70 protein-coding genes, 1 tRNA gene and 1 pseudogene are annotated in these 84,526 nt (G+C 35.5%); 29 read left to right on the top strand and 43 right to left on the bottom strand.

Annotated elements, in window-relative coordinates:
- The 3 genes from QZV68_RS03580 to QZV68_RS03570 all read left to right on the top strand — a co-directional run.
- Positions 1-372: hypothetical protein (locus tag QZV68_RS03580; protein WP_296878661.1), on the top strand; the 372-nt coding region annotated here is incomplete at its 5' end.
- A gap of 74 nt (positions 373-446) precedes the next feature.
- On the top strand, positions 447-578 hold the full coding sequence (locus QZV68_RS03575) for a peptidoglycan-binding protein (RefSeq protein ID WP_296878659.1): 132 nt from the start codon (positions 447-449) through the stop codon (positions 576-578).
- A gap of 139 nt (positions 579-717) precedes the next feature.
- Positions 718-2,241 (top strand): MFS transporter, encoded by a 1,524-nt coding sequence (locus tag QZV68_RS03570; protein ID WP_296878657.1) that lies wholly within the window; start codon positions 718-720, stop codon positions 2,239-2,241.
- A 130-nt stretch (positions 2,242-2,371) separates the two neighbouring features.
- On the opposite strand, the gene QZV68_RS03565 is transcribed toward QZV68_RS03570, so the two are convergent.
- Positions 2,372-2,851: a hypothetical protein gene (locus QZV68_RS03565; protein ID WP_296878655.1), complete on the bottom strand. Its 480-nt coding sequence runs from the start codon at positions 2,849-2,851 to the stop codon at positions 2,372-2,374.
- A 409-nt stretch (positions 2,852-3,260) separates the two neighbouring features.
- Between QZV68_RS03565 and QZV68_RS03560 the strand changes: the two genes are divergently transcribed.
- Both QZV68_RS03560 and QZV68_RS03555 read left to right on the top strand, forming a co-directional pair.
- Complete coding sequence (locus QZV68_RS03560; RefSeq protein WP_296878653.1) at positions 3,261-4,952, top strand: ATP-grasp domain-containing protein; 1,692 nt, start codon at positions 3,261-3,263, stop codon at positions 4,950-4,952.
- Positions 4,953-5,039: 87 nt separating this feature from the next.
- The gene (locus QZV68_RS03555) at positions 5,040-6,767 is read left to right on the top strand and encodes an MATE family efflux transporter (protein WP_296878652.1); all 1,728 of its coding nucleotides are present in this window, start codon (positions 5,040-5,042) and stop codon (positions 6,765-6,767) included.
- 64 nt (positions 6,768-6,831) lie between these two features.
- Here the strand turns inward: QZV68_RS03555 and QZV68_RS03550 are convergent, their stop codons facing one another.
- A complete protein-coding gene (locus tag QZV68_RS03550; RefSeq protein ID WP_296878650.1) occupies positions 6,832-8,016 on the bottom strand; it encodes an MFS transporter in 1,185 nt (394 codons plus the stop codon).
- A gap of 652 nt (positions 8,017-8,668) precedes the next feature.
- Between QZV68_RS03550 and QZV68_RS03545 the strand changes: the two genes are divergently transcribed.
- Positions 8,669-9,070 carry a hypothetical protein gene (locus QZV68_RS03545; RefSeq protein WP_296878648.1) on the top strand — a complete coding sequence of 134 codons (402 nt, stop codon included), beginning with the start codon at positions 8,669-8,671 and terminating at the stop codon, positions 9,068-9,070.
- Between the two features lie 161 nt (positions 9,071-9,231).
- Here the strand turns inward: QZV68_RS03545 and QZV68_RS03540 are convergent, their stop codons facing one another.
- A complete protein-coding gene (locus QZV68_RS03540) occupies positions 9,232-10,137 on the bottom strand; it encodes a 50S ribosomal protein L11 methyltransferase (RefSeq protein ID WP_296878646.1) in 906 nt (301 codons plus the stop codon).
- 133 nt (positions 10,138-10,270) lie between these two features.
- Between QZV68_RS03540 and QZV68_RS03535 the strand changes: the two genes are divergently transcribed.
- Positions 10,271-11,716: a CpaF family protein gene (locus tag QZV68_RS03535; RefSeq protein ID WP_296878644.1), complete on the top strand. Its 1,446-nt coding sequence runs from the start codon at positions 10,271-10,273 to the stop codon at positions 11,714-11,716.
- A gap of 244 nt (positions 11,717-11,960) precedes the next feature.
- Entirely contained in the window at positions 11,961-12,638 is a 678-nt protein-coding gene (locus tag QZV68_RS03530) for a type II secretion system F family protein (RefSeq protein ID WP_296878642.1), read from the top strand.
- A gap of 614 nt (positions 12,639-13,252) precedes the next feature.
- On the opposite strand, the gene QZV68_RS03525 is transcribed toward QZV68_RS03530, so the two are convergent.
- The 5 genes from QZV68_RS03525 to pth2 all read right to left on the bottom strand — a co-directional run bounded on the left by QZV68_RS03525 (position 13,253) and on the right by pth2 (position 15,724).
- On the bottom strand, positions 13,253-13,936 hold the full coding sequence (locus tag QZV68_RS03525; protein ID WP_296878640.1) for a type II CAAX prenyl endopeptidase Rce1 family protein: 684 nt from the start codon (positions 13,934-13,936) through the stop codon (positions 13,253-13,255).
- Positions 13,937-14,216: 280 nt separating this feature from the next.
- Positions 14,217-14,486: an elongation factor 1-beta gene (locus QZV68_RS03520; protein ID WP_292605918.1), complete on the bottom strand. Its 270-nt coding sequence runs from the start codon at positions 14,484-14,486 to the stop codon at positions 14,217-14,219.
- Between the two features lie 23 nt (positions 14,487-14,509).
- Complete coding sequence (locus tag QZV68_RS03515; protein WP_116670085.1) at positions 14,510-14,671, bottom strand: zinc finger domain-containing protein; 162 nt, start codon at positions 14,669-14,671, stop codon at positions 14,510-14,512.
- A gap of 1 nt (position 14,672) precedes the next feature.
- Positions 14,673-15,335, bottom strand: coding sequence for a delta 1-pyrroline-5-carboxylate synthetase (locus QZV68_RS03510; protein ID WP_296878636.1), 663 nt, complete (start codon positions 15,333-15,335; stop codon positions 14,673-14,675).
- A 50-nt stretch (positions 15,336-15,385) separates the two neighbouring features.
- The gene (gene pth2 / locus QZV68_RS03505) at positions 15,386-15,724 is read right to left on the bottom strand and encodes an aminoacyl-tRNA hydrolase (protein ID WP_296878634.1); all 339 of its coding nucleotides are present in this window, start codon (positions 15,722-15,724) and stop codon (positions 15,386-15,388) included.
- 123 nt (positions 15,725-15,847) lie between these two features.
- Here pth2 and QZV68_RS03500 point away from each other — a divergent pair, with 123 nt between their 5' ends.
- Entirely contained in the window at positions 15,848-17,626 is a 1,779-nt protein-coding gene (locus QZV68_RS03500; RefSeq protein WP_296878632.1) for a ribosome biogenesis/translation initiation ATPase RLI, read from the top strand.
- A 21-nt stretch (positions 17,627-17,647) separates the two neighbouring features.
- Here QZV68_RS03500 and QZV68_RS03495 read toward each other — a convergent pair whose 3' ends face one another.
- From QZV68_RS03495 to QZV68_RS03475, 5 genes are all read right to left on the bottom strand, one after another.
- Positions 17,648-18,025: a putative zinc-binding protein gene (locus QZV68_RS03495; RefSeq protein ID WP_296878629.1), complete on the bottom strand. Its 378-nt coding sequence runs from the start codon at positions 18,023-18,025 to the stop codon at positions 17,648-17,650.
- The gene (locus QZV68_RS03490; protein ID WP_296878627.1) at positions 18,022-18,738 is read right to left on the bottom strand and encodes a ferredoxin; all 717 of its coding nucleotides are present in this window, start codon (positions 18,736-18,738) and stop codon (positions 18,022-18,024) included. Before QZV68_RS03490 ends, QZV68_RS03495 begins: the two co-directional genes overlap by 4 nt.
- A 10-nt stretch (positions 18,739-18,748) precedes the next feature.
- Positions 18,749-19,924, bottom strand: a complete 1,176-nt coding sequence (locus QZV68_RS03485; RefSeq protein WP_296878625.1) for a pyridoxal phosphate-dependent aminotransferase — start codon at positions 19,922-19,924, stop codon at positions 18,749-18,751.
- Positions 19,925-19,982: 58 nt separating this feature from the next.
- Positions 19,983-20,687, bottom strand: a complete 705-nt coding sequence (gene radB, locus QZV68_RS03480; protein ID WP_296878623.1) for a DNA repair and recombination protein RadB — start codon at positions 20,685-20,687, stop codon at positions 19,983-19,985.
- A 161-nt stretch (positions 20,688-20,848) separates the two neighbouring features.
- On the bottom strand, positions 20,849-21,430 hold the full coding sequence (locus QZV68_RS03475; protein ID WP_296878621.1) for an L-threonylcarbamoyladenylate synthase: 582 nt from the start codon (positions 21,428-21,430) through the stop codon (positions 20,849-20,851).
- A 47-nt stretch (positions 21,431-21,477) separates the two neighbouring features.
- Here QZV68_RS03475 and pgsA point away from each other — a divergent pair, with 47 nt between their 5' ends.
- Both pgsA and QZV68_RS03465 read left to right on the top strand, forming a co-directional pair.
- Positions 21,478-22,047, top strand: a complete 570-nt coding sequence (gene pgsA, locus QZV68_RS03470; RefSeq protein WP_296878619.1) for an archaetidylinositol phosphate synthase — start codon at positions 21,478-21,480, stop codon at positions 22,045-22,047.
- The gene (locus tag QZV68_RS03465) at positions 22,040-22,282 is read left to right on the top strand and encodes a DUF357 domain-containing protein (protein ID WP_067040378.1); all 243 of its coding nucleotides are present in this window, start codon (positions 22,040-22,042) and stop codon (positions 22,280-22,282) included. The genes pgsA and QZV68_RS03465 overlap by 8 nt, the downstream gene beginning before the upstream one ends.
- Here QZV68_RS03465 and QZV68_RS03460 read toward each other — a convergent pair.
- From QZV68_RS03460 to QZV68_RS03450, 3 genes are all read right to left on the bottom strand, one after another.
- Positions 22,279-23,295, bottom strand: a complete 1,017-nt coding sequence (locus QZV68_RS03460; protein WP_296878617.1) for a virulence RhuM family protein — start codon at positions 23,293-23,295, stop codon at positions 22,279-22,281. The two genes, QZV68_RS03465 and QZV68_RS03460, sit on opposite strands and share 4 nt — an antisense overlap.
- Before the next feature lie 384 nt (positions 23,296-23,679).
- Positions 23,680-24,378: an ABC transporter ATP-binding protein gene (locus QZV68_RS03455; protein WP_296878615.1), complete on the bottom strand. Its 699-nt coding sequence runs from the start codon at positions 24,376-24,378 to the stop codon at positions 23,680-23,682.
- 9 nt (positions 24,379-24,387) lie between these two features.
- A complete protein-coding gene (locus tag QZV68_RS03450) occupies positions 24,388-25,431 on the bottom strand; it encodes an ABC transporter permease (protein WP_296878613.1) in 1,044 nt (347 codons plus the stop codon).
- Positions 25,432-25,592: 161 nt separating this feature from the next.
- Between QZV68_RS03450 and QZV68_RS03445 the strand changes: the two genes are divergently transcribed.
- Positions 25,593-25,832 (top strand): DUF3781 domain-containing protein, encoded by a 240-nt coding sequence (locus QZV68_RS03445; RefSeq protein WP_296878611.1) that lies wholly within the window; start codon positions 25,593-25,595, stop codon positions 25,830-25,832.
- Between the two features lie 60 nt (positions 25,833-25,892).
- On the opposite strand, the gene QZV68_RS03440 is transcribed toward QZV68_RS03445, so the two are convergent.
- The 12 genes and pseudogenes from QZV68_RS03440 to QZV68_RS03385 all read right to left on the bottom strand — a co-directional run bounded on the left by QZV68_RS03440 (position 25,893) and on the right by QZV68_RS03385 (position 41,994).
- Positions 25,893-26,963, bottom strand: coding sequence for a hypothetical protein (locus tag QZV68_RS03440; RefSeq protein ID WP_296878609.1), 1,071 nt, complete (start codon positions 26,961-26,963; stop codon positions 25,893-25,895).
- Positions 26,964-27,411: 448 nt separating this feature from the next.
- Positions 27,412-28,509 (bottom strand): fructose-1,6-bisphosphate aldolase/phosphatase, encoded by a 1,098-nt coding sequence (gene fbp, locus QZV68_RS03435; RefSeq protein WP_296878607.1) that lies wholly within the window; start codon positions 28,507-28,509, stop codon positions 27,412-27,414.
- A 1,025-nt stretch (positions 28,510-29,534) separates the two neighbouring features.
- Positions 29,535-30,689, bottom strand: a complete 1,155-nt coding sequence (gene thiI / locus QZV68_RS03430; RefSeq protein WP_296878605.1) for a tRNA uracil 4-sulfurtransferase ThiI — start codon at positions 30,687-30,689, stop codon at positions 29,535-29,537.
- Positions 30,690-30,826: 137 nt separating this feature from the next.
- Positions 30,827-33,523, bottom strand: coding sequence for an alanine--tRNA ligase (gene alaS / locus QZV68_RS03425; protein WP_296878603.1), 2,697 nt, complete (start codon positions 33,521-33,523; stop codon positions 30,827-30,829).
- Between the two features lie 189 nt (positions 33,524-33,712).
- Entirely contained in the window at positions 33,713-36,274 is a 2,562-nt protein-coding gene (locus tag QZV68_RS03420; RefSeq protein ID WP_296878601.1) for a hypothetical protein, read from the bottom strand.
- A 635-nt stretch (positions 36,275-36,909) separates the two neighbouring features.
- Positions 36,910-37,920: a 50S ribosomal protein L10 gene (locus QZV68_RS03415; RefSeq protein WP_296878599.1), complete on the bottom strand. Its 1,011-nt coding sequence runs from the start codon at positions 37,918-37,920 to the stop codon at positions 36,910-36,912.
- A complete protein-coding gene (locus QZV68_RS03410) occupies positions 37,920-38,558 on the bottom strand; it encodes a 50S ribosomal protein L1 (RefSeq protein ID WP_296878597.1) in 639 nt (212 codons plus the stop codon). The genes QZV68_RS03415 and QZV68_RS03410 overlap by 1 nt, the downstream gene beginning before the upstream one ends.
- 179 nt (positions 38,559-38,737) lie before the next feature.
- Positions 38,738-39,073: pseudogene (gene rpl11p / locus QZV68_RS03405) on the bottom strand (50S ribosomal protein L11); the annotation flags it as partial.
- A 33-nt stretch (positions 39,074-39,106) separates the two neighbouring features.
- On the bottom strand, positions 39,107-39,577 hold the full coding sequence (locus tag QZV68_RS03400; RefSeq protein ID WP_296803757.1) for a transcription elongation factor Spt5: 471 nt from the start codon (positions 39,575-39,577) through the stop codon (positions 39,107-39,109).
- A gap of 267 nt (positions 39,578-39,844) precedes the next feature.
- Positions 39,845-40,024, bottom strand: coding sequence for a protein translocase SEC61 complex subunit gamma (locus QZV68_RS03395; RefSeq protein ID WP_296878595.1), 180 nt, complete (start codon positions 40,022-40,024; stop codon positions 39,845-39,847).
- A gap of 133 nt (positions 40,025-40,157) precedes the next feature.
- Complete coding sequence (gene ftsZ, locus QZV68_RS03390; RefSeq protein ID WP_296878594.1) at positions 40,158-41,294, bottom strand: cell division protein FtsZ; 1,137 nt, start codon at positions 41,292-41,294, stop codon at positions 40,158-40,160.
- Between the two features lie 127 nt (positions 41,295-41,421).
- On the bottom strand, positions 41,422-41,994 hold the full coding sequence (locus QZV68_RS03385) for a pyruvate kinase alpha/beta domain-containing protein (RefSeq protein ID WP_296878592.1): 573 nt from the start codon (positions 41,992-41,994) through the stop codon (positions 41,422-41,424).
- 84 nt (positions 41,995-42,078) lie between these two features.
- Between QZV68_RS03385 and QZV68_RS03380 the strand changes: the two genes are divergently transcribed.
- From QZV68_RS03380 to QZV68_RS03340, 9 genes are all read left to right on the top strand, one after another.
- Positions 42,079-42,936 carry a coenzyme F420-0:L-glutamate ligase gene (locus tag QZV68_RS03380; RefSeq protein WP_296878665.1) on the top strand — a complete coding sequence of 286 codons (858 nt, stop codon included), beginning with the start codon at positions 42,079-42,081 and terminating at the stop codon, positions 42,934-42,936.
- Positions 42,937-43,065: 129 nt separating this feature from the next.
- Entirely contained in the window at positions 43,066-44,961 is a 1,896-nt protein-coding gene (locus QZV68_RS03375) for a nucleoside-diphosphate sugar epimerase/dehydratase (protein ID WP_296878590.1), read from the top strand.
- Positions 44,958-46,157 carry a DegT/DnrJ/EryC1/StrS aminotransferase family protein gene (locus tag QZV68_RS03370; protein ID WP_296878588.1) on the top strand — a complete coding sequence of 400 codons (1,200 nt, stop codon included), beginning with the start codon at positions 44,958-44,960 and terminating at the stop codon, positions 46,155-46,157. Before QZV68_RS03375 ends, QZV68_RS03370 begins: the two co-directional genes overlap by 4 nt.
- 146 nt (positions 46,158-46,303) lie before the next feature.
- A complete protein-coding gene (gene tfe / locus QZV68_RS03365; protein ID WP_296878586.1) occupies positions 46,304-46,825 on the top strand; it encodes a transcription factor E in 522 nt (173 codons plus the stop codon).
- 8 nt (positions 46,826-46,833) lie between these two features.
- The gene (locus QZV68_RS03360; protein WP_296878584.1) at positions 46,834-47,325 is read left to right on the top strand and encodes a TIGR00295 family protein; all 492 of its coding nucleotides are present in this window, start codon (positions 46,834-46,836) and stop codon (positions 47,323-47,325) included.
- A 2-nt stretch (positions 47,326-47,327) separates the two neighbouring features.
- On the top strand, positions 47,328-48,236 hold the full coding sequence (locus QZV68_RS03355; protein ID WP_296878582.1) for a DUF5591 domain-containing protein: 909 nt from the start codon (positions 47,328-47,330) through the stop codon (positions 48,234-48,236).
- Positions 48,237-48,325: 89 nt separating this feature from the next.
- Positions 48,326-48,610 carry a metal-sulfur cluster assembly factor gene (locus tag QZV68_RS03350; RefSeq protein ID WP_296878580.1) on the top strand — a complete coding sequence of 95 codons (285 nt, stop codon included), beginning with the start codon at positions 48,326-48,328 and terminating at the stop codon, positions 48,608-48,610.
- Between the two features lie 115 nt (positions 48,611-48,725).
- Positions 48,726-48,800, top strand: a tRNA-Ile gene (locus tag QZV68_RS03345).
- 159 nt (positions 48,801-48,959) lie between these two features.
- The gene (locus tag QZV68_RS03340; RefSeq protein ID WP_296878663.1) at positions 48,960-49,463 is read left to right on the top strand and encodes an amino acid-binding protein; all 504 of its coding nucleotides are present in this window, start codon (positions 48,960-48,962) and stop codon (positions 49,461-49,463) included.
- Here the strand turns inward: QZV68_RS03340 and QZV68_RS03335 are convergent.
- Positions 49,457-49,735 (bottom strand): HypC/HybG/HupF family hydrogenase formation chaperone, encoded by a 279-nt coding sequence (locus QZV68_RS03335; protein WP_296878578.1) that lies wholly within the window; start codon positions 49,733-49,735, stop codon positions 49,457-49,459. The two genes, QZV68_RS03340 and QZV68_RS03335, sit on opposite strands and share 7 nt — an antisense overlap.
- 79 nt (positions 49,736-49,814) lie before the next feature.
- On the opposite strand from QZV68_RS03335, the gene QZV68_RS03330 reads away from it, so the two are divergent.
- The gene (locus tag QZV68_RS03330) at positions 49,815-51,116 is read left to right on the top strand and encodes an NAD(P)/FAD-dependent oxidoreductase (protein ID WP_296878576.1); all 1,302 of its coding nucleotides are present in this window, start codon (positions 49,815-49,817) and stop codon (positions 51,114-51,116) included.
- 5 nt (positions 51,117-51,121) lie between these two features.
- Here the strand turns inward: QZV68_RS03330 and QZV68_RS03325 are convergent, their stop codons facing one another.
- The 3 genes from QZV68_RS03325 to QZV68_RS03315 all read right to left on the bottom strand — a co-directional run bounded on the left by QZV68_RS03325 (position 51,122) and on the right by QZV68_RS03315 (position 54,292).
- The gene (locus QZV68_RS03325) at positions 51,122-52,171 is read right to left on the bottom strand and encodes a glycosyltransferase (RefSeq protein WP_296878574.1); all 1,050 of its coding nucleotides are present in this window, start codon (positions 52,169-52,171) and stop codon (positions 51,122-51,124) included.
- 2 nt (positions 52,172-52,173) lie between these two features.
- The gene (locus QZV68_RS03320) at positions 52,174-53,139 is read right to left on the bottom strand and encodes a cell wall biosynthesis protein (protein ID WP_296878573.1); all 966 of its coding nucleotides are present in this window, start codon (positions 53,137-53,139) and stop codon (positions 52,174-52,176) included.
- A gap of 91 nt (positions 53,140-53,230) precedes the next feature.
- Positions 53,231-54,292, bottom strand: a complete 1,062-nt coding sequence (locus tag QZV68_RS03315) for an mRNA surveillance protein pelota (protein ID WP_296878570.1) — start codon at positions 54,290-54,292, stop codon at positions 53,231-53,233.
- A 149-nt stretch (positions 54,293-54,441) separates the two neighbouring features.
- Between QZV68_RS03315 and QZV68_RS03310 the strand changes: the two genes are divergently transcribed.
- Positions 54,442-55,752 (top strand): prephenate dehydrogenase, encoded by a 1,311-nt coding sequence (locus QZV68_RS03310; RefSeq protein WP_363136904.1) that lies wholly within the window; start codon positions 54,442-54,444, stop codon positions 55,750-55,752.
- Positions 55,753-56,071: 319 nt separating this feature from the next.
- A complete protein-coding gene (locus QZV68_RS03305) occupies positions 56,072-58,261 on the top strand; it encodes a CDC48 family AAA ATPase (RefSeq protein ID WP_296878567.1) in 2,190 nt (729 codons plus the stop codon).
- Positions 58,262-58,393: 132 nt separating this feature from the next.
- On the opposite strand, the gene QZV68_RS03300 is transcribed toward QZV68_RS03305, so the two are convergent.
- Together QZV68_RS03300 and QZV68_RS03295 are read right to left on the bottom strand one after the other, a co-directional pair.
- Complete coding sequence (locus QZV68_RS03300; protein ID WP_296878565.1) at positions 58,394-59,053, bottom strand: PolC-type DNA polymerase III; 660 nt, start codon at positions 59,051-59,053, stop codon at positions 58,394-58,396.
- A 9-nt stretch (positions 59,054-59,062) separates the two neighbouring features.
- The gene (locus QZV68_RS03295; protein ID WP_296878564.1) at positions 59,063-59,917 is read right to left on the bottom strand and encodes a methanogenesis marker 8 protein; all 855 of its coding nucleotides are present in this window, start codon (positions 59,915-59,917) and stop codon (positions 59,063-59,065) included.
- A 109-nt stretch (positions 59,918-60,026) separates the two neighbouring features.
- On the opposite strand from QZV68_RS03295, the gene thiC reads away from it, so the two are divergent.
- The 4 genes from thiC to glmM (QZV68_RS03275) all read left to right on the top strand — a co-directional run bounded on the left by thiC (position 60,027) and on the right by glmM (QZV68_RS03275) (position 65,073).
- A complete protein-coding gene (gene thiC / locus QZV68_RS03290; protein WP_296878561.1) occupies positions 60,027-61,301 on the top strand; it encodes a phosphomethylpyrimidine synthase in 1,275 nt (424 codons plus the stop codon).
- Entirely contained in the window at positions 61,301-62,959 is a 1,659-nt protein-coding gene (locus tag QZV68_RS03285) for an ATP-dependent DNA ligase (RefSeq protein WP_296878559.1), read from the top strand. Before thiC ends, QZV68_RS03285 begins: the two co-directional genes overlap by 1 nt.
- Positions 62,960-63,243: 284 nt before the next feature.
- Entirely contained in the window at positions 63,244-63,642 is a 399-nt protein-coding gene (locus tag QZV68_RS03280; protein WP_296878557.1) for an OB-fold nucleic acid binding domain-containing protein, read from the top strand.
- A gap of 66 nt (positions 63,643-63,708) precedes the next feature.
- The gene (gene glmM, locus QZV68_RS03275; RefSeq protein ID WP_296878555.1) at positions 63,709-65,073 is read left to right on the top strand and encodes a phosphoglucosamine mutase; all 1,365 of its coding nucleotides are present in this window, start codon (positions 63,709-63,711) and stop codon (positions 65,071-65,073) included.
- A gap of 174 nt (positions 65,074-65,247) precedes the next feature.
- Here the strand turns inward: glmM (QZV68_RS03275) and QZV68_RS03270 are convergent, their stop codons facing one another.
- Genes QZV68_RS03270 through glmU form a run of 5 tightly spaced genes read right to left on the bottom strand, consistent with a single transcriptional unit; the run spans position 65,248 to position 69,992 of the window.
- Entirely contained in the window at positions 65,248-66,384 is a 1,137-nt protein-coding gene (locus QZV68_RS03270) for a tetratricopeptide repeat protein (protein ID WP_296878554.1), read from the bottom strand.
- A gap of 14 nt (positions 66,385-66,398) precedes the next feature.
- The gene (locus QZV68_RS03265; RefSeq protein ID WP_296878552.1) at positions 66,399-67,112 is read right to left on the bottom strand and encodes an anaerobic ribonucleoside-triphosphate reductase activating protein; all 714 of its coding nucleotides are present in this window, start codon (positions 67,110-67,112) and stop codon (positions 66,399-66,401) included.
- A complete protein-coding gene (gene hisC / locus QZV68_RS03260) occupies positions 67,113-68,213 on the bottom strand; it encodes a histidinol-phosphate transaminase (RefSeq protein WP_296878550.1) in 1,101 nt (366 codons plus the stop codon).
- A gap of 3 nt (positions 68,214-68,216) precedes the next feature.
- Positions 68,217-68,699, bottom strand: a complete 483-nt coding sequence (locus tag QZV68_RS03255; RefSeq protein ID WP_296878548.1) for a gamma carbonic anhydrase family protein — start codon at positions 68,697-68,699, stop codon at positions 68,217-68,219.
- Positions 68,700-68,711: 12 nt separating this feature from the next.
- Complete coding sequence (glmU, locus tag QZV68_RS03250; protein ID WP_296878546.1) at positions 68,712-69,992, bottom strand: bifunctional sugar-1-phosphate nucleotidylyltransferase/acetyltransferase; 1,281 nt, start codon at positions 69,990-69,992, stop codon at positions 68,712-68,714.
- Between the two features lie 165 nt (positions 69,993-70,157).
- Between glmU and QZV68_RS03245 the strand changes: the two genes are divergently transcribed.
- A complete protein-coding gene (locus QZV68_RS03245; protein ID WP_292881905.1) occupies positions 70,158-70,325 on the top strand; it encodes a rubredoxin in 168 nt (55 codons plus the stop codon).
- A 221-nt stretch (positions 70,326-70,546) separates the two neighbouring features.
- Here the strand turns inward: QZV68_RS03245 and glmM (QZV68_RS03240) are convergent, their stop codons facing one another.
- From glmM (QZV68_RS03240) to QZV68_RS03225, 4 genes are all read right to left on the bottom strand, one after another.
- A complete protein-coding gene (gene glmM / locus QZV68_RS03240) occupies positions 70,547-71,884 on the bottom strand; it encodes a phosphoglucosamine mutase (RefSeq protein WP_296878544.1) in 1,338 nt (445 codons plus the stop codon).
- Between the two features lie 9 nt (positions 71,885-71,893).
- A complete protein-coding gene (locus QZV68_RS03235) occupies positions 71,894-73,132 on the bottom strand; it encodes a 2,3-bisphosphoglycerate-independent phosphoglycerate mutase (RefSeq protein ID WP_296878542.1) in 1,239 nt (412 codons plus the stop codon).
- Between the two features lie 120 nt (positions 73,133-73,252).
- On the bottom strand, positions 73,253-73,960 hold the full coding sequence (locus QZV68_RS03230; protein WP_296878540.1) for a TIGR00297 family protein: 708 nt from the start codon (positions 73,958-73,960) through the stop codon (positions 73,253-73,255).
- Positions 73,961-74,289: 329 nt separating this feature from the next.
- The gene (locus tag QZV68_RS03225; protein WP_296878538.1) at positions 74,290-84,414 is read right to left on the bottom strand and encodes an Ig-like domain repeat protein; all 10,125 of its coding nucleotides are present in this window, start codon (positions 84,412-84,414) and stop codon (positions 74,290-74,292) included.
- Between the last annotated feature and the right edge of the window lie 112 nt (positions 84,415-84,526).

Below are 84,526 nucleotides of genomic sequence, written 5' to 3'. Positions count from 1 at the left end.
GTTAAGGTCACTGTTAAAAAGGCAAATCCTAAAATGGTTATTCATCAGAGAACTTACAAGTTAAATGTTAAAGTCAAGGCGTTTGCAGTCATTTTAAAAGACAATGCTGGTAAAGCAATCAGGAATACTCAAGTTCGTTTAAGGGTTGGCGGAGTTAACTATTATGCCACAACCAATGCAAACGGAAAAGCAATCTTTAAAATCAGCAAATTAAATAAAATAGGCACTTTCAAGGTTGCAGTTTCATATAAAGGAAACGGATACTACAATAAGCTGACCAAAACTTCTAAAATCAAGGTCATATCTGCATTCAAGACAGTTTCCAAGGGAAGCAAAAACAGTGCAGTCGTCAAAAAAATCCAAAGGCTTTAAAAAACAACGGTTATTATCTTGAATACAATAGCCGTTATCTGATTGTTGACGGCATCTACTGGGACTACACAGTCATGGCTGTCAAAAAGTTCCAAAACGACAAGGTCCTTAACATGGCTGTCAAAAAGTTCCAAAACGACAAGGTCCTTAAAGTGACAGGAAAAGTTGACTACAAAACTGCCAAAAAACTCGGAATAATTAAGTAGGTAAATACAAAATCTGTTAAAGTTAAAATAGCAGTTAAGTAGATTTTTCCAAAATCTACTTTACATTTTTATTTTTTTTTTCACTAAAAATTTCTTACATTTGAATATACAATTCACCAGTTACAAGGAGGATTAAATAATGAATAAAACTATTAGGGAACACTCTTGGATTCCACTAATATTAGTGGCCTGTGCTTCCTTTATTATAACTTTGGATTCTACATTCATGAACGTCAGTATTTCCCAGGTTGTTGCTGATTTGAATACTGATGTGAGCACTATCCAAATGATTATGGCATTTTATACCCTCATAACTGCCGCATTCATGCTGTTAAGTACCAAACTTCAAGATATAGTTGGTAAAAAGAGACTGTTTTTAATCGGTGCTGTACTTTATGGTATCGGTACATTCACTGCCTCAATAAGTCAAAGTGATACAATGTTATTTATCGGATGGGCAGTGATAGAAGGTCTTGCTGGGGCGTTAATGACACCTGCAACAGTTTCCATAATAAGTGGAACATATTCCGGAGAAAAACGCACATTTGCTTTGGCAATTGAGAGCGTTATGGCTGCACTTTCGGCTGCTGTCGGCCCGCTTTTCGGAGGAATAATGACAACATTTCTCAGTTGGAGATATGGATTTGCAAGTGAATTAATAATCGTTATCATTATTTTAGCAATGCGAAATAAAATACCTGATTTCGCACCTACCGAATCCAAAAGCGATTTGGACATTACCGGAACTATAATTTCATTTATAGGTCTTATTTTATTTGTTTTAGGTATTTTGATGCTGAGTGAGGATACCACTACCAGCATAGTTGTAATTATTTTGGGAGTAATTGCATTAGCAGTCTTTGCATTGTTTGAAATCAAAAGAAAAAGAAAAGGCAAAGTACCATTACTTGATATGGACTTATTTAAAGACAAAAATTTACGTGTTGGTTCAACCATTATATTATTGAGTTATATTGTAATGGGAGGGGGTTTATTTGTAGTTTCCCTGTTTATGCAAACTGTATTAAATCTAAACGCATTTAATACCGGTTTGACCACACTTCCGTTGACTTTAGGTTTGCTTATTTTTGCAATGATTGCTCCGAGTTTAACTGAAAAACTGAATCATAAGTCGCTCATGGCAATTGGAAGTATGATAGCAATCATCGGATGTGTGATTTTAAGCTATCAATTTAGAATAGATACAACAATGCTGGATTTAATGCCAGGAATGTTCGTATTGGGATCTGGAATTGGTTTCATAATGGCTTTAAGCACAGATATTGCATTGGTCAATATTCCTGATGAAAGTCAAAATAACGCATCAGGCATTACTACAACCGGTCAGACATTAGGCGAATCAATGGGTACTGCAATTATCGGAATAATTCTAATTTTAGGAGTAATTGGAGGCATTGCTAATGGAGTGGATACCTACGCACCAGAATATTCAGGCAATGAACAAGTACATCAGGACATATTTGATTACTTCCAAAAAGTAGGAAATGTGGATGATATTAAATCAGAGAACAGTACTGTCATTAACATTGCAGATACCGTTATTCAGGACTCAATGGCATTCGTAATGTTAGTAACGACTATCCTGATGGGTATTGTTTTTGTCCTGACATTCAGGTTAAATGATAAAAAAATTAAAAAATGAGAGTTTATCTCTCATTAACTTTTTTTAAAAAAAAATCTTTGATAAAAGTGATTCTGATTTCAGAATACCAAATGAATGGGACTGAAAAACACCTAAAAATCAATAATCCCCAAAATTTCACAGGCACATTTTAATTGAATCTTTTAAAAACAATTTCTGCTCCAGCGTAGGATAAATCAAATAAGATAAAGCAAACGAAAGTCCAAATATCAAATACGCCGCAAACAGCAAGCAATAATACCACAATCTTCATCAAAAATCTGTATTCAAAAAATAAATTTAAAAACCTGTTTTCAGTCCTTTTTGGAATTATTTCATGACATACTTCATCAGCTAAAATGGTTAAAATACAAATCAGCAAAATAACTAAACTTAAATCAGGAATTCCCACAGCCAACAGCACTGCTAAAAAAACAATCAAAGTAACTATATGGTGGATTCCATCTACTTTTAAGGCTATTAGATTGCCTATAAGGATAGAAATGAAAATATATGCCGCATCAGTATTGTAAACTGTAGCTGCAACAGATGCAACAGCACATAAAATGCCGAAAAATGTTGAAAAAACTATATCATGATTCTCATCATATAAGTCATCAGAATACTTCATGAAAAAACCAGACAAAATAAAAAGAAATGCAAGAACAAGATAATTCATTTAATCACTATATTTAAAATTTTATTGATATAATATATATTCCATTACATAAATATTTTAAGTTTTTTATTTATTCATTTACAGCATCAATCATTTTGTTTTAAAAGCCCCGATTGTTTAACATGACCAACAATCAATGAGAAAAATTATGCTTTTCACATCAGCACTGCACCTCCAATAATTAAAACATGACCAATAATTTAAAGCCAAAAATCTCCGAAAGCAAATCAAAAAAAAGTCCAAACAAACTGATAGCCCAATTACAGCAATAAGTAAAACTATTTTTATATAAACCGATAAAAAAAAAATATAACCACAATTATAAATTTAAATAATTATTTTTACAGCATAGGGTGATATTATGAAAAACATCATAGTTGTTGAATGCATATCCACTGGAAAAAATTTTATAGAAGACATCATTAACAGAGGCTATACTCCCATCGTATTACATTTAAAGAGTTCCAACACGGAGAGTGGAAAAAAATTTGAAGAACATGTCCTAGAAGAATATAAACTAATCCCATATGAATTTGACATGATTTATGAAAAGGACACCTTCGAGGAAACCCTTGAGGAAGTAAAAAAGTTCAATCCTATTTTAATCGTTCCAGGAAATGAACGGGGCGTCATTTTGGCTACAAGATTATCTAATGAATTATGTCTTTTAAGCAATTCAATTGAAAACCTTGATGCAATGACTTTAAAAAATGAAATGCACAACAGATTAGCTCAAAATGGACTTCGTTCCATAAAAGGAAAGGTCATTCATAGTATAGATGAAGCTGTTGAGTTTTATGATAGTGAAAACCTAAAGGAAGTTGTTTTAAAGCCCACCTACAGTGCTGGTTCTGCAAGCGTGCGTATCTGTCTTAATCGGGACGAAATGATTGAATCAATCAATCATATATTTGATGATGTCAACTATTATGGTGATAAAATCCATGAGATTCTAATTCAAGAGAGGATTAACGGTACCGAATACATTGTCAATACGGTAACCCATGAAGGTATTCATCGGGTGACCCTAGTTTGGAAATACAATAAGGTCAGAACATCCGAAGGAGCTATCGTTTACGATTCCTGTGAAACCGTGAACGAATTGAGCCTTGGTGAAGCGGAAATGGTGGAATATGCTTACAAAGTTGCTGATGCATTGGAAATTCAATACGGACCTGTTCATGGTGAATATATGATTGATGAAAACGGTCCGGTTTTAATTGAGGTAAATTGCCGCCCATGTGGTGGAAGCATGCCCGCCGAATTTTTAGACAGGATTTCAGGTCAGCATGAAACAGACAGCATTCTGGATTCATATTTAAAACCGAAATCGTTCTATGGTGAACTGAATAAAAAATATAGTTTATATGCCCACGGTACGTTAAAATTCTTCATTACTCCAAAAAATATAATTGCCCGCTCATCACCGATAGTGAATATTAATAATAAATTAAAAGCATTTCACAACAGCAGTCTAGTTAATTCAACTTATCATGACATGCTTTTCAAAAAAACTGAAGATTTGAATACTGCTGCAGGCTATGTATTTTTAGTTAATGAAAATAAAGCTAATGTGGACCATGATTTAAACTTCTTAAGAGATCTTGAGCATAATGTATTTTCATTAATTCTAAGTGAGGACGATACATATCCCCAATTAAAAGAGGATGAGGAATATCTATCTGATGTTATCCCCATGATTAAAAAAATAGAAAGACACGGCACCGGGCTTTTTGTAACCGACCAATTTGGCGATGATATTGACATACTCCAGATTGAATATAATAAACTCAATGACATAAAAGGCAATTTTGATTTTGTTGTTGTAAATTTAAATAAGAGTTTATTGAATAAAAATGAAGCCGAGAAGGTAGAAATTATTTTTGATGCCCTTTTAAAAGTTAAAAGTGGAGGCCTTATTTTTGTTCCAAAAAATACTTATCAACAATTGTTAAGTGGTAGAAAAGGTATTGAAGCATTGGTGAAAGTTTTAAACTATAAGATAGAGCTTCCTCCACATTATATTCAGGAAGTTATAATCGCCTCAAGATAACATGACCAATTCCTCCTCAACATATAGGATTGCAATTAACTTGCCAAAAATCATATTCTATCAAAATAATAATACGTAGTGACTAAAATGCCATATGAAAGAAGATACTCCCTGCTAAATTCCAAGTTTAAAGAACTGTTCTTTCCAACATTGCTTGCTGCAATAGCAGGTAATTTTGCGATTCTTGCTGATGCATTTATAATCAGCGCACTGTTGGGTCCTATGAATCTGTCAGTCATTCAAAGTATTGAACCCCTAGCCCAATTCGTCAACATGATATATTGGCTTATAGGATTTGGAGGCACCATACTTTCCACCAGTGAAAAAGCAAACTTCAACGATGAAACGGCCAATTACATATTCACACTTTCACTTGTCAGCATAACAGTAATATCCCTAATGATTATGATATTGGGATTATTGTTTCCGAATAGCTTCCTTGAGATATTATGCAATTCAAGCCAGTTAAGACCGTTGGTTTATGAATATTTCAAATATTATCTTTTGGCAATACCATTCATGTGTTATTTTATCGTTTTGGCATACTTCGTAAAAACAGATAACTTCGTTCAATTACAATTTAGAGGATTTCTTATAGCAAACATCTTGAATGTTGTATTTGATGTGATTTTAATAGAATACTTTAATATGGGAATTGCCGGTGCGGGATTGGGTATGGTATTGGGATATCTCATAGCAGCAATATATACATCCACTTATTTTTTCAACCCTAAACGTACATTGAAGATAATCAAAATTGAGTTTGGCAAATCAGTGAAATTGATGGCAAAGATATGCAAAACAGGGTTTTCATCATCTTCAATAGCACTGTACCAATCAATAAAACTGGTTATTGTCAATTCCATAATCCTTGGAGTTATGGCGAATGTGGGGTTGGTTGCATTCAACATGTGCTGCAACACATTACTATTAGTGAGTATATTCATATTCGGTACTGCCCAGTCAATTTTACCTATCGTATCTGTCTATTACCAGGAAAAGGATTACAATGGTGTGGAGTATGTTGCAAGAAAATCACTGAAGATAGTAGTGGCTTTCGGAATATTTTTCACAGCACTGTTTACCCTATTTCCGCAGACAATTTTATGCGTATTCTCTGTAAGCGATCCGTCACAGATTCCTTCCGTGATGAATGCTGTTAGAATATTCTCATTCTGTCTGTTGGCATTTTCAATAAACTTCCTGTACATGTTCTATCTTCAATCCATACAGAACATCAAATTGTCAAACGTTGTTACACTTTTAAACGGACTGATATTCCCTGTGACATTTGTATCCGTGTTTTCAATCATCTGGAAGGAAAATGGAATTTGGTTTGCATTTGTGGCATCGGAAATGGCAACACTCCTCTTTATTTACTTATACTCCAAGTACCTGAACAGAAAAACCAACGGAGAATACTCAGGATTCTTCCTAAAAAAACATAATGACATAAATGAAAAGATGCTGGAGTATACCATTCATGCTAACAAAAACGATGCAATATATCTGTCCAGACAGGTTCAGGAATTTTTGCCTGATAAAAAAGCATCCGAATTAGTTAGTTCAGCAATAAAAGAACTGCTTATTTATATTCTAGAAATAAACGATGAATTGGACTGGATTGACGTGATTGTAAGGGACAATGATAAAGCTACAATTATTTCCATAAAGTATTCCGGAATCGGATATAATCCAAAAGAGGATACTGATTTAAATTCAGAGCATATTGATAGATTGATTAGCATTTCAGACAATATCGAGTATTCCCAAATATTAGGTTTAAACAATACTGTCATTACAATTAAAAAGTAATTGCACTTAAAGCAAATTTAAAAATTAAATGAAAGCGGATGATTGCTCATCCACCATTATTTTTTTAATCCAAATCATTGAGAACAGTTCCTTTGGTTTCAGGAAATACCCAAATCCAAATACCCACAAGCATGGCGAATAATGCTGCAATGGCAATACCATAACTCAAATCAAAGTATGATGCGACAGTTGTTATGATTACCGGTGTTATGAATTGCGCTCCACGTGCAAGGTTGAAAACCGTTCCAACAGCAGTATTTCTGATTTTTGTCGGGAACATTTCCGAGAACAATGATCCAAATCCTCCAAAGAATCCTGTTCCAAAACCGGTTAGGAACATGAACACATAAAGCAAATCATGAACATGTTCAATTTGATTCCAGAAAATTGTTATCATTGATATTCCCAATGCCATGATAAAACTGTATATTGTAAATGCAGGACGCCTTCCAAGCTTTTCCGCTACAAAACCGAAAGTAGTATAACCTGTAAAATCACCACATTGGATTAAAATAACTCCAAATGTTGTACTAAGCAATGCCAAATCTCTTTCCTGTTCAAGATATGTCGGCAACCATGAATAAGTGTACCAATATGCAGACATTCCGAATATACATAATACCAATGATATCAGGAATATTTTTCTGTATTCATGACTAATTAACTCCCGAAATTCCTTCAAAATGCTCCTGTTAACGTATTTATCTCTGTTCTGAATCCAAACATCAGATTCTTCAAGATATCTTCTTATGAAAATTATTGTAATTGCCGGAATGATAGAAACGAGAAAAGTCAATCTCCAACCGATGACAGGAGTCACCAATCCCCCAACTATTGAAGCTAAAATAACTCCAACCGGTGCACCTGATTGCATGAAAGCACCAAATTTAGCCCTTAATTTGTCAGGAAATGTTTCATTAATGTATGTCTGGCCAGTAGCCCATTCACCACCAACACCCAAACCTGTGATGAATCTGAATATTAAAAGAGAATAGAAGTCCCATGTAAAGGCACACAATAGAGTTCCTATCGAATAGATAATGATAGTCCATTGCAATACCTTTTTACGCCCGTATTTATCACTTAGTGCTCCAAAAATTATCCCACCAAAACCAGTAGCAAATAATGACATGCCCAAACACAAGGAAAGCATTTCGGCTGAAAAATGTAGGTTAGATTGAAGCTGCGATACTAAAAAAGTGAATAAAACCAGATCATAGAAATCAAAAACCCAACCTGCCCAACTCATGGCAAAAATTCTATAATGATGTTTGTTTAATTTAGTCTCCTCATTCAATAACATATTAAAAACCCAAAACAAATCCGTTTCTTGAAATGATACTTTGTTAATCCTAAAAAAATAGGAATCTGCACTTATTCTAAACAATTTATACGGATTTACTGCTTAAAATATTTATTCCTTTAATTAGAGTCTATAAACTGATATTAATAAACTTACCTATTTAAGAGAAAACAGATTAAAACAACTGATAATTAAATCATAAAACTTATTTATTAATTTCAATGTAAAATCCACAGTGAAAAATAACACCCCATTGAGTTTATTCTCTTTTTTATTTTTTAGCCATTAAAATACACATAACTCCGCCCACATAAAAAATCCATTATGTTTAAAGTTTAATGCCCTCTTTTGAAAAGTCCTGATTTTCAGTTGTTATCTAAATCAAACTTATTCATACACTCCCAATAATGGGCAAAATTCCAGGTTTAATAATTGCTAACTTTTCTATAGAAAACATGAACATATTAAGTTACATCAAATACAAAATAGGAAGTTCGCACACGTATTGTCCTGATTTTGTTTAAATTGATGAAAAGTATTTATGTTAATGAATGTATACTATTAATTACATAATAATTAAAAATTATTAGGTGAAAAAATGAATAAGAAGATATTATTAATAAGTTTAGTCTTAGTAGCATTTGCTATGTCATTAGCTTTTGTTTCAGCTATGGCAGACATTAATGCTCCAGACGGATATAAAATTAATGAAGAATTAACTGTTACTAATCAAACAGGTGAATTCCAAGGCAAAGAAGCTATTATAACAGTAGCCGTAATGGATAATGGAAAAGATAACATAACCGTTACCACTTTTGCTGTAAATGGTGATGTAAACATGTCATCTTCTGAACCTGGTGCTCAGAATAAAACAATTAACGGCAAAGATGGAATCTATATGGAAAAAGACGGTCTTGCAATTTTCCTATATAAAGTAGGAAAGCAATTTGTAAATGTTGATGCTCCAAATGAAAAATTAATCGAAAAAGTTGTAGTTTAAATTTCAACTTCATAATTTTTCATTTTTTTATTTTTGGGATTGATTGTGAATTTTAAATTCTGTTCAATTTTTAACTAATTTTTCTGTTTTATTCTTATGTATAATTGAATGAACTTCTTTTAAAGAATATGCCTGCAGTTATCAAAATTTTTTTGAAATAGCTAAATAATCAACACATTATCTGCTATTTTTTCCGCCTTTTCAGTAATTTCTGAAATATCTGCACCCGGAAACGCATCGATTACGCACAAATCAACCTTATCCATTTCCAAATCCTCAAAAGATTCGTTGAAAATTTCAAAATTATCAGTGATTTCATTTATTTCCAAATTGGCTTTCAGCTGATCAACCATTTCCGGATTGATGTCATTGAACATTACTTTTTCAAAGCCGTATTTTAGCAAATAGATTCCCAATGCTCCCAAACCACACATTGCATCGATAGCTATGCCTTTTTTAATATTGTTATTGTTGAGATAGTTATGCAATTGTATCATTTTTTGTTCAGTGGTGACTGCCACTTCAATATGATGCATGGACTGGTTCTTAACAATGATTATCTTTTCATCAAGCAGTGTCCTCATAACATTTATCTGGGTATCGTCGCCTGCCATAATTTCAAAATGATTTATTTGTGAACCCTTATCGAACATTCCAACGGTATTTTGAGGACTTCCCTTTAAAACACAAGCCACTTCAGAAACTTCATTCATTAATCTTGATGTTACTTTCTCATTGAAATCCGGATGCAGCAGTATCAAACTGCTTTTATTGAGAAATTGCGGATTCAAACTGCTGTAATAGAAATTGGATAGCGGCACTGGAGAGTTACGCCTTAATGTAGCCGTTTCGGGAACTATATCCTCTTCCACCATTATTTTTAAAATATGTGCCATCACAACGTCAATAGGCCTTTTTCCACAGGAACATCTTTTAAAATCATCATCGAGGCTTTCAAAGTCATCATAGTCACAAATCGGTGAAAATTTTTTTATCTGAATATCCCTGCATTCCCCACATTCATGAAGGGTGTTAATTTTCTCGTCCAAATCTTTTTTATCAAACATGATTGCACCCACAATTGCATTATATTTAAATTATTGTTTTAAGTCAGTAATTATGATTTGCAAAGTAATAAAAGTTTATTAATTAGTAATACTAATTTTAAGAATATAAAAAAAGACTCGGCAGGTTTTTAAAATGGAAACAAAAGAAAATTTAAGCAAAAATGCAGTTATGCCCCAATATGACGTTTTAAAACAAAATTACACAACCGAAGAAAAAATTCTTTTAAACGAAATTCGTGAAAATTTAGTGGATTTAGCTATATCCTCCGGTGAAAATTTTCAGCCAAACAAAGACAAACTTTTAAATGACATCAAAGCATTTTTATTTAATAAGTTCACCAGCGAAAATCAAAATAAAAGAATCTCAAATGAATATTTAGATAACTTATCTCACAAGCTACTCAGAGATATAATAGGATACGGCAAAATCGACTCATTAATTCAGGATGACGAACTTGAAGAAATCATGATAATAGGCACAAATAAACCTGTTTACGTTTATCACAGAAAACATGGGATGATGAAAACAAACATCAGTTATGATAACGAACAGGAACTAACCGATTTAATAGATTCTATGGCAAGGCAAATCAACAGACGAATCGACAAGGAATCACCAATTCTTGACGGAAGATTAAGCGACGGGTCAAGAATCAATGCGACAATCCCCCCAGTATCCGCAGACGGACCATCACTCACAATCCGTAAATTTAAAAAAGACCCTCTGACCATTATCGATTTGATAAATTCAAAGACACTGTCATTGGAACTGGCCGCATTTTTATGGTTGTGTTTTGACGGACTCGGAGTCAGGTCAGCCAATGCAATAATATCCGGAGGAACAAGTTCCGGAAAAACAACTACATTAAACGCATTGGCCTCATTCATCAATCCAAAAGAAAGAATAATAACCATAGAAGACACTCTGGAACTCCAAATCCCCCATGAACATGTAATCAGAATGGAAACCAGACCGTCAAATGTTGAAAATAAAGGGGAATTAACAATGAATGATCTGGTCAAAAATTCCCTAAGGCAACGTCCAGACAGAATAATCGTTGGAGAAGTAAGAGCCGAGGAGGCAATTACATTATTCACCGCATTGAATACTGGGCATTCAGGTTTTGGAACACTGCACTCAAACAGTGCAAGAGAAACTATTACACGGTTAACCACTGAACCAATGTCTGTACCCAAAATCATGATTCAGGCCATTGACTTTATAATAATGCAAAAAAGAATCTATACGCCATCAGGCGTTTCATATAGAAGAATAAGTGAAGTTGCAGAAATCGTCGGTTCCGAAGAAGGGGTGGTTCAGCTAAATAAAATATTTGAATGGAATCCCGAAATCGACAGAATTGAAAATGTGAGCATAACCAGCAAAACGTTAGCCCAAATTGCAAATTTAAGTGGAAAATCATTATATGAACTCAACCGAGAAATTGAAAACAGAGAAATGGTATTGAAATATATGATCAAACATGACCTGCACAGTGAAAGGGATGTCAACGGAGTTTTAGAGATGTACTATTCAAATCCTCAAAAAGTCCTCAACAGAATTGCTTTAAACAGGTGATATTATTTTTAAAAGATTCTTTATCGCAGTCGGAGGAATATTTTTATTATTTGTTGAAACAATCAGGAACTTTGAACTTAAGGATGTCCTACCTAAAAAGGAGGATGAAAAAAACGAGATTGATTTCAAAATATTTACCCGAATCGCATTTGATGAGGAAAACAGCAAAGGAGTAGAAAAAGGCAATGAAAAATTTGAATCCATCAGAAAAAAATCGATTCCCTACCTTTTAAATAAAAAAATAATGCTGCTGTTAGTTGTATTTTTAATTCTAATAACCTACCTCACCAGCCCGGAAATCGGGGGAATATACCTGATTGTCCTGATGATGGTTTACACTTTTATCATTTATTATCCCCAAATCAGAGAAACTCACAACTATTCCGATTTGAATCAGGAACTGCCATATGCCTTAAGACATATGGGAATTGAATTGAAATCAGGAAAGGGGCTGCATGATACATTCCAGACGATAAAAAATTCAAATTACGGTTCGCTTTCACAGGAATTCACAAGAGTGCTGGAAGAAATCAAATACGGAAAATCTACCGAAGAATCACTTTTGGAGATGTCACACAGAGTGGATTCAGAAGGCCTCAGCAGAACAATTCACCAGATAATAGGAACCTTACGGGTCGGAGGAAACCTGGCAAATAGCCTGGACATAATTGCAAAAGACCTTTCATTCGAAACTCAGATTAAATTAAAGGAATATTCTCAAAAATTAAATTCATTTATCTTAATCTATACATTTGTGGCTATTTTAGCGCCGGTGATTATTCTGATAATGCTTATGGCAGGGTCTACGGTAATGGGAGATGTTATTTCTGGAAACCTGCTATTGTTGATTTATTCATTATTTTTCCCTCTCGTGGTAATTCTGATGGGAATTTTCATCAAAAAAATGGAACCTAAAATCTGAAAAATGATCGAAATAAAAAGAGATAATTTGGTGTTTAATTGTTGAGGAGGTTAAACACCAAAGACTTTTACTGGAAAATTTTTGGCAGAAGAATTTTCCAATATCATATTAAATTAGAAAATTGTGGAAACTAATTTAATATTTTTAATATATTTTGGAGATTGCATATCATCTAACTGATAATATAAATTGAGAGTAATGTTTGAGACACTAAAATTAGGCGTGCCTAAATTTACATCTCTATATAGTAAGTAGTTAGTAATAGTATATAAAGGTTTCGGTATTTTTTAGGTGAACCTAAAAATTTGATAAAATTTATCAATACAGACATTAAAATATATCACGTGTTATATAACAAGTAGTATAACATAGTATATAAATATTTTGATATGCCCAAAAAAATAATACACACAGTAATTAACATATTAATATTAAAAGAGCATATCATATGATTTTCTAGATGAACATGCAATTGACTGGGCTTACAGTTCAACCGCATCTGCAAGCCAATAGTTGAAGGCCTTGATGATGTTGAAGAAAAGAATGATGCAATAAATCTATTCACTGATGAAACTTTTTAATGCGCAAACGCAATTGACCGCAATCCCCGAAATTCATCCAATTAATCCGAACATTATTAAAATAAGAACTGATGCATCAGTCATCAAATGGGACAAATAGGAAACAAACAGGTTTTTAGTTTTTAAATATACATATAAATGGAATATTGAACCTGCTCCCTGAACCACCAATACTGAAATAATACTTACTGTCGGTTCCAAATGGATTAAACCAAAAAAGATTAAAGTAATTACAGATGATGCCATAATTGATAATCTGCGGTTGGAAGTATATTTGAAGAAAACCCTCAATAAGAACATCAATGGAATGAACTTGATTAATTCTTCAGCCATCATGGAAAATACCAAAGATATTAAAGCAACAACATTCGCATCAGCCTTTGTTACATCAGGAATACCATTAGCATTTAAAAGAATAGTAAACACAGTAGAATAAGCAAAATATGCCAAAGCCATAGAAACTGCAAGAATAAACTCATTTCGTGTCGGTTTTTGAAAAAACAATGAATAATCCCAATTTGAGAAATATAACAATGGGACCAATAGTATCAAAAGGAAAAATATACTGCCTATTACATCATTTGAAAGCCCAGAAATAAACCCACTAGCAAAATATGATACCGGAATGCAAATTAACAATACCAGCCATCCAATTTTGGACATCCTTGGAATTTCATTATAATATGGGAAATCTCTATCATTATCTAAATTTAACATAAAACACCCCTAGAAATAATCTGTTTTACACTAAAATATATGGTATGCAAAAATTATAAATCTATTGGAATGTTAAAAAAAAAGAGGATTTGACACAAATTGTGTTTACCTGATTTTTTATAAATCGTGAAAATTTACAGCAATTTTACAGTAAATCCAAAAAAAATAGAGTAATGAGAGTTATTAATTTTAATAAGTCAAAAATACATTTTTTATAAAATCTAAAATAAGAAATTATGGGAAATAATCAATTAATCTTTCCCACTACAGAAAATCAATTTTACATTAATCTTCCAACGCCAGTAATTTCAATACTGGCAACGCCTTCAATTCCTGAAACCATTTCTTCAACAGGTTCAGATCCGCCTTCACCGTCTTCGGTAATGAAGTTTAAGATGATAGCTACTAAACCGAATGCAATAGGTTCTTCAGTAATCTCATGGATTTTAGCGCCTTCAGGCATTGAACTTTCGATAGTAGATTTGATAGCTTCTAAATCTACTTCAGGACTGTCTGGCATGATTTTCATAGTTGTTAATACTTCACCCATTCTAATTCCTCCATTTTTAAAACTTATGGTCCTTCGAATCCGCATTCACATTTGTAAGCATGACCAAAGGTACGGCATTTTTCACATCTTGCTATTTTTGCTCCACAGATAGGACATTCAAATTCCACGAATGGTCCTGTTAATGGAATTTCTTGTTTGCATGAAATACATTCTACAGTTTTCATTTTATTCACCTATTATTTGTGTGTAATCGAAATTATAATCATTTACATTATCATCTATAAGAGATAAAACCCTTTCGGGGCATTTTCCGTTTACAACATAACAATTAGTCCCAAACTCTAATAAAAGAGACGGTAACATTACATCAATCGACGACTCCTGAAAAGTTAGTAAAGTTGTTGCATCGATTTTACTTATGAATGTTGAACCTGGCTCTTTCGGTTCTTGGGTATATATACCATTTACATCTGTTACTATTAAAAGGTTTGCATTCAGAAGGTGTGAAACATAAGCTGCAATTGAATCTGAAGTCACATCCCATGAGCATTCAAAAGGATCTTCTGTTTTTAAAAATTCTGAAACGACAAAAATTGGAGTGAAACCCCCATCAGATATTTCATTTACCTCATCAATAGAATAAGCAAGCTTTGTGGAATCAATTTTATCATCTACAAGTTTTGCTATTATATCCATACAGTCTATAGCTGTCCAGTGATTAACATCTTCAGAAAAATCCTGTTCATCATTGTATTTGCGAATAAGATTTGCAAATTCACCACCACCTAAAATGATAACTGAATCAGAATCCTTCAATTGCTTTGCCAGTTCAATCGCATGATTGGGAAACAGACTTCCCCCGATTTTTACAACCTGTTTTATGCTCATAATTCATACCACATTTAATTAAAATTAGCTTCCATTAAATTGACAGCAAGTCACAAAAGTTTCAAATCCCCAGTCACTTCATCAATTATTTTATCCTCATCAGGACCTAGCGCCAAAACTGTGACGCTTGATGTAGGTATCTGAGTGCGTCCTGCATCAACTACAAGATAATTTGAAATTCCTTTTTGATCGGCCAATCTCTTAAGCTCCAGCAGTTCCTCTTTGGTTTTGACTTTCAAAACAACTTTGGCATAAGCTTCATTTTCCCATTTTCTAATCTTATCCTGAGGAGATTTCTTGTATGCGCCAATAGCTCCATGACAGCATTGGGCGGCAATCTTTCCCTTGCCCATTTTCAAATCTGTTCTTACAATCATTGCCTGTTTCATATTATCATTAATAAATATTTAACTAAATTATTAAAAAGTTTTTTGAAAGGCAAATATTTTACAATAATTTAATTAAATAGAATTGATAAAATTATATATGATTATATTTTTAAGGAGATTATAATGACTCGTATTTCAATTTTAGATAAGGACAGATGTCAGCCTAAAAAATGTGATTATGTCTGTATTCACTACTGTCCCGGCGTTAGAATGGATGAGGACACCATAGTAGTTGATGAGGATACAAAAAAACCGTTGATATCTGAAGAATTATGTGAAGGGTGCGGTATCTGTACAAATCGTTGCCCATTTGACGCTATTACAATCATTAACTTACCCGAAGCGGCAGACAATCCAATTCACAGATTTGGACAAAATCAATTTGAACTATTTGGGCTTCCAAACCTTGAAGAAGGAACAGTTTTAGGGCTTTTAGGACCTAACGGTATTGGTAAATCCACAATCATGAATATATTATCCGGAAATCTGATACCAAACTTCGGAGATTTTGAAAATCCTCCTGAAAACTGGGAAAATGTCATTGAATTTTACAAAGGCTCCTCACTTCAAAAGTATTTCCAGGACTTGTCTGAAGGAAACATAAAAACCATCCTGAAACCGCAGATGGTTGACCAGCTTCCAAAAGTCGTTAAAGGCAAAGTGAAAGACCTGCTTACAAACGTCAATGAAAGAGACAAACTTGATTACGTTACAAAAGAACTGCAGCTTGAAAACGTTTTAGATAGAAAAATGGAAAATCTGAGTGGTGGAGAACTACAAAGAGTTGCAATAGCTGCAACAGTCCTGAGGGAGGGAGACTTCTATTACTTTGACGAACCTACATCCTGGCTGGATGTTTCTCAAAGGCTGAATGCAGTAAAAGTAATCAGGTCCCTTGCAGATGAAGGAAAAAGCGTTCTTGTAATCGAACACGACCTTGCTACTTTAGACGCTCTGTCCGACAATGTCCATATATTATACGGACAGCCTGGAGGATACGGTGTCGTATCCGGAAGAAAAGGTGTTCGTTTAGGTATAAATGCATATATCAACGGATTTTTAGCAGAAGAAAATGTGAGAATCAGAAGAAATCCAATCGAATTTACCATCAGACCTCCGACTCCTGAGGATGAAGGTGATGCACTTGCAAGCTATACTGATTTAAGCAAGGACTACGACGGATTCAAGTTGACTGCAGATGCAGGTGAGATATACTACGACGAAATCGTGACTGCATTCGGTTCAAACGGTATAGGTAAGACCACATTTGCAAAAATGCTTGCAGGAGTTGAAGATCCTACAACAGGAGAAGTTGATGAGGAAGTCACAATAGCCTACAAACCACAATATATCGTTTCAGACTTTGAAGGAACTGTCAGCGACTTTTTATATATGCATGCACCCAGCTTCGGAAGCAAAATATTTGAAAGCGAAATCATGAATCCGTTAACACTGAACGACATGCTTGACAAGCCGGTCAAAGGTTTGAGTGGTGGGGAACTTCAAAGATTGGCCATAGCTGCAACAATTTCAAAAGATGCTGAAATATATCTTTTCGACGAACCTACAGCATTTCTGGATGTTGAACAAAGGTTAATCGCTGCAAGAGTTATTCGTAAGATGGTTGAAAGCAGAAATGCCGCATCACTTATTGTTGACCACGATATAGTATTCATCGATTATATCTCAGACAGGGCGATGGTATTTAACGGAACTCCAGGTTTAAACGGTCATGCATCAAAACCAACAGATTTAAGAAATGCAATGAACGAGTTTTTAGGAAATCTGAATATCACCTTCAGAAGGGATAAGGAAACCAAAAGACCAAGGGTTAACAAGCTCGACAGTTACAAAGACCGTGAACAAAAAGAAAAAGGAGAATATTATTACTTATCAGATTAAATATTCTCACATATTATTTTTTTAAATATTTTCCAATTCATTTAAAATATATTTTTTTAACACGTCAACTGCTTTTTCACCGTCATCGTCCAATCTGACTGCATCCAACGGATTCAAATCATAAGTTTTGACTACAGCATCGGCAGCAATGTTTTTAACTGAATCAATTTCCTTTTCTTTTAGGATTACTGATGCACAGTCATCGCTGCAGCCGGTTATTGTAACAATTTTTGCATCATCAAGAATTGGTGAACAGTTATTCGGCTGTGCTGAATATTCAGTAATACATGCTGCTACAATGTTTTCATTTTCCAAGGCAAGCTCAACACTGGCTGCCCTTACAACTAATCCGAGCGGACTTAATCCACTGCATGAAACTAAAGCTATTTTGTCACTCATTTTTTCATTCTCCCATATCTTTTTTTAACCTTTTCATAACCTCTTTTATAAAATGGACAGAAATTAATGCAACGGCTGCATCCTTCACGGTGTGCTGTGCATAATTTTCTTAAAAATTTTCCATTTTCGTCAAAAGCCTTTTCCGGACATCTGTCAATGCAGACCCCGCATGTTGAGCAATAGTCCTCTACCCATTTCAGTTCGTTTTCCGTTTTGAACGGTAGATTTTCGATTGAAGTTTGAATCATGAAAAAGCCAAGGTTCAGCCCTTCCCTAAACATGCACATGTTGCTTCGAGTAATGATTGCATCATTTGACTGCATTGCAATTGCTCTTAAGCTAACACGATCATCCAACGGATTAATCAGGTCCGCTTTAAATCCGCATTCTCTCAGGATATCTGCAAGAGCAAAGGTTTTGGCTCCGAATTCCTGAAATTCCTCATCCATCAGTTTGCATTTTTCATCTGAAGGTTCCATTTTAAGGATATCATCAGACATCCGATATTTCAGGATGATGATGTTGTCCCAATCGATATCCCATTCTCGTTTAAACTCTTCGCTTAGCTTGGAAAAGCTCAAGCCGACAAATCTTGAAGCCAGCGCAATATCTTCAAATTCCTTCAATGACTCATCAGAAATAGCATTGTTTGGATGGTGAGGGTTTTCTTGATTGTAAAAATTAGGAATAGGTTGATGATATCTCAATCTCATACCATTAACCTTATTTTTTTCTTAAAGCTTCCACAGCTTTTGGGAATTCTTCACAAAAGACTTTTATCTCTTCTGTTGGAATAGAGAAACTTATACGCAAGTATCTATCACCAAACTCTTCAGAAGTGTATTCTCCTTCCCTTGTGAACAATTTTTTCTGGATTAAATAATTGGACATCTCTTTAGGATTTATTCCGGCACCGGACAAATCGATTACCATCATATTTGCATCTGACGGATAAACAGGTAGGAATACTCCTTCAATCGGTTCAATCATTTCATTAATCAGCCTTTGGTTTTCAAAACAGGTTTCTCTAATTCTGTCATACCATTCAGGTTTTGATTTAAGTCCTGCAATTGCACCGTATTGGGAAATTATGTTTACACCCAAATCATTGACAACGGCATTTTTGATTGCATCAATAATCGGTTTGGATGAGATAACCCCTCCAATCCTCAAACCTGCCATTCCAAATATTTTTGAAAAGCTGTAGATTGTCAATGTCTGACCTGGAGCGTAATTTTCCACAAGGAAGTGTTCACGTGCAAAGTCTTTGTAAGTTATATCATGTAATAAGTATAAGTCATTTTCTTTTGCGATTTGAGCGAATTCTTTCAGTTCATCTTCAGTGTATGAAGAACCTAACGGATTCAATGGATCGATTAAGATAACCATACGGGTGTTTTCGTCCATATTTTTCCTCAACAAATCAGGAGTCAGTTTATAGTTATTTTCTTCATAATAAATAGGAACATACCTTATTTCGCCTGCAAATCTGTTTGCAAAGTCTCCAATAATAAAGTAACCCGGATCAGATAAGATTACATTGTCTTCCGGTTCCAATAACGCCTGCATGACCAGATATAAAGATTCGGTTGCACCGGAAGTCAGTAAAACTTCAAATCCCTCTAAATCCAAATCATCTAAAATCAATTGTTTAAGTTCTGAAAATCCTTCAGGGGCAGGATATTTGCAATATGTTTTTTGGTGAATTGCGTCAATCATGGCATTACCTATTGTATCGTCGTGCAGATGGTTGGTGTTTTGACCCATCCATATCATGTCTTCATCCATGTACATATCCTCAAAAAAGTCATTTGCATTGTCATAACCTTTTGGAGGTACCCGTTCAGTTTTTTGAAACTTTTTTTTGGGTTTTTTAATATCAAAATCCTTTTCCCTCATATTATCAGCTCAAACAATTCCAAAGTTTATATATCTTTTTAATAATTAATAAACGTACCTAAATAATTCCTTCAGAAGTAATTGAAAAAGTAACCTTTTTGCCTTCAGGAATACTTCTGTGGCGAATCAGAGTGGCAATTCTTTGATTTATTTCCTCACCACGTTCAAGTTGAATAATGACCTTGCTCCAGTACTGCAGAATGGTTCCTCCAACTGCCTTGACATCATTATTCCCATCTCCGTCAATTGCACTGTAAATCTGATTGGTCAGGACAACTGCAATATCATATTTCCTTGCAATTTTAGACAGGACCCCCATCTGTTTACCCAACTCCTTATTTAACTTGGAGGATTTCATATCATCAACCCTGTACAGTGCAACAGCCGAATCCAAAACCAGCAAATCAACGTCCTCATGATTCTTTCTAAGCCAGACATCGATTGACCTTAGATTTTCATTCTGCTCTAAAAAACTGGTTGGTTCAAAAACAATTATATTATTGGCCACATTTGAAAATTCATAACCTGAAATTTGTTTGATTCTGTCTATGGAAATTCCACCTTCAGTATCAATATAAATAACCTTTCTGTTATTTTTTGCAACATTGACTGCCAGTGACAATGTTATATTGCTTTTACCCGAACTTGGCGGACCAAATATCTGAGTTATTGTACCTTTTTCAAAACCTCCGCCCAAAAGGTCATCCAGTGCCGAATCGGATAGGACTTTGTGATTATCTTCAAAATTAGCCAATACTTTCATGATACAATATTGATTTTCATGATATATTAATCTTTGAATCAACGATTGAAATAGATTAAATCGAACTGAATTACGAATAAACAGAAAATTATAATATTAATTCCCACTTATTGTGAGGATGATAGCTTTTTAATTGTTGAATACCGGACGGATTAATATTTCTACCTTCTGACAATTTTTGGATTGGGCTGGGACAAATCAACAATAGCTGATGCGTGATTTGATTTTAAATCACCGACGTCAATGACCAAATCAACATCACATCCCAGCTGCTCCAGGATTTCTCGAGGATTTGATAAAATCTCATCATCGGAAATATTTGCACTTGTAGTTGTTATTGGAAACAGGCTGGCCAGCCTTCGAGAAATTTCATTGTCCGGAACCCTTACGCCAACATATGAAGAGCCGCTTGTTATCACTCTTGGAACAATATTTTCTTTTTTTAAAATAAATGTATACGGTCCTGGAAGATACTCCCTGATGATTTCTTTTTGCCTATTTGGAATTATTGCAACAAGATCCATGGCCCTGACATCACTAACCAATACAGAAAGCGGCTTTAAAAAACTTCTTTGCTTAATTTCAAAAACTCTTCTAACAGCATCATTATTGAAAATATTGGCCCCCAACCCATAAACCGTATCGGTTGGATATAATATCACACCACCATCTGATAAAACCTGAATAGCTTCATCAATAATCTTTTCATCCGCCGCATCAATACTGGTTTTTAATACCTTCATTTTAATTACCTAACAATTATATTAGATGAAATATTTATATATAAATTATGCTTCAAAGTCTAAGACCCTTTTTAACAAAAATATTGAACCCCATTGCTAGAAACTTAAACATAAACCCAAATATTGTAACAGTAATATCTCCATTTGTTGCAGTTGTTGCAGCTTATGGATATGCACATCATATATTAATCCTAGGAACAGTAGCCATATTACTTTCAGGACTTTTGGATGTTATTGATGGAGCTGTTGCACGATACCATAACAGGTCATCCAAATTTGGTGCATTTCTGGACTCTACAATGGACAGGTTCGCAGATGCAATCATATACATTGGAATAATATTTGGAGGATACTGTGACTGGTTTGTTGGCGTTTTGGCAATCCATTCAGCGATTTGTGTAAGCTATGTTAGGGCAAGAGCAGAATCACAGGGAGTTGAATGCAATATTGGAATTGCAGAAAGGGCAGTCCGTATGATCATTTTAATGATTGGGTCATTAATCGGATTTTTTGCAGGAGACATTTACTTTACCTACACCATTTACATACTTGTAATATTATCCTACTTCACCGTCGGACAAAGAATCGTGCATGTTTGGAGGCAATTGAATGACTGAACTGGAAAGTCCCGAAAAGATAGCAAAGGATATTGCAAAATTAGAGAGAAACTTGAATCAGGTAGCAGACATTACCTTTGAAGGAAAAGAAAAAGAAGTCTATGACAGAGCCATTGACTACTGGAACGATTCAAAATATTATCTTGAAAAAGGAGACATGAGGACTGCATTCGGTTGCATCGAATACAGCCACGGATTACTGGATGCTTTAAGGATGATTCATGGAATCATCTAAACATCAAAACCTTCAATTCTTTTTATATCTATTATTAACTTATCAAAATCTGATTGATAATTTCTATCTTGAATCACTTTGAATTTGTCGTATTCTTCCTTTGCAATTTTTTGAGCATCATTTGATGAAATTTTACCTTTACCTTCCAAAATAGGCAAAAGATTTAAATCAATATAGCCATCCAATACTTTTTTCCAATCTTTCATAGCCATTGGAATCTCATTTAATGCTCTGGACTCTGCAAGAGTTAAAAATCCGTCAACCAAAGAATTCAAGCGTTTTAATTCTCTTTCGTTCAGATAATTTTTAGATATAACAACATCACTCAAAATGATTTTGCCATTTGGATTGCTCCAATTTGTCAATCCCATGTTGATTTTTTCGCTATCACTTCTATCTGCAATTATTTCAGCTGCAGTGTGACCGCTAACTGCATATATCAATTTGTTTTGAACCGTTGCAAAGAAGTCACGAGTTACCTGAGCATCTTTTTTGTAATCAAAGCTCGTAGCATAGATGTCTGTGATTTTTTGATTGAATCTTCTTTCAGATGACCTAATGTCCCTTACCCTTTCAAGCAGCTGGTTGAAATAGTCAATGCCAAATCTTGAACCATTTTTCAACAGTTCATCATCTAAAACAAATCCTTTAATGATTAGTTCTTTTAATTGCTGTGTAGCCCATATTCTGAATCTTGTTGCATTTTTAGAGTTTACTCTGTAACCTACAGATATAATAACATCAAGATTATAGAAATTATTCTTATATGATTTCCCATCAGAAGCAGTTGTTCGAATTTTTTGAACAACTGAATTGTGGTTTAACTCACCATCATCAAAAATATTTTTAAGATGGTAATTTATTGTATTCTTTTTTACATTGAACAATTCAGCCATTGTTTTTTGAGTTGCCCAAAATGTTTCCCCCTCTTGGTCAACAATCACATCCAATGAAACTTCTCCTTCATCACCCACATACAACAAAGTTTTCTGAAATTTATATTCTTCTTGCATAATAAAACCTCATTTTTTATTTAAAAAAATAAAATTCAATAATATTTTAAATAAAGAGTTTAATAAGGTTTTTGTTAGAAATAAAAGCAATATTATTGAGTAAAAACAATATTAATAAAATAAAACAATATTACAATGCAAGAACAATTTCTAAAAAAATAACATATTGAAAATATGTTATTATAGTTACATTTTATCACGAATGAATTTTTTCAAGATAGAATTATAAAAAAAAAACAAATTTCAAATATTTAATTTGTTCATTTAAACCATTAAATTAGAGAATAACCTCCACAAAACCAAAAATACAGTATCGTATTAAAGATAAATACAAATTAAAGAAAAAATAACTTAAAAAAAGATAAATGATGAATAGATATCAACCTAAACATCAATTTTACTGTTAATTAATGAGTCATCACCGGCAGATATTATCTCACCATCCAAAACTTCGATAACTCGGTCTGCAAGTTTGGCCACATCCATATCATGAGTTACAATTATCAATGTTACATTCTTAGTATCATGCAAATCAATTAATTGCTTAAGGATTTTATTACTTGTCTTTGAATCTAGTGATCCTGTGGGTTCATCTGCCAATATTATTGATGGATCATTTGCAAGTGCTCGGGCGATTGCCACCCTTTGACGTTCACCGCCGGACAACTTATTGGGCTTGATGTCCGCCTTGTCCCCAAGACCGACATCATCCAACAGTTTCAATGCCCTGCTTCTCATTTCCTTGGAGGACATTTTTTGAGTATACATCGGAATTTCAATATTTTCCGCAACTGAGATATTTGGAATCAAATTATGAAGTTGGAAAATGAATCCAATCTCCTTTGCCCGAAATTCATTTAACTTTTTATTGGAGGATAAATCCCTGCCTGCAACAGTGATGCTGCCGGAATCCGGAATGTCCAATGCTCCTAACATATTCAGCAATGTTGACTTTCCCGAACCTGACGGACCAATGATAGATACGAATTCCCCTTCAGTTATTGTGAGGTCAATCCCATTTAATGCCTTGATTTTGCCATCCTCATAGCTTTTATATACTTTTTTCATATCAACAACATTCATTTTTTCACCTCACTCATACCTCAATGCCTCTGTTGGAGGAAGCCTGACCGCTTTTAAAGCAGGATATATTCCGCCAATTATTCCAACAACAATAGCTATTGCAAATGCCTGGATGAATATTTTAGGAGTGAATAACGGTTCAATACCCATTTGAGGACCTAAAAGAGTACATGCTGCAAAACCAATCAGCGAACCGATAATGGCTGAGACAATAGTGATTACCAATGACTCCCCGACAATCATGGTCAGAATCTTTCTATTGGACCATCCGACAGCTTTCAAAACACCTATTTCACGGGTTCTTTCAAAAACTGACATCAACATCGTATTGATAATGCCAAGGCCCCCAACTACAATGGCCAGAAGTGAAATCGCCCAGGTTGATGCCTGAAGCATGTTCAGCATGTCGGCCATCTGAGTCATCTCCATTACTGAAGTGACAGTTGTAATGTTATCTCCATATTGCTTATCTATCCTATCAGCAACAGTTTGAGGATCCTCCCCCTTATTTACCTTGACATAAATGTTTGAAATTGAATCCTCATCATCCATCAGATCTCCGACCTTGGAAATTGATGTAAACACTCCACCGGCCATATTCTGGTCACCGGTTTCATAGATTCCAACGACTTCAAATTCTTCCCTGTCGATGTCAATAGTATCACCCACAGAATAGTTATTGTCTTCAGCATAGATTTCACCCAAAATGGCTTCAGAAGAATTATCTTCAAAAATTCTGCCTTCTTTCATTGAAATGTCTGCAAGAGCAGTACCGTTCGGATCAATACCAATCAGAGTATTCATATAATCATCTCCGACCGATGTCAGCACAACATAGATTGGAAATGCTTCATCAACGCCACTGACATTAGCTATTTTTTCTGTCCAATTCGCATCGATTGTATTGGTTCCGTAAGCGGAATCCCCCGTTTCCTTACCGGAAACTGTAAAATCAGCACCTCCCGCATGAATAGTATCTTCAAAGGTATTTACCAAACCTTCAGTAATTCCACCAAGAGCAACAATGACAATAATACCTATTGCAATGCCCACAATGGCCAGTATTGCACTGTTCTTTCTCCTGAACGGATTTTTAAGAATGAATTTTAGGATTTTTAAGAATGAATTTTAAAAATGACATAATAATTAATTAGGTTGTAATATATAAATAACTAATTATACTATTTACCAAGATGCAAAAATGAGGTATTGAAATGCACAAGAAAACACTTTTGGAAAATATTGAAAAAATCCATACGACTGAAATGGGAATTAGCAGAATACAAAAAAATTTGAAAATCAATGAGGAACCTGTCGAATATTGCATTTCCAAACTTAAACAGGACAATTCCACCGTTAGAAAAGAAGGCAAAAATTATTATGTCGATGCTGATGACTGTACAATCACCATCAATTCAAGCAGCTTTACAATAATTACCGCTCACAAAGTATGATTAAAAAAAAATAGATGGTTTTGAGTATTAAACTCAAAACTTAATACAACTGAAAAAAATTTATTTTTTAACAACAATTGTAACTTTTTTAGATACTGACTTGTAACAGGCAGTAGCTGCAGATTTAACAGTAGCTGAAAATTTGCCCACTTTAGTTAATTTGGTTAATTTGAAGACTGCTATTCCTTTAGCGTTAGTTTTTGCAGAATAGGTTTTACCATTAACTTTAATAATAACTTTAGTGTTTTTAAGAACTTTTTTCTCATTGGTTTTTAAAGCTACAGCATATTTTTTATATTTTGCTTTAACCTTGAAAGATTTATTTTTAGCATATAATTTAGGATTTGCTTTTTTAACTGAAATAATATTTTTCACTAAAACATCACCATATTCTGATATGATAAAATGATTTCCAGGTTTTAAATTTTTTAAAACAACAGAAGCAACACCATCACTTCCGATATGGCCAGTATATTCCTTATTATCAACAGTGAACACAACAGTTCCAGTAGTTAAAGTTTCATTACCTTTCATGACAGTAACTTTGTATTTAGTATTTGTAGTGTAAACTTTACTTATATCAGTAGCGTTAATAGACTCTTTAGGAGTACCACCCATCAGATCCATAATCTTAGAGAAATCAAAAGAGGTTCCATTTCCACCTATTAAACTTGAGATATTGAAACTTGAATTACCGAAAGTAATATTAGCACCAAATAAGCTTGAGGTATTGAAGCTTGTTCCATTACCGAAACTTATGGTAGTCCCATTAAATAAACTTGACATATTGAAACTTGTTCCATTACCGAAAGTTATACTTGTTCCATTAAACAATTTTGAGAAATCAATGCTGGAACCGTTTCCGAATGAAGAACCGCTTGATACAACAGTTTCTTTTTCAGAATCGTCAGTACTTACTATTTCATCTGCATCATCTGCAGCAATGACTTCTGATTCTTCAACAACCGCACTTGCAATTTTATCATTATCATCTATACTTACAATTTTATCATTTTCTACAGCAACAATATTTGCTTCGTCAGAAACTGCAACGGTATCATTTACATTATCAGCAGCACTTACTGCACTTACAGCAATTAAAGAAACAAAAATTATTGATATGAATAACAATATTTTATTATTATTAAAAATAATATTACCTCCAAATTTAATTATAAATTAAAATTCGCATATTATTAGAAATTTTCTCATTTTTGTTCAAAAAACATATAATGAACAAACTTACCACATAATATGTTACACATTATTAAATTAAATTAAATACATATATAAGTATTGCTACCTAAATGAATTATGTGAAATTAAATTGCAAAATTTTTTAATTATTTTATTATTTAAAAAAATTACTATATTTTGAACAAATTTTTTCAATTTTTATTTATATTATAATTTTTTTAAGAATTAGTAATTTTAAAACAGGATAAGAACCATCAAAAGCCAATTATTCCTTAATTAGGCAAAATGAAAAATCCATTTCTAGAATTTCTAGAAGAATTTAAAAAGTAGCAGAATGTCAAAAAAAAGTAAAAAAAAAGAAGAGAATAAAATCTCTTTAAATTTATTCATCCATGTCTTCAAATCTGGATTCTAATTTTTCCATTACACCAGGAAGTGAGGTGTATTCCATTTCTTCAGCAGGTAATCTGTGAGGTTCGAATGGACCGTGTCTTCTGATGTAAGTTGCGATTTTAGCAGCTTCTTCACGGGTAGGGTCAAATGCAGGGTCATCGAATAAGTCGACTGGTCCGATTAATTCACCGTTAGCTACTTGGAAACCTAATCCTACTACTCTAGGTGGTCCGTCGAATCTGATTGGGTTTGCTTCTGCTTCTGAAACAGGCATCATAGGACCGTTGTGGGATCCTCTCATCCATCCACTTACCATGTGTGGGAATGCAAATGGATCTACACATTCACCGTTTGCAGGGAAACCAGATTGTGCTCTTACCATACATACTGGGTCGTCTTTACCGACGTATTCACCAGCCATTAAGTTTAATCTTTCGGTACTTATTGCAGCTGCGATTTCACCGTTTTTCTTCCATACTCTTTTGATTACGTATCTTCCGGTGGAACCGATTAATGCAAGCAAGTCGTACATTTCTTCAGGACAGTTTAAGATAACTTTTCTGTGTTCGATTACATCGAATACTTCAAATTTGAATCCATCGTGTAAGGATGGGTCGATTACAAGACCAGCAGTGTTGAATGGGTCTGCAAAGATTCTGAATACTGGTAAGTTGAATGCACCAGGTTCGGTTTTGTCACAGCAGAATATTAACACAGGGTCAGATGGCCTTTCTTCGAATTCCATTTCTGCTACACCCGGACCCATACCTTTGATGTTTCCAGAGAATGTATCGGATAATAAGTCTTGACCTGCACCGTATAATTTTAATTCACGTGCTCTTTCAGTAGCTTTCATGAATGCATCGTATGCGGTTTTGTGTACTTCTTCGTTTTCTACACCTTTGTCGTGGGTCATGATTAAGTCTATATCGTCTCCACAACGGGATATATAGTAATCTTTTAAGATACCTGCTTCTAAAGCTTCATTTAAAACTTCATCACAAATATCCATTAATTCAGGGTGTGCGACACAGTGTCCGGACACACTTCCAATATCAGCTTTAATTACACTAACAGTAGTTTTCATTTTAAATACCTCAAATTAGTAAATTAATTATTTACTAGACATTTATTATTTTTATGATGTATAGTATTTATATTATTATGTTAACAGAGTTATTTTTAACTTTATTGTGCAAGAATTCACCGACTTATACAATCCGAAGAGGTTCAATGAAAAACAAATCAATTAAGTTATTCAAAAAAAATTCCATAAACAAGATTTTCTTTTCCATTTTTAAATAATATTCAAGAGTTGTCAGAAATTATTTGACTTTAAGCATTTTTCATTTTTTCCTTTAGATTTTTTAAACTTTGCGAAAACATTGATTATGTTTGAATTGAATCTTTTTTTGAAATATACGTTGCCAAAAATGAACTTAAGTAAAACAATATTTAAGACACTATTTACTCTTAAAAAGTTAAAAAACAAGAAATAGACGTGGTGGGACTCGAACCCACGAAGCAACTAATGCATAAGACCCTGAATCTTACTCCTTTGACCACTCGGATACACGTCTAAAAGAAATATCTGAAAAAGTAATCCAAGTAATGGATTTTAACTATATTATTATAATACCTTTTTTAGTATAAATATGTAATCTTATTCGACCCCTTGATTGTTAAACCAACCTTCCCATATTTTCAACTTTCACTAGGGTTTAAGTAATGACACCCATGATAACAACTTGACATTTCCACTAGCTCCAAATGATCTCAGGCAATTAATCATGATACATTTTGAATTTTGCATACAATTTTGCATTTCATTCACAAAATGTAATAATATTTCTTATATATGATTTTTACCACTGCAAACACTTATTTTATATAAAAGAAACCTAAAAATACGAACAAATCGCATAAAACTAATCGACAAACAAAACAATATCAAACCCTGTGCGTGGAAACATGAAAATAGTGGAAAGCAATGCACAAAGAATAGCACAACCAAAAATAGAAGAAATAACTGAAAACAGAAAATGTAAGACTATATTTCACCAACAAAGCCTTAACAAAATAAACCGACTAAAAAAAAGAAAATGTGAAAACTCAATCGAGTCTTCTAATATTATCAAAAGCCTTTTCGATTTCGACATCCTGATTCATATCTTCACATGCTTTTTTAACTCTTTCCAAATCAGCACGAGTTTCAGGATATCTTGGAACAGCACTACATCCTCCATCATCGATTTTAGATATTTCAAAGGTTCCAATATTTTTGGCAATTTCTGTAATTTCCTCTTTATCCAAACCAATCAATGGTGATAAAATCGGCATATCCACACCATATCTGGTTGCTAAAATATTTGATAATGTCTGAGAAGCAACCTGACCGACACTGCTTCCATCAACAATTGCATCAGCACCCAATTTGAGGGCCAATTTTTCAGCTATTCTATACATTCCAGACTTGCATAAAACACAGGTCATTTTTTCAGGGGCTTTCTCTTTAGCAACAGTCAAATATTCACCATAATCAATAACCCTCCTTTTAATAGGAGTTCCTTTAGCATAAATATTTAACTGGTCAACCAACAAATTAAAGTTTTCAGTAACTTTTGGGCCTGAAAACGGATCATTATTACAGTGCAAGGCCACAACTTCACACCCTCTTTTCATCATCAGATATGCTGCGACCGGTGAGTCTATTCCACTGGACAGCAATACGACAACTTTTCCCTGAGTTCCTAACGGAAGTCCGCCCGGCCCTTTGATTTTTTCATGGAAAATATAAGTATCATCTTCCCTCACTTCAACAAAGATTGTCAAATCAGGATTGGTCAAGTCAACAGGAGCCAAAACAACATTTCTTACAACACCACCACAGTGGGCAGCCATTTCCTGTGAAGTGAAATCATGATTTCCCACACGGCGGCATTTAATGGCGAACTTGGTATTTTCATCGATTAAACCTTCAGCAATTAAATCTTCAACATACTCTGTCAAAGTCTTATCAATATCTTCGTAATTTGTATGTGTTGAAGTTGCAGGAGAGTAAGATACAACACCAAATACTCTGTTTAACTTTTCCACACCATTTTCAAAGTCTTTTGGGTGAATATAAATTCTTCCTTGATTTCTTTCAACATCGCATTCAAAAGTAGCTTTAATATTTTTAACTAGCTTTCTTTCAAAACGTGACCTTATTTTAGGACTTTTAAGTCCAATTTCACCATACCTGGCAATAATTAAATCATAATTCATTTAAACAACTCTCTAAATTTTAGTACACGCTGAAAAAAATAGTAATCCCTTCTATACTAGTTTTTAAATATAACAGCAAGTATAATTTTTAAGTTTTATATTTATAAAGTTTTGTAAAAAAAGAAAAAAGGATAAAATTATCCTTTAATTAACTCAACAGCAGTTTTGATAGCTTCATCCATCTTATCAGTGTTTTTACCTGCACCCTGTGCTAAAGTTAAACGACCTCCGCCGCCCCCACCAAGCACTCCTGCCGCAGTTTTGATGATTTCATTGATTTTGATTCCTCTGTCAATTGCATTTTGTGAAGCGGCTCCGACAATGTTTCCGTTACTGTTACCTAAAATGACAACATCCGCCTTTTCATCATCAGTAAAGTCTGTAGCAATCTTTTGAAGCTCCTTAAAGTCCGCTTCCATCAACTCTGACACAACTTTCAATCCATTGATATCCTCATAATCATCAGCCAAGGAATTAACTTTAAGATTAGCGATTTGTGATTTGAGTTTATCGATTTCATTTTTCTGTGCTTTCCACTCTGTAAAGAATCTTTCACATGTTTTTGGAAGCTGGTCATTGTCAACTTTAAATATTCCGGAGCTTTCACGCAGCAGTTGGTTATCATGCTGCATTGAATCGATTGCCGCAAGACCTGCGGAGAAATCAATTCTTTCAACACCGTCCTGAACCCTTTCAGTTTTGTTAATCTTAATCGGACCCACCACACCAGTTCTTAAAACATGCGTACCTGCACATGCCTGTACATCTACTCCAGGGATTTTTACTACACGAATCATCTTTCCAGGAACAATACCTCCTTGGTAAAGCACAAATCCGTACAATTCCTGTGCTTCATCCCTTGTGTGGAACTGAATATCCAAATCTATGTTATCCATTACATATTCATTGGCTAATTTTTCAATTTCATTCAATTCATCCTGTGTGATACGTTTGTAGTGTGAAAGGTCTATACGTGCACGGGTCAGGCCATTTTGAGATCCGGCCTGCCAAATGTGTTGGCCAAGAACTTTTCTTGCGGCCGCAATTACAAGGTGAGTTCCTGTGTGGTGGCGCGCAAGTGTTATTCTCCTATCCCAATCAAGTTTGCCGTCAACTTTTTTACCGACAACATCATCTGTGATGTCTCCATCCACATGATGCAATACAACATTGTCAATTTTTTCAGCATGATTCATTTTAAATACATTTCCACCAATGGAAACTTCACCAATATCAGAAGGTTGACCTCCTCCTTCAGGATAGAACACAGTTTTATCGAAGATTAAACATTTGTCCCCATCTTTTTCAACAAAACCTAAAACTTCCGCCTCGAACTCTTTTTGGTAGAAATCTTTATAGAACAATAAATCAGTTTCAGGGAAGTCTACTTTAAATGATGATTTTTTATTGGATGTATCCTTTTCATGAGCTCCTGCAACCTGAGTGAAGAAATTATCAGGAACATTTACGGTAAAGCTGTCGCCAGCCATTTCAACAACTGTTTCAGGAGGAATTCCATGAGCATCATACAAATCTATTAACATTTCAAGAGGCATTTCTGATTTGCCTTCTTTTTTAAGTCTTTTGATTGACCTTTTAACTATGCTTTTTCCTTTTTTGACAGTTGAAGCATATCTTTCTTCTTCAAGGGTAATGATATTCATGATATGTTGTTCTGAATCGCGAATTTCAGGATAAAATTTGGATAAGAAGTCCAGCTGTATTGCCATTACATCCGCCAATGATTCTTTCATGTTCAATTCTTTCATGAACCTGATTGTTCTTCTTAAAACCAGTCTTGCCAAGTACCCCTCTTTAACATTGGACGGAATGATGCCGTCAGCAAGCATGAATGCCAAACATCTTGTGTGGTCTGCAATAATGTAAATCGCTTCCATCGGTTCGGCTGCTTTTAAATAATCCTCCAAGGATAGGTTTAAACTATCGGCTACCTGTTGTCTGAGTTCTTTCAAGTCCCCAATATCTTCGATATCCATCATTCCTGCAATTTGGGCATTTCTTCCCTGGATGTCCTCATTGATTTGAACGCCAGTCAATTCTTTCAGTTTGTCAACGACAGGTGCAAAGCATGCATCATAGGCGGTTGGTGTTCCCTGTGAAATCCATGCGATACGTTCCAGACCATAACCTGTATCCACAACCTTGATTGGAATTTCCTTCTTGTCCCCGTTTTCAAGGGTTTCATATTGGATGAATACCAAGGTTGCAAGTTCCACTCCTCTGCAGCAGACCTCATAACATGGACCTTCATTACCTCCACCACTCCACCAGGATTTGATAAATGTAATCTCTTCTGTGTTAATTCCAATATGTTCAAAGAATTTATGACACAATTCAATTGTACGGTCTTCCCAATAGATGAAATCATCTTCCTTGTTGATTACAGTGTGTGTTCCCATTGTAAAGCAGGTCATGTGACGACCTGTTCTTCCAACATTATCCACATCGTTTAGTCTGATTGAAGGCTGAGCCATTTCAATAGGATTGGCAGGCGGCTTAACAAGGCCTGATGTAATCCATGGCTGGAAACAGAAAATGGATGCTCCAACTAAAAATACATCATCCCTCCATCTTTTGGCCAATACAGGATATCTGTGGACATGTGTGTGTCCTTCACTTTCTAAAAATTCTCTAAAAACTTTTTGGATTTCATATAAATTGTATGGCTTATCGGTAGCAGGATTTGCAATAAACTCATACTCATCACAGGGAGCATCCCCACAGGTGTCCCTATCCACCTGAGAGTAGAACTCCTGTCCGCAAGTTTTACAAGTTTGCTTTTTATAACCTAGTTCATTAAAAATTTCTACCATGTAAATCAGTTCTAATCATTTATTAGTATAAAATATGTTTTTTGTTTAATAAATAATTAATTGAGAAATATCATTAATATTTTCATCACTCATTCATAATTTGAAAAATAGTTTTTAAAGAACCAAAAGCACACGTATGAAAATTTCTCATAAAACATTAAAAAAAAGAATGTAGATGAATTAAATCATCTACCTTACACTAACTGTTGTTTTGATTGTGTTTTTAATGTAACTCACATTAACGGGGTATTTTTTGGATTTTTTGAGTTTATTGATAACATTCTTATTAAAGGTTTTCTGCGCAATACCTTTGGAATTAGTGTTGACTCTGTAGGTTTTGCCGTAGAACTTAAATATTATCCTTTTCCCTTTAACGAGTTTACCGTTGATTTTGAGTTTTGCTTTTAAGGTAAATTTCTTAGCTGTCTTTTTAACAGTGACTTTTGAAGCAGTCAACACCTGTTTTACAGTTACAGTGTTTTTGTAAGTTTTGCCATTGAAACTGGTGGCCATTGTGTATTTAGGAACATTAATTATTTTTATTTTTGCTATTCCTTTTTTGTCTGTTTTAACTAATGTTGTTTTACCGTTAATCCTGAATTTAACCGGAGCACCGCTAGCAACCACTTTTCCATCAGCTGAAACGACTTTTACACGGAAGTAAGATCCGCCAGCATAATCAACTTTAATATTTTTATTATTGACAATTTTACATGTTTTGAAATTTAACTTTACAGTGACCTTGTTGGTGTAGTTTTTATTGTTGTGAGATGTGATTATTGGGTAGACATTAGGAACCTCAGTGATTTTGATTTTAGCTACTCCATTATCATCTGTTTTCACTGATGTGGTTTTGCCATTAATAGTGAATGCAACAACAGCACCTGCACCTACCTCTTTGCCATCGCTAGTCACGACTTTAACTGAGAAATATTGGCCCGCACCGTAATCAACTGTAATATCTTTATTATTGATGATTTTAGTTTCATAGGATATGTTTTCTGAGGACGGATTATAATTGTAAGGACTTGTAAATTCTAAAGATAAGTCAGATGAATCTTCTGGTTTAATTTTAACCATTTTATCAACATCAAATGCGAAATATCTTAAAAATGCACGCATTTCATTAAATGACATTTCCGGGGCACCATATTCGACAGCCCTATGATTTGATAGTGATTCGCATGTGACTGAAGGTATTCCCAAAAGGTTGGCATAGTCCTCAATTGCCCCTGCATAAGGCACACCTGCCTGCGCATAATCAAAAATAGCATAACCGGTTTCATCCACAATGAATTTAGCAATCGAATAGCTTTCCGGTGTGGGATTATGAGAACACATTGCACATGTAATACCCACATCACTATCACTATGTCTTGTATTGTGGAAATCTCCAAGACCTGAAGCATTTAATGACACAGCTAATGAAACAACATGATTAGAAAGAGTTCCATTAACATCCGCTACAGTATTTAAATTAGTGCCGTTGTATATTCTTGTATTGTTGGCAGTTGATTCGGGGAACAGTGTAGGAATGACATATATTGTTCCATTTATCTCACCACCATAGTTGGCTAACAGATTAATCAATTTAAATCCAGCAACTTGTGATGGAAGTTCACCCCCATGAGTTCCTACATTGACAACGACTGTTTTTCCGTTTCCGTTTCCAAATTTGATGTAAGGAGTTCCCTGAGTACATAAATCAATAAGTTTATCAGTTAGTTCTGTGTGTTCTATTGCATTCATTAAAGGGATGTTAGCACGAATATCCGCTTTGGATCCCCAATCAAAAACACCAATTTGATATTGAGCCTTTTGAGGTGTTTTATCAGTAATATAAAATTTAAATTCACCATTTGAATCAACAATAGCCTGATACTTGTTATTGATGGTGATTGTTCCACCAATGACATTGTTTCCATTTTCATCTGTAACAATTCCACTAATCAATTTGCCGTTGTTTTCCAAAAGAGTCATATTATATAATATTGTTGTATTGCTTGGCGGTGCAAAAGTAAATGATTTTGAGAATTTTGATGAATTATAATGTTTTTTACTGTTTGAAAACTCTCCTGTGAAGTTAATTGTCTGGCCGATGAGATTTCTTGTTGTATTCCATATGTATACATAGTTACCGTTAACATCCACATCGCATGTTCCCAATCTTTCGCCATCAACATATGCAGTCACAATTCCTTCAGTTACCTCTTCAAAATCACTGAAATCACCGTGGCCCTTATATGGTCTGTAATCTGCCAACATATTTCCTGTGAAATATACAGTATCACCATATTTAGATGCAACAATGTTTTTGCAGGTTGTATTTATAACTGGAACTGTTAACAGAAGGGTTGTAGTGGCATTATTGTACTCGTTGGTTCCAAGATAGTTGCATGTTATATTGAACTGGCCTGTTTGGCCAACGAAAACCTTAGTTTTTGCAAGACCGTCTTTCACGTTTGCAGTATAATTTTTGCCGAATACATCAATAAAAAGAACTGTTCCATTATCCACATTTTTTCCATAACTGTCTGCCGCATGAACTTCCAGTTCATTATTATTATTTCCATAAAATCCATAAGTCTCGTTTGCAATTAATTCAACATCAATTTTTTCGTTTTCTGAAATGACTTCATCAACAGTCACATCACTAACATTAACAACGGCATCATTAATGTCTGTTGCTGATGCAGGTAAGATTAATACAAAACTGAAAATTAAAGCCAATATTAAAACCGAGTATTTCATATTAATTTCTCCCATTTTGAGTTTTATCAATGATAAGCAAGAGTACCACTATTACATAAGTCAAAGATGAATTACATAAATGAAAATGATATAAATTAAACTCTAATCTTTATATAGTGTTGAATAATATTTAAACTTGGTGAAAATTAGTTCAGATAAATCTATTTTGTTTGAATCTTTACGAAAAAAATAATATTACTTTGAACAGTTATTTTTTTTGTTGATATGAACATGAAATCCTATTTTATTATGATTTTTCGCCTGGCGAGGAAAAAAAGAGTTTATTAGAAATTTTTATTGAATTATAAATCATTAAAAAAAAGTAATCGTTTAAACAAGAAAAAAATAGGTCGTCTATGAAATTAATTTAAAAACAAGCAATATAAAAAAAAGAAAGGTGATAGATTAAAAAATCTATCCGAAGAGAGCACCTAATCCAGCTGCTGCTTCTTCTTCAGAAGCTTCTTCTTCTTCCTCTTCTTCTTCCTCTTCCTTCAATAATACTTTTAACATTTTCTTCGTTAATATCTTTTTCTGCACTGTGCAAAATCATTGCCGCATATATATATTCCATGTTATCACCATTAGTTTTTTAAGTGTTAGTTTATTAATAATAAAAATTTTAATTAATTAATTTAACCGAAGAGAGCTCCTAACCCAGCTGCTGCTTCTTCTTCACTACTTTCTTCTTCTTCCTCTTCTTCCTCTTCTTCAACAACTTCCTCTTCCACTACTGGAGCGGCTGCTACAGCAACATTGGAAAGTTTATCTGCTAATTCATCGTCAATTGCGCCTTCTTTATCAGCAATTGCAGAAGCAATAGCTAACATTCTAGCATTTACAAGACCAAGAATTGGTTCTGAAGTTTTGGAAGTCAATATAGCTCCTTCTACACCAACGCTGACAGCTCTGGTATGTGCGAGAGATAATATTGCGGAAATAGTTTTTGTAGTAGGTATAGCTGCATTAACAGACAAGTTGAATGCACCTGAAAATGCTTTTTGTACATCTGCTAATGTTTGTTCTTCGTCGATTGCGAGTACGTCTGAAGTATAGACTGATCCTTCTTCGTATACTGCTTTTAAATCAATTCCCACTTCCATTGGATTAATATCCATCCTGGATAAGGTAGCCGCTACTTGTTTAGATACTTCTTCACCTGCTGCAACAACAACAGTTTCTTTTTGTACGCAGATTTTACCTTTATCGATTTTTGCAGGAATTCCAACTTGTTGTAATTCACCTAAGAATGGACCTGGTTCAAATCCGGTGTCCCCTTCAGGTACAACAATATCATCAGGAGCAATAGTTCCTGGTTTTGCAGGAGCTGAAGTTTTGCTGTCTTCTAATATTTTGTATAATTTGAAAGGGTTCATTTCGGTTGCAATAAGTGCAATTTGACCTTCCATATGTCCAGATAAATCAACAATATTGTTTTTATCAGCATTACAATCTTCAAGAGCTAAATCAATGAGATTCTTTTTGGACATTCTGATAACAGCTTTGCCTTTGAGAGATTTTCTCATTTCTTGGAGCTGTTTTGCAGGAATGTTTAATAAATCGACAATACCAATTACATCGTATTCGCCAATAATCCCAGAAAGCTCTTTAACTTCTTCCTTTTTCCATTCAGCAACATGAGCCATTAGATCACCCTCACTACTGGTCCCATAGTTGTTTTTATAAACATGGACTTGATTTGACTTCTTCCTTTTTCTAAATTGCGGTCTAAGACTGTAAGAACAGTTTCCACATTTTCAGCTATATCTTCGTCTGACATGTCTTGGCTTCCAACAACAATTTGAATACTTGCTTGTTGTTTTACACCAACTTTAACAGTACTTTGTAATCTGTCTAAAAGAGGATCAAGTTTGATACTAGCTGGCACTGGTTTTGGCATTTTTCCACGAGGACCAAGAACTGGACCTAAGAATCTACCAACGAGTGGCATCATATCAGCTTGAGCTACAAAGAAATCAACAGAGTTTGCCATTTTTTTAGCAGCTTTTCTGTCTTTTCCTAACTCTTCTAAATCAGGTTTGTTAACGACAACGTCAAGACCAGCATTTTTAGCTTGAACAATGAGTTCCCCATCAGCAATGACTCCGATTTTAACATCTTTGCCACGGCCTTTAGGAAGAGTAACTTCCTCATTAAACCTATTTTCTGGCTTTTTGACATCTAAGTCACGGATATTAATAATAATATCTACGGACTCAGTGAAGTTTCTCGGCTTTGATTGTTCTTTAGCCTCCTTCACCGCGTTTACTACATCTTGTGTCATATTTATCCCCCATGAACATATTGTTCATTGGATTTCTTTTTTTGGTTTCATGAGTATCGATTACTAAGAAAAAAATTCTTAAACGATTGCATGAATTAAAAACAGTATATCAATTATAACATAATTATAACATCATATACACTGTGTAATTAACTTAAATTAAATTTTAAAAACGATATCTATTCTACTAAGATATCATCATATTCTCCAGCATCTACTGCTTTTTGTGCTTCTCTTGGGTCTTTACCATCAACAGATAATCCCATACTTACACAGGTTCCCATAACCTCTTTGACACCTGCTTTGTAATCGTTTGCGAGTAATGAATCGAATTTCATTCTTGCGATTTTTAAAGCGGTTTCAATCGGTAAATCATTAACGATATCTAAACCTGGTTCATGAGAAGCTTTTTCGATGCCTAATTCTTCCATGATAAGCGCAGTTGTTGGTGGAGTACCAATTTCGATTTCGAAATCTTTAGTATCTCTATCAATGATAACTTTTACAGGCACTTTCTTCGATAAGAACTTCGACTGTATCTTTAGCCATCAGTCAGCCTCCTTTTGAATTATTCTAATTTGATCAGCTTTAACAGTAACCGGAATAGGTACTGCTGCTTCTATCAACTCTAGAACGACTTCTTCACGTGATTCATCAATACGAACCACTTTCGCTCTTTCACCTTTAAACGGTCCAGAAATAAGCTCAACAATACTTCCTTTCTGAATAGAGGAAATAATTGGCTCTGGCTTTAAGAATCTTTTTACTTCTTCGAAAGTAATACCAACATTACCTTCTACAACCCCTCTTAAATGCTGTACTTTTAAGTCAGGGTTCCTAAGATCTATTTTTGTTGAAGATTCAACTAAAATATACCCTTTTAAAGATTCCGGAACAAGAATTGAAGAAATGCCTATACCATCAATAGTTCTAGCTTTACGAGCTAAAAGTCTAGCAACATTCCTTTCTTGACCTGCAGAGGTCTTAAGAGCATATATGGAACTATTAGTATCTTCCATGCAAAATTCACCTATTTCAATTTACTAGTTAATAAAATCATACATTAAGTTAAAAGTTATTTGAAGCCTGCAATAAATTGCAGATTCTTAGGTAATTCACAAAAATGTGAAAATTGACTAAGCTATCCCCCATCTTCCCTAGGTTCTAATAATATCATATAGATGATTATAGATTTAACTCAATGATAAAAATCTAAAATCAAAAAGATAAGATTATTACAAAATTCTATTATAATTTAAATTTGGATTAAGAAATGATTTAAAGTTCTATAAACCAATTAATGAACCGAGTAAAACTATAACAAAACCAATTACACCAATAATAATTACACCTATTGATGTAACTTTAGCCAATTCTTTGTATTCTGGCCAATCTGGTTTTCTTGATACTTTTAATACTCTTTTACTGTCTTTAACAAATTTATCAAAACGTTCTTGTACATTCATTTTAAATACCCAAAATTAATAAAACTATGAAACCATAGTTAAATGAATTATAATAAAATAATAGTAATAAAATAATTTTTATTTTAAACATTAATAAATGTTTGCATTATTGAAAAAAAATAATAAGATAGAATTAGAAAATTCCATCAATGAAATCGTCTAATTGATCATTAGCTGAACTGGATTCTTGATTATCATTAGCATATTCAATATCTGGTTCATTATCAGAATCATAATCAGTACTAATGCCTGAAACAACCACAGTGGTCCTAACAGTATTTTGAAGACTTTCGTCAATTTGAGTACCCCAAATAATGTTAGCTTCAGGATCCAATTTATCAGCAACAACTTGGACAATTTTTTCAGCTTCATGTAATGTTAAGTCAGAACTACCAGATATGTTTACTAATGCGCCAGTAGCATTGGAAATATCAATATCTAATAATGGGCTGCTTAATGCTTCATGTACAGATTCTAAAGCTCTGTCTCCAGAATCAGATTCACCCATACCAATCATAGCCATTCCAGATCCTGTCATGATACTTCTAATATCTGCAAAGTCTAAACTTACAAGACCTCTTTTAGTAATTAATTCTGTAATTCCTTTAACTGCTCTTCCTAAAATTTCGTCAGAAACCATGAAAGCTTTGTTTAAAGGTAAGTTTGGTGCAACATCTAATAATTTATCATTAGGAATAATAATAACAGTGTCTGCAGATTCTTGGAGTTTTTCTAAACCTTGCTCCGCATTTTCTCTTCTTTTAATTCCTTCAGCAGAAAATGGTAATGTTGCAACAGCAACAGTTAATGCACCTAATTTTTTAGATAATTTTGAGATAATTGGAGCTGAACCTGTACCTGTTCCTCCACCGAGACCGCAGGTGACAAATACCATGTCTGCACCTTCCAATTCCTCTCTGATTTCATCTTCACTTTCTTCGGCGCATTCTTCACCGACAGATGGTTCTCCACCTGCACCTAATCCTTTTGAAGTTTTTCTACCTAATAATATTTTTTTACTAGATTGACAGTAAAATAAATCTTGAGCATCAGTATTTACTGCAATTGTTGTTGCTCCTTCGATACCCATTTCATTTAATCTTGAAATAGTGTTGTTACCTGCTCCACCGGCACCAACAACGAAAATTTTAGTTTTAACACCATCCATTATATTAATAAGCTCTTCATCAATGTCTGAAGAAATTTTTTCCGGTGTTTTCTCTTCCATTCTTTGTTCGGATTCTTTGATTGCATCATCTATAAATTTCACAAATTAACCCCACATACTCTGCTATTAAAATTAATTGTTAAATATTTCTATTGTTACTAATATTTAAATGCAACTACTTTTAAAAATAATGTGAAAAAATATATTTTATTTTCATTATATTTAAAATTTAATCTCTAGGCATTGCAATAATTTCATGGAATTTTAAATCAAATAAGTTTTTAGCATTGGCCGGAGTCAATATAACTGCACTGTCAACACCGTGACCCCTTCCTCCAATAGCAATGATTTCTTCACCGACAGGAATCAAACCAGCATCGGCAGCCATTATTGAAATTTCTGCAGAAACCTTTATTCCATGTGAAAACATTCTGAAAGTATCTGCAACAACATCCAATGGAGAGTATCCGCCATATTTATTGGTAACTCCTCTTGCAGCACCGCTGAACGCATGACATCCGAAGTAGGTTACTATTCCAACATTCTCCAATTTTTTAATCATGTCTTCTGATATGTCGGATTCGTTAGGTCCGCTAAAGCCGTAATGATGTGTAACATTAACTATTTTAACCCTATCGCCAACTGCTTTAGCAAGTTTCAATGCTGATTTACCTGATGCAGAAGCGATAACAATAGTTTTAATGTTTTCGCACAATTCCAATTTATCTTTTACAGCTGAAATGAGTTCGTCAGTGTAATCTTCACCTTCTTTATCAAAATATGTTATGAATTTTCTTGCCATATAACACACTCTCCAAAATTATATTTAATAAAAGTAACTTACTATATTACTATATTGAACAACTAGTTTTAAAAGATTTTTATGATGAGTGATGAACTGCAAAATATAAAACATGTTATCAATGGAGATTATATTGTAATTCCAATTGAAACAGGATATATTAAGCCAAATGAAGATTTAAGTTGTATAATCAATCCCGCAAAGGAGCTAATGAAAGATGGAGATTATTTGGTAATTGCTGAAACTCCAATTTCAGTTTCCCAAAACAGACTGGTTGATGAATCCGAATACACACCATCGCTAACAGCAAAATTCCTAACAACAGTATGGAGCAAATATCTTTGGGGATACGCTTTAGGACCTCTCTTAGGAATCAAAAAGAGAACTATAAAAAATCTTAGAAGATTGCCCGAAGAAACAAAAGCACATAAGGAAGTTGTACTTCAGTTATATGGATTGAAACATGCGTTAAAACCTGCTTCAGAAGCTGGAATAGACTTAAGCAATGCCCCTGGAACCTGCGTTTCATTGCTTCCGGAAAATCCCGAAAAAGTTGCAAAAAAAATTAAAAAGGAAATTGGAAAGGAAGTATGCGTGCTGATAATCGATACCGATGCGACATATATGAAAAACGGAAAATATTTTACAGGCCTTCCAATAGCCATAGATGGAATTGAAGCGGACAGAGGATTTTTCGGTTATTTCAAGGGACAATTATCCGAAAACATGGGATCAACACCGTTGGGCTGCAGTGAAAAAATCAGCGTTGAAGATGGCCTGAAATTTGCAAATATTGCTGAGGATTATCAAAAATCACTTTCAACCGAAATGAAAACAATACATAGCGTAAAATCAGTTTTAGGTACTGAAATGAGCGAAGTTACCGTTGAAACTCTTGATTCCATAACCCATACGCCTGCAGTGATCATCAGAAAAAAATAATCAAAAGACCCCTCACCCGCAATACAAATGCAAAATAACTAATTTTATATTAAACATTTTACATAAATAGAAATGCTTAAACTAATAATTGTTATTATTTAAAAAGCATTAATTGAAGGATTGGTCTTGATGGAAATTGATAGGTTAGGAAAATACAGAAATATCTTACTGCCGCTGGCTGATTGCATTGCAATCATTTTAGGATATTACTTTGCATCCGTGCTGATTACAGATTCGTTTTTAATGAATCCTACAAGTGCAGTAACAAGAAATGAACTTATAATAAGTATAATACTGGCAATTATCGTATTTCAAATTGTATTTAGAGTTACAAAAAGATATTCCAACATTGTCCGATATGAAAATAATCAAGACTATCTAATATATGTAATCCTTTCAGTTATTTCAATAATTATAGTGTCCCTAATCGAAGAAGTCGTATTTAACATGAAAAACCCTTCAATCAAATTCAATCTGGCCGTTGGTTTGATAATTGGTATCATAATATTTGTAATGCGCATAGGCATTAAATACGTTCTGCTGTCAGATATGGCAAATAAGGGATTGAACTACACTCCTGAAAACCAGAAGAAACTGCTGATTATCGGAGGAGGATATTCCGCTAACGACATCATTAAAACTTTAAATACTACTTTAAAAGGAAGATATGAAATTATAGGAATTATTGATGACAATAAACAGCGCAGAGGATACTCAGTTGCGGGAGTGAGAATTATAGGCAATAGAAATGATATTGAAAAAATTTGCCACAAATACAATATCGACACCATTTTTTTCACAATCGTAAACATAGGCAACCATGACAAAAAAGAAATTCTTGAAATCTGCAGCAAGACCGGTGCTGAAATAAAAGTGCTCCCAAGTTTGAGGGAAGTGATTACCGAGGAAAATCTATTCAACAGCCTAAGAGATGTTGAAATTGAAGACTTGCTGGGAAGAGACCCTGTAGAATTAGACAACAACAATATCAAAAGTCTTATTCATGAAAAAACAGTCCTGGTAACCGGTGGGGGCGGATCAATAGGAGAAGAGCTCTGCAGACAGATAATGCTCCATGACCCAAAACAGCTACTGATGCTAGACATATATGAAAATAGCCTATACAATATTGAATTAGAATTGAAAGCAAAATATCCTAATAATGATATAAAAGCGATTATTGCAAACATCAGGGATGAACAGAGGATATTTGATTTGTTTGAGGAATTTTCACCAGATGTTGTTTTCCATGCAGCCGCCCACAAGCATGTTCCCCTAATGGAAAATAACCCCTCAGAGGCTGTCAAGAATAACGTGTTCGGAACTTACAATCTGGTCAATGCATGCGACAAATACAAAACAAAACGATTTATTCTGATTTCCACCGACAAGGCTGTCAATCCGACAAACGTAATGGGCGCTACCAAAAGACTATGTGAAATGATTATCCAGGCAAAGGATAAGGAAAGTGAAACAGAATATGTTGCTGTCCGTTTCGGTAATGTTTTAGGAAGTAACGGATCTGTTGTACCATTATTTAAAAAACAGATCGCTGAAGGAGGTCCTGTAACAGTAACCCATAAAGACATTACAAGATTCTTTATGACAATACCTGAAGCTGTGGCTTTAGTTTTGCAATCCATAACCTATGCAAAAGGTGGAGAAATCTTTGTATTGAATATGGGTGAGCCTGTCAAAATATATGATTTGGCTAAAAGCCTTATTGAACTGTCCGGACTGAAATTGGGAGTGGATATAGATATTGAAATTACAGGTTTAAGACCTGGAGAAAAGATTTACGAAGAATTGCTTATGGATGAGGAAAATCTTGAAAAGACCAACCATGAAAAGATATTCATCACAGAGCCTATGAATTTTACAATGGGCGACATCGAGCAAAAACTGGATTCACTCAGAATATTGATTGATGAAGACATTACTGACAAAGACCAAATTAAAGACACTTTAAAAGAATGCGTTCCTACTTATAAAAGTCCTGAAGAAATTAATGGAGATAAAATATGAATATACCATTTTCACCACCAGACATTAGTGACAAAGAGATTGAAGAAGTTATTGCAGCTTTAAAATCCGGTTGGATTACAACCGGTCCGAAAACAAAAGAACTTGAAAGAAGAATAAGCGAATACTGCAACACCGACAAAACCGTTTGTCTAAGTGCTGCAACCACTGCCCTCGAAATGACATTGAGACTATTAGGCATCAAAGAGGGTGATGAGGTTATCGTACCTGCATATACATACACTGCAACATGCAGCGTCATTTGCCATGTCGGAGCAACACCTGTAATGGTGGACAGCCAAAAAGACAGGGAAGAAATGGACTATTCCATGATGGCTGATGCAATCACCGAAAAAACCAAAGTAATAATTCCAGTGGATATTGCAGGAATCCTATGTGATTATGACAGAATATTCAAAATAATCGAAGATAAGAAAGAATTGTTCGAAGCAGATAATGAAATTCAGGGAAAATTCAACAGAATCATAGTTCTTGCAGATTGTGCACATGGTTTCGGAGCAATAAAAGACGGGAAAAAAGCTGGAAGTTTGGCTGACTTTACATGCTTCTCATTCCATGCAGTTAAAAATCTGACAACTGCGGAAGGAGGTGCAGTTACCTGGAAAGACCATGACGGATTGGATAATGAAAAAATATACAAGGAATACCAAATTCTTTCACTTCACGGACAAACCAAGGACGCCCTTGAAAAAACACAAAAGGGATCCTGGGAATATGATATCCTTCTTCCGGCATACAAATGCAACATGACTGACGTTCAGGCAGGAATAGGTCTTGGACAGTTGGAAAGATATGACTCAATGCTGGCCAGAAGACATGAAATCATCGCAAAATATGATGAGGCATTCAAAGATTCGAAAGTCATAATTCCTCAGCACAATACGGAAACAAGCAAATCCTCAGGACACCTATACCTTACAAGAATCGAAGGCATATCCATGGAGGATAGAAACGAAATCATAATCAAGATGGAAGAGAGAGGAATAAGTACAAATGTCCATTATAAACCGCTTCCATTGTTAACCGCATATAAAAATTTAGGATTTGACATAAAAGACTATCCTAATGCATATGGTCTGTTTGAAAATGAAATAAGCTTGCCAATATATTCCAAGCTGACAGACGAGGAAGTTGACTACATTACCGATAACTTATTAGACATTTTAAAAGACTATTGAAGTCGAAAAATTAATCTTAAATTAGTTATATTTTTATAATAAAAAAGATATAACTAACATTAATTTAATAAGTTATCATAATTTTTTGTTTATTTTACTATTTTCATTTTAAATAAAATGTGATAATGAGATTTAGGGGCAATTAAATGATAGACGATCCATTAGTAAAGACCTTATTAACCAATGTTGTCGAAGATGAAAGCAATTTACCAATTGTTGAAGCATTAATCGACGGAATTGAAACCGATGAAGAAATAGCTAAAAAAACTGGAATCAAATTAAATATAGTTAGAAAAATTCTTTACAGACTTTATGATATGGGATTAGCTAGCTACAAAAGAAGTAAAGACCCTGAAACTCAATGGTTCACATATTCATGGAAATTTGAAACTGACGAAGTTATTTCACGTATTATAAAAGATTCAGAAAAGTATTTAAAAATGCTTAACGATGAATTGGAACGTGAAGAAAACAACATGTTTTTCATATGTCCTCAAGGACATGTCAGACTTGATTTTGATGCAGCTTCAGACTATGAATTCTTATGTCCTGCATGCGGTGACGAATTGGAATTCCAAGACAACGAAGCCAACATCAAACAAATCAAAGAAGACATTAAAATGGTTGAAAGTAATTTTAATTCCTTCAATGAAAAAGTAAAAAAATAGGATTGGAAATGGAAATTGAATTACTTGTACAGGAAGAAACTCCTGAAAATGTTATTGAACATTCAAAGGCCGTTTATAAAAAAGCTATGGAAATAGCTTCTCATTTTGACAATGCAGATAAAGACCTAATTAGAAAAGGTGCTTTATTACATGACATTGGAAGATCCAGAACACATGGGATAACCCATGCAATTGAAGGTGTTGAAATCGCCCGAAAATACGGTTATGACGAAGACGTTTTGAACATTATCGAAAGGCATATCGGTGCCGGGATTACCGAAAGTGAAGCAAAAAACCTGGGCCTTCCCGTTAAATCCTACGTTCCCCAAACCCTTGAAGAAAAAATTGTTGCACATGCAGACAATCTAATCAGCGGCAGCGAGGAAGTGGATATTGATTTTGTTATTAAAAAATGGAAAAGAAGAATAAAAGACAGCGACGACAACATTGAAAGATTGCTGAAACTAGATGAAGAACTGATAAAACATTTTGAGGAATGAATATGAAAGTAATATGTTCAAGTGAAGAATCCCTATACCGTCCGGAGGCAGTAAGATGGAGGCAGAGAATGGAAATGATGAAACCTCTTGGAGATACTGTTGTTTTATTGCCGTGCAGTATGAAAAAACCTTATTCAAATTCAAAATCACATCAGAAATTCAGAAAAATTACAAGATCCTTTCAGGAGCTTATTGTCACATCCCCCTTCGGAATATGTCCAAGGGAACTTGAAAACACTTTTCCAATCCAGTCATATGATGTGAGTACGACCGGTTCATGGTCACAAGATGAAATTGATGAAAGCGGAAAATTAATCCGGAAGTATTGTGAAGGAAAAACTGTAATTGCAAACCTCTCAGGAGGTTATTTGAAATCCTGCGAACAGTATGTAGATGATTTTATTAATGTTTGTGTTGATGAAAGACCAACTTCCCCTGATTCCCTTTACAATCTCAGAATGGAACTTAAAAAACATCAAAGAGTCAACAGAAGAGAAAAAACATTGCATGAATTGCGTTCAATTGCAATGTATCAGTTCGGTGAAGATGCCTGTGATTTCATTCCAGATAATGTTAAAACCAAAGGAATGTATCACAAAAGAATATTATCTTCAGGAAAACAGCTGGCTTTGCTCAACAAGGATCACGGATTATACAGACTTAATTTGCCAGGAGGAGAAATCCTTAAGGACTTGGGAATTAATGTCGTGAATATTGATTTCAACCTGGAAACCAATACAGTATTTGCACCGGGAATTCAAAAGGCTGACCATAATATTATTCCAAATGATGAGGTAGTCGTTGTTAAAGAGGACACTGTTGTTGGCGTGGGAAAAGCAGTAATGACCGGCCATGAAATGGAAGAATGTAGCAATGGAATTGGTGTAAAAATCAAGCATAGAGTAAAGTAACCTTTAATTTATTCAAGAATTGTAAACAAAAGATATATAAATATCATTAATAATAATTATAAATACAACAAAAAATTAGGAGACTACATATGTCAGAAGATTTAGTGAATGATATAAGAAATGCTGTTTCTGTAATTAATGACCCTCACATGGGAATCAGTATTGTAGAAATGGGTATTGTACAAGATATTACAGTAGATGGCGATCAAGCCGAAATTATACTTAAACCTACCAACCCTGGATGTATGAGTATCACCCGTATTGCTGCTGATGCAAAAATCAGAGCTGAAAACGTTGAGGGTATTGAAAATGTTAAAATCATCGTTGAAGGACATGCTATGGCTGACTCCATTAACGAAATGATTAACAGATAATTTTTTTAATCTTATTTTAATTCTATATATAATCTTAAAAAAACCGAAAAGATTATATATAGCTATTAATATAAGTATTAATGTTGACAGTTAACTGTCAAGATACAATTTTTATAGGCTAGTGGCACAGCTTGGTTAGCGCGCTCGGCTGATAACCGGGAGGTCATGGGTTCGAATCCCATCTAGCCTACTTCTAACTAATTTTTATGACAATTTCGTTTACCTGACAACTTTTTAAACATTTAATCGACTTTTTTTAATTCGAGAAAAAATCGGCATTTTGATGATTAATTTTATATATTATATTTAACAGAACATAGATGTACAAAAAGTAGGATTAATGATTAATATGTGGGAAAAAATCAACGAGAAATTCAAAAAGTACCCTGCAAGAATCCGAGTTGCTGAAAAAATGATTGAACTTGGACTGTCTTTAAATGAAGACGGCAAAATTTATTGCGGCAATCTAAAAATAAGTGATAAAGCATTGGCTACAGCAGCCAATGTCGACAGAAGAGTAATAAAATCCACAATAGATGTTATAAAAGATGATAAAGAATTGTATAATCTTTTTAGAAACATCATCCCTGCAGGAACCCTCTTAAAAAATATTGCTAAAAATTTGGAATTGGGCGTTATAGAAATAGAGGTAGGATCTGAAAGCGAAGGCATACTGGGCACTACAGCAAACTTGATATCAAAAAAAGGAATCAGTATAAGACAGGCATATGCCGAAGATACCGAACTTCAGGAAAACCCATCCCTAATCATCATAACTGAAAAGCCGGTAAGCGGTGATTTAATAAACGAATTTTTAAAAATAAAAGGAATAACAAGAGTATCAATTTACTGATTTTCTAAATCAGCCATTCTTGCTTTTTCCATCTCTTCATCTTCTTTTTCAAGAATATCTAAAAGTTCTTCCCAAGCTTCTAAAGATTCTTTAGCAGCTTCTTCAGATAATTTTTCAATTGCAAACCCTGCGTGGATTAAAACATAGTCTCCAACTTCCACATCAGGTAAAAGGTCTAATTTTGCTTGTTGTCTTGCTCCGCCAAAGTCGGCATACAACCAATTTTCTTCCCTATTTATTTCAACAACATGAGCAGGTGCTGCAATACACATAATTTCCATCTCCAAAATTTTAATATATTAATAGTATTAAAAGTTAGTATTATATAAAACTATCTAAACAGGTGATTAAATGAAGAATATCGTTATCGGTTCAGGCCCTGCAGGAAGGTTGGCTTCTGTAGAACTCGGAAAACTTGGTGAAGAAGTTACTTTAATTGAAAAAAATCATATAGCTGGAACTTGTCTAAATGAGGGATGTATGGTTATCTGTGCACTGACTGATGTTACCAAATTCATTGATGCTAATAACAGATTCAACAAGCACGGATTTCTCAAAAGCCAAATCGAAGTTTCATACGAAAAAATTGTAGAAAAGATTGTCGAAACACAAAAAATTCTTAGGCATTTGAATGAACTGGAAAACGAAAGTTTTGGAAATACCATTGTTTATGGCGAAGCCAGTATCGAAGGAGACACCGTAAAAGTAAACAATGAAAGTCTTGAATATGACAACCTCCTAATTGCCACAGGGGCACGTCCGTTTATCCCAAATATCAGAGGCAGTGAATTCGGATTAACCAACAAGGACATCTTAAAATTAAACGAAGTCCCTGAAAAATTAAACATCATCGGAGGAGGAATAATTGCCTGTGAAATTGCAAACATCTATTCAACACTCGGAAGTGAAGTTAATGTTATTGCAAGAAGCAAATTCCTAAAGGAAATCAATGAAACCACAAAGGAATACATCCTTAAAAGAATTATTCCCGATGTAAATGTTATTGAAAACACCAACATCAAAGAAGCTTTCAAAAACAAGGTATTGACAGAAAACGATGAAGAGTTAGAAGGAGTTCCATTTTTCGCAACAGGAAGAACCCCTAACAGTGAAATAGCTGAAGGATTTGTTGAATTGAATCCTGACAAAACAATAAAAGTTAATGAAATGATGCAAACAAATGTTGATAATGTATATGCTGCAGGTGATGTTATTGGAGGATATCAACTAACTCCAGTAGCTAGAATGGAGGGGCGCGTAGCTGCAAGAAATATGGCAAACTATCCGAATAAAGTAAGCTACAGTTGTATTCCGCAAACAATAAGTTTGAACACTGAAGTGAGTTTTGTTGAAAATGAAAAAAATGAATGTAGCGATGAAGATAAAGCCATAGTCAAATTCCCAGGAATTCCGGGACCTCACTCATTTTGGAACATACTAACAGAACAGACAGGCTATGCAGAAATAGAGTTCGATAAAAAGAACAACAAAATCAATAAAATTAATTCAATATCCCCATCATCTACCAGTGATGTGGCATATCTCTCTTATCTGATGAGGGAAGACTATGATTTAGATGATTATGAAGAATTTTTAGAAGTCCATCCTTCAACAGACACAACATACAAACTAATAAAATATATGTGGTTGTAAAACCACTATTTCACTTTTTTTAGAATTCTATCTGCCAAATCATCGGCAGCTTCGGAACAGAGTTTACCGTACATAACAGCATTTTCTTTCAAGGTATCCATATTTTCAAATGCTTCCTCTATGCTTTTACAAACATCATCCACTTCAGATTCGATAATTGCACCTTTAAACACACCGGCCATATTCTGATATCTTCCCCATTTAACTTTGGTTAACGCAATTATAGGAGTCCTTGCAACCAAAGCTTCCTCAAGGGAGACACCGTCATCGGTTAAAACTGTCAAATCGGCAAATCTGAACAAATCATTAATCCATGTGATATATCCCACGTAAATAATTCTTTCTTCATCAATGAGATCCATGTATTCATCATACATTGGCAAACCAACCAAAACAAGGTTATACTCATCAGTATAGTCTGCAGTCAAGTTAATGGCTTTGATAGTGCCTTTGAAAATAGATGAACCTGAAGAAAATAAAATTGTTTTTTTGTTTTCGTCAAAATTCGGGAATTCCTTAAGTTTTGAATAAGCAACCTTGGCATCCCCTTCATCTACCGCTTTAGAGAGAGGATAGAAAGCCTTGTCCATATTTTTAGGCAATTCATCCCATCTGAACTTATCCAATTCAGGTAAAATGTAACATTGATTGAATTTCGGACAAACTGCTGAATCAAGAGGTGTTGAAATTAAGGAAAAAGTTGGTTTGCGAGCAAATTTGCCACCAAGTGAGGCCACAATAGCTCCCCCGCCCAAAACTCCAACGACAAAATCGACCTTTAATTTTTTAATAAGATTTCTTGCCTTTATGGTGGCAACAAACAATTGGACAGCACCCTTTGCTGCAGAGAGTTTGGTTGCAGAATGCCCCCCTGCATGAGGAACAGAAATTCTATGCCATTCATATCCGTTTTTTTCAAATAGAGTTCCGTGAGCAGACTCATCCAATGCAATTTCACAAGTGACTCCTTTTCTTTCAAGAGCATTCATTGTATTGAGAGCGACCATTGCATCACCGCCCAATCCTCTACCCGTAACAATAAATAATGCTTTCATACTTATCTCCTTAACATTATTCTTGGTTTGATATCCTCTTGAGGATAATGAGGATGGCGTCTTGCATGCGGATTAAATAACAGTCTTCTAAATCCTAATAAAATCAATATAGGATTTGTAACCGGATACTGATTTTCCTTTAAAACAAATTTTCTAACGAGATCTCCCAATCCCCCTCCGGTTAATACATCCATGAAATAATCACCAAATGTAGGGTTTATCAATCCTAACCTTTGTCTGAAGAATACTTTCAGGGTATTGCGCCTTACAAAGGCAATCAATGCAGTTGTTAATATGAATAAAAGCAATAGCCACCAGAAACCGCCGACAATATAGAATGCTGCACCCAATGCAATACCGAATGTATGGTTTCCGACTTCTCCAAGCATGATTTTTCCTGAAAAGTCCAAAGGACAGTATCCTAAACATACCACCAATATCAATAATGGTGTGTAGATAGCCAACAATTCTTCGTAAGGAGGTGAATTGATTAATATCATAATAAGCATGGTTAAAATAGACATTATAATTGTTACTATACAAGTGGATCCAGGCTGCATGTCTGAAATATTGAGTGGTTGAACTAAAAGAGCTATGAGAATTGCAGAAACACCTAATCCTTCCATAATTCCTACAATCATGACAAGTATTATGCCCACTCCTCTTGAAAGCTGACCCCATTCAATGCCCAATGGAACGCATTTTTTTCTTCCCAGAATATCGTCAATAAAAGCAAAAATTCCAATGATTAAAACAAGATTGTTAAATTTAGGCAGCATATAAAATGATAAAATAACAAAGGGGACTAAACCTATGCCTCTAGGTATTCCACCACGAACATTAGGATATAAATTTCCCAAATAACCCTGCTTTCCTAAAAAATTGAAAATGATATTCAGTACTGCAGTTCCAACCGCAGATAAAACGAAAACGAATATCAATGCAAAAATTACTGACGTATACATCATAGATATCACAAATATAAAACTGTCTTATACATTATAAGTTATAATATTTTATTCTATATAAATTTAATATATCAGTATTTTTTAACATCAATTAACTGATTTCATACCTTAAAATAGCTGCCATTCCACCTAAACTTTCCAGTTGCTTGCCGCCATCGTGTTCGCTGCTTATGACCATGACCTCTCCTTTCATGTTTTCTACCATGTCCATCAAATCGCCCATATTGTCATCAGCCACTTTGGTGTCAAGTACCAAAAGTTCACTGACCGCACCAAGATTTATAGCGTTCTTGGTTTCTTTTGGCCCATATGCCACTTTTGAGGAATTCCTGCCAATTTCAGAAAGCAGATTATTTATAGCAGACATTTCCAAAGCAACCCTATTTTCGGAAGTTAGCTTTTCAACAGTGCCCTTCTTTAAAACTTCACTTATTCCGACCCTTCCTCCGGCACCGGTGCTTTCGATAATTGAAATTTGAGCCAACTCCTTATGCTTCTCTTTAAGATAATCGAAAAAATCATTTTTAACAAATCCCGGTCCGGCCAACACTATATTCTGTATTGAATCGAACTTTACAATTGATTCTATTACCTTTTCATAAAATTGAGTGATATTCTTTTGCCTGTTCTTGTCAAGTATCCTTTTGCCTGAAACATGCCCCTTGATAGGTCCGTAATACTCTATGCCGAATTGCCTCATCAATCCCAATGTAGCAGTATCGTCTTCAAGTACAACAATTATTGCAGATAGTTTTTTAGAAGCATCGATTGCCTGATTGAGTCTTTTAATTGCCCATTTTGGCCATCTGTCTTTTTTAATGGTTATGGGAGTATTGAGCTTGACTTCAAGAGTATGGTGAGAACCGAGAGGTATCAGGTCTTCAGGTCCTTTAGTAATAACTCCAGTTAGTCTCAATTTTCCTGTAAATAAATGAAAGTTAATATTCTCAATATCCAATCCCAGATAAAAAGTTTTTTTAACTCCCCGGTCACTTCTTAACTTATCGCCTGTATTGTCCTGTATGCGGCGTGTTGTTTTTGAGGAAGCATTGTCTCCGACTTCTATGATATGTGATAAATGCCATAAATCGTCCAATGTTTCCGGAACTACTTCAATAATTCCCTCTTTAGTATCCTGATTTATAATTTTCATGCTTTCAAAGATATTATATTGTTACTTGTTAATGAAATTAACCCAAATTCAAAAATGCGCAAAGAAACTTGTCACTATCAAACATATCCCATTCAACTTTTTAAAATAGGAATGTCTTTTACAATACTATTATTAATACTTAAAACAAAATAATTTTTATGAATGTTGGAATTATTGGTGGAACTGACGGTTTAGGAAAAACTTTAGTATATTATTTTAAGGACGAATTTGAAGTATACATTACTGGTAGAGACCATGAGAAAGGAAATCGAATTGCCAGTGAAGCAGGAGTAAATTATATTGAATCCAATGCAGGACTGGCCAATATCAGTGATATCCTAATCATCTCAGTGCCTATCCAACACACATCAGATGTAATTCGCGAAGTGGCGCCTTATATGAAATCAGGATCACTAATGGTGGATGTTACTTCAATTAAAGAGGAGCCTTCAAACACCATGAGGGAAGTTTTACCCGATGAGATAGAATATATTCCGACACACCCTGTTTTCGGTCCAAGAACTACAAGGCTAGACAATCAGATAATTGTTTTGACTGCAGATAAAAAGGGTGAATGGTATGATAAGGTTTATGATTATCTTAAAAGCAAAAATATGAAAATTATTGAAACCACTGCCGAAAAACATGACTTCATGATGAGCATTGTGCAGGTTTTAACCCATTTCTCTTTCATTTCAACAGCTTCCGCAATTGAAAAACTGAAAGTGGACCTGGCTGAAACCGAAGATTATGAAAGTCCGATTTACAATTTAATGATTGATTTGATTGCCCGTATTGTTTCACAAAACCCATATTTAACATACAACATCCAGTCCATGAACAGTAACGGGCCGAAAATTAGAAATACATTTGCAGATGCGGTGATTGAGCTAAGAGATGTAATCAATGAAAAGGACAGTGAAAGATTCATTGAGATTACCAACAATGCAACAAAACATATGGGTGACATTAAAGATGCATTAGGTAGAAGTGACAAAGCAATTGGCGCTCTGAATTACGAATACATAATGTTGACCAGGTTAATCGGCAAGGAAGTAGGTCTGCAGCACATCTACTCTAAAAAAATTCATGTAGGAATTCTTGAAGGTGTGGACAGCAAAACAGCAACCTTAATAAATGGAAGCAAAACTAAAAATCTGCGCCTTGCAAACATCAGGATATTGCTTCCAAATGAGCTTTACCAGTGGAAACTTGACAACTGTGATAAGACCGTCCAGTCAATCAGCTGCGTATTTTCAAAAAACGTTAATGTTGAAACAATAGAAAAAGCTGTGATGAATATTGACAATATAATTAACGTTAAGCTAATTGACACATACAATGGACCCCAAATTGATGATGGCTCAATAAGCTTGACATTCGAGGTTACAGCATTATCAAAAGATGACATTGAGAATGTGAAAAAATTGTTCACAGGCTTTGGCGGAACCATAAGATAATTGTTTTATCATATACGAACAAATATTAAAATATCAAAAAGTAATTAAAATTTTATTTCAAATATAAACCATCACTAATCGCTATTTTTTAAAAATTAAAATTTTAAGAAATATATTTGTAAAAATAATTAATATAATCAGTTATTTAAATAAATAAAATAAAATACGAAGAAAAATTTTTAAATTTTTGACCGAAACCTTTATATAGTAAAACATACAATCTTATATTTGTCAAAATACAATAAAGTTACAAAAAGTAACAAAAAGATTTTGACCATTACAATCATTTATATAATAGCCATACAAAGGAGATGATAAAATGGCAAACGAAATTACACTAAAAGTTGCAGAAGCAATTTCACAAAAAGATGTTGGCCAAGGCGTAGCAAGACTTGACCCGAATGTCATGGATGACTTAGGCATTCGTGAAAGAGATTTAATCGAAATCGTTGGTGATAGGCGAACTGCCGCCATTGCTCTTCCTTCACAAACCGATATTGGTCTTGGAGTTATAAGAATTGATGGGTTAGTACGTAAAAATTCCGGAGCAACAATCGGCGGAGAAGTAACAATCAAAAAAACTCAAGCGACTGAAGCAAAAAAAGTTGTTTTAGCCCCAATTGAAAACAACATCCGTGTCCAAGGTGATGTTAGAGGATTATTTGCCGGAAAAGTAATGGTTCAAGGAGACATCATCGGATCACAAATCAGAGCATCAAGACCAAGCATGGGTTTTAATAGCCTATTTGATGAGTTGATGGATTTTACACCGGCAATGAAAGAAATCAAATTTGCAGTAGTTTCAACAAGTCCAAAAGACATTGTTATTGTCGGTCCTAATACTGAAGTTCAATTACATGAAACTCCTGTTGACGTAAGCAAAATAGAAGGTGTCGGAAACCTTGTAGATGTAAGCTATGAAGACATCGGAGGACTCAAAGAAGAGGTTAAAAAAGTAAGGGAAATGATTGAGATTCCTCTTAAAAGACCTGAACTCTTTGAAAAATTAGGCATTGCACCACCAAAAGGAGTATTGATGCACGGTCCTCCTGGAACAGGTAAAACATTACTGGCAAAAGCAGTAGCCAGCGAAAGTGATGCACATTTCATTGCAATAAACGGACCTGAAATCATGAGCAAATATGTGGGCGGATCTGAGGAAAACTTAAGGGAATACTTTGAGGAAGCCGAAGAAAACTCACCTTCAATCATATTCATAGATGAACTTGATGCAATTGCTCCAAAAAGAGAAGAAACCAACGGTGAAGCTGAAAGAAGAACCGTTGCTCAACTTTTAACTTTAATGGATGGTCTTAAATCCAGAGGACAGGTAGTGGTTATCGGTGCAACCAACAGACCAGACTCTCTCGATCCAGCACTCAGAAGACCTGGAAGATTTGACCGTGAGATTGAAATTGGAGTGCCTGATACTGAAGAAAGAAAAGAAGTACTGGAAATCCACACAAGAAACATGCCACTTGCAGATGATGTTGACCTCGACAAAATCTCAAACACAACACATGGATTCGTCGGAGCCGATCTTGAATCATTATGTAAGGAAGCGGCAATGAGAGTAGTCAGAAGAATCTTACCAGAAATTCAAAACGATGAAGAAATCCCAAAAGAGGTCATGGAAAAAATCGTCGTTACAGGGGACGATTTTAAAAACGCGCAAAAAGAAATACAACCTTCCGCTTTAAGAGAGGTTCTCGTGCAAATTCCAGATATCAAATGGGATGATGTAGGAGGACTAGAAGATGTGAAACAAGAATTAAAAGAAGCTGTTGAATGGCCACTGAAACATCCTGAAACATTCCAACGCTTAGGAATAAGGCCTCCAAAAGGAACCCTCCTTTACGGAATTCCAGGAACAGGTAAAACACTTCTTGCAAAAGCGGTAGCCAGTGAAAGTGAAGCAAACTTCATTTCAGTCAAAGGCCCTGAACTTTTATCAAAATGGGTTGGTGAATCCGAAAAAGGAATACGCGAAGTATTCAGAAAAGCAAAACAGGCAGCACCTACTGTGATCTTTTTCGATGAAATCGATGCAATAGCAAGTACCCGCAGCGGCAACGATGGAGATAGCGGTGTCACAAAAAGAGTTGTTAACCAATTGCTAACTGAAATGGACGGTTTAGAAGAATTAGAAGATGTGGCAATCATCGCCGCAACCAACAGACCGGACATTCTAGATGCAGGCCTTATGAGACCTGGAAGATTTGACAGACACATACAAGTAAAAGAACCTGATGAAGAAGCAAGACTTGCAATCTTTGAAGTGCACACAAAAGATATGCCTTTAGCAGACGATGTCAACCTCAAAAAATTAGCTAAACACACCGAAGGATATGTCGGGGCAGATATTGAAGCAGTGTGCCGTGAAGCAGCAATGCTCGCATTGAGAGAAAACTTGGAAACCACCGAAATCTCAAACAAATACTTCAAAGAAGCCAGCGAAAAAGTGAAGCCTGGAAATAAAGACGAAGAACAGTTAGTTCAATATATGTAAGGAAGAAACACCCCAATTTCTTCCTTTTTCCTCCCTTAATTTTTAAAGAACTTTCTAACCATATTTAGTGGGAAGAACAGACCCTTCCCACACAACCTCCAAACCACCATTATTATTTTAAAAACAGATTGACTATTTTTTTGGCAAAATTTCATTCGGAGGTAATTTTCCTCGATTGTGATAGTACTGTGGTTTATAGGTAATGAACGGAAATCTGAACTTGCCAACACCATATTTAGGATTGTATCCAAAGATATTAATGTATTCCTCAAGGTCATCACGTTCCAATTTTAATTCCTGAGTGACACTATACAGCGCTTTTGTATCATCAATTGCCCTGTGGAAATTAACTTTTTCAACACCATAATGCTCAACTGCATCAACAAGCTTGTGAGGATAATCCATTCTGTCTTTTAAAACAGTCAATGTATCCAGCCACTGTATATTTCCAACAATGTCTTCTGCTTCATCTGGATAATGCCTTTTTAGGAGGAAATAAATAAACGACAGGTCAAATTGGGCATTATGAGCAATCATTATTGTGTCTTCAGTTAATTTTTTCTTCAAATCGATTGCAACGGTTTCTTCGCTTCGCCCTTCTTCTGCCAGCATCTCGTTTGTAATTCCTGTCAGACTGATGATTTTAGGTGAAAGCGCCTGGCCGATATTGATGAATTCATCATATTCCTCAACAATTTCCCCGTCAACAACTGTCAGCATTGCAAGCTCAATAATTTTGCAATTTCTGCAATTCAGTCCACTTGTTTCCGTATCAAAATATATAACCTTCATATCTAACACTTAAAGCAATTTGTGTGGAGCGTCATCCTTATTTCTCGGATACTCGTTAGTAGTCAATGGCTTGTTGATATGCTCAAGTCTTGCATCCAACAGTTCACGCCCTTTTTCACTTGCGCAGAAAATCGGAACCTTAACACCATAATAGTATGGCTTATGTTCATCCGCATAATCTGAAATGGCCTTGGATGCGCATGCAGTTACAATGTCTGAATTTTCAAAAAGCATTTCAACTTCATCCGCAGCGATGCCTGTTGTATGGGCCACAAATATGTAAACATTAACGTCATCACCCACAGGATAACTTCTGATTTCCTCAACCATCGGACACGGCAGTATTGTGATTGCGATATTTTTAAATCCCTTTTCAACAGCCAATTTTAAACCTTCAAGCTGATTTAACTCTGCAGTTTCAGGGTCGAGAACTGTACTGCCTTTTTCTTCCAGTCTCCTTATGACATCAGGAATCGGAGTTGTGCTTACAAGACCTGACACTCTTCCGCCCACTCCCTGCACAACGCGAGGACTGGTCATCAGCAGTGTTCCCGCACCGTCACATGCTCCGACTACACAGTCTATGCTTCCTTTCTCCATGTTGGTTTTTAGTATTTCAGATATCCCTACAGTTACTGCATCATCCATTTCAATTACCCTGTCGGGAGTGCACATTCCAAAATCTTCGATTCTGAAATTAATGTTTTTACGGATGAATTCCTCATTCAGTTCGTCTACCTTGTGCATTGCATGAAACATTGGACAGTATTTCATTTCGGATTCGCCGACTTCTGTAATTTCACCATTTTCAATTACAACACGAACTTTTCCCAATGTTTCGATAACATGTTTGTCTTCAAGCATATTAACCACCATATTTAATTAATATTATTAAACATCAAATTATAAAAAATTAATTCTATATACTTGAACGAACAATATTATTAATGATTAGTCAACATGAGGGATAAATTTGACTCAAAAAAGTGAAGCTCAAAAAGGTAGCATCACTCCAGAAATGGAGTTCGTTGCGCAAAAAGAGAATATTGATGTAAATAAACTAGCCAGATTAATAGATAAGGGATTAGTGGTAATTCCTAAAAACATATACGGAAAGTCAAAACCTTGCGGTATTGGAGAAGGCCTTAAAACAAAAATCAATGCAAACATCGGATCATCATCCAAAATTGACGACATTGAACTTGAAATCAATAAGGCAAAACTGGCACAGGAATACGGTGCTGACGCATTGATGGACCTGTCAACCGGTTCTGATTTGAAACTTTTCAGAAAAAAAATCATGGATGCAGTAGACATCTGCATTGGAACTGTTCCGATTTATGAAGCAGGCGTAGTGACACTTGGCAAAAACAGGGAAATAATCGATATGGACCCTGACGATATCTTCAAAGCAATTGAAAACCAGGCCAAGGAAGGCGTTGACTTTATGACCCTCCACTGCGGCATTACAAAAGATCTTGTTCAAAAGCTGAAGGACGCCAACAGAATGATGGGAATTGTGAGCCGTGGAGGAACATTCATGGCATCCTGGATTAACCATAACGACCAGGAAAACCCATTGTATGAAAATTACGATTACCTTTTAGAGTTATCCTATGAATACGACATTACCTTATCATTAGGCGATGGCTTAAGGCCTGGCTGTCTTGCAGACGCAAGCGATATCCCTCAAATTCAAGAACTTGTAAATTTAGGCACTTTGGTTAAAAGAGCACAGGACGCCAATGTCCAGGTAATGGTTGAAGGACCAGGGCACATGCCCCTCAACCAAATCAAGGCAAATATGGAGATTCAAAAAACAATATGCCACGGAGCACCATTTTACGTTTTAGGTCCTTTGGTAACAGATATCGCACCAGGTTATGACCATATTACAGGAGCAATTGGAGGAGCTATTGCAGCAACAGCAGGGGCTAATTTCCTATGTTACGTGACTCCTGCAGAACATTTATCCCTGCCTAGTCTGGAAGACGTGAAGGAAGGAGTCATTGCATCCAAAATTGCTGCTGAAGCGGCAGATGTTGCAAAAGGACTGGATTCTGCATGGACTCATGAGCGTGCAATGGCAAAGGCCAGAAGAGAATTCGACTGGGAAGCCCAGTTCGACCTCGCCCTTGACAAGTCCAAGCCTAGAAAGTACAGGGACAAATGCGAACTTGACGATAATGAAATGTGTGCAATGTGCGGAGAATATTGTGCTGTAAAAATAGCCAAAGGAGACTTCTAATGAAATATCAGGAACTGGTAGACGTTTACTCAGCTTTAGAAGCGACTACAAAAAGGCTTGAAAAAACGGAAATAATATCCGAATACCTAAAAAAATTAGATTCAGACACTATTGAAAAGGTAGGATTGCTTATTTTGGGAGTCGTATTTCCTGCATGGAGCTCAGAAGAAATAGGAATAGGTGGAAAACTGGTTGAAAGGGCAGTAGCTGAAGCTGTTGGAACCACACAAGCTGCAGTTGAAGATGCAGTTCGTGACGAAGGTGACATCGGTCTTGCATGCATCAAGTTATATGCAAAAAAATCCCAAATGACCTTTTTCTCACAGCCCCTGACCATTGATTTTGTCTTCAACAGCCTTCGAAAACTATCTCAAATCAGCGGGTCACGCTCAACAAACCGTAAGATTGCAATCATCCTTGAGCTATTATCACAGGCAAGCGCAACAGAAGCGAAATATTTAACCCGTACAATCACTGAAGAGCTTAGAATCGGTGTGGGTGATGGTGTTGTTCGCGATGCAATAGCCCAGGCATTTGACATTGACAAGGCTATTGTCGAAAGAGCCCAAATGCTTACCAATGACTTTTCCGTTGTTGCAAGGACTGCTAAAGAGGAAGGTGAAGCAGGTCTTAAAAAACTTAATTTAACACCTGGAACACCTGTTAAACCAATGCTTGCACAGCTTGCCCCTCCTCTTGATGAAATCATTCCTGAAATGGGCGAGGCAATATGTGATACAAAATATGACGGTATCCGACTTCAGGTTCACAGGAAATCTGATGAAATCAACATATTTACACGGAGACTTGAAAACATTACACATGCACTTCCGGAAATTGTCGAACTGTTCGATGAACACCTGCCTCATGAAGACTATATTGTAGAGGGAGAAGTAATAGCTACAAGAGATGGAAAACCTCTGCCTTTCCAGAATATCCTGCATAGAGTAAGAAGAAAGCACAATGTTGAGGAAGCTATGGAAAACGTTCCATTAAAAGTATTCCTCTTTGATGTGATGTATTACAAAGTTCCAATGATTGACGAACCCCTAAAAATTAGAAGAAAAACCTTGGAAAACATTGTAGACACCACTGTTGACGAAATGAACTTGAGTACAATGAAAGTTGGAACTTCCGACAATATCGGCGAGGTCCAGAAACTGTTTGAAACATCAATTAATGAAGGCCATGAAGGAATCATGATTAAGGATGCATCAGCACCATATATTCCAGGTTTAAGAGGCAAAAAAATGCTCAAATACAAGGCAGAACCTGAAACCCTTGACATGGTCATTGTAGGAGGAACCTACGGAATCGGAAAACGGGGCGATTTCGTCGGATCATACTTAGTAGCTTTAAGAGACGAGAACGACGATTTCAAGACCGTGGCCTATGCTGCAACAGGTCTGGATGATGCGACACTGGAATATTTAACCGGTAAAATGAAGGAACTTGAAATTTCAACCAAAGGCCGTGAAATTACAGTTGAACCGAAGATAGTGCTTGAAATAGCATTTTCTGAAATCGTGGAATCACCTGAATATGAAACCGGCTACTCCTTAAGATTCCCAGTTGTTAAAAATATAAGAAAAGATAAAAGTCCTATGGACGCAGATACCGTTGAAAGGTTAATTTCCATGTACAATACTGGAAACTAAATTTCAGGCAATTTTCTAACTTTAAAAATAAGTGTTCTCGTAATTGGATAAATTATAATTTTGCAAATTGTTTTGAACAATGCTTGTGCCACTATCATCAAAAGCAGTGCTTCCAAAGGCATTGTTGCAAAAAAAATCCTATGAAAAGGAATACCAATGCATCCAAACCTTCACCAAAAAGCGTTGATAATATAAGGGAGTTTTCAAAAAATACTGCATTTCAGATAAATTTTAAAGATTGAAATCCTATCGACTATTTTTACTTTGAAAAATAATAGAATCTTATGGAAATTACAGATGACAAATTATTAAGAATAGCTTTAATAACTTCTCTTATAGGAATTATCGGTCTGATAATATTTACTCCAACAATTGAAGTTAAGGAAGTTGAAATAAAAGACATCAATCGTGGAATGATTGACGAGGAAGTGAAAATCAGTTGTGTTGTTCAGGACATATCCCAATCAAGCTCCAAAAGCAGTTATTTTTTAACTATCAATGATGGCACCGGTCAAATGCCATTAATCATCTTTGAAAGTCAGGCCGCAGAGATCCAGTCTAATAATTTTGACATCAATGACTTTAAAGATAAAAAAGTTGAAGTTGTCGGAAAAATTACCGAATACAATTCACAGCTGGAACTAATTTTATCTTCGGGAGACAGTCTAAAAATTGCCAGTTAAATGAATAGATATTTATTAATCAAAATCCAAAAATATTATAAAATAAACTTTTAAGGATTTAATAAAATGTCTGATAAAAAACGATTATTTGGAACATTTGGAGTTAGAAGAACTGCAAATGATGTTTTAACTCCGGAGTTCGCATCAAGACTTGCTGCTTGTTATGGAACTCAGATTCAAGGTACTGTGGCTGTCGGTGGAGATACAAGAACCTCCAGCCCAATGTTAATGGAAGCTGTTAAAGCTGGACTTTTATCATCCGGATGTGACGTTGTGGATTTAGGAATATTGCCAACACCGGGTGTTCAATATGCCGTTCGCAAATATTATGACGGAGGAGTGATGATTACCGCTTCACATAACCCTCCAAAATATAATGGCCTTAAATTTTTAGATGAATTCGGTATTGGAATTCCTGATGAAATGGACCTTGCAATTGAAAAGTTATACTTCGACAGTGAACCTAAAAGAGCTCATTGGTCCGAGATTGGTCAAATATATAAAAATGACAAGATAATTGACGAATACATTGATGAAGCAATCTCCAAAGTCGATGCTGATGCAATCCGGGAAGCGAATTTGAAAGTTGTAGTAGACTGCGGTTCCGGAGCAGGATCATATACCGCACCCTACCTGATTAGAAAGCTCGGATGCGATGTGACAACCCTAAACTGTCAGGCTGACGGATTTTTCCCTGGCCGTGACCCTGAACCTATTGAAGAAAACTTGCAGGAACTAATAAAGGTCGTCAAAGAGCTTGATGCTGATATAGGTCTTGCACACGACGGAGATGCTGACAGAACCATTTGCATTGACGAGAACGGAAACTTCGTTTTAGGAGACAAGACATTCACTCTTGTTGAAAAACAAATGCTTAAGGAAAACAACGGAGGAATCATCGTCACAACCGTTGCAACTTCACAGGCAATTTATGATATCGCTGAAGAATACAACGGCGAAGTAATTGCAACTGCCGTTGGAGATTTGCTTGTAGCTCGTAAGCTTAAAGATGAAGATGGTCTTTTCGGTGGCGAAGAAAACGGCGGGTTAATCTTTCCGGACTTCGTTTACGGAAGAGATGCAGTAATGACTGTTGCAAAAATTCTAGAAACAATAGCTAAAGAGAAAAAGACATTATCAGAACTGGTTTCAGAGCTTCCTGTTTATTATTCAAGCAAAATGAAAATCGAATGTAGTGATGACCAGAAGCAGGACGTCATGAACAGCATCGCTGAAGAGATTAAAACTACAACTGATTTCGAGCTTGACTTGACAGACGGTGTTAAAATCCTTAAAGAGGATGGCTGGGTAATCATCAGGCCATCCGGTACAGAACCAATTTTCAGATGCTTTGCGGAATCCGACTCACAGGAAAAAGCTGATGAAATGACCGAGTGGGGAATGAGCTTAATTAAAAAATACAAAAAATAGTTTAACTCCACCCATCACCAACTTTTCTTTTAATTAAATTAAATTTTCGATTGATTAAAAAACATATCGCATATATTAACCTAATTTTAAAATCACTTACATCAAAAATAAAATAACTGATAAAAAAAATTAATGATTCTGATGAGGGCAATCTATATCTTCAAAGAAAAACAGTTACAAGTATTCCAAACACTCTTCCTTCAGGAAGAATGCATCCTCATTATCGGGATTTCTAAGCAATACCATATTGAAGCTCTCTATAGCCTCTTCAAATTTGCCCAATTCCATCAGCACCACACCTTTATTGAGCAAAAAGTCAATGTTGTACTTTTCAAGGTCAATGGCTTTGTTAAAGCATTCCAATGCTTCATCATATTTTCCCAAATCAATGAATGCATTGCCCATTCTATTGATGGCTGAAGCATCCATTTCAGAATCATCCAGACAAACTTCAACAGCTTTGTTGAAAGATTCAATAGCTTCTTCAAGCCTGCCCATATCAGTCAGCAGGTTGCCTCTGGAATTCCACACTTCAGGATTTTCACTGTCAATGACAATAAGCTTATCGTAAACCCTCAACGCCTGGTCATACCTGCCCAGCATCTCCAGAATAAATCCTCTCCAATAAAGAACAATCGGACTGCTAGGAGCAAAATTATAAGCGATTGTACTTGCCTTGTATGCTTCATTAATATTGCCGGAATTTAAAAGGGCGATCGCCTTGTTGTTTAGGATATACTCATTGTCAGGCTCTATCTTCAATGCCTTGTCATAGCATTCAATTGCGTCAATGAACCTGCCCAATCTGGACAAGTTATCTCCCTGCTTGTTAAGTAAATAAACATCATTTGGATCCAGTCTCAATGCGGCGTCATAGCACATTGTGGATTTGTCAAACTTACCGCTGTCAAAAAGAATATCGGCTCTTTTCATTATCATGGCCTTTTCATCTATCTTGTCACCTTTCCAGTCATCGACATTAAGCTTTTCAAAATAGATTATTTGGAACTCTTCGGACTTGTCAATTCTTCCGCCGTACATCTTTTTGAATTCCCGAAGCATATCGTTAGCATCCTTGAATCCTTCCTGTATGGCCAGTTCCTCATTGCCTTCAATTTCACTGAACGGAATGTTCTCCACATCAGTAACAATAGCTTCAAAGATCTTCATCTTTTCTTTGGAAACCAAATTCCAATAGCAATATAATCTGTCGCCTTTTTTAAGAGGAGTCTTCCAGGTTTTGCGTATAGTCCTGGTTTTCTTACCTGTAATAACATCAATATCATTACTTGAAAAGGATAAGATTGGCAATTTGACACTTCCATTTAATTTTTAATAATCTGCTCTCCGAATTCCGCGCTTTTTACCTTGACCTTACCGTCGAAATTGTCTTTGATTTCCTCTGCCAGTTTTCGCAAATCATGAGGATTTGGAACCTCGACCTCCTCCAGTGCAGGGTCAAGGACATTTTTATTTCTGAACTGCTGAATGGTATAAACGTCACCTTCAATTTCATCCACAAGATTGAAGATATCCTTTTTGGTGTGCAATGTCGGAACATAGGTTGTTCTCAGTTCCAGATGGACATTTTCATCACAGTTGATTAATTCCATGGATTTCTTAACTTTAAAGCCGACATTTGCGCCTGTGATTTTCTTGTATTTCGAGAATGTTGTTTTTACATCAAGTGAAACATAATCCAAAAGTCCAAGATCCAGAAGTTCCTGTATCTTTTCCGGATAGATTCCGCTAGTGTCCAATTTGGTTTTAAGACCGATTTTTCGAACATGCTTAAGAATTTCGATTACAGCATCTGTTTGAACCAGCGGCTCACCGCCAGAAATTACAACAGCATCCAAAAAATCTGCAGATGAATCTATTTCAGATTTTACCTTATCCAAGGACCATTCAGTATTATCCTCCAACAATTCTACATTGTGACAATATCTGCATGCCAGCGGACATTTGGACATGAAAATAACCAAAGACATGTTTCCATGAAATTCCACTGAGGATATTACAGTTCCACCGATATACATTTAATTTAAAACCTCTTTCATGATAGCTATAAATTTTTCATCTTCCTCAAGGGTGCATATGCTGATTCTTATCCAGTATTCATCCAATCCCTTGAAGGAAGTGCAATCCCTAACAATAATTCCACGTTTCATAAGCTCCAAAGCCAATTGGGATGCAGTAAATCCAGTTCCTTTAATGTTCATTAGCATGAAATTGGATTTTGACGGAAATACATTAAGTGAATCAATTTTTGACAGCTCATCGTATAGGTACTGTCTTGACTCGATTCCCTTTTCTATTGACTCTGCAATGTATTTCTTGTCCCTGAATGTATTGAGGGCTGCAACAAAAGACAATCTTGTAAGTGAAAACACCGGCTTGATTCTGTGCATATATTCTATAATCTCTTCACATGCCAGACCATAGCCTATCCTCATTCCGGCAAGACCTAACACCTTGGACATTGTTCTGATGATGAAAATGTTATCGTATTCATTAATCAAATCCTTGTTTGTGACTTCAGAGTATTCGAAGTAGGCCTCATCGATTACAACCAGGACATCAGGATTTTTTGATGCAATGTCTGCCAGGACTTCCTTATCTATCAGAGTCCCTGTAGGATTGTTGGGACTGCACAGGAAAATCATTTTTGTCCTGTCGGTGATTGATTCGAAAATGGATTGCACATCCAATTCGTTTTTATCCAAATTCCATTTTGCATAAACCGGATGAGCGCCATATTGCTGCAGCAGGTATTCATAGTACATATAGGATGGAAGAGGAACTATGAATTCATCTCCTTCATCTATGAATGTTTTTGCCAACACATCGATTATTTCATCAGCCCCATCCCCTCCGATGATGACCTGGGATTCGTCGACATCACTATACTTGGCAATTTCACAGATGAGTTCCTTGAGTTGGGATTCGGGATATCTGTTAATCGATTTGATTTCCTTTTCAATAGCTTCCATAGCCTTTGGAGATGGTCCCCACGGGTTTTCATTAGAACCCAATTTAATAATTTCATCCTTATTTAAGTTGAATTCCTGTGCGATTTCATCCTGTGATCTTCCAGGAACATAAGAATCCATTTCATCTACAATTTGTCTTGGTTTCATATTTTAATCTTCCTTATATTGCTTAGAAAGTTTTACGTAATTGTCTGCATTATTTTGAATAAGTTTAATTTGCTCTTCGCTGACTTCCTTGATGGCTTTAGCTGGAATGCCCAATATCAAACTGCCTTCAGGAAATTCCTTTCCTTCGCTTACAACAGCGCCTGCACCCACTATTGAATTTTTTCCAATGTGTGCGCCGTTCAATACGGTGGCATTCATTCCAATCAAAACATTGTCATCCAATCTGCAGCCGTGAACAACAGCACCGTGTCCCACGGAAACGTTTTTTCCAATTTCTACCGGAAAACCTTTAGTACAATGAACAACACAATTATCTTGGACATTAGAATTGTCTCCAATTGTTATTGAGTCAGTATCTCCTCTTAAAACGGCTCCATGCCAGATGGATACATCTTCACCTAATTCAACATCACCAATTACTTGTGCGCCAGGGCATATTACAATAGAGTCTTTTTTATTTTCCATAATATCGCCAATTTATTTTTTCTTATTTTTATCTTGTAGGATATGATTTTGTTTTACCAGTACACGTGTATCGGAGGGTACATCATCATATAACAAAACCCCAGAACCGATAGTGGAGTTATGGCCCACTTTTACACCAGGAGAGAAACTGGAGTTAATTCCAGTCTTTACTGAATCTCCGATGATGGAACCCAGTTTACGTCTTCCACTGTCTATCATCTGATTTTTGATTTTGGTTTTTACTGAACGATTGTCAAATCGCAGGTTTGCAATGTTAGTTCCTGCAGCTATATTACAGTTGGATCCTATTACGGAGTCCCCCACATAACTCAAATGGCTAACATTGGTATTTTCCATGACAATTGAATTTTTAATCTCTACAGCATTTCCCACATGGACATTATCTCCAAAGTAGGAATTGCCACGAATATAAGAATTAGGACCTATATCACAGTTTTTACCGATGTAGACATTTCCTTCAATGTAAACGCCTGAACGGATAATACTTCCTTCATCCAGAAATATTTCACCATGGACATGGACTCCGTCTTCGACAACACCCCTAATTTCTGTTTTGAGTTGACCTATCAATTCTTCGTTAACTTCAATCAATTCCCATGGACGGCCCACGTCAATCCAATCCTTGTTGGTCTTGTGGCCAATTACTGTTTTGCCGTCAGCAATCTGCATTGATAGGGAATCTGTGATTTCGTATTCTCCTCTCTCGGAGATTTCAGTCTTTTTAATCTTGTCGAAAATGTCCTTATTGAAAATATAAATTCCTGTATTTACCAAATTGCTTGGAGCTTCATCCTTTTTAGGCTTTTCTACAATATTTTTAATATTTCCATCTTCTATTTCAACAACACCGAATGCTGAAGGGTCTTCCACTTCAGTCAAGACCATTAACGTGTCAGGATTCATATAATTGTATTTTTTAATAATCTCATGTATGATTTCATCATCAAGAATAATATCCCCATTCAAGACAATCAGACTGTCTTCAATGAAGTCTTCACCATATGAAATTGCGTTTGCAGTTCCCAGGAAATCCTTTTGAGTTTTATAAGTTATGTTAACGCCGAAATCACTACCGTCACCAAAGTAGTCACGAACCATTTCTTCCTTATACCGTACAATTAATAGAATATCAGTAATCCCATTGTTTCTTAGTGATTCAATATTATACTGTATAATTGGTTTTCCGGCAACCGGCAACATGGTCTTAGGCTTAGTCAATGTTAATGGCCTCATTCTGGACCCTTCGCCAGCACTTAAAATTATTGCTTTCATTTTATATCCCCTTTATAAAATTTTCTTATAATGATATATGTTTAACTCTTTACTTATTAATTAACTTTCCTAAAAAAATAAGTAATTTTAAATATGAGTTAGAATAGAGTCAAAATATAATTAGCTATTATTCATAATAGTGAAACTTAAAAGGAGATTGTAAAAATGACTGTATATGTTTGTTTACACTGTGAATACAGATTTGATACAGAAAAAGGTGACCCTGCATACAACATTCCTGCTGGAAAAACTCCTGCAGACATGCCTGATGATTGGGTTTGCCCAGAATGTGCTGCTCTTGGAGTAGAAGCATTTATCGTAGAAGAAGAATAATTCTTCTTCTCAAAACTATTTTTTAATTTTTTCAATACCTTTACATTTCTATTTTTGACTATTAAATTCTGTGAAAAATATATTCCAAAAAATTAACTGCATCAACCATTATCAGTTTGCAATGACATCAGGTATTCGAAGCTTTGCATATTAAAGGAACATGAAAATTCATGCTCCTCACTAAAAATTAATTAACTTGAAATTATCGCTAAAAATAACATCTACAAATTTTCATTAATGATGTCCACGCAAGTCTTTTTGATGGATTCCGCACGATCTTCACTGCGGGACTCCAATGTTATTCTTATGTAGTCTTCTGTTCCGGATGGCCTTACAAGCACCCAACTGTCATCTTCAAAGGTCAATCTTACACCGTCGATTGAATTTACATCACTGATGTCATCAAAAGCGCCCTTAAGCAATTCTTCCATGTTTTCCATTACCTTGATTTTAGCCTCTTTTGAGCAGGTTATCTTTTCACGGATATTTGGATATGAAGGTATTTCAGCCAAAAGCTCTGATAATTTTCCTTTATTTGAAACAAGCTCGGCCATTCTCAAACCGGACAAAATTCCATCAGGACACATGCAGAAGTCTGGGTGCAACCATGTTCCGGACGGTTCTCCACCGAATGCAGCACTTTCCTCAATGATAACCTCAGCCACATTCACATCACCGACAGGAGTTCTGAACACTTTTCCATTTACGGATTCATCCATACACAGTCCTGCATCAACAGTGGTTACAACATCCCCGTCGAATTCTTTTGATATCAATGCCAAGAGTGAATCAAATGGTGAAATATTTCCGTTTTCATCAACAGTAATCATCCTGTCCGCATCACCATCGTGAGCTATTCCAAGATCTGCCCCAATAGCTACAACAGTTTTCATTAATGTCTGAAGGTTTTCAGCATTTGGTTCAGGGTTTCTTCCAGGGAAAAATCCGTCAGGTTGTGAGTTGAGTGTTGTTACTTCGCATCCTGCTTTTCTAAATACTAAAGGTGATATTTCGCTTCCCGCACCGGATGCGCAGTCAATGACAACTTTCAGACCTTCCTTAATGTCAACCATGTCCACCAAAGCATCAATGTATTGACCTTTGATTTCTTCATTAAAACTTAAATCACCCACCTTATCCCAGGCGACTGAAATATAATCTTTATTGGAATAGATTTCTTCAATTTCCGCTTCCTGAGAAGATGTGTATGCCATTCCATTTTTATTCCATAATTTTATCCCATTATATCTGGAAGGATTATGTGATGCTGTAAGCATGATTCCTGCATCTGCATCCAATTTTTCTGTGGCATATCCAACCAATGGTGTTGGAACCATGCCTATTTTGACCACATCAACACCGCTTTCCAAAAGTCCGGCGCAAATTGCCTGGTCTAGCATTTCATTAGTTGTTCTTGTATCATATCCAAGCACAACTGTACCTTCATTGCCCAAGTAGTATGCCAGGGATTTACCTACATTCAACGCAAGTTCACATGTTACTTCAGAACCTATTAATCCTCGGATTCCTGATGTTCCAAAAAGTTTTTTAGCAGCCATGCAAAACACCTAAGCTCCAAATTTGTGGGCATAATTCATTAAATCCATCATGATGTTCATTACATCAGCACCACGGATTCTGTTAAGTCCGCCTTTTGCACAGGCACGTTCTGAGAATTCACATACATCATCAGTTCTGACTTCAGGCCCTCTTATTACGACAGGCACAGGATCTCCTGAATGATTTTTGACAGATATTGGAGTTGAATGGTCAGCAGTCAGGTAAATATAAACATCTTCAAGCTTTATCAGTTCACTCATTACGACTTCATCGACCTTTTCTATGAATTCCTTTTTCTCTTTTGTCTGGCCGTCATGGCCTGCTTCATCAGCGCCGTCAATGTTTATAAGGAAAAAGTCATGGTCTGAGTTTTTAACCTGATCGATAATGGTATCGCGGATATTGTCAAGATTGGTGTCGATTCCACCTGTTACGTCTTCCATTTCAATGATGTCCATTCCTGCAAACCTTCCGATACCCATAATCAATCCTGTTTCTGCAATACATGCAGAGTTGACTTCATATTTTTCATTCAATGAATCGACAACAGGCACTTCTCCTGCTCCACGAGGAATGACAATGTTTGCTGGAGGCAAACCTTCTTCGATTCTTTTTAAGTTTACAGGGTGGTCTTTTACCATTTCATAGGTTTTAACGACTAGTTTGTTTATGATATCTGCAGTTTTTGCCGCTTCAGGTGTGTCATCCAAAGCCTTTACTTCTTTAGGCTTGTTTCCTTCGACTTTAGGGTCCGCATCGCTTACCTTGCCTGAAAGCCCTTCGCCCCTCAATACCAAAACTGCCCTGTGGCCGGTTGATTCCTTGAAAATGATTTTTACATCAGGATAGTCTTCCAAAGTCATGGTATTCAGCACATCAACAATGTCTTTAGTGCCTTCCTTGATTCTTCCAGCACGCCTGTCGGTAACAATCAGGTTTTCATCGGCGGTTGAGAAATTGCATCTGAATGCGATGTCTCCGGGAAGGACATCCACTCCAACACCGTTTGCTTCAAACGGACCTCTTCCAGTATAAACTTTGTAAGGGTCATAGCCTAAAATTGACAAGTGTGCTGTGTCACTTCCAGGAATTATTCCGGGAGCTATTGAGTCCATAATACCAGTAATTCCTTCAGCAGCCATCTTATCCATGTTTGGAGTGTTTGCAGCTTCAAGAGGAGTTTTATTTCCTAATTCTTTAATAGGACGGTCACCCATACCATCCATAATTAAAATAAGACCTTTCATAAATATCACCTAATAAAATATACTAATATAATTTTTATCCCTAATAGTTAAAATAATTTGTTTAAATTTAATCTAGAAAAAACAGAAATTGATTTGCGAAAAAACAAATGTTTGGAAAATTTAAAACAGATTCATTAAACCTATTCCGACAATAGCTCCTACAATTGTAGCAAACAGATTGACATGCTCATTGGTCATCCAGCCCCTATTTTCAAAAAGAGCACCTAAAATACTGTCAAAGAAACATCCCACAGTTCCTGAAACAATTGCAACCAAAATTGCATGGAATGGATTAGGCATAATTAGCAAAAAGTATGCTGCAACACCAATAACGGCCGCACCGAGAATAGCAATTCCAGTACCTAACGGAGACACAGCCCCATTAGTGCCGGGATCCACCTTTTGAAATGTTGTAATCAAACGAGGATGATGGTCCAATACGCCGATTTCAGAAGCCAATGTATCAGCGGTTGCTGTTGCAATCGCACCAATGAAACCACCCACAAACGGAGAGTAATATCCTCCAAATGCCGCCATAAAGCAGGCCACTACACCATTGGAAATAACATTCTTGGAAGTTCTTCTTCCTTCAAATTCACCTAAAGACATCTTATACTTTTTAGAGAATTTTGTTGCAAGAAGAGACATGACAAGAAACAGAACAATCAATACTAGCCAATTGGCACCTGCTGAAAAAATAATAACAACACCCATGATAATCATGACTGCAGAACCGAATAAATCCAATGATTTTCTGTAATATGTAATGAAACCTAAAATAAACAGGAGAATTACATACACCCAATTTATCATAAACCCTTCAACCATAATTATCAACATTAATTTTTGTTTAAAATTATATAAAAGATTTACCGAAATCAAGTCAAAAATAGGTTATACTTTTTACCCACCCTACTGAAAAGGGAAATTTGGGAATTGAATAATCATGCGAAATTCAAAAAATCCCATATCTCCGGAAGCAACAAAAATTCTATTGAAAATACTAAAAGAAAGCATTAATAATTTTACTATTTATATAAGTAACATATTGAAATTTAAGTCCAATCTTCAATTAAATAAATATGTGTTGATAAAAAAATATAAAAATAATCTGGTAATATATATGAACTAATAAAAATAGTAAAAAATAGAAGATTTTATCTTTTAAACCTTCTAATTTGAGTTGTGCCAACAGCCAATATCAGCAGCAACAATACAAATATCGGATTTCCTGTCGGATAATCAGACAACCGAATTCCGTCTCCCCTCTCTGAGCCATGTTCCGCATCACCATGTGTCTCATTCTTATCAGGGCCATCATTGTCATGTACAAAGACTGTGGCAATTGTTTTTCTGGCATCATATTTGCCATCCCCAGAGTATAATATTATAGCAGTATGAGCTCCTTTACCTAATCCAGGAATATAAAATATGGCTTTGCCATTTACAACACTAGTTGTATATTTTTTACCGCCAACCACTATTGTTACCTTTCCAGTTGCATCTTTTGGAAGCTTAACAACAATGGTAGCGTCATCACCTACATCAATATGATCATCCTTTGCAGACATTTTGGTTTGCGCTTTAGCCACATTAAATGAAGTTGTTGTGGAAGTCGGCAAGTATTTCTCATCTCCGGCATAAGTTACAATGGCCTTGTAGTTTCCAGGCGGCAGGTTAGGAATAACAATCTTAACTTTACCGTTGATAATTTCTCCTGAGTATTCTATGCCGTTTATTTTGACAGTTACACGACCTGTTGCATCTTGAGGGAAATTAATTGTTATGGTTTCATCCTTTCCAAATTTGATATTTTTTGAAGAAGCTTTTGCAGTTGAAGTGTGTTTTTTAACTTCAAATTGTCCAGTGGTGAAGTTTTGATCATAATTATCATCACCCCAGTAGATTACTGCAACGGTTTTTTTGCCTGCTGTCAATCCTGTTATATCAAATACTGCTTTTCCGTTTTTAATTACGGCATCATATGAAATGGAATTGATTTCAATTGTTACTATGCCAGTAGCTCCATTAGGAACAGTTACAACAATGTGTTCAGTATCTTCAACATAGATATCATGTGCAGACACGCTTATTGGAGTCAATCTTTTTGGAATGCTTACTGTTGAGCTGACTGTCTTGCCGACGTGATTGTTATCGCCGGAGTATATCACTTCGATATCATGTGTTCCTGAACTTACGCCATCCAGATTGATGGTTGCCACACCGTCATGTATTTCGGCTACGTATGTTTGATTTTGAACTTTAACTGTCACGTTTCCAGTTGCATTATCTGAAACATATACTTTGACTGTTCCGTTTCCAAGGTCAACAACATCAACGTCGCAACTACTTTCAAACACATTGAAAACTGTTGTATTTGATGATTTGAGATATTTGTAATTACCATTATATGTTACAATTACCTCATAGGTTCCTCTTGGAAGACCTGAAATCACCAGTATGCCCTTGCCGTCACTGACAGCTACAGAAAATTTACCAGCATCATAAATTGGTGCACCCAATATTCCATCAAGGTCAAATGTGAACTCTTTGCCATTAATTATAACACTAAGATTTCCTGTTGCATCAGACGGAACTTCAAATACTATAATTTCATTTTCTCCAACTGCGATGTTTATTGCTTTTGGAATAACATATGATGGAACTTTATTTACATCAAATACAGCTACATTATTGCTTGGCAAGTATTTATCATCACCAACATATGTGAGATTTACATTATAGATTCCATTAGGCATGCGAGGTATTTGTATGGTTCCGGTACCTTTTGTTACATTTACATAGTACCCTACACCATCAATATCAATTAATACCTGACCGGTAGCGTCTTCTGGAACAAATACAGTTATGATTACGTTTTCACCAACGTTAATGTCAGTGACTGTTGCACTTACAGTTGATTTGACTTTGGATATGGTGACATTGGATATTATGTATTTTCCAGCATAGTTATCATCACCATCATATCCGACAACCATTGTTTTGGTGCCGGCAGTCAGATTATTGATTCTGAATGTTGCATTTCCGTTTTTAATTTCTGCAGTGTATTTTACACCATCAATTTCGATTGTTGCATTGCCAGTAGCATTTTCAGGAACTTTTACTGTGATTACAGTGTCTTCACCGGCTCCACCAGGAACTGTTATGATTTCAACAGGAGCATCATATTTAGGTCCGGTCACAACAGAGCTGAATGTTGTATTGGTGTAAGTGTCATCTCCATTGTATATTACTTCAATGTTGTTTTCACCAGGAGTTAAACCGTCCAAAGTTATTGTAGCAGTACCGTTGACAACATCAGCATTATAGATATTGTCTCCAACTTTAACTGTGACATTTCCAGTAGCATCGTTAGGAACAACGACAACAATTGTGCCGTTGCCTTGATCCACAACAGTGACATCAGGAGCTACTTTAGACTGTTCCACAGTGAAGTTACCTACAGCATAACCTGAAGTATAATTGCCATCACCTGAATACTCAACAACAACAGTCTTAGGACCAGCAGTCAAATTACCAACATTAACAATAGCTTCGCCATTTACAACAGTAGCATTGTAAACCTTACCATCAACACTAACAGTAACATTACCTGCAGCATCAGCAGGCAATTTAACAACAATAGTACCATTTTCACCTGACTTAATCTCAGCAACAGTAATGTCAATAGGGGAATCATACTTAGGAGCAGTTATATCAGTTGTTTTAGTAATATTGGAGTATTTGTCATCACCGGAATAAACCACATCAACATGGTGGGTTCCAGGAGTTACATCATCCAATTCAACAACAGCAGTGCCGTTTACCACTTCTGCAACATAATCCTTGCCATCTACAGTAATGGTTACATTTCCATTAGCATCACCAGGAACAACAACCACAACAGTGCCGTTACCATAATCGACAACACTGATATCAGGGTCAATCATGGCAGGCTCAACAGTGAAGTTGCCCACAGCATAACCTGAAGTATAATTGCCATCACCTGAATACTCAACAACAACAGTCTTAGGACCAGCAGTCAAATTACCAACATTAACAATAGCTTCACCACCAACAACGGTAGCATTGTAAACCTTACCATCAACACTAACAGTAACATTACCTGCAGCATCAGCAGGCAATTTAACAACAATAGTACCATTTTCACCAGCAATAATCTCACCAATTTCAATATCAATCGGTGAATCATACTTAGGAGCAGTTATATTCGCTTTAGTTGATGTAGAATTATAATTGCCGTCACCGGAATAAATCACATCAACTTCATGATTGCCTGGAGCAACATTGTCCAGTTCAACAACAGCAGTTCCATTGACAACAGTTGCATTGAATTCCTTGTCACCAACTTTAAGGGTTACATTTCCAGTAGCATTATTTGGAACAACGACAAGCACAGTACCATTGCCTTGATCAATGACTTTAATATCAGCTTCAGTTGTTTTTACTTTATTAACATTGAATTTAGCGGTATTATTGGACGGTTCATATTTTTTACATCCGTCGAATGTTACTTCAACATTATGAGGACCGACAGCCAAATCAGCGATGACTAATGTTCCTTCTCCTCCTGAAACAAATACAGTATGGTTTTCACCATCCACACTGACAGTTACATTTCCGCATAAATCCTTAGGAGTTTGCACTTTAATTATTGCTTTATCTCCTACAGTTATATCATCAACAGAGATATTTACAGTTGAGGATACTTTGGAGACTTTAAATTCAGTAGCATTTTGAGTTTTATTGTATTTATCATCACCTGAGTATCTGACAACAACAGTGTAATTTCCGCTGGCCAGGTATGGGACATATAATTGTCCTTTGCCTGAAGTGATATTTACATAGTATCCCACACCGTCAACATCAACAAGCACTGGCAGAGTGACATCTTTTGGTGCAGTTATCTCAATCAATACTTTTTCACCAACAGTGATGTTAGTTGCATTTACTGTGATTTGTGGATTTACTTTAGATACTTTAAATACTGCTGATGCATTTGATTGACTGTAGTTATAATCCCCTTCGTAGAATGCACGTACGTGATATTCTCCATCACGCAAGTTTGGAATTGTCAATGTTAAATCAGAAGAGGTGAGATTATACTCAATACCATTGACAAATACATAGACATTACCATCAGTAACACTTGGATCAAGTATAAATTCAATGACTGCATCCTCTCCAACAGTAATGTTTCTGATTTCCTTAATTGACAGTGTGGAGCGTAATTTAGATACTTTAAATGTACTGTTTCCTGAATGTAAAATTTCTTTTACACCATCTATTTCAATATACAATCCATCTACAGAGTAATCTCCGGCAGGCAATGGACCTATTTGCAATACAGCCCAACTTACATTATAATCAGCACTATAGTTAGTGAAAGTAACATTTTGTTTTAATATGACCTTGCCGGCATTATCGCGAATAGTAATAGTTAAATTATCTCCAAAATGACTGCCTTCAGCCCATACAGTAATGCTTTCTTTTTCTGCTACGGTTGTTGGGACTGTATCAACAAACAATTCTTTTCCATTAATGTAAACATCCAATTTAGACTTATTTTCACTTCCGATGTATTTATCATCACCCAGATATTTTGCAGTTACATTGTAGAATCCTATTTCGGGAGTTTCAAGATGCAATACACCTTTGCCATCATTTACATAAATAGTATAAGTTTTGCTTTCAAATTGTTTTGCAACTGTGATTTCGACCTTACCTGTTGCATCAGCCGGAACTTCAACGGTTATGTCAGCATCACTGCCATTTCCGATTATTCCAAAGTGAGATATTGTTATGTTGATGGATGATTCAACTTTGGATACATTGAAGCTGGAAGAATTGGTGCTCAACAAGTATTTTTCATCACCAATGTAAGTCACAACAACATCATAAGTGTTATTTTTCAGGTTATAGATAGTTACATTACCTTTTCCACCGACCAAGTTAATTGTGTAGTTAGTGTTGTTAACAGTTACGATTACATAGCCTGCTGCATCTGAAGGAACAGTGACATTAATGAATGCTCCGCTTCCGACAGTGGAGTTTGTTGCATTTACTTTTATGAAGGAATCACGTTTGCCAACAGTGAAGTTTTCGGTTGTAGCGTTTCGCACGTATTTTTCGCTGCCACCATAAATAGCTACGACAGTCTTATTGCCGTGTTCCAGACCAGATACTTCAAAGTAAGCAATGCCATTTTCATATTTAACTTTATTATAAGATTTACCATTAATTTCAATAGTTACATTATCGCTAGGTGCAGTTACATTAACGTAAGCCTTATCACCCACCAATATTGAATCAACATTAATTACAAGAGGTGATTCATGTTTGAATACCCAATAATCCCAAACGGCATATCTTGGACCATATTTGCTGTCGGTGAATGTTGCGTTTATGGTATGGTTACCGTAAGGTCTGGTTACATTCAATTGTGCAATTCCTTGTGATATGATAGCGTTTCCAGCAAATACGTCATCAACGTAAATGGACACATTGCCAATTGCATCAGCAGGAACTTTAACAATTATTGTAGTATTTAAATCTACATAAGTATCATTTGCAGTCACATTGATTTGATAGCAGCTTACTTTGGTTACTGTCAATCCGTTTTGAAGTGTTACTGGAGTAGCTGCAGTGTAGTTGCCGTCACCACCATATTCAGCAGTGATGTCGTATTGGCCTGAAAGCAATTGGTCAATAGTGAATGTTGCCACTCCATTTTCAATAGTGGCATTGTATTTTGTGCCGTTTACAGTAATTGTAATGTTACCCATTACTGTTTGATTAATTCTAACAATAATTGTTGCATTTGTAGCTGCATCAACGACTTCAGGAGTGTCGATGGTTATTACAGGAGTTGCCTTATCAACAGTGAAACCTTTAGATTCTGTTTTGTTTACAGAATATTTGTAGTTGCCGTTATATTCGGCATAAACTGTGTAAGATCCAGCATCCAATTTGACAGTGGTGTTGACTTTGCCGTCAACTATGCCATATGTGCCGATTAAGGTATCGTTGATTCTGATTGTGATTGATCCTTCAACGCCATCGTCAACGTAGATGATAATATTGGAAGCGTTGCCATAAACTGTGTCGTTAACGTCGATTGTTACATTGACATTAGCTTTGGATACTGTGAAGTAAGATTCAACCAAAACACCTTTGTAATTATCATATTTATCACCATGATATCTTACATCAACTGAATAGCCTCCTTCTTTTAGATTTTTAGGATAGACAACAGCTTGACCGTTACTTACATGACTATAGTAAGTTCCATCACCAATGACCATGACTTCAACATATCCTGTAGCGTTTGCAGGGAGTTTTACTGTAATGTTTCCATCCTGACCAACAATAATGTTTTGGGAAATAACCTCCATTGAAGGAATTCTTTGTGTGACTTCATAGGTTTTCATTTCCTTGCTTTGTGTAAAGTTCTTATTGCCATCGAAGAATACCCATACGACCCTGTGGCCAACACTGTTTTCAGTGAGATTGAATTTGGCTGTACCGTTGATAATTTCAACAGCATGATTGACGCCGTCAATATTGATTGTCAAAGTGCCGTTCAGGTTAGTGGCCACGCCGCCGGTTGAATTTCTGACTGTAACATTGATGTATTCATCATTCCACACCACTACATTATGAACTTTTATATCCAAAGTGGTGTCCATTGGAGATACTTTGAATGTTGCAGTTGCTTTGGATTTAGTATAGTTTTCATTGCCATTATAGATTACTTCTACATCATAGATGCCTACAGCCAGATTAGCAACTGTAACTTGAGTAGAGTTATTTGCATCCAAAACCTTATTTTCTTCAATGATTCTTCCGTTTAGCTTAATGGTTACATTGCCTGCGGCATTCACATAGACCTTAATGCCTTCAACATCACCGTAAACGATGTCTTGAACATCAACTGTGACTGTTCTGTAGGCCTTGTAAACAGTGAATTTTTTCTCGCCGCTTACGGCAGTGTGGTTGGCATCACCAGAGTATGTCGCTTTTACATTGTAGTTTCCAGCAGCCAAATCACTTACAATAAATTCGACCCTGCCGTTATTCAACGGTTTAGGTATATCATACTGAGTTCCGTCAATTTCAATGCTCACAGTACCTTCAGCACAATTGATGAGTGTTACGACAATCTGAGTGGAATTGCCATAAGTCACGTTTTCAACGTCGATAATTATATCAGGAGTTGCCGGAAGTACGCTGAATTTGGCATAAGTCATATTGTTATTATATTTACCATCACCAGAGAATATTACAGTTACATTATAATCTCCAACAGGCAATAACGGAAGCTCAAGTATTGCAGTGCCGTTACTGATTCTTGCAAAGTATTCATCATCATTGACAAAGACCGATACGACTCCAACAGTCTCGTTGATAAGAGTTATGTTGATTACTTCATGTTGAATGTGAGTAATATTTGTAGTATTTACTGAAATTGTCGTATTGTATTTATGTACCCAGAATGTAGCATCATTACTTGTTGGTATTAATTGTTCATTACCATCATAACAAACTATTACGGTTTTATTTCCTGCAGTCAAGCCTGTTTTGTTGAAGTAAGCTTTTGAATCATTTAAAGGTAAAATATATTTCTCGTTGTCTAGATAGAGGGTTACATTACCAGTTGCATCATATCCTTCAGGAGTGATGAGAGTAATGTGAATGTAGACTGTTTCATTCACCATAATATCATATGCACTTACCTGAATGTCAACAATTGCATCGGCTTTTTCACGTACTTCAGCAGGAGTTGAATTTACTGAAGCATAATAATTATGATCTCCATCATAATGAGCTTTTATTATGTAATTTGAAGGAAGCAGGTTTTCGATTTTTGCAAGTGCAGTACCATTAATGAGAGTGACAGTGGCTGTTTTAAGAGGGGTAGCTGAAACTTTACTGTAAACTTCAATAACTACATATCCAGTAGCGTCCTTATAATAAACGTCATCAAAGTCATCGACGATAGTTACATTTACAAATAAATCATATCCGAGGTCATCATAAATGATTGTGATGTTGGATTGTGCCTTGGTTACATTGATTGAAACTGTCAGGTTACGGGCATCATTGTAGAGATCACCCCAGTATCTCAAGGTGAGATTATGTGTGCCCACTTCCAGGTATCTGTCGCCGAGGAAAGTGGAAATCTCATCACTTATTCCCTTATTGTCTGAAATAGTAATGTTTCCTAAAAATGTATCATTATAATAAACTGAAACGATTCCTCTGGCATTACCTTCAGATAGAGGGTTTGTAGCAATTGTTACATTGACTGTTGCATTCCTATGGTAGGTTACGTTATATGCAGTAGCTTCCATAGTGACCGGCAACCTTGTTGAAACCTTCTTTTGAGTGTAGTAGTCTTCATTTGTAAGACGTGCGACAACATAAACCTTTTTAAATGAATCTATTCCTGCAAAGTCATCCTGAGTCAAGTGAAGTTTACCATTGGCATCCGTTGCGAAAATGTCATTTCCTTTATTCAGTTTTGTATTGTTCTCATCAAAGAGCTCAACAGTTAGGCTAATACCCCTTTCAAGAGTAGAACCTGTCACTCCGGATTGAATACCGGATGTAATTGCCTCCATACCAGTAAATTTAGAAGTAGAATTATCAGTCCAATATTTAACATTAGAACAAGTTACATTATTTCCTGAAGTGATATACATTGAATTCAATAGATTGTCCCATCCTCTCAAGGTAAGGTCAATAGTGCCGGCAGTTCTTTTGAAACTGAAATCCAATGAGGCGGTATTCGCTGTGTTTTTCAGCAATTCAACATTTGTTAATTTGAATGACTTTGCAGAATAAATTGCAGAACCTCTTTCAGCCTTGTTATAAGTGAAATTAGAGTTCATTATATGGAGCTTGTTATTAATACCTCCATCAGTGTGGAAAACAGCACCACCATAACCTGTTGCGGTGTTATTTTCAAAAGTACAATTATCAAATATTTTATCCTTGTCATTAGTAGTGTAAATAGATACTGCTCCACCCTTATTAGCGGAATTATTAATAAATTGAACATTTTCGAATTTGATTACGTTAGCTTGTTTAACTTGAACAGCTCCACCTCCATTGATGTTTGCTGTACCTTTAATATTGACAAAGTTGTTTCTGAATATGGAGTCCCTGACTATAACATCCCCCTTATCCCCCTGAGATTGTATATACAATGCTCCGGCTTCCTTAGAAGATGAACAGTTCTCAAATAAACAATTACTAATAGTATAATTCTGATATGGTCTTAAATACATGGCTCCTCCTTGAGCCCAAACTGCTGAAGCTAAAGTACCTCCGCCATCACCATCAGTAGTGACGAAATTACCTACAAATTTACAATTATCAACCAAAGCATGATAACTTTTATCCCATAAAACAGCTCCCCCATCAACTTTCTTCTCAATAGTGGATTGAACGGAATTATAATAGAATTCTGAATTTTTAATTTTACCATATTCACCATGTTCAGACCAATAAATAGCACCGCCACCTCTTGTAATCTCCTTATCAGTAGTATTACCGTGTGCAATGTTATTCGTGAATATACAACCATCAACAGTATTATATCTGGATTTATCTGCTGAACTACTTCCACCATACCAATATATAGCTCCTCCACTCAACTCTGCCAAGTTATTTGTAAAGTTAGAATTATATGCTGTGGAGTTTGAACCAGTGGAATACATTGCACCACCATTACAGGAAGCATAAGAATTACTGAATGTAGAATCGCTTACATTACAACGCAGAGCCTTTAGCAGGTATATCGCTCCACCATCATATGCACTTGAAGAATCAAACTCTGAACCTAAAATCTTAGCATCGTTACCTTCAATGAAAATAGCTCCACCTTCACCAACATTATTTGGCACACTAGAACAATTGAAGATAGAACCTTCAACAACAGCGCCATCTGCCTTAATATAAATGGCTCCACCACGAGGGTTATTACTACCATATTTTCCACCACTGACAGAGGAATCAGTGAAGTTGGAATCTCTTACCTTAGCATTTAAACCATCAATATATATGGCTCCACCACGGAATTTGGCAGATGAATTGGCAAAATTAGAACCTTCAATTAGAGTATTTTTACCTTCAACATAAATAGCACCCCCTCTAGCGCCATCTTTAACATTTGCTTCATTTTTAGTGAAGTTGGAACCCTCAATGACTGCATAATCACCATTAACATAGATTGCTCCACCACCATCTCCATCCACATTATTTTCTTCAAATGTTGAATTGGAAATAGTGGTATTTACACCATTAATATAAATAGCTCCACCTTCATCTTTTGCAGTGTTGTGGTCGAAACCAGACCCGATAATGCTT

It is taken from the genome of uncultured Methanobrevibacter sp., assembly GCF_902801725.1.
In the GTDB taxonomy this organism is placed as follows: Archaea; Methanobacteriota; Methanobacteria; order Methanobacteriales; family Methanobacteriaceae; genus Methanocatella.
Note: the sequence above shows the minus strand (reverse complement) of the source record. Positions and strands in the feature narration are given on the sequence as shown.

What these genes read in the sequence shown, in the direction of transcription:
- QZV68_RS03575 (WP_296878659.1), top strand. Translation starts at nt 447, where the DNA reads ATGGCTGTCAAAAAGTTCCAAAACGACAAGGTCCTTAACATGGCTGTC.
- QZV68_RS03570 (WP_296878657.1), top strand. Translation starts at nt 718, where the DNA reads ATGAATAAAACTATTAGGGAACACTCTTGGATTCCACTAATATTAGTG.
- QZV68_RS03565 (WP_296878655.1), bottom strand. Translation starts at nt 2,851, where the DNA reads ATGAAGTATTCTGATGACTTATATGATGAGAATCATGATATAGTTTTT.
- QZV68_RS03560 (WP_296878653.1), top strand. Translation starts at nt 3,261, where the DNA reads ATGAAAAACATCATAGTTGTTGAATGCATATCCACTGGAAAAAATTTT.
- QZV68_RS03555 (WP_296878652.1), top strand. Translation starts at nt 5,040, where the DNA reads ATGCCATATGAAAGAAGATACTCCCTGCTAAATTCCAAGTTTAAAGAA.
- QZV68_RS03550 (WP_296878650.1), bottom strand. Translation starts at nt 8,016, where the DNA reads ATGAGTTGGGCAGGTTGGGTTTTTGATTTCTATGATCTGGTTTTATTC.
- QZV68_RS03545 (WP_296878648.1), top strand. Translation starts at nt 8,669, where the DNA reads ATGAATAAGAAGATATTATTAATAAGTTTAGTCTTAGTAGCATTTGCT.
- QZV68_RS03540 (WP_296878646.1), bottom strand. Translation starts at nt 10,137, where the DNA reads ATGTTTGATAAAAAAGATTTGGACGAGAAAATTAACACCCTTCATGAA.
- QZV68_RS03535 (WP_296878644.1), top strand. Translation starts at nt 10,271, where the DNA reads ATGGAAACAAAAGAAAATTTAAGCAAAAATGCAGTTATGCCCCAATAT.
- QZV68_RS03530 (WP_296878642.1), top strand. Translation starts at nt 11,961, where the DNA reads ATGCTGCTGTTAGTTGTATTTTTAATTCTAATAACCTACCTCACCAGC.
- QZV68_RS03525 (WP_296878640.1), bottom strand. Translation starts at nt 13,936, where the DNA reads ATGTTAAATTTAGATAATGATAGAGATTTCCCATATTATAATGAAATT.
- QZV68_RS03520 (WP_292605918.1), bottom strand. Translation starts at nt 14,486, where the DNA reads ATGGGTGAAGTATTAACAACTATGAAAATCATGCCAGACAGTCCTGAA.
- QZV68_RS03515 (WP_116670085.1), bottom strand. Translation starts at nt 14,671, where the DNA reads ATGAAAACTGTAGAATGTATTTCATGCAAACAAGAAATTCCATTAACA.
- QZV68_RS03510 (WP_296878636.1), bottom strand. Translation starts at nt 15,335, where the DNA reads ATGAGCATAAAACAGGTTGTAAAAATCGGGGGAAGTCTGTTTCCCAAT.
- pth2 (WP_296878634.1), bottom strand. Translation starts at nt 15,724, where the DNA reads ATGAAACAGGCAATGATTGTAAGAACAGATTTGAAAATGGGCAAGGGA.
- QZV68_RS03500 (WP_296878632.1), top strand. Translation starts at nt 15,848, where the DNA reads ATGACTCGTATTTCAATTTTAGATAAGGACAGATGTCAGCCTAAAAAA.
- QZV68_RS03495 (WP_296878629.1), bottom strand. Translation starts at nt 18,025, where the DNA reads ATGAGTGACAAAATAGCTTTAGTTTCATGCAGTGGATTAAGTCCGCTC.
- QZV68_RS03490 (WP_296878627.1), bottom strand. Translation starts at nt 18,738, where the DNA reads ATGAGATTGAGATATCATCAACCTATTCCTAATTTTTACAATCAAGAA.
- QZV68_RS03485 (WP_296878625.1), bottom strand. Translation starts at nt 19,924, where the DNA reads ATGAGGGAAAAGGATTTTGATATTAAAAAACCCAAAAAAAAGTTTCAA.
- radB (WP_296878623.1), bottom strand. Translation starts at nt 20,687, where the DNA reads ATGAAAGTATTGGCTAATTTTGAAGATAATCACAAAGTCCTATCCGAT.
- QZV68_RS03475 (WP_296878621.1), bottom strand. Translation starts at nt 21,430, where the DNA reads ATGAAGGTATTAAAAACCAGTATTGATGCGGCGGATGAAAAGATTATT.
- pgsA (WP_296878619.1), top strand. Translation starts at nt 21,478, where the DNA reads ATGCTTCAAAGTCTAAGACCCTTTTTAACAAAAATATTGAACCCCATT.
- QZV68_RS03465 (WP_067040378.1), top strand. Translation starts at nt 22,040, where the DNA reads ATGACTGAACTGGAAAGTCCCGAAAAGATAGCAAAGGATATTGCAAAA.
- QZV68_RS03460 (WP_296878617.1), bottom strand. Translation starts at nt 23,295, where the DNA reads ATGCAAGAAGAATATAAATTTCAGAAAACTTTGTTGTATGTGGGTGAT.
- QZV68_RS03455 (WP_296878615.1), bottom strand. Translation starts at nt 24,378, where the DNA reads ATGAATGTTGTTGATATGAAAAAAGTATATAAAAGCTATGAGGATGGC.
- QZV68_RS03445 (WP_296878611.1), top strand. Translation starts at nt 25,593, where the DNA reads ATGCACAAGAAAACACTTTTGGAAAATATTGAAAAAATCCATACGACT.
- fbp (WP_296878607.1), bottom strand. Translation starts at nt 28,509, where the DNA reads ATGAAAACTACTGTTAGTGTAATTAAAGCTGATATTGGAAGTGTGTCC.
- thiI (WP_296878605.1), bottom strand. Translation starts at nt 30,689, where the DNA reads ATGAATTATGATTTAATTATTGCCAGGTATGGTGAAATTGGACTTAAA.
- alaS (WP_296878603.1), bottom strand. Translation starts at nt 33,523, where the DNA reads ATGGTAGAAATTTTTAATGAACTAGGTTATAAAAAGCAAACTTGTAAA.
- QZV68_RS03420 (WP_296878601.1), bottom strand. Translation starts at nt 36,274, where the DNA reads ATGAAATACTCGGTTTTAATATTGGCTTTAATTTTCAGTTTTGTATTA.
- QZV68_RS03415 (WP_296878599.1), bottom strand. Translation starts at nt 37,920, where the DNA reads ATGGCTCATGTTGCTGAATGGAAAAAGGAAGAAGTTAAAGAGCTTTCT.
- QZV68_RS03410 (WP_296878597.1), bottom strand. Translation starts at nt 38,558, where the DNA reads ATGACACAAGATGTAGTAAACGCGGTGAAGGAGGCTAAAGAACAATCA.
- QZV68_RS03400 (WP_296803757.1), bottom strand. Translation starts at nt 39,577, where the DNA reads ATGGAAGATACTAATAGTTCCATATATGCTCTTAAGACCTCTGCAGGT.
- QZV68_RS03395 (WP_296878595.1), bottom strand. Translation starts at nt 40,024, where the DNA reads ATGAATGTACAAGAACGTTTTGATAAATTTGTTAAAGACAGTAAAAGA.
- QZV68_RS03385 (WP_296878592.1), bottom strand. Translation starts at nt 41,994, where the DNA reads ATGGCAAGAAAATTCATAACATATTTTGATAAAGAAGGTGAAGATTAC.
- QZV68_RS03380 (WP_296878665.1), top strand. Translation starts at nt 42,079, where the DNA reads ATGAGTGATGAACTGCAAAATATAAAACATGTTATCAATGGAGATTAT.
- QZV68_RS03375 (WP_296878590.1), top strand. Translation starts at nt 43,066, where the DNA reads ATGGAAATTGATAGGTTAGGAAAATACAGAAATATCTTACTGCCGCTG.
- QZV68_RS03370 (WP_296878588.1), top strand. Translation starts at nt 44,958, where the DNA reads ATGAATATACCATTTTCACCACCAGACATTAGTGACAAAGAGATTGAA.
- tfe (WP_296878586.1), top strand. Translation starts at nt 46,304, where the DNA reads ATGATAGACGATCCATTAGTAAAGACCTTATTAACCAATGTTGTCGAA.
- QZV68_RS03360 (WP_296878584.1), top strand. Translation starts at nt 46,834, where the DNA reads ATGGAAATTGAATTACTTGTACAGGAAGAAACTCCTGAAAATGTTATT.
- QZV68_RS03355 (WP_296878582.1), top strand. Translation starts at nt 47,328, where the DNA reads ATGAAAGTAATATGTTCAAGTGAAGAATCCCTATACCGTCCGGAGGCA.
- QZV68_RS03350 (WP_296878580.1), top strand. Translation starts at nt 48,326, where the DNA reads ATGTCAGAAGATTTAGTGAATGATATAAGAAATGCTGTTTCTGTAATT.
- QZV68_RS03340 (WP_296878663.1), top strand. Translation starts at nt 48,960, where the DNA reads ATGTGGGAAAAAATCAACGAGAAATTCAAAAAGTACCCTGCAAGAATC.
- QZV68_RS03335 (WP_296878578.1), bottom strand. Translation starts at nt 49,735, where the DNA reads ATGTGTATTGCAGCACCTGCTCATGTTGTTGAAATAAATAGGGAAGAA.
- QZV68_RS03330 (WP_296878576.1), top strand. Translation starts at nt 49,815, where the DNA reads ATGAAGAATATCGTTATCGGTTCAGGCCCTGCAGGAAGGTTGGCTTCT.
- QZV68_RS03325 (WP_296878574.1), bottom strand. Translation starts at nt 52,171, where the DNA reads ATGAAAGCATTATTTATTGTTACGGGTAGAGGATTGGGCGGTGATGCA.
- QZV68_RS03320 (WP_296878573.1), bottom strand. Translation starts at nt 53,139, where the DNA reads ATGATGTATACGTCAGTAATTTTTGCATTGATATTCGTTTTCGTTTTA.
- QZV68_RS03315 (WP_296878570.1), bottom strand. Translation starts at nt 54,292, where the DNA reads ATGAAAATTATAAATCAGGATACTAAAGAGGGAATTATTGAAGTAGTT.
- QZV68_RS03305 (WP_296878567.1), top strand. Translation starts at nt 56,072, where the DNA reads ATGGCAAACGAAATTACACTAAAAGTTGCAGAAGCAATTTCACAAAAA.
- QZV68_RS03300 (WP_296878565.1), bottom strand. Translation starts at nt 59,053, where the DNA reads ATGAAGGTTATATATTTTGATACGGAAACAAGTGGACTGAATTGCAGA.
- QZV68_RS03295 (WP_296878564.1), bottom strand. Translation starts at nt 59,917, where the DNA reads ATGCTTGAAGACAAACATGTTATCGAAACATTGGGAAAAGTTCGTGTT.
- QZV68_RS03285 (WP_296878559.1), top strand. Translation starts at nt 61,301, where the DNA reads ATGAAATATCAGGAACTGGTAGACGTTTACTCAGCTTTAGAAGCGACT.
- QZV68_RS03280 (WP_296878557.1), top strand. Translation starts at nt 63,244, where the DNA reads ATGGAAATTACAGATGACAAATTATTAAGAATAGCTTTAATAACTTCT.
- glmM (WP_296878555.1), top strand. Translation starts at nt 63,709, where the DNA reads ATGTCTGATAAAAAACGATTATTTGGAACATTTGGAGTTAGAAGAACT.
- QZV68_RS03265 (WP_296878552.1), bottom strand. Translation starts at nt 67,112, where the DNA reads ATGTATATCGGTGGAACTGTAATATCCTCAGTGGAATTTCATGGAAAC.
- hisC (WP_296878550.1), bottom strand. Translation starts at nt 68,213, where the DNA reads ATGAAACCAAGACAAATTGTAGATGAAATGGATTCTTATGTTCCTGGA.
- QZV68_RS03255 (WP_296878548.1), bottom strand. Translation starts at nt 68,699, where the DNA reads ATGGAAAATAAAAAAGACTCTATTGTAATATGCCCTGGCGCACAAGTA.
- glmU (WP_296878546.1), bottom strand. Translation starts at nt 69,992, where the DNA reads ATGAAAGCAATAATTTTAAGTGCTGGCGAAGGGTCCAGAATGAGGCCA.
- QZV68_RS03245 (WP_292881905.1), top strand. Translation starts at nt 70,158, where the DNA reads ATGACTGTATATGTTTGTTTACACTGTGAATACAGATTTGATACAGAA.
- glmM (WP_296878544.1), bottom strand. Translation starts at nt 71,884, where the DNA reads ATGGCTGCTAAAAAACTTTTTGGAACATCAGGAATCCGAGGATTAATA.
- QZV68_RS03235 (WP_296878542.1), bottom strand. Translation starts at nt 73,132, where the DNA reads ATGAAAGGTCTTATTTTAATTATGGATGGTATGGGTGACCGTCCTATT.
- QZV68_RS03230 (WP_296878540.1), bottom strand. Translation starts at nt 73,960, where the DNA reads ATGGTTGAAGGGTTTATGATAAATTGGGTGTATGTAATTCTCCTGTTT.